The following is a 115,343-nucleotide window of genomic DNA, read 5'->3' on the forward strand; positions in this document are numbered from 1 at the left end:
ATCCGGCAGCAAGATTAGTAGAAAGAGCAAAAACTTTCTCCGTCAGACCGAGTGCCATCTGCTATGCCTTAAAAAAACTAAAAATTACAAAAAAAAGAACTTCGCTATAAAGAAAGAAATATAGAAGAAAGAATAAAATATTATAGAAATCTGAGAGAATTAATTAAAATTTATGGCAGCAAAAGTCTTGTATTTATTGATGAGTATGGATTTGAGGAATTTGAAGGTTCTGTCTATGCCCTTTCAAAAAGAGGAAAGAAAGTCTATGGCGAAAGACCAAGAAAACGGGGAAAAAGAGAAAATTTAGTAGCAGGAAGAAGAAAAGGAAAGAAGGACTTAATTGCACCAATGCTCTTTATGGGTAGTTTGAATGTAGAAGGATTTTCAGGATGGTTATCTTTATATTTGTTACCAGATTTAACTTAACAAGTCCATCTATATTGATTATGGATAATGCACCAATTCATCGTAAGACGGTCATTAGACTATTGGTTGAGTCGGCCGGTCATCAGATAATATTTTTACCAAAATACTCTCCCGACTTAAATGATATTGAGCATGATTTTAGTGCATTAAAGAGAGCTAAAATGTATGCGTCTCCTGGCACATCTCTTGATGAAGTTATTCGTGCTTATTGTGCATGAAGAGTGTCTCATACTTATTTGAAATGACTATATTTCCGTAGCGGCGGGCACTTGCCCGCCACCGCCACATACATTCGATCAGCATGGAGCGTACACAATGAGCAAGTTTGACTCAACTAAACAGCAGACCAAATTTGACAACACCAGCGAAGGCTGGCTAGTGCAGGTGTATGGCGATCGCCGCCTGCTCTGCGTGTTCGATTCGTCTCACGCCTGGACTTTTTTGTTGGGCAGTGGGTTCGGTCTCCTACTGGCGGTGGGGTAGTTTAACCTCGCCAGTTACAGTCCATCCACGACTTATGAACCGTCAACAGCTCCCCCTGGAATGTGGATTGATTAGCTCAGTCATTTCTAGAAGAGTGGTGTCCACGCAACTCCTGTTCCCGATTTGGCCGATCCCATACCGTCCTAGGTGCAATATCCGTGTATATAGACAATTCTGCGGTCGCAATTTACACTGATCATAGATAATAGATATAGGGGTTTTCTGAGAATAAAAGGAAAACTTATGATTTGAATTTAAAATTATTTGGCAGATCCATGTAAAGCGATCGCAAGTGTGTGCGAATTTAAGGATACACTTAAGTACATAGAATTTTGGCTCTTAATAGATATTGATCTATAGAAGTTACTGCCCGACAGCGACACCTTCTAGCCCCATTCGGAGATCTGCAATCTCTGAATCCCCGGCCCACAGGTGTTCGCGTAACACCTGTCGGCCGGGTTGAAGCGCTGCAGGCTTACTTCTTAAAGCTCACCGATCACAATAATCGCTCTTCGTTATAGGAGACGGAAGGAGGTATTCGTGGATTTTTTGTCCTTGTTCTTAATGGACTTCGTTAAGCAGTTGCAGTCCCCAACACTCAGCTTTCTGATTGGTGGTATGGTCCTTGGCGCTCTCGGTAGCGAATTAATAATTCCAGAGGCGGTTAATCAGATCATCGTCTTCATGTTGCTCATGAAAATCGGTCTGACCGGTGGTCAGGCGATCCGCAATTCCAACCTGACGGAGATGGTGTTACCCGTAGCGTTTGCTATGGCATTAGGAATTCTCATTGTATTCATCGCGCGCTATACGTTGGCCAAGCTGCCGAAGGTCAACACCGTGGATGCGATTGCGACCGGGGGGTTGTTTGGTGCTGTGAGTGGCTCTACTATGGCCGCCGCCCTGACGGTACTGGAGGGACAAAACATGCCATACGAGGCATGGGCTGGCGCACTCTATCCCTTCATGGATATCCCAGCGCTCGTAACTGCGATTGTGATAGCCAACATTTATCTTAACAAGAAGAAGGGTAGAGCCGGAGACGAGTATCTCAGCAAGCAGGAGTATCTCAGCAAGCAGACCGTTGCAGCAGGCGATTATCCCGATCAGCAGGATTATCCCCGCAGCCGGCAAGAGTATCTCAGCAAGCAGGAGAAGCCTGCGGATAATCGGGTCAAGATCTGGCCGATCGTGGAGGAAAGCCTCCGGGGTCCTGCCCTATCGGCAATGTTGCTCGGCCTTGCTATTGGCATAATCGCCCAGCCGGAAAGTGTCTATAAAAGCTTCTACGATCCCGCCTTTCGCGGCTTGCTTTCGATCTTGATGCTGGTCATGGGTATGGAGGCTTGGTCAAGACTTGGCGAACTACGTAAGGTGGCCCAGTGGTACGTCGTGTATAGCGTGGTTGCACCGCTGTTGCATGGGTTGATCGCCTTCGGTCTGGGTATGATTGCCCACTACGCCACAGGATTCAGCCTTGGTGGCGTAGTGGTTCTGGCCGTCATCGCCTCCTCCAGTTCAGACATCTCCGGTCCGCCCACGTTGCGAGCCGGTATCCCGTCGGCCAATCCCTCCGCCTACATCGGTGCCTCCACAGCTATCGGTACACCCATTGCGATCGGCGTGGGAATACCGCTCTTCCTGGGGCTTGCCCAGGCGATAGGCGGCGGCTAATCCCAGACGGGTCGCGGTGTGTGGGCGCTCCCTTGACCCGGCAGACCAAGCGACTCAATATATTAAGATCAACATAGGTAGGTAAGGAGGTAACCAACATGGCCAAGCCAGCCAAAAAGCTTGTCATCGTCACGGAAAAGATTCTGCTCAAAAAGATCGTCCATATCATCGAAGAAGCCGGGGCAACCGGTTATACGGTTGTGGAAACCGGCGGTAAAGGCAGTCGCAACGTGCGCTCGTCGGGACAACCCAGCGTTTCTGACACCACGGCGAATATAAAATTCGAGGTGATCACCCCGGATCGGGATATGGCCGAGAATATTGCGGATCAGGTCGCAGTCAAGTTTTTCCTCGATTTTGCGGGCATGATCTATCTCTGTGACGCGGAGGTACTGTACGGACACAGTTTCTGTGGACCAGACGGCTGTTGAATCGAGACGACACAGACCTAAAAAGCCGGGGCATGACCCCGGTTTTTAGTGGCCGTATTTCTTGCCTGCGGGACTTGGGTCTTAGTTGCAGTCCCCAACGCTCGGCTTTCCGATTGGTGGTATGGTTATTCCCGCCCTCGGTAGCGAACGGCAAATTCCAGATGCGATCGTCGTGGCCAGCATTTATCTCAGCAAGAAGCGGGGTACCCCAGACGAGGAGCTCAGCAAGCATGAGTATCTCAGCCAGGAGTCGGTTGCCGGAGTATCCCACCAGCGAGCCGGAGTATCCCACCAGCAGGCAGGAGTATCGCAGCCAGCAGCGCATTACCGCAAGCGGGTATCCCAGCGAGCAGCGCGAGCGGGTCAATCGATTTTAGATTTTAGATTTTAGATTTTAGATTTTAGAGGCGACCCCACGGATAAATGCTCTTTCTTGAGGATTTTCGATTTGCGATTTGGGATTGATTCCACGGATAAATTACGTGGCGGGTACCACCTTTGAAATTCTTGGCCAAAATCTGACCCATCGTGAAGGAAAGCCTCCAGGACTCTGCCCTATCGGCACTGCTACTCGGCCTCGCTCTATGCCTGCTAACCCGGTCGGAAAGTGTCTATGAAAGCTTCTACGACCCCCTCTTCCGCGGTCTGCTTTCGGTGACGATCGCTTTAATAGCTTGACTCCTAAAAAGAAACCTAAAAAGGCGAATCTTTCTCTTTTAGAAAAAGACTACAATCAAGCTTTAGCCCAGGAGCGAAGAGTGATTGAACATGTTAATAGGAGTCTAAAAGTTTTCTCTCATTTTGTCAAGTCGTTATCAAAATCGTCGCCGCCGTTATGGTCTCCGTTGTAATTTGTTGTCAGCAGTTTACAATTATGAGTTAGCTCTTAGGTCGAAAATTCAAAACCTTTAATTCTAACATAGATTTTTTTGGCAATAGGTCTAATAAACTAGACAGAATTTAACAATGAATGCTGACTTTGAGCCCTTAACCGAGTTTTAGGGTCAAAGTTTTGCTGACTGGCATGACAGATAGCACAAGCAGGGCAGACCCAAGGAAAGGTCTGTACTTGTGCCCGATCGATATCAAACTCGTAAATACTTAATTTTTTAGTATTTCTTAATTTCTTAATTTAATGTAAAACGTGTCCGATCGAATTTTTATTTTTGCTGCAGACTCTCGGAACAATCCCCGGCAAGTTCTGGCTATAGCCAAATCTGAACAAATCTCAATGCCAGACAAAACCCCGTACTCTAATTAAAATTAATAAATTATCCGCGGTTGAAAATTAATATTTTTTATTGATGGTTATTTCATCAACTCCCGTACAAACTCAAACGCCCTGGGACGCAACTCTACTGGCAGCAACGACAATCCCAAACCCGCCCACATTTTCGCCGCAGAAACCGACTTTCCAGCTCGCACCATCAGGCGTCCTTTTGCAGTTTCACCCACCTCAATCAGTCGCAAACCTAGCGCTAATTGAGTTTCGGCAATCCTTTGGAGTCTGACTGTTTCCAACTTCTCCGACTCAAACTCGTAGCCTGTTAAATAGCGCAATTTATCGCTTAAATACGGAATTGCCCGATCGACTCCTTGCTGTCCTGCATGAACTCGATACTCCATCAACAGCTCCGGCAAGTAGTAGCACTTTTTGCCCGCAATCGCAAGTCTCACAAACAAATCGTTATCTTCGCAATTTTGCAAATTTGGTCGCAGAAATCCGACTTCTTCCAGGGCGCGGCGCCGAAACAAAGTCGCCCCTATTTGCAAACTCTGTCTCAGAAAAACTGTGGAAAGCAAATCTTCAATAATTCCCGGCGATAACTCGGTGCGCCCCCACCGCTGCGAATTGAGTTTCGTCTGGTTTTCGTCAATATAATTGTTAATGTCGATCACCCAGTGATCTGTACTGACAAAATCAATGCTGGGGTCTTTATCTAAAATAGCCGATGTCCGCTCTAGAAATTGCGCGCTCAGGCGATCGTCATCGTCAAACTTGATAAAATACTCGCCCCTTGCTGCAGCAAAGCCCGATCGCATATTATTACTCTTGCCGATATTTTGCGGGTGGCGAATGTAGCGAATCGGGCGATCGACAAATTCCGACATCAACAGTGGAGTGCTGTCAGTAGAACCGTCATCACAGATAATTAATTCAAAATCTGTATAAGTTTGATATAACACGCTGGCGATCGCACAAGCCAGCAGATGCACTCGATTGTAAGTAGGAATGCAAACGCTAATTTTCGGCACTAACTTAGACAATTTGAGATTTGAGATTTAAGATTGCAAAAAAATCCTGAAACCATTGATTTTCTTCCTTCTTCCTTCTATCCGTTATATCCGTTACATCCCGTACATTGCTCGTTGCCGAACTTCCTTCACTCCACAGTTAACTTTAACTCAAACGAGCCGTACATTCGAGAATTAACTTTTGATTAACCAAAGCAAAAGGTTGAATTTCCAAAGCGCGGCGAAAAGCTTGAATAGCATTTATGTATTCTCCCAAGGCAGCGTAGCACAAACCCAGACCGTGCAACGCCCCAAAATGCACCGGGTTCAGTTTGAGGACGATTTGGCAGTCGTCGATCGACTTTTTATAATTTCCTTGGGTATAGTGAAGTACGGCGCGTCGGTTCCAAGCTTCAGCAAAATCCGGCGCTTCCGAAATCAGTTTCGTCAGCAAATCCAAAGCGTGGCGAACATCGCCTGCATCCAGCGAAACTTGCGATCGCCTGAGAATTTGCATCCCATAGTCACCCTTCTGGTTAAACCAAGTGCGCCAGAGTTCTGTAGTTGCCCGATCGCGCACGCTTTCGTCGGGCTTTTTCAAGTCTTCGAGCAGCGCCTTGACAGATAATTCGTCCATAGGTGCGAGGATTGTTAAAAAGGTTTTATCAATCAATTTTATAGCGCAAGCGGCAACTTTATTTATCCCACATCCCATGAAGATTTTGATGCTTTCCTCGACTTTTCCCTATCCGCCAAGCCGCGGAGGAACTCAGGTAAGGACTTTTAATTTATTACAATACTTGAGCCAGCGGCATGAGGTAATTCTCGGCACTGTACGATCGCCCGATGTCACCGACGCACAAATCGACGCATTGCGCCAGCAAGTTGCAGAATTAGCAGTTTTTCCCCATCCGCAGACACCCCGCCAACCCCCCCTTGCTAAGGGCGGGCTAAGACTCCACCAGGAGACTGAGGAAGGATTCTTACCTCCCCCCCTTAACCAGGGGGAGGACTTCTTACCTCCCCCCCTTAACCAGGGGGGGACTGAGGGGGGGTTCTCTGAAATAATAGGAAAATTCCACAGATTCGGTCGATTTTTGTCGTCCGGGACACCTCCAAACGTACTCTCAAGCTACTCCCAAGCAATGCAGAATTGGGCAGACGAATTGGTAACAGCAGGCAAATGCGATGCTGTCACCTGCGAACACAGCGTTAACGAGATTTACGTGCGTCCAGAATGGCGGCAAAAACTGCTGACAGTGGCAAACATTCACAGTTCCGTTTGGGGAACTTGCAGGGAAATGTTAGCAACCGGCACCTCCGAAAAACCCCTGCGCGATCGACTAAATTTACCGCTACTCGCCCGCTACGAAAAACGCTACTGTTCCAAATTCTCCCGCATTGTTGCGACAACATCCACAGACAGAGAGCAACTCCTAGAATTACTGTTGCCTCCGGTTAAAGTGCGAGGAAAACAAGATTTTTTTGTACCTCCCATTGATGTAATTCCTAACGGCGTGGATTTAACTCAATTTCCGTACCGGTCGATCGATCCGGGAGGACACACCTTAATTTTTGCAGGCGCCATGAACAATTTGCCCAATATTGACGCGGCGCGGTTTCTCAGTTTGCAAATACTGCCGCCTTTGCAGCAGCGCTATCCCGATGCTACCCTCACCTTAGTAGGGGCTTCGCCAGTCCCGGAAGTGCTCGCCTTGGGGAAACTTCCGGGAATTCAAGTAGTAGGTCGGGTGCAAAGGGTGGCAGAATATTTGCATCAAGCTGCTGTTTGTGTGGTGCCGATGCGGATTGGTTTTGGGATTAAAAATAAAACTTTGGAGGCGATGGCTGCGGGAACCCCCGTGGTTGCTAGCGATCGAGGTTTGGAGGGTTTAGCCGTCGATGGCGGCCCACAACCGAGAAGGGCCTTGCGGGCGAACAAAGTTCACGAGTATGTTGAGGCGATTACCAGTTTGTTTGAAAATCAGCAGCTAAGACAGGAGCTCTCTGTCAACGCTCGATCGCTCGTGGAAAGCCAATACACTTGGGATATCATAGGTCGGCAGTACGATCGGCTATTGCAATTTTAAACTCTAAATTCTAAAATCTAAATTCTAAAATGGCATGATGGAACACAAAATTAACCCCTCAAAAAATCGAGCCTTACCCCCAGAAAATCGAAAAGTTGCTCCTCCTGCGACAAGACGCCGTCGCCAAACCCGACGCCCCAAAAATCTTCAAGAGTCCCAGCGTCCAATACCTACTCCCCGAACTCGCGCCAGATATCCCTGGAAAAGACTGATAGCTAATTTGACAGCCCTCAGCATCTTGGGTGGCTGTGCAGCTTTAATGGGAGGCGGCGCTTGGCTGAGTTATCAGCTAATTGTCGATCCCAATGGCAACAGGTTGATCTCTCAGTTTGTGCCGGAATGGTCGCGCCTGCCTACAGGTAGCAGAGATTCGATCCAAACTCTCGATCAAATCAAAGCCAGCATCCGCAAATTGGGATTCGTAACCGGAGAACCCCTGCCGCTTCCCGTCGATCAATCCCGCGATAATTCTATTTCCGATTTGCTATTGCCGCTGATGGTAGAAAGAACTGTGAAGGCTTCTACTGTTTGCAAAAATCCTTGTCGTCAAATTGTCGAACTTCGGGTGTACAAGCGAGTACAGTTGCCCGATCGCAGTTCCGATAAAGAGCAGTATTTTCAGCTAGCAAGTTCTGTGAACGTAGAAGGGCCGGCGGAATCTTTTGTCATTACTTCTTTAGCTGACTCTATATCTGACAATCAAGCCTCGAATCAGTCCCTACCCCTAACAGAACTGCGCCGCTTTGACGGAAAGCCCCCCGCCTCTGGCATTTGGTTTAATGTCAGCGGTCAACTAAAGCGGGGCGACAGTAAAATTCCCTACGGACAAGTCGTCCGCTACAACCCCAGCCAAAATCATTTAATGCCGCTGTTGGAGTGGGCGAGTGCGGCTGGACAACCGCCGAATTGGCAGCAAATTGTTAAGGGGGAAAACCCGCAATTGGCGATCGACCAAACAGTTGGTTTAGAGCCGCAATTTACCCTTTATCAAATTGGCCCGCGCAAATTTTTGCCGAACCCAGTTCAGTTAACGGCGATTTCTTTAGAAGAAATTGCTTTCAATGACGAGACTTACAAAAATGGGCTGCGACTGGCGAAAAGCGGGCTGTGGTCTCCAGCATTAAATGTTATGCGTGTGGCGAAGGGGAAAGCTGGCAAAAATTGGCCCGCAGTCGCGCAAGCTCAGCTAGAAACGATCGAATTTCACGCTAAAATTACTCGGGCTCAGGCGATCGCATCTTGGGCCAGTCCCGGTCAACAAGTTCTCGCAGAATTGATCGACGGCCGCTGGGCCGAAGCTTTGCAAGTATTTGAAGCCGATCCGAGCAACAGTAACGAAATAGCCACAACCCTCAAAAATGACAGCGGGCGCATCTGGAACCGCATAGACGCCGCCTTGAGAGTGAATGCCGCTGACGCCGATGTCAAGGCTTGGGGTGCCCTGATTATAGCTTCTCAAGACGGAACTCGTGAGGCGATGAATTGGCTCGACCAGCAATCAAATACTGACAGCGAAACAAGAAGTCGAATTCGGAATTTGGTCAACAAACTTCAGGAAGCAGTTTCTCAGGCTGAAAGTTTAGAAGCCCACAAAAGTCAAATTATGGGTTCTGCTACTTTAATTAACAGTGTCAATCCCGCTGAGTGGTTGGAACCCGAACCGAACAACGAGTTAAAGTTGGCGGGAGAACAAGTTTGGTATCAGGTGCAAGTAGCGAGTTTTTACGACGGTAGCCGCTGGGTTAATTCGCCCTTTTCTGATGTAGAAGTGCGCTCTTTTCCTGCTACTCAAGTTAAGTGGCTCTGGGGGCGGCTGGGATTACTGGCTGACCCCAAGATTAAGATTGAGGTAGCGATGGCTAACGGTCAACAAAGAGTTGCTGTGGGAACGGTGAAAGCAGTGCAGGTTCAAGACGGAAGTCTGCGCTTGCTGGCGGCGGTTGACAAGCGATCGTAATCTGGCAGAAAGGATTCGGCAGATAAAACAGTCCCGGAGGCACTCTTGACACAAAGAAACCGGGGTTTTTTACCATTTCTGCCGATTGCAACAGAAGTATTTCCGTAAAAAAACCCGGTTTCCTTGCACCCGTGCGTCCAAAACTAGGAATAAGGAAAATGCTTTCTTCTCCCCCTCCCGCAACTCCGAAAGAGGCGCAATCTCACAACTCCTCCCCTCCCCACTTATCGCTCTTGGACAACAATGCAGACAAAAATTTTGTTAATTTAATTAACACAAGTTGCACACAAAAAACCCAGAGAACTCAAATCGCGCCCTTTTTAGAGAGTGCTGCAATCATCTGGCGTTTCACTGCTTTAGCCCAAAGTTCAAACTCCAAACTGTTGATATTCTGAATTTTCACTTCCTCAACAGGCTGAGTTGGGGCTTCTTTCTGTGCTGTAGTCTCCATTGTTTTTTCCCTCGTCACAAAATGTTAGTAGTCGATCGCAAACGGTTAGCATCATACATCTATTTTAATAACTAATTCTTGCAATTAATCAAACTAAAGGCAGAGAATTTAACCATCAAATGCAGTAAATACATCTAGATTATGCAATTTACGAATTTAATGTAAGAAAACCCTACAACCCTTGTTATATATAGGCTTTTCTTGACATTAAAATTTTACAATTTACATTGTATGGCACTATCAAACCAATGCTTATGTTAGTAAACTAATTTTTAAATGAATGTATTGGCATATACAGCAGAAAATAATTTTATTGAATTCACATAGTGCCGTAAAGCCGATCGCCCGCATCTCCGAGTCCGGGTACAATATAGCCGTGCTCGTCCAAACACTCATCAACTGCCGCCGTATAAATCTGCACGTCAGGGTGTTGTTCGTGAAAGTGCCCCACTCCCTCCGGTGCCGCCAGCAAGCACAAAAACTTAATAGACTTCGGATTAACTTCTTTCAGCCTATCCACGGCCGCCACTGCTGAATTACCAGTAGCCAGCATCGGATCGACAATTAAAACATCTCGCTGTTCGATATCCTGGGGAACTTTGAAATAATATTCGATCGCCATCCGAGTTGTCGGATCCCGGTACAAACCAATATGTCCTACCCTCGCAGACGGAATCAGTTCTAAAATACTCTCTAACAGTCCCTGACCTGCGCGCATAATCGAAATAATAACAATTTTCTTTTCTGCAGCCAGCACCGGTGCATTCATTTTGGCGATCGGTGTTTCTATTAGTTCGTATTTTAGCGGCAAATCTCGCGTCACTTCATAGGCTAGCAACATTCCAATCTCTTTCAGCAGTTGGCGAAATTTCGCCGTACTCGTTTGAGTTTGCCGCATGAGAGTTAACTTGTGCTGTATCAAAGGATGGTCAATGACAGTAACTTTAGCACTCATTTTTTTGAATAATTAATTTGCTTTGCTTATCACGTCAAATATCGCACTTGCCACTAAGCAGCTTGTTGGGAGTGTAGTGTGAGGTATAGTTTTCAGGTTGGAATTTGGAATTTTAAGTTTTAAGTTGGAAGAGGAGATAATTTTCCTTCTTCCCTCTTCCTTCTTCCCTCTTCCTTCTTCCTTCTTCCTTCTATCCTTTACATCCGTTACATCCGTTACATCCGTTACATCCGTTACATCCGTTACACAATCCGTTGCCGAACTTCCCTCTTCCTTCTTCCTTCTATCCGTTACATCCGTTACACAATCCGTTGCCGAACTTCCCTCTTCCTTCTATCCGTTACATCCGTTACACAATCCGTTGCCGAACTTCCCTCTTCCTTCTATCCGTTACATCCGTTACATCCGTTACACAATCCGTTGCCGAACTTCCCTCTTCCTTCTATCCGTTACATCCGTTACATCCGTTACACAATCCGTTGCCGAACTTCCTTCTATCCGTTACATCCGTTACATCCGTTACAGAATCCGTTGCCGAACTTCCTTCTTCCCCCTAAAACACAGTGCCGTCACTTTCAATCTGAATTGGTGGCACTCCACCAGCCCTCAATTCGCCCGCAATTTTCCGCCCCGCCGCCCAAGTTCCTCCCTGCAAAATCTTCACCAGCGGCAAGTCTGTCGCACTCAAATGCAGCTTTTCTCGAATAGCTGCGGCAATTTTATCTAAAAGATTCACAGTCAGCGATCGCCATTCTACTATAACTTCCGAACCCGGCAAGTAACTCTGTTCAAAAATAGCCGAATCTTTTGCCTGCAGCAGCCCGATATCCAAACACAAACCGCCGTTGCGGTACTCCGGCAATCCCGTTAACTCATCCAATCCAGTCACTTCTAAACCAAGTTCTTGCAGCGGTTCCAGCAGCGAATAAGTCAACCACTGCGAGAGTTTGTGAAACGGCACCAATTCATCTCCCAGATTTTCTCCTGTTAAAGCCGGATGCCGCCAAACATCGCCTAAATTAACACCACCAATTGCATATCTTCCCGGCCAAATTTCCCCAAAACCTGTTAAAACAGCGCTCAATACTTCAGAAGCATTCACAGTTTTGCCTCCCGAAACCCGACTGTCGAACAAGTATGTTGCCAAATTGCCGGGACGCGGGTTTTCGCTGCCAAATAATAAGGGATGCTGGCAAATCGCCTTTCCCAAACGCTGCAATAATTCTAATCTGCCTGTTAAACCAACTAGCGGATTGTCTCCACTTACCTGAAATCCTGCAGCTAAGGTTTCTAGTTTTAATTGAGAAAGTCCGCGAGAATCAGCTTGCCAAGGAAAATCGGGATTGCTGGAAAAAACACCTTGACAAAACATCCGCAAGCTGGCTATTGCTAACCCTTCAGAACGGCGGTAAATCAGCCCAGTTTCTGGTTCGCAATACTGCCAATCTGCACCAGCACCGGCATCGAGCAAAACGCTGACAATTGCTAAATCAAATTTGATCTTAGCTTGCTCTATGAGTGCAAATTCTGCTAAAGCTGCATCCAATTCGGCGAGTCGCGACAAGTTGCCGGCTTCAAAATGTCGCCAGCGACTGTGAAAGGGAATGTTAAAATCGGGATACTGTTGGCGCGTTGTGTCAATTACATAATTTGCTGCGTTGTCGAGTTGGGATAAATCGACGCGGAAGTAGCGGAGTTTGTCCATGCTGGCTAAATCAAAAAGCCGATCGCACTTTTGGCGAATAGCAGCCGGCGTTCTCAGATATTCTACAGTCTCAAGTTCAATATTTTTCAACTTCATATAACCAAACATCGGTAAACATCGTTTTCTTGAAAAAAGTCAAACTGACTGTAATCTAAAAGATTATCTAAAATCACATTTTTATCTAGTTTGATCAGCTTATATTCCCACTTCGAGCCGCTGACTTCGCGTTTTATTTGATCGGAAACTATCACCGAGTTTTTTTCTGTCCTCGGAGATACTATTTTACTTAAATCTTCCAGTCGGTCGGCTATGTTAATATCTTTTCCGTAAGTGCAAGACCTAAATATATATAAATTTCCCTTAGCAACTCCCACCGACAAGCCACAAGGTATTTGATTGGCATCAATAAAAAGTTTCCAATTCTCGCACAGACTTTCCATTGCCGCTAAGGCTGAGTGAGCTTCCGGGAAAGTCAACAAATGCGAATCCCCAACAATACTCCGAATTGTGCCGCCGTATTCTTCACAAATTGTTTTTTCAAAAGTATCAAAGTTGGTGAGCAAATATTCAACATCTTTGATAGAATTAGATTCTTGATAAGCAATAAAACCTCTCAAATCTGCTTTAATTATTGCTTGATTCTTGATGATTCGCGTTTTGTAACTTTGGTCAACTTTGTATACTTTTTCAGGTTCGCTCATCCCTTTCAAAGAAAACTCGTTGACAAAAGACGTTTGCACTTCTGCTTTGTTGAGCGCCAACCATGCTGCTTGGGACAAATATATTTCATCCGGCGGAGTGACTGATTCTATGCGCGCTGTTAAATTCACCGTATCGCCAAAGATATCTTTATCTTGATGCAAGACATCTCCTAAAGTAATCGAGACGCGAATAGCCAATCGTTCGTCGTTCGCCTTGCTAGATTGTTGCGTTCTCAATTCTTGCTGCATTTCTATGGCTGCTACCGCCGCTGCTGTGACGCTGGGAAAAATTATCCAAAATGAATCACCTTCCCCTTTGATCACGCTGCCTTCATTTCTGGCGCTAATATCTGAAATAAAAGTTTTATGCTCATTTAACAAACTACTTAAGTCCGACTGAGATAATTTTTTGACTCTGACGGTATATCCGCAAATATCTGTTTTTACGATCACAGTAGAACGCAAATTAGCCATAACCAACCCTGACTGATCAAAAACCAGCAATAAATTTCATTTAGCAAAGACGCGAGTGTTCGCGTCCCACCGGTCGCGTCTTTGCCCTCTTAATCTCCTAAATCGCGTCCGATCGCTTCTGCAAGAATTGTAGCATCTGGCACAGGGTCAGGCGTGTAGTAGCCGGCGGCTTTTTTGGCGACGATTTCGACTTGTGCGTCTGCGGGAATCCAATCTTCGGGAATGGGGATGCGATCGACCACCTGAATGCCAGAATTGATAATCGCATTGTATTTCATATCGCTCATAGAAACTAAACTGTCAATTCGAGAGATCCCCAACCAGTGCAGCACGTCGGGCATTAGTTCTTGAAACCGCATATCTTGAACTCCCGCAACGCATTCAGTGCGCGTAAAATAGGCATCAGCTCGATCGCCGCCTTCCTGCCGTTTTCTGGCATTGTACACCAAAAACTTAGTCACTTCCCCCAAAGCTCTCCCTTCCTTGCGGAAGTAAACTATTACCCCAGAACCGCCTGATTGTGCCGTTTGGATGCAAATTTCCATCCCGTGTACCAAATAAGGGCGACAAGTGCAGATATCGGAACTGAAGACATCAGAACCGTTGCATTCATCGTGTACCCGTACCGCCAACTGCTTATCCGGGTCAGAAATATTCGCGACATCGCCAATAATATAAACCGTAGTTCCGCCAATAGGTGGCAAGAAAACGTGTAAGTCCGGCCGCGTCACTAAATCCGAGAACATTCCGCCTGTTTCCTCGAACAGGACACGGCGGAGAACGCTTTCTTGGGCGCCAATCCGCCTAGCAATTCCCGGCAAATACCACACCGGATCGATCGCAATTTTAGTTACTGCTAAATTGCCACCTGCTTTGACTATTTTGCCATCAATTTGCACTCGCCCCTTGGCAATAGCATCTTGCAATTCCGGCATATTAATGTGAGCTTTAGTGACAGCAATTGTCGGTCGAATATCGTATCCTTGCTGGAGAAATGAAGTATAAACTTCGCTGACCAAACCCCCAAAGGGATCGAGAGAAACAATCAAATTGCGATCGCCCCAACTCGGGTGCGGCCCGATGTGTGCGGCCGGAGAGGTGTTGGTAAAATCTGGGCGGTGATCGGCTTGGAGTGCCCCGGAAGCCACTGCTAGCGCGCGATAAACAGAGTAAGAACCCGAATGAGTGCCGATCGCATTCCGGTGAGAAGATTTGGTAAGGCTACCAATCACAGGCCCCCGTTTCAGCGGATCGATTTCTCCCCAGTGGATGGGATGAGGTTTTGTGCCGGATCTGTCGGGATGGGATGTTAAAACTATATGCTTTGGTTTTGACACAGTTGTTTTTGGCTCTTGCTATGGATGCTGCTGTTAGTTGAAAGTTAAATTGCTCTTGGAAGCAGTGATTTATGATAGCAACAGGATTCAGGCTCTGGAAGTATCCGGCATAGCCAAACTCGTGACGCTGATTTTCGCACAGTCCTGAAAATATAAATTTTTTGCATAAGTGCTTCAGTGCTTCGGGCTGGAGTACCAACAGCAAAGCTACCTATTTAATCCAAGTTTCTCTAGCATTTATATTTTCTTTATACATGATATTTGTTTAACTCATCACAGAGGACGTAGAGAATCTAGAAAAGAGAGAAAGAGGAAAAGAGAGATATTCACAATTCCTGCAATGGTTGTTATAGTTACAACTGGTAGCCAGTAATTATCAACAAAATACTAACTCACAAAATTAATGTTGCCAAGTACATCTAATTATTTGCTCAAAAATGGTCGCGTACCCGCGTCTCTTCTAGAGATGAAATCGATCGCCCCGTCAGCTTCTACTGTGGCGACAACGGGGAGTGAGAACAATTTCTGTTTGGTGGATTTGGAAATTGCAGCAGCAGGGACGATCGCCCAAATCATCCCAGCAGGTACAAAACCTGTATCCTCCTCTGAAGATATCCCAGTTGTAGATTTGCAGGGCGGCTTAATCTGGCCTTGTTTTGTAGATATGCACACCCATTTAGACAAAGGCCACATCTGGGAACGATCGCCCAATCCCGATGGAACTTTTGCCAGCGCGATCGAAGCGGTAGGCGCTGATGCCCAAAAAAACTGGAATGCAGAGGATGTTTACCGGCGGATGGAATTTGGACTAAAGTGCAGCTACGCCCACGGAACCAAGGCCATCCGCACTCACATCGACAGCGCGGGCGAACAGGGAACCGTTAGTTTGGGAGTATTTGAAGCGCTGCAAGCCGAATGGGGCGATCGACTGATCTTGCAAGCAGCTTCCTTGGTTTCCCTCGACTATTACCTGACACCCGCAGGCGAAAAACTAGCCGATCGCATTGCTGAAATTGGCGGCATTCTCGGCGGAGTCGCCTACATGAATCCCGATTTAGACAAACAACTCGATCGAGTTTTTGCCTTAGCCAAAGAACGAAATTTAAACCTCGACTTCCACACCGACGAAAACGACGATCCAGATTCAGTCACACTGCGAGAAGCCGCAAAAACCGCCATCCGTCATAATTTTGCAGGTCAAATCATCTGCGGACACTGCTGTAGTTTAGCCGTACAACCCTCAGATTTAGTAACAGAAACTCTGGAATTAGTCAAGGAAGCAAATATTGGCATTGTCAGCTTGCCGATGTGCAACCTTTACCTGCAAGACCGAGAATCTCAGCATACACCGCGCTGGCGGGGAGTGACACTGCTGCACGAACTCAAAGCAGCAGGAATTCCAGTTGCAGTTGCTAGCGACAATTGTCGCGATCCGTTTTACGGATTTGGCGATCACGATGTTTTAGAAGTCTTTAATATGGCAGTCCGCATTGCCCATTTAGATAGGCCTTGGGAAGATTGGCCGCGCACAGTCACAAAAACACCAGCAGATTTAATGGGATTGCCGAATCTAGGAAAAATTGCCGTTGGTTTACCAGCAGATTTGATTTTGTTTAAGGCGCGAAAATTCAGCGAACTGTTATCGAGGTCACAGCGCGATCGCACAGTTTTGCGGCAGGGTAAAGTAATTGATACAACCTTGCCCGATTACCGGGAACTAGACGACTTGTTGTAAATTAGATAAAATGCAGAATCCGCACTCAACTTCTCTTCTCTTCCCTTCTTTTCTCTTCCTTCGTGTCCTTCGCGTCTTCGCGGTTCGTCAAAAAAAATATATTTCACAACAAATCATTTAGGACTGCTATCTTGTCAATTTCCAAGGAATTTGATATAAATATAAAACTGATTTGAGCGAGGATATTTTAAGTGAAAGCAGTTATTTTATTATCAGGAGGGCTGGATTCCTCAACAGTTTTGTATCAAGCCAAAGCCGACGGCTGCGAGTGTTACGCTATTTCCTTTGACTACAAGCAAAGGCATCGGCGGGAGTTGGAATCAGCAAGGGCGATCGCACTTTCGGCAGGTGTTAAGGCACATCAGATAGTAAACTTTGACTTAACACTGTGGGGCGGTTCCGCTTTGACGGATAATCAGATGGAATTGCCGATCGATCGCACTCTGGGAGAAATGTCCCAAAACATCCCCACTACCTACGTTCCTGCTAGAAATACGATCTTTCTCAGCTTTGCCCTCGCCTACGCAGAAACTCTAGAAGCCGATCGCATATACATCGGTGTCAACGCTTTAGATTATTCTGGATATCCCGACTGCCGCCTCGATTACATCCAAGCCATGCAGGAAGTATTTCGGTTAGGAACAAAGCAGGGCAGAGAAGGAAATGCTATTAATATTATAACACCTTTGATCGAACTTAAAAAAACCGAAATTATTCAATTAGGCAACAAATTAGGAGTACCTTGGGAGCAAACTTGGTCTTGTTATGCAGGCGGGGAAAATGCCTGCGGCGTTTGCGATTCTTGTCGGCTGCGGCTGGCAGCTTTTGAAGAATTGGGATTAAAAGATCCGGTGCCTTACGCTTAAACATGACTTACGCACGGGTAGTCAGAAACCGGGTTTTTTCGAGTCTCTTCGCTTCGCCCGCCGAAACGGTAAAAAACCCGGTTTCTAAGCATCGCACTGCGTCCAAGACTGTTAGTTTTGAATCCGACTGCTTATTTAGCTTTCGGCTCATCCTCAACTTCCGGTTGAACCTGGTCTTCCTGGTTAAACTTAATTTCATTTTGCAGCGAATTCAATGGGACTAAAAGCATATCAGCTATTTGCGATTGTCCTCTCGCCCTGTAGATATCTATAGCTTGCTGAAAATCTTCTACTGCACCCTGTAGGTTTCCTAATAAAGTTTGAGCATCAGCGCGAACAATATGCGCTTCTGCAAAGCCAGGATTGAGATTAATTGCTTGACTTAAAGCTTCAACTGCTTCCTTGTACAACCTTCTGCGACCGAGGTCGAACCCTTGTTGATAAAGTTCTTGAGCTTTCATTGCAATAATGATAGAATAAAAAATCAAAATTACAGCACTTTTGCTGCAGAAAGTAGGTACGCTCAAAATCGGGACACTCCAACAGCCCAATGGTGTCAACTTAAGCTTTTTGTCCACCAGTCCTCCCGCCCACCCGTTAGTCCGCCAGGGAATGAATTCCCTGTCTAATAGCTAAAGTCCTCTGAAGAGGACTAATGAGTTTTTTAGTCCTCTTCAGAGGACTTTAGCTTTGAGGCAGGGGTTTCAACCCCTGTCGGACTATCGGTTGTACTAAGTCCCTACTACTCATTCATAGCTTACTTAATGGTGAAAATTATGTCTATTGAAGAGCGCCGAGGTATTGAATCTATTGACGTAAACCAAAATCTACTTCTCGTTCGCGCTCCTATTGAGTCAGTAGCGCAAAAGCTCAGTAGGGCGAGACGTGCGGATGTTTGGGAACGGGATATATACGATCGCGAAATCGAAATGACCGCCGAAAGCTATATTATTTTTCAATTCCGAGGACACCCGTGGACGATCGTTGAAAAACTGACTTATAGGCCAGGTAGCCTTGTATTTGGAGAAGGAGATGCTATCACCCTTTCTAACTTCCTATCCACTCGCGCCATCTACTACAAATGCAGCGACACTTGCGGTTATATTGGTTATAACTGCTACGACGGAGGTGCATTTGCAGAGATGCTGTACTTTGAGGAAGAAATAAGTTTTCTATTCGTATCAGATTTTCGCGAGCTTAAAGCTGAGGATATTGACAGTGCTTTTAGATTTACTGATGCTTTTATGCGGGAGCAAGATATATATATTCCCAACGCACATTACGAAAATGTGAAGGTGGGCGATCGCGTTAATTTGCGCCCCAAAGGCCCGACGTTAGATGACTTAGTACGCAGCGACTTCGAGCGAGTAGATTATATAGGTATTAGCTAAAAGATGCTTAACTAGAAAATTTTCCCACACTACTCAACCCGCTATTTTTTCGCCCTTTCCCCACAACTTCCTCATCCGCTGCTGCAACTTCACCCAAAGCTCGATCGCCCGCCGCCCCTTCCAACAACTGAATTTGAATTTCATCCAACCGCGGCCCGGACACAGAAACAACAGTCAGTTCCACATTTTCGCCGCGCCAAACTTCCCCCACAGCCGGCATTTTTTGCAACTGATAGCTCAAAAAACCTCCGATTGTCTGATATTCGTCCGTTACTGGCAAATCCAAATTCAATATTTGATTCACATCATCTAAATTTAACTGCGCTTGCACTAAATAAGTGCGATCGTCCAATACTTGCAAAGCAATTTCTTTACTGTCGGGTGACTCGTAGCTGCGGCCGATAATTTCTGCAATCAAATCCCTCAGCGTCACTAACCCGGAAATGCCACCAAATTCATCGACTACGATCGCAATTTCTTCCGACGAACTCTGCATCAAAGGCAGCAGTTCCCCCAGCAGCATCATCTCCGGCACAAACCTCACCGAACCCATCCAAGTTACAATTGGCGTGTCGGGAGATAGCAAACCTTCAGCTAGGGGTTTTGCCAGTTGTTTGAAGCCAATAATGCCGATAATGTCGTCTAAAGAATCTCCCGTCACGGGATAGCGGGAATGGTGAGAAATCGCCATTTCGTCGAGCAAAGTTTGAAAGGTTGCCGTCTTGGGAAGTGCGACAATGCTAGGTCTCGGCACCATTACTTCTTCTACCCAAACTTCGCCAAATTCAAACACGTTGTTGAGCAATTCTCGCTTTTCTGCTTCCAAGCCGCTGGATTCGCTGGAAGTAGCTATAATTAATTGCAGTTCTTCGGGAGTAACTGGGCGATGCCTTAGATCGTATTCGATGCCCGCAAACCGCAAGAGCGATCGAGTAGATTGATTGAGAAACGACACAAAGGGCTTGAAAACACGGGCAATCAATAAACTCGGAGGCCCTAAAGTTCTGGCTAGCTGTTCGGAATACAGTAAGGCTACAGATTTGGGAAAGAGTTCGCCCAGTACGATTTGCAGGTAAGCTAGCAACAAAAAAGTTACTATTGGTATGCTAAAAGAATGGGCGATCGCCGACTTGATGTAAATTGGCAGCGGCAAATAGCCGATCGACATTCGGACTAGCACGGCGATCGTACTTTCTCCAATCCAGCCGAGAGCTAAACTAGAAAGAGTGATTCCCAACTGCATTGTTGAGAGCAATCGCTCAATACTTTGCTGCAAAGATTGCACAGTTAAAGCTGCAACGTCGCCAGCTTCCACTAACTGATTGATGCGCGATCGGCGTACCGTCACCATCGAAAACTCAGCCGCCACAAAAAAAGCATTAATCGCAATCAGCAACAGCACTGACAGCAACCGCGACAGCACCTCTGTCGAACTCATCGCGGGTAAATCAGATATCTCCTGCACTCTCGCCCCTAAAAGTGACACAATGCTCCCTAAAAAAACTTTCTCGATCAAACCTGAGAATCCGTCTGCAGGTTTGGTCTTCTTTTATTTTACTTCGCCACTGGAATGCCAGATATTTGCAACTGAAGTTTTTGACCTGGATAATCTGTCAGCGTCAGTGAAACTTCTTTAGCATTTTCCAGCAAAGCTGTGGGAATACTCACCGTACCGTAAAACACCTGCCCGTTGGGGGGGAGTTCCGACGGTAAATCCTCGGCAGTCGCGCTCAGGGCCCGGCCGCGATCGTCAGTGACGTTCAAGAAACTGTAGAGAAACCTCACAGCTTGCGATCCTTCATTTTTCATGCTCACGTCTAGCAGCATGGAATTGTTGCGCTGACTGGCCGCGCTCACTTCCAGGGTTATTCCTCCGTCTCGACTGTTCAGGGGAAACTTGGCCCTGGCATTTTGTGCAGCGGGTTTTTTGGCTGCGGCTGGTTTAGAGCTTGCCTTCTCTGTTTTAGTATTTGCCCCGGCCGTTTTTTCTGGATCGCGACCTTCTACCCGTGCTTTGACGGTTGTGAGAATGTCTTTTTCTTTCAAAATGCTCACTTGGTCTTTGCTAGCCGTCGTTCCAGGCTTGCCGCTGCCCGCATTGTTGCTGGGACGAACATCGGGTTGAGTCGTTCCTTGCAAGGCTTCGCGACCTATAGTAAATCCCCAAACAGAACTCGTCACGCCTGCTCCAAACATCAGAGCCAGCAGAATTAGAGTCAGCACTACCGTCGAATTCACTGCCATTGCCTATAAGAAGTTTATGCCGAGTCCTAGAAACTGCTTTGTCCGGTCGATCGGCTTGCCTAACATTGGCTAACAGGCGATCGGGACTCAGCAGATCTAAAGATTTTGATTTTTGTTCTCTAGTTCTAGCACGGACTGAGAAATTATGTTATAATTCATTTTGAGTTAGATCGAAGAAATCGATTTAACGGCAGTTGGCCGAGCGGTTTAGGCAGCGAACTCATAATTCGCCCCAGGCAGGTTCAACTCCTGCACTGCCGATTTAAAATCAATCACGACGCTCCCCCCGTGAACCCAAAACCGGGTTTCTTCCCTCGACGCATGGGAGGCGAGAAACCGGGTTTCTCCGAATTTTTACGTTGAGTAACGATAAATATACGTAGAAACCCGGTTTCTGAGGTCGCAAGTGCGATCGCGGCAAACTAGACATTCGATTGATCGACTCCTTGCAGAGATATCTTGGCTCCGCGCGCGTCCATCGCACTTGCGACCTCAGAAAATTATGATTCCGATGCCAACGGAAACGATAAGTAGATCCACCTAATTAAACGAAAAATACGGATCGCGCTCAAGCTTGCTGTGTAAGTCTTCTTCCTTCTTCGTTCTTCGTTCTTCCTTCTTCCTTCTTCCTTCTTCCTTCTACTTATCAACCCTTAATTAACTCCACTCCGTCGCGCCCGTCGATCTCTTGAACGTAAACCTTAACTTGTTCTTCCTTTGCAGTCGGCAACTTTTTACCCGTAAAATCCGGCTGAATCGGGACTTCTCGGTGGCCGCGATCGACTAATACCGCCAACCAAATTTTCTCCGGCCGCCCGTAATCATTTACCGCATTCAAAGCCGCTCGACTCGTTCTGCCTTTATATATAACGTCATCTACCAACACCACAGTTTTGCCCGTCAAATCGAAAGGAATTTCTGTTTTAGCCGGTGTCCGCATCGCAACTCGATCCAAGTCATCTCGGTAAAAGGTAATATCCAAAGCGCCCACGGGTACTTTGACTTGTTCGAGAACTTCAATTTGATCGGCCAAAATTTGAGCTAAAGGCACTCCTCTACTATGAATGCCCAACAGCACTAACTCCGAGGGATTCCCTGATTTTTCGACAATCTGGGAAGCGACGCGGGTGAGAGTGCGCCTCACTTCATCAGGGGATAAAATTTCGATAATTTTAGTCATGGGTTGCTGCGAGCTAATTGTTGGCTGTTGGCATATCGAACAATTTGAGATTTGAGATTTGAGATTTGAGATTGACGTGACAGATGAATCTGGGGGTTTGAACAAAGGTCAAAACTTTTTTTGCTGCTGTCGGTGGGGGATCTCTGTCTTCTGCACGACTTACCCAGAACGGAGGAAAAGCAGATGCTGCGATTGCTTGCAAGCGGGCGAACAATCACAGAAATAAGTTATTTATGCCTCCTGGACTGTTCTAGTGAGGTCATAAGTTAGTGGCTCAAACCTAATAAGGTATAAAAAAGCAATGATAGTCCCAACCAAATCAGAAAGCAATACCGAGTTAATTGCAATGCTTGGCAAATTAGCGGCGCTGTGATAGGGTGAACCGGCTCGCCTAACAGCGGTTTGTGTTTGATAACTCCACGATAGGAATTGGTACCTCCTAGTTGCACTCCCAAGATGGCCGCGTAAACGCACTCGCTCCAACCGGAATTGGGACTGGCATCTTTAACAGCATCTCTCTGACAAATCTGCCAAATGTAAATCGGTTTGCCAGATATAACGGCTAAAGTAATCACTGTTAGCCGGCAAGGAATCCACGTCAGCACGTCTTCTAGTTTGGCGCTAAACCATCCTAAATCAGTGTATGGCGCTTCTTTGTAGCCGATCGTAGAATCTAATGTGCTGGCTGCTTTGTAAGCGATCGCCAAGGAGACTATAGCACTCGCCCACATCGAGTTAGGATCGATCGGCGAACCGGTAACACTTAATAATAGATGCGGCAGAGCGAACCCAAGTAAGGCATAAAATAGCGGTGCTGTCACACCATCGACTGCATTCTCTGTTACAGTTTCTAACAATGCTCGCAGAATTTCTGGCTCGGATAAGTTTTCGGTATCCCGGCCGACGTAAAGGCTCAACCTTTCTCGCGCCTTGACTAAATCTCCAACATTTAAAGGTGCTAGCACGTCCTCTGCAGCCGCCCTCAAACTGCGACCTGCAAAACAGCTTGCCAGCAAAATGGTCTGTATGGCAATACCTAAAAGAGGATGCACCCAACTAGCAGCTTGGACGATCGACCAACTGACAGTATAACTGCCTACAATCAGCCCGATCGCTAGTATTGTACCAGCACATCGTAGCAGCAGTTTGTGCCGGTCGCCAGCGGGACGATCCGCTGCTTCAGGCATTTTGCCTGCGGGATTATTCCATATATTAAAGACAAGTCGAGTATAGCGGTCGATCGCCCAACCCATCGCCTGCACGGGATGTGGCCAACCCCAAGGATCGCCGATCGAATAATCCAACACCGCAGCTAAAATCAAAACAGGAAATTCATGCGGCATCATTATATATTTTGTCAAACTTGATAGTCCATCAATCGATTTTAGATTTTAGATTTTAGATTTTAGATTAAAGAATTGAAGAAAGCGACCCCACCGAGCAATCCGGGGGCTGGCGATGGGGAGCGAGGAGCTTTTTTCTCGCTTCACGGATGAATCCGGGGACACCGAAGCATCTTCCTTGATTGTCAGAGCAGGAGCGATCGCAATGGTAGCGCAGGTTTTAACTGCTGCTACCTTTGGCGACTTTAATTTTTTAGCAGCAATTTTAACTGCTGAGATTACTTTCGTCGCGGAGCAAGTGTACGTTCTCCTCCCAATTAACACCGTCAAAGGGTAGAATTTCAAAGTGTTTGATGGCATCGCCGTCAAGACAGCGGACGTTGACATCGAATTGATCGGGATGCGATCGGGGGCGATAGAACGAGTGAATGCCGCAAATTCCGCAGAAAGTATGTTGAGCAGTTCCTGTATTAAATGTATAGGTGGTCAAAACATCTTGGCCACTGAGCAAGGTAAAACGTTCCGGCGGCACAATGAGGTGCAAAAATCCCTTCTTTTTGCAGATAGAGCAGTTGCAATCTGATGCTTCGTGTTTGTCAACGGCGACACGGAAGCGGACAGCTCCGCAGTGACAGCCGCCAAAGTAAGTAACAAGTGTTGCGTCCATGTGTGATTGCTGGCGATCGAATGAATGAACTTACCATTTAAATGATAAAGCTAGTTTCTTCCCCAAGAGCCGCTTGCCAACTGCGGACATCATAGTATAAGTCTTCGAGGGAAATACTGTACAGCGCTTCGGCAAGTTTTTTGTGCAATCGGTTCCACAAACTGAATGTTACCCAGTCCTCTGCTTGCGTCGCGTCGGGAAAATGTCGAGGTAAAGGTTCAATAGTTTCACCTACAGCCTCTAAGATTTGTCCTAAAGAGATTTGAGCGGGCATGCGGGCTAATTGATATCCTCCTTGGGAACCCCGAACAGATTGGACTAAACCGGCTCGTCGCATTTCAATCAGCAATTTTTCTAGATACGGAGCAGGTAACTCCTGTCGCTTCGCTATCGATTTCACCGATGTCGGGCCATAGCGAGGTTGCAAACTTAGATCCAGTAATGCTTTGACACTGTAGTGGCCGCGTGTGGTTAACTTCATGGGATTTTAAGAGCGGGGCAAATATTCAGCTAGCTGATAGCTGATAGCTTATGCTACCGAGTTTAGAGATTGCTCGCACCGGCTGCAGCTACTCCTCAAGAAAGACTGCAGGTTGTTAAAAATATTTAGATAATAGTGGTTAACAATTGAGCCGATCGGTGTAATATGGTTTTACGACCAGCTATAAAGCTAAAGTTTCTTGGTCAAACCAAAAACCAACCGAGAAAAAATCCGTACACCAGTTGAATATTTCAGGACTCAGTAAATGGCTAAAAAGAAAAATATCGAACCCCTTGAAGGCGAAGATCTGATCAAAAAGGTCAAAGACCTAGAGAACCTTACCAAGGAAGAAAAAGCTAGAGCCTGTGGCTACTACACCGTTACCAAGAACGGCGTAGAACGGGTCAACATGATGAAATTCCTGAATGCGCTGATTGATGCAGAAGGCATTCAGCTAGACGGGAAGCAAAACGGCAATGGACGCGGCGGACGCTCTGCCAGCTATCGGATTAGCGTTCAATCTAACGGCAACTTACTGATTGGAGCTGCCTACACCAAACAGATGGAACTCCAGCCAGGAGATGAATTTGAAATCTCTCTGGGACGCAAGCACATTCACCTGCGCCAAATTGATCGAGAAGAAGAAGAATCCTAGGCTTTTACGACTTGCTTTGACTTTTTGCTTGAACAGGTTGGTTTGACTTCAAGCATTGACTGCAAGCAGAGAATTGGCTCTGAAATCTTTCTGTGAGCCTAAAACACTATGGCTTCTATAGATGGCAATGGCTGGACAAAAGCCACTGCCACTACTTTATATTTTCCGAGAATACCTATTCTCGCCCCTCGCTATATCCGTGTGGACAAGCGGGGGATTTTCCGCGTAGCTGTTAAAGAGAAGTTCTGCCGCTGATTGTGTACGGGATTTAACGGATGTAATTGATGTAATGGATGGATGTTCTGCCACCAATTGTGTACGGGATTTAACGGATGTAATTGATGAACCTAAGAGGTTTGAAGGAAGAATTAGGTTTGGTTGAGCTAGGAAACCCACCAAAGCAAGAAAATGGCACAGGTATTCTCAGCTAACAGTGCGTCAAACGAGTTGAAAAAAAGAATCCAACTGTAGCGCAGCTCGAAAGCACGAGCTCGATCATTCATTCCCAATTATTTAACCTAAAATCTAAAATCTAAAATTTTATGTGTCTGTGTGGGAGGTGTTTTGAGGGCAAGGAAACACCTCGATCGCCCCTCAGTGAAATTACAGGCTGGAACAGTTAAAGTGTTAGGGAGCAATTAGTCATCAGCCTATGCCGTTGCCCCGATTTGCGAGTAAAACTTCTCAACACCAAACAAAAATCTCCCTGCGTCGCCTTCTAGTGGCCTCTTTTGTGCTGCAAATCGTCGCAGCAGTGGGGATTGTCGGGTATCTGTCATTTCGCAACGGAGACAAAGCAGTCGAAGAGCTCGCCGAGAAATTGCTGGCGGAGACGGGGAAGAGAGTTGAAGAAAAGCTGATTTCTTTTCTCGAACATACCCAGTGGGTAAATCAACTTAACGCTGAAGCGATCGAGCGCGGTGAATTAAACTTACAGTTAGAAAAGCCACAGCCTCGGGGAGAAAAGTTCCTCTGGCAGCAAATGCGATCTTTTAAAAACATTCAATGGATATCCTTCGGTGCTGCAAAATCAGGAGAATATCTCGGCATTTGGCGCCACCCCACGCATAACAGCTTGCAAATTGTCGCGGCGAACAAGTCTAGCAACTTTCACAGCATTTACTACGCTACAGACGGCAACGGCACTCGCACCGCTAAATTAAAGACAGAACCCAGAACCTACGATGCCCGTCTCCGCCCCTGGTACAAGGAAGCTGTCGCAGCTAATAAACCGATTTGGACGAGCATTTATCCGGGTTTTACTCCTGGGACTGTTTTTATTGCTGCCAGCCAACCAATTCGCGATCGAAATGGTAAATTGCTGGGAGTTAGTGCCGTAGACTTTTCGCTCTCGGGGCTTGAGCAATATCTCCATCGCATCAAGCTTAGCAAAACGGGACAAATTTTCGCGATCGAACGATCGGGCTTGCTGGTTGCCAGTTCAAGTCAAGAATCAGCCTTTAGAAAGATGTCTGGGAAGCCGCAACTGCAGCGAGTGAATATTTTAGACAGCCAAACTCCTGTCATTCGCACTGCAGCTAAATATTTGTACGAAAACTTCGGGGGCTTTGGCGACATTAAGCAGCGGCAGCAACTGAAATTTAGCCGCGACGGGCAGGAATATTTTGTGGAAGTGCTGCCGTTTTCTGATGTTTACGGTTTGAACTGGCTGATTGCGATCGCAGTTCCCGAATCCGATTTCATGGGGGAAATTAACAGAAATACCCAGACTACAATTTTACTTTGTTGGGGGGCGCTGCTGCTATCGACAATTGCTGGAGTGCTGACAGCGAGGTGGGTAACGCTGCCGCTGCGGCGACTTAACGAAGCAGCTAAAGATATCGCCGCCAGAAAGTTCGATCGCGCTGTTAGTGTCAGTAGGCTTGAGGAAGTCGGCGAATTAGCCGAGTCTTTCAACGAGATGGCAGCTCAACTGAAACAGTCTTTTCAAGCTTTGGCAGAAAGTGAAGAAAAATTTGCCCAACTGGTAGAAAATTTGCCTGTTGGAGTCTCGGCGATGACTCCGGGAGGCGCAGTTATTTTCATGAATTCGGCGGGAGAGCAAATATTGGGCAGGGGAGAAATGCCCGATGCCACCGCACAAGAGCTAGCAGAAGCTTATCAAATTTATATAGCAGGCACTAATCAACTGTACCCGGTTGAGCAAATGCCGTTTGTGCGCGCGTTGAGTGGCTTGGAGGTGATTGTTGAAGATATGGAAATTCGCCGAGACGGGAAAAATATTCGTTTGCAAGTGCGAGCGCTGCCGGTGTTTGACGGTGCGGGGAATATCCTTTATGTTCTTACTGTTTTTAAAGATATTACAGCTCGCAAACACGCAGAGCAAATATTGGCTGACTACAACCGTACCCTAGAGATTGAAGTAGTCGATCGCACGATCGAGCTAGCCTCGATCAATGCCCGCTTGCAGCTCGAAATTGAGGAGCGCAAGCAAGCTGAAAAAATTATCCGTCAAGAGCGCGACTTTAACTTAAAGATTATCGAAAATTCTCCGATTTTTTTTGTGGCGATCGACTCTGCGGGTAAAATCCTGCTGGCGAATAACTGTATGCTGGAAGCTGTGGGCTATACTGCCGCAGAAGTTGCAGGCAAAGATTACTTAGCTACATTTGTACCCCCAAGCGATCGAGCCGGATTACATTCGATTTTTACGGGCGTAACAGCGCGGGAGCAAACGGTTAACGAACATCGCATTCTCACTTCGGACGATCGGACTTTGTTAGTCGAGTGGTACGGCACACCAGTGCTCGACGAAGGTGGCAGTCTGGATTTCTTGTTTGGATTTGGGATTGATATTGGCGATCGCAAACAAGCACAGTTAGCGTTGCAAAAAAGCGAAGCTCTCTTTCACAAATTAGCGAACACTGTTCCCGGAGAACTTTACATATTCGTGCAGCATCCCGACGGCTCAGTCAAGATGAAATATATCAGTCCTCTGTGCCGAGAAATTCAAGAATTAGAGCCGGAGGAAATCCAGAACAACTCTGCTTTATTCTACGAACAAATACACCCGGACGATCGCTCCAGTTACTTCGAGGCACTTGTCAAAAGTGCCACTGATCTAGAACCATTTTCCCACGAGTGGCGGATTGTGACAGCATCGGGAAAACTCAAATGGCTCCAAGGTTATTCTCGACCCGAATTGCGCGAGAATGGAGATATTGTCTGGCACGGCATAATCATTGATACGAGCGATCGCAAACAAGCAGAACAAGAACTCCAACAAGCCAAAGAAGCCGCAGAAGCTGCCAACAAAACTAAAAGCCTTTTTCTCGCCAACATGAGCCACGAATTGCGAACCCCCCTCAACGCCATTCTCGGCTTCGCTCAATTAATGGAACCAAGCGCTAATTTAACTTTGCCGGAAAAAGAAAATATCAAAATTATTCGCCGCAGCGGAGAGCACCTGCTTCAAGTGATCAATCAAGTCTTAGACTTATCTAAAATTGAAGCTGGGCGCATGAAACTCAACGCCAAACTTTGTGACTTGTACCGCTTGCTGGGGGACGTGCAAAATATGTTTCAGATTCCGGCGACAAATAAAGGATTGCAATTAATTATTGACTGCTCTCCCGATGTTCCCCAATACGTGCAAACTGATGATGTCAAGTTGCGACAAGTGCTGATTAATCTCTTAGATAATGCGGTTAAATTCACCCAGATTGGTTCAGTTTCAATCACAGTATGGCAAAATGAATCAGGAATAATTAATCCTACAAATAACGATTATTTAAATATTGAGGGACATCAAGAAATAGTTTTTATATGCTTTAAAATAGCCGATACAGGAGTTGGGATTCCCCCGGAAAACTTAGAAAGCATATTTGAATTATTGGTGCAAACTTCATCAGAAAAGAAAGTTCAAACAGGTACGGGTTTAGGATTAAACATCAGCCGCGAGTTCATAAGATTAATGGGGGGCGACATTACTGTCGAGAGCGAAGTGGGACACGGGACAGTCTTCAAGTTTGACATTCAAGTTGTTACCGCAGCGGGTGCTGGTGAAGCCCTCAATAAATATGTTGAAGTCAATGATTTATCGCAAAGTTCAAGTATGGTACAAGAAAAAATATCTCATAGTGCTTCAATATTTACGCTGGACTCCAAGCCGAAAGTTCCCCCAGAATGGACGAGCAATCTAAAACAGGCAGTCCGTGAGGCTGACTTCGACTTAATTGCCACAAGTATTGAGGAAATCGGCAGCGATAATGATGTTTTTGCGGAAGTTCTGATGAATCATTTATATAATTTTGATTATCAAAAAATACTCGATTTGATTGATGAAATTGAGCCGTAGGTTGCTGAGCTTTCTGGTGCGCCGAAACTCACCTTATCTATAAAGTAGCTGTTCTGCATAGATGCTCCCAGAACAGTTGTTTTAGCTGCTGGGACAATAGTCCTGAGATGGCATAAAATCCTCGCTCAGATTCTCAATACACTAGATAATTATCATGCTTGATTTGCTCCTAATAATATCATGTCCAGTCGATTCCCTCCGCTTCGCTTCGCCCGAAATCAGGTAGGGGCGGGTTTTACCAACAATATTTCCCAAAAACAGACAATCTCAAAAACCCGCCCCCACCCAACGGCAAATCTTCATATTAATTCATTCGGGATGTGATATCTTGTTAGAAAAATTGAGCGATCGCACTATCAAACCCTGACACAAAAACCAAAAATAAAGTGCAATATTAATTCCGCTCAACAGCTTCGGTATTCCCTCCAGCAAGCTCGAAACAATCTCGTTTTTTAAAGGCAGCGCTTCTGCAAAAAAGGCAACAAATAACAAACCAACGCCACTCAGCAGTAAAGCATAGGGAGTCGAGCGAATTTGTCTCCGAAAAGCTAATCCGTATGCAATTGCCAGCACGGCGTAAAATATGACAATTGTCACTTTCGGGAAACCCGCACGTCCAAGATGAACGTGGGTGCGAAAAACTTCATTGAACAGAAAGCAACCTGCAAACAGTGCCGAATATAGAATAAATCGATTTTCTGGGCGGTCTGGTTGAATAATTCTCAGCAATCCAAAGGTAAAAGCGCACACCATTACCGATAAATAAAATAACATTTGAAACGCTAAAAAAAAGAAACCTGCACCCGGATACGTGGCAGAGCAAGGAGGCAAAAATAACCCTTTTACCGAAGAGCCAAATAAACTCAGACACCCCGTCACTAGCCCAACTAGCACTAAAGTTAGACTGTTTAAAAACAACACAGTTCTGTAACTTGCCATAATTTAATACCAATTCTCCAAAATCATGCAACTGTTATGAGTTTTTGGTTTGTTTCCTGAAAGACTGTATGCACCCTACAGCTACTGTTGCATGATTTTTTAGAATTAGTATAAGATCGGGGTTTTCAATTGGCAACAGCGGTAAGGTGTGCACTGTACACCCTACATAATACCAAATCGGGTTGGGACACCCCGCCATATAATGCTAATTGCCACCACGGGCAAAAATTGCTTTAACTTATAATTCCTGAACCGAGATGATGCTGTTTTGGAGTCTATCGGGCGTTATACCTGGAACAAAACCTAGGAAATCTCCGGTATTCCTGAGTTTGATGAGAGTCCCTGAAAGCACTTGCGGTGGAGGATTTAACTCCGATGGCGTCATCAAGATTTTCACATCTTCTGCCACATCAAACTGTATAAAAATAGTTGTATTGGTCAACTCTTGCAAAACTACATCGTTAGGTGTCAAACCACTTGCTAATCCAATCCGATCGGAACCCAATCTGAAATAGTTAATCAGATCGGCTTGATTGATATCAGTAACTCCGGGTTCAGGTTGGAGAACGTATAAAGTTCTTCCCGTCCATTTAGGGAGATTTCCCCCGATGCTAGAAACTACACCTGATAAGAAGTCTCGACCCAAACCTCCAATCAGAGTGTCATTGCCGTAACCGCTGTAGAGAATGTCATTGCCTCTACCGCCCAATAAAATATCGTCGTCTCCGTTATCTATAATCCAATCTGCATCTTGACCCCCACTTAAATAGTTATTTCCCTCATTTCCTTGCAAAAAGTCTTTCCCTCTTCCTCCAAATAAAGAATCATCTCCCTCATCCCCTCTGAAACTATCTTCCCCGTCATTACCAAATACCAAATCATTAGCTAAAGATCCGCGAACTGTATCGTTACCTGCGAGCATCCAAATTCCTGAAGGGAAGTTAGTTACTTCTCCAAATTGGGAATTAACATCGTATAAATCAACTAATTCGGATTTGTCTTCGCCAATTAAGCGGGGTATTCCTGATGGATCTGTTCGTAAAGTCATAAGTTCGTTTCTCCTTGCGATGTCTCGATTTATTTTTCTACTCAGGCAAAGCTTCCGACTTTTATGCAAAAAAATAAGTTTTATTTTTTAAAGCACAGATTGCGAGAAAGTTTTGCGAGTAATTACAGGGATGTTTCTGTACGGGTAGTTTCTAGACAATTACCCAGTTTGGATTGGCTGTTGCAGTCAAAATTTGCTCAACCTGAGCCGGAGTTAGATTCGGATTGGCATTCAAAAGTAAAGCCGCTACACCCGCTACGTGAGGGGCTGCCATCGAGGTGCCGCTGTAGGTTTTGTAGGTGTTATCGGGAGTTGTAGAAAAGATATCTACTCCCGGTGCAACTACGTAATCCAAAGGTTGGGAACCTGCACGGTTAAATAATTGATCCATCCTGCCATTTATATCAATTCCTCCCACAGCAATTCCGAAGCGATCGGCATATCTAGCTGGATAACCTGGTTCGCTAAAACCATCATTTCCTGCAGCCATGACGACAACAACTCCTTTGTTAGTGGCATAATTAATTGCGTCATCAATTTCCCTGCTAGGAAACCAGCCGCCCGCACTATAGTTAATTACATTAGCTCCATTATCAGCAGCATAGCGAATTCCAGCAGCAACATTAATCGGATTACCGAAACCAACTGTCGGCAAAACTCTCACAGGCATAATCTTGGAATTGGGGGCAACTCCTGTGATTTGAAAACCATTGCGTTCGGCCGCGATCGCACCTGCTACGTGAGTCCCGTGACCGAAAAGCTGACCATTTCTTAAAAACTTCTCGTCCATCGGGTTGTTATCACCAGACGCAAAATCCCAACCCCGGATATCATCTACATATCCATTGCGATCGTCGTCAATTCGGTTATTGGGAATCTCATCCGCATTCTGCCAAATATTGGCATCTAAATCGAGATGGGTGTAGTCAACGCCGGTATCGACGACAGCTACAACAATCCCATTTCCGGTAATTCCCCCCTGCCACACTTCCGGCGCATTTACCATGTCTCTTGCCCAATCATTCCCGCCCAAATTAGGAACTTCTGGGAAATTAACTGGACTGTTAAAAGTGCGGGCTACTGCTGCATTTGCATCCACTAAACCGTATCCGTAATTGCTGTTAAAACCAGTAGCAGGCGTTGCAGCCAGATTCAGGTTGTAATTCTTATAGTCAAAGTAACTATAAACTGCGACATAGTAATCTCCAGGAGTCAGGTTGAAGAAATTTATCTCGCCGGATGCACCTGCTGAGGCATAATCGCTGCCAAGAAGTTCATCATAATCCGCCTCACCGTTGCGATTGGTATCTTGAATCAACTCGATTCCTGCCCCATTCAAAACATCGATACGCAAGCTTAAATCGCTATTGTTGTTAATAGTAAAGCGGTAATAATCCTGGTTATCGTCAACTCCGACAAAATCATTGAAGGTGAGGCGATTGTTATCAGCAACACCAATATTACGTGCAGTGGCTAAGGAGTTGTCTGGGTCTGATAAATTCAACTGATTAGCCGTTCTCGTTCCTGTGAGGGGATCTGTGCCGACAGCGATCGCATCTGAGTTCGATTTTGGTTGAGAAGCAGATGTACCGCTAGCGACTTGATTGTTGGCTGAGTAACTGAGGCTCTCGCTTTTGGGGGATACTAGAAAATCTGCTATTTGTCCTTGTTCGCCGATCGCCATCCCTGTCAAATTATCAGTGTCAAAGCCGTTGCTAGGGATGCTACCCTTAAATTGACGGGATGCAGTGAAAAAATTAAGCTGACCGCTGTGACCAAAGGTTGTTAATGCTGCTGTGAGCTGCTGTTCGCGATCGATTGCAAATATACCGAGCGTACTTTCCATAAATTCACTCCTGATAATTTGAGATTCACTGGTGTTTAGGGGAGACAATGCTGGATTTTAAATTAATTAAGATTATTCGCGATGCGAGATGATAAGTCAATTCATAAATTCATTTCTTGAGTTCATAAAAGTTATAACCCTAATTTCATAAAAGTCATATTTTTCGGGAAGTTATGCCGTTTCAAGCTGAAGCTGTTGTTTTTGCGTCAAAACCATCGCTATGTGTTTTTCGTAATAGGCAGCTTCGTTAATGAATACAGGGAAAACAGTAGATTCTCCTTGATAGGGGAGTGATTCTCCCGTAAATGTGAGAAACATCGGTTCACCGGGATGTAAGGGTTCATAGTCTTTGAACTGAAGTTGGGGATGGATCGCAGCTTGCAGTTCACCTTCTGAGTTTCTGGGATAGTCTACCGAGCCGATCGCCTGATATACAGTTAAATATGATGGTATAGCAAGCGGCTTTCCCCGATTTTGTGCGTCGAAATAATCCAGAATGGCGTGAACCAGTATTTCGGTTTGCTGAAGCTGACGGGCGTTAATGACTCCCTGGGCGATGGGCCCAACTTCTATGGTGCCACCGAAAGCAGACAGCGATCGAAGCATTGGGGCATCCTCACCAGAATGCTCTCCGAAACAAACTCGCAGTGAGGGCTCGATCTCACTCAAATAAGCTAATAATTGCAAATTGAATGGATGTTTGCTAGATGGTAAAATTGTCAGCCCCATGTTGGCCGTTGTGCTGTGAAGGTCAACGATCGCATCAGCCCCATGTTCGTCTTTCGGACATAGTTGGGCGGAGATTTCCTTAGCACGTCTGTTCTCGTAACCCATCAAATCTGGGTTAGACAAATCTTCCTCGGCAAAGCAACGGTTCAAATCGCGATCGACATAACGCCGATTGGACTTTACCGCTTGAGGATTAGCTAATAGAGTAACCACCTCAAAGCTCGATCGTTTCAGTAAGTCGGGGAATTGTTGAAACTTCTTAATCAGATAAACCCCAGTCAACTCGTTTCCGTGGGTTCCTCCCACAACTGCAACTCGTCGAATTACTTGCAAAATCATGAATAATCCTCATTAAGCAATACTTACATAGGTATTTATTGCCGAAATTTATAACCATTACTTTCAAGATAAAAAACTTATTGCTATATGTCAAAGACTTTTTTTTATATAACAATATACTTAAAAAATATAGTATTTGATCCCCGTTACAAAAGAGAATGTAACTGTAGGCCCGTGCTCCAAAACATGATAGTAGTCATTCATTCCCAATCGTTCCATTCTCAAAACTAAAATCTAAAATCGTATAACCTATGGAACTTCGCCATCTTCGTTACTTCATTGCAGTGGCAGACGAACTGAGCTTTAGTCGCGCGGCAAAGCGATTGCACATTGCCCAACCGCCCCTAAGTCAACAAATTAAAGATTTAGAGGCTGAACTGGGTGTGAAGCTATTCGATCGCAAAAGTCACCCGATTCAGCTAACCCCAGCAGGACAGGCGTTTTTAGAAGAAGCTCGCGCAACTTTGGTACAGTTAGAACAAGCGGTACATAAAACCCAGCGCATTCATCAGGGTGAATTGGGTTATTTGACGGTGGGTTTTCCCAGTTCGATCGCGAATGGTATCTTTCCAGAGATGCTGCGAACTTTTCGACAGCGATATCCAGAGGTAAAACTGATTTTGCAGGAAGAACATAGTGCTTTCCTAATTCAGAGGTTGCGCGATCGCCAGACTGATATCATTTTTCTCTATCTCTACCACGATATTTCTGAAGCCAATGATTTAGAAACAATGTCTCTCACGCAAGAACCACTTGTCGTCGTTTTACCCAAAAACCATCCGCTTACAGCCCAATCCAAAATTTCGCTTTCCGACCTAAAGGATCAAGAATTTGTAATGCCCCTTCATCAGATTGTGGCTGGCTTATCTGAGGAAATTTACCATGTATGTTCGCAAGCAGGGTTTGTTCCTAAAGTTGCTCAAACAGCCGTCTTTATGGTCACAATTTTGGGATTAGTCGCAGGCGAAACAGGTATCAGCATTCTGCCATCTCACGTACAGAATCTTCAACGCGAAGGAGTGGTCTATCGTCAGATTCAGGAACAAACGACAACCACTCAATTAACTGCTGTTTGGCGGCCTAATCATTCGTCCACCATTTTGCAGCAATTCCTCAATATTATTAAACCCATCTCAATTTATAGCAATCCTAAATGATTTGTGAGAAACAGGCCTAGGTAAAAAGCTTTGAAAAGTCCAGCAAGTAAGGTGCGTGGCCATCAACTATCTGCAAGTTTTATCCAATATCTCGCAGATACGCACCCTTCAGATTAACACCACACAATATAGCTGCTACTGTAGTTCATGAACCTGGAATATGCTGTATTAACTGTTACTTGCCGCAATTGGCGAAAGTAGAAAACAGGTTAAATTTTGTAACTCTCCACGCTTTTCATATAGCAGTTGACAGTTACATAGTACGAGCATCAAACCGTTTATGCTAAAGGGTTTGATGATGTATTCATGACATTATTTATGTCCTAACCTATGTGGCGGTTTCTCTATCTGCGCGCCAGCAAAAAGACTGTACCTAGTTATGCTTTTATCGCGGTCAACATAACTTTGCCAACTTCAGGCAGCAACTGTTGGATACTAGCCTGGAAACTCGTCTTGTATAGGGATTACTTGCGAGATCCTGTTCCATCCTACTTGCTTGCTAAAATTTTGAATTTGACCTTCACAAGTTCGACAACGAGAACCGCCGACTGTCTGCCAAATTTCTAACTGCGAAGTCAATCCATATTTGCCATTGCTGGATTGCATCCACATCCCATCCGCGCGGAGGTTCGGACAAAACAGATTTGCGCGGGTGTATGGCGATCGACTAATATTTCTGAAGAGTTGCTGCCTATTCTTTCTAGGCTATTATCCCATTTGGTTTGGCTGTTGTCGTCAAGATATACTCAATTTGAGCCGGAGTAAGAGTCGGATTGGCATTCAAAACCAAAGGCGCTACACCCGCTACGGAGAGTCTTAATCGCTTGGTAAACTCAATTTTAATACCTGTCCAACAGATACCTCGTGCTTGTGCGTCGCTACTACCACGGCACCTTCTAATCGCGGATCGTAACATCCCACCCAAGCCGCAGGATGACATTCGTGTACTAAATACCCGTACAGCCAAATTGCTCCTCTACCTTCAATAACAATTCCTTGACTCAATTGAACGTCTTGAGGAAGTTTCAAACCTGGTAAATCATCGGGCGTGATGATACCGTCTTGAGTTGTAATTCGCAAGCGCAAATGTTGGTAAGCTAAACCGTCTTGAGTTTGATGGGGAATTATTTTTAATTCAATAGGATTCATTGGAGGCACAAATGTTGAAGGCTGCGATAAAATCATATCATGTCCGGTAGTATGGGTGGGGGCGGGTTTATTATATTGTAGATTATGGGCAATTATTGTTGGTGAACCCGCCCCTACAAAATTTAACATCATACAAGTCCGAATCAAACAGACATGATATCATCTACCTTTTTAGGGTAAATTGGGAATCCGATCGCCAACTTTGAGTCCCAATTGGGCTGCCCTTCCGCCTCTGAGTTCAATAACTCCGTCAACGGGAACATCCGGGCCGTAGTTGGGGCAGGTTTCGCTCAAACACGGCGGTACGTTAGGAATTATTGCTTGCACTACGCCTTCCCGCAGAAAAACCATATCGAGCTCAATAAACACGTTTTTCATCCAAAAACGCACGTTTCGCGCGGGTTCGATGGGAAAAAGCATTCCCCTGTCATCTGGCAATTCTGTGCGAAACATTAAACCTGTGGCTTGTTCTTGGGGAGTTTGCGCCACTTCCAGTCCGATCGCGCGATCGGCTATAATCGTGTTAACCGAAATTGGCAAAAGCTGACCCTTATCTAGTCCGCCAAACAGGGAAATAAAGTTGGATTCAGTCAGATTATAATTTCCCGAAACAACTCCTAAATAATTGCCAGAATTTTTATCTTTCATAATAGTTTGGTTGTCGGAAACAGAAAGCTCTAAATCGCTAAACTTCATGCCTTCTGTCAAGACAATTTTATCATTGCCGTTGCCAAAATCTGTAATTATATCGGCTTCAGTAATAGTAGATGCGGCGGCGGTTTTTTCCATCACAAATAAATCATCGCCTGCCCCTCCTGTCAAGATATCGCCGCCTTCGCCGCCTATTAGCAAATCGTTACCCCGATCGCCAAAAATCCAATCGGAGTCTTCTCCTCCATAGATTGTATCGCTTCCCTGACCGCCAGACAGCGTATCAGCGCCTTCATTTCCTGCTAGCAAATCATTTTCCCGATCGCCAAAAATTCGGTCATTTCCCCCCAAACCTTGAACAGTATCATTACCCGCAAATCCTCTAATCGTATCGTTGCTGAGAGTTCCCAGCAGAAAATCGAAGCCGAAAGTACCGTCGATGTTAACCATTTTGCGTTTAATGATGCGTTTAATAGAAGGAAGATTTGGCGATCGGCATCCGCCAACCGGTACCAAAAGCTCGATCGCTAATTTTCAAACCAGGGGCTGCTTGCCGCCGTTTAAACTCCGCTTGCCTCACTAATTTTACTACACGTTTAACCACCGCTTCATCGTGTCCTGCCGCCACAATTTGTTGGGCAGATTCGTGATGTTCTATCAACCGCTGCAAGATGTCATCCAAAACATCGTAATCCGGCAAAGAATCTTGGTCAACTTGTCCCGGTTTCAGTTCAGCACTCGGCGGCTTAGTAATAATATTAACCGGAATAATTTCCTTTGCTAGGGGCGGGTACGGGTGTGGGTACGGAGAGGGCGGGCACGGGGGCACCGCCCCTACATATCCGCCAGAATTCAGCCACCTACAAAGCGAATAAACGCGAGTTTTCGGCACATCGGAAATCACCGCCAATCCCCCATTCATATCGCCGTAGAGAGTGCAGTAACCCACCGCCATTTCCGACTTATTCCCAGTCGAAAGCAGCAAATGTCCGAACTTATTAGAAATTGCCATCAACAGATTGCCTCGAATCCGCGATTGAATATTTTCCTCAGCAATCCCGAAAGTTGTATTGATAAACAAATCGGCGAGAGTGCGATCGTAAGTTTTCATCAAATCGCCGATCGGCAATAGTTCGATCGCCATGCCCAGATTTCGGGCTAATTCCAAAGCATCATTAACCGAATGATCCGAACTATAAGGAGAAGGCATCAGCACCCCTAGAACATTTTCTGGCCCGATCGCGCTACTGGCGATCGCCGCCACTAAAGCCGAATCTATCCCGCCGCTCAAACCGAGTACAACCTTAGAAAAACCGCACTTGCGGACATAATCTTGCACTCCCAAAACCAAAGCAGCCCAAATTTCTGCATCTCCTTCTGCCGGATGAAAACTCAACGGCGCAGCCTGACTTCCTTCTGCACTTGGCTGATTGCTGCCAACTAAATCGTGTTTAGCGGCGTCATATTCCAGCACCGCAAAATCCGTTTCAAAAGAAGCTAATACCTGAATCAAATCACCCTTTCGATTCACAGCAAAACTGCTGCCGTCAAAAATAATATCGTCATTTCCCCCTACCTGATTAGCGTAAATAATCGGTATCGCGCAGCGGATGACGCTGTGCTGCAACATCGCCGATCGCACTCCCCGCTTCCCCGCACAGTAAGGCGATGCCGACAAATTCACTACTAAATCTACGCCCAATTTTGCCAGATCGGAAACAGGATCGCCCGCGTAACTGCGTTTACCCCAAAACTCCTCATTGTTCCACAAATCTTCGCAAATTGTCACGCCGATTTTGACTTCGCCAATAGAAAAGTAATTGCTGTTTTCTCCCGGTTCAAAATATCTATCTTCATCAAATACATCATAAGTAGGCAACAAGCGTTTATGAAAAACTGTTTTGACAGCGCCATTTTTCAACAAAACAGCACTATTAAACAATGATTTTCCGCCGAGTTTAACAGCATTAGCATTAGGTAAGGCAGTGCCTACTATGACGGCCAACTCCGGTGGCAAAGCTGGCGCCAGTTGCTGCAACTGTGCACCTGCATCTGCAATGAAACTCGGATTAATTAACAAATCGCGCGGCGGATAACCGATCAGGGAAAGTTCCGGTGTTAGCAATAAGTTGGCGCCCTCCACCTCAGCTTGTTTCGCAGCCTCCAGAATCAGGTTGGAGTTGCCAAAGATATCACCAATAGTAGGATTTAGTTGTGCGATCGCAATTTTCATCTCACCAAATCACCTAATAAATATTGCTAACAATCCGCCCGCGCGGACTCACTTTCCTATAGTCTTAGATTTGAAGGTAGCGAAAAATTACTCAGATTTGTAATGTTTCAACTCTTCCTCAATATAATAATTTACCAAATCCCGGTAAATATTTTCAACCACATCAGGATTCAAACCCGATTCTTGAGCCCACTCGCGCCGCTGCTGTAACATATCGTGAAAGCGATCGAACGATCGAACACTAGCTTCACTCGTTTTGAACCTTGCTGCCGCGATGACGTATTGAAATCTCTTGCTCAAAGCCTCGATCACTTCTCGATCGATAATATCAATTTCCTCCCGAACTTCGTGAATATTAGCGCATTCATCAGGGTCTTTCATCGTCTGCACTCCTTAATAGCTTCTATTCTAATGTTACTAAATTGATCCCAGAATGTCATCCAAGGAACAGCTAGATAAACACCAGCGGCTTATTTTTGAAAGGAGCAAAAGCGGCCGCATCAAAGCGGTACAAACTAGCAGGGCGGCCCGCCCCGCGCGAAACCTTAACACCGGTATCGCACAAAAAACCCAATTTCAACAATCGAGCTCTAAAATTAGAATAATCAGAAAAATTTTCCCCCAAAATAGTTGTATAAAGTTGATACAAATCGCTCAAAGTAAAAAGTTCCGGCAAAACTTCAAAAGCTACCGGGCTGTATTCAAGTTTGTTACGCAGTCGCCGATATCCGTATTCGAGAATTTGATTGTGATCGAAGGCCAGCTTAGGAACTTGTTGCACGGGATACCAAGCAATACCGCCGACACGGTGCCCGACACCCGCGACTACACTCCCAGCAATTAACTCAGCTTCCTCAAAGCGTACCAAAGCAAAATAACTAACCGAAAGATAACGATCGCCCCTGGTAACTTCCCGAGGATCGCGCCCCGGTTCTCCGAAAGTATACAATTGCTCCAAATACAAATTTTTTACCCGAATTTTCTCAGACAAAATCCGGTAAGCCGCATTTTCAAGAGACTCGCCCTGACGCACCAAAGTACCGGGAAGACTCCAAGAATCGATAAACGGTTCGTCTTGCCGCATTACCAACAGCACCAACAAGCGGTTCTGCAGGGTATCGACGGAAAAAATAACATTATCTACTCCTACTTTAAAGTCAGCTAATGAGCAACCCTCGCTCTTTTTTGTGCCTCGTGCCATGCGTACAAATGCTCCCTATGGATGTAATCTTCGATGGTCGGAGTCAGAGCTTCCCTGTCTCCTGTTTCCCGATAGGAAGTAGAAGAAACATTGGGAGCACTCAAAGATGCGATCGCCACGTCTGCACCCAGGCGCCTCAACTGCCACAAATCTAATTGTTCTGACGGATAACCCGGTCGCGGTACTATCAGCAAATCCACTTGTTTTAACAATTGTTCAAATTTGTACCAGCGAGACAGTTGCCCCACCAAGTCGGAACCTATTACCAGCGTCAAATCTGCATTCGGCCACAGCAATCTTGCTTGTTCCACAGTTTCCACCGTCCTCGGACTGCTGAGTTCTGGATGCAAGCAAAGATTGTGTCTGGGCGAATTAATTTCTTGAATCATTAACAGCAGCATTGCCGATCGGTGTTCTAGAGAAGTTTGGTGCGACTTAAAAGGATTGTCCGACGCCCAAACTGCTACCCAATCAAAATGTTGGGAAAGCCAACTAAGAATTGTTTTGTGTCCTGCTGTGGGTGGATCGGCACTGGTTCCAAAAAGAGCAATTTTCTGCATAGGGAATCGGTAATTGTTGACTGTTGACTGTTGACTGTTGACTGTTGACTGTTGACTACTGACTTCAATCTAAAATCTAAAATCTAAAATCTAAAATCGGTTGACTCTTTTGGTTTTTTGGGTAAGACTCTGCAAATCTGTAGAAATTTCCACCGACGGCGAAATCGGGTTGTCAAGTTGGCGAGTTTCGGGTCGAAGATTGGCGACAGAAGCAGCAGTGCGTTTGGCGATATCGTCCAAACTTTCCGGCTTCTGCACTCGTTTGCCGTCCTTGACAACCAACTCCATTAATGGTAAGTAAGAATCGCAATTGTGAATAGTTTCTCCCGACAATCCCAAACAATCTCCGAGAATTTCCCCATTTTCAATATGTCTAAAAATTTGCTTTCTTCCTGGATATGTTACCTTGCCGCTTGCCTCTTTCATCACCGGAATTCCGTCAATTTCCACCAATTTATAAACACCGTTGACAGGGGAACCGCTGACCAACTTGGTTCCCAAACCGTAACCGTCAATGCAAGCACCGCTACTTTTTAATTTAGCAATTTCTCGATCGTCCAAATCGCCGCTAGCAAAAATTGGAACGCCCGGAAGGATCGATCGAACTTCGCGAGACAGCACCGCCAAATCGCCCGAATCCAGCCGCACGCCTTCCAACTGCATTTCACCGCTGTTGACTCGATCGGCCAACATCCGCGCCGCCGCCACAGTATCATAAGTATCGATCAGCAGTGGCGCCCCCGGAAAATAGCGGTGAAAAGCTGCAAACGCCTGATTCTCGCTGCCTTCGAGGGCAGCCACAGCCATTACCAAAGCATGGGCGATCGTACCGACAGGCTTGCGGCCCAACTTCAAAGCAGCCAAAACATTAGAAGTTCCATCGAACCCCGCAGCCAGGGCCGCCCTAGCAGCCCACACAGCAGCTTGAGGCCCAAAAGCCCTGCGCGTCCCGAATTCAAGCAACTTAGCCTCCGGGCCCGCCACATCGCGCAGTCTGGCTGCCCGCGTCGCAATCAAAGTTTGATAATTTATCGCATTCAACAAATAAGTTTCCACTAACTGAGCCTGCCACAGAGGAGCCTCAATTCGCAGCAGAGGCTCGTTGGCAAACACCGCCGTCCCCTCCGGCACCGCCCAAACATCGCCAGTAAAGCGGGCTGTCGCGAGTAAAGTCCAAAATCGCTCCGGGGCACCAGCAAAAATGCCCGTGGACTGCAAAGCCTCAATTTGCGCCGGCGAAAACCGAAATTTCTCCAAATAATCGATAACTTGAGCCAAACCCATCGCGATCGCGTAGCCAAAACCCTCTGGCAGCCTGCGCGCGAATAATTCAAAACTCGCGGCCCGCCCGTCGAGCCCTTCCCCGACATAACAAGCGGCCATCGTTAGCTGGTAGAGATCGGTCAAAAGGCTGTAATCTGCTGAAGAAACCGTTAGTTCCCGGTCTTCTAAGATTTCTTCAAAACCTGTGAGCTGCAGGCTTTCTGTCGCAGTTTCCATAAGAAAAACCCCGGACAAACTTCTTTTTTTTAATTATAGTGACAAACACCATATCTTTTTGTAAATCTTTGATAAAGATTACAAATATTTGTCGGATAAATTCGCTGATTATGCCCTTGAATAGGGGATTTAGGTTAATTTATACATTAATATTATGGTAAAATCAATATAAATACTTAATTTAACAAACTCAGGAATTAAGTACAAACACTCAAGCGTTCCCGATTTTTTACGAACATATTTGGTTCCAGCCCTTGGAAAGATGTAGAAAACCGGGTTTCTGAGCGTCGGGATTGCGATCCCCACTGATTGAGTTGAGCAAGGAAAAATCTACCAGCAAAAGGTCGATCGTCCAACAATGCGTAATTTCTTAAACCTTCAGCTTGCTTCAATGTTGCAGACCAATAAGTAATTCAAATAAATATTGCTAAACTCATCCACAGCCAAAAAATCAGAGTAATATTAAAAGTATCAGAACCCAGACAAGAGAGGCAGATTCTATGAATCTTTCTAAATCTTTGGCAAACGCGATGCGTTACGTCTCGGAAGCAGCGGTGCGGATTTTTAGCCCCAGCGATGACAACTATCCAAATAGTGGAGTTCAACCTTTTGAGGGTAAGCTTTCTAAAAGTTCTAAATCGAGAGAATGAACAGCCATTCCGGCAGTTTCTAGCGAGTTCGGCACAGGCATTTAGTTTAACAGTCAACGGTTAACAATTAACTGTTGACTGTTAACTTTTGACTGCTGACTGCTGACTGCTGACTTTTGACTTTGACTGTTAATAGTAATTGTAGGTGGGGTTTCTCTTCGTTCTACCCAACATACAATTACCAATCACCAATTACACTGAGCTTCCCCAATTGACAAAAGGCATATTCAGTGTAGAGTAAGCTTTTGGAATAAAGATTTTTGCTCCCGGTTTACTGCGTATAAATTAGAGAAACACCCAGCAAAACTAGAACCTTATGTTGCACTATGGTTGGTTCAGTAATCTTATCAAAAATCAAACTATATAGCAATCCTTGCAGCAGATTTTAAGTTGCTACTTCGATACCTTAGAGTAATTCTGCTCATTGACAAAAGAGTTTTTAACTTAACTGGTTACAATGTGTAGACACTGGCTGCGGGCGATACCTAGCCGAAAGTTCGGGTCATTCCCCCGTCTCAAGACTAGCTGCAAGCTGGTCTTTTTGTTAGCTGAAAACTCTACTGTTAGTTAGGTCTTACGAGGGTTAATTGTCGTAAAGTGATTTTACAGGCAAGCTGCAAACAGGAGTGAGAAGATTCAAGTAATTGCACGGAAGCTTTGAATATTTGTTGGGAAATTGTTTGTGCCTCAATTGACTTGCAAGGAATTTCCCCTTCAAATACACCCCTGCGGACAGCGCGATCGCACTCTCGAAAGGACTAGCTGATGCAGGTAAAACAAAACAAAATTTTCACTACCGAAGCGATCGATCGCTTATCTTCACCGGAACGTCTCGACGAAATGATGCAGGTTGTTAGTCCTCGAGCGTGGCTGCCACTAACTGCAATTGGCTGTTTAGTGGCGGCTGCCGGCGTTTGGAGTGCGATCGGGCGAATTCCGCTGACTGTTTCCGGTCAAGGCGTGTTGCTTCAGCCCCGCCGCGTCGTGCAATTTCAAGCTGCTAGTTCCGGTCAATTAGTAAAGCTGAATATCAAGCCGGGAGATGTTGTTAAACGGGGTCAAGAAATCGGCAGAATTAATAAACTCGACCTCCAGCAGCAGCTAGAGCAAGAAAAAGCGAAATTAGCCCAACTGCAAGGACAAAAGCAAGATACTAATAAGCTGCAAAAACAGCAGATGGCGCTGGAATTAAAAACCCTCGAACAGCAGCAAAAAGACCTTGAAGAAAGCTTGAATAGGGAGTCAGTGGCGCCGATATTGCACCAGCAAAGTATGGCGGCATTAGAGCAAAAGCGCCAAAGTTTAGAAGAAAGTTTGCGCCGCGAACAAATTGCCCCGGTACTGCGGCAGCAAACTCTGACAGCCTTAGCAGAAAAACGCCAAAGTTTGGAAGAAAGTTTGCGGCGAGAACAAGTTGCGCCGATATTGCGGCAGCAAACTCTGGCGGCGATCGCCAAAAAACGCGACAGTCTTTTGCAGCGAAAACAGCACATCACTTCTTTGGTAGAAACTTTACAGCAGCGGTTTGAAACTCGCCGCGTTCTTTACGAACAAGAGAGGGCGATCGGCGAGGATGTAATGCTGCAAGCGAGACAGGAATTCGCGGACTCTCAGATGCAACTGGCGGATATTGAAACGCAGTTAAAGGAACTCGACGTTCAGAAAACCAATAGCGATCGCGAATTCCTGCAAAATCTCAATAAAATTGACGACATCAAAAACACCCGGCAGCAACTCAAGGTAGAAGCTACCAATACTGAACGAGAGTACCTGCAAAATCTCAACCGCCTTAACGAAATTAAAAACAACCTCCAAGAACTTAAAGTTCAGAAAAGTAACGCCGAACGAGATTATCTGCAAAACCTCAACAAAATTGACGAAATAAAAACTAAGATTAAAGACATAGAAACCCAAGCTGTAAAACTAGCTCAACAAGACTTAGAAAAATCGCTCGCCCAAACAAATCAAATTCAGGAAGTTAAACGCAAGATTGCCCACTTGCAGAATCAGTTGACGGCCGACAGCAAAATTACCAGCCAATACGACGGCCGCGTTTTAGAAGTTAGCGCCGTTGCAGGTCAAATGCTGAACATCGGTACAAGAATCGGGACAGTTGAATCTGAGAATTCTCGCGAAAAAATGGTCAGTCTTGTCTATTTTGCTGACAGAGACGGCAAGCAAATTAAACCGGGAATGACTGTACAAGTTACCCCTAGCGTCGTCAAGCGGGAACGCTACGGCGGGATTGTCGGCAAAGTAACCCAAGTTTCTCCTTTTCCGGTTACTAATCAAGATATGTCGGCAATTATCGGCAATGAAAATTTGGCTGACAGCATCGCAAAAAGCATCGCTGGCGGCGGTGCTCCCGTGCAAGTTTTTGTCGAATTGCAACAAGATCCGAACACTATCAGCGGTTACAAATGGTCTTCCTCGAACGGGCCTCCTCTCAAGATTTCCCCCGGTACTACGGCGCTAGTTCGGGTTCAAATCGGGCAGTTAGCGCCGATTTCTTACGTGATTCCTATTTTTCGTTCTTTGACTGGGGTTTACTAACCGTTATTAGCCAGTTTTTTTCGTTCTAGGAGAGAGATAATTGCTGACAAAAAATACGTTACACCGACCGTTTCTCTTGTTTATATCGAAGTCTCTATCCCCCCTAACCCCCTTAATAAGGGGGGGACAAGAGCAGTCAAAGTCCCCCTTCTTAAGGGGGATTTAGGGGGATCGAAACTCGAATACCAGCAAAATTTATTATGGGTTTCAGCCTTATAGCCAATGAAAATACCATGGATTCACAACTTTTTTACGCCGCGCAACTTAAGGCGAGTTCGTACTCCCACCCTCTTACAAATGGAAGCAGTAGAGTGCGGTGCTGCTGCTTTAGGAATTATTTTGAGTTACTGGGAACACCCAGTACCTTTAGCCCAATTGCGGAGCGAGTGCGGCGTTTCTCGTGACGGCAGTAAAGCTTCTAATATCCTCAAAGCAGCCCGAATTTACGGCTTAGATGCTAAAGGGTTTAAAAAAACTGTTGAAGAGTTGAAAACTGTACCGCCACCTTTTATTGTTTTTTGGAATTTCAATCACTTTTTGGTGGTTGAGGGGATGAAGAAACAGCGCGTTTATCTCAACGACCCCGCATCGGGGCCGAGGACTGTTTCTCTAGAAGAATTTAAGTCTGCTTATACTGGCGTTGTTTTGACTTTTCAAGCTGGGCCGGAGTTTAAAAAGGGTGGGAAAAAACCGAGTATTGCCAGTGCTTTAGATTCCCGATTGCAAAGTTCCCGTTGGGCGATCGCATTTTGTTTAATTGCTGGTTTATTACTGACTGTTCCCCGTTTGGCTGGCGCGGCATTTACCCAAATTTTTGTGGATGAAATTCTCGTCGAAAACCGTCACGAGTGGCTGCGACCTTTAATACTGGGAATGCTGTTGGCGGCGGCCGTCCAAGGGCTGCTAGCGCGGATGCGGCTTTTCTATTTGCGACGGCTGGCAAACAAGCTTGCGATTTCGATGTCGGGACAGTTTATCTGGCATACTTTGCGCTTGCCTGTGGGATTTTATGCCCAGCGGTTTGCAGGTGAAATTAGCAGCCGCTGCCAAGTTAATGACAAGGTTGCTGAAATTTTATCGGGGAAACTTGCTGCAACTGCGATCGACGCGGTAATGATGGTTTTCTATGCAATAATTATGGTTATGTACGACTGGGTATTGACCAGTGTTGCTGCTGTTTTTGCAGCCTTAAACTTTTTGGCACTGCAATCTTTATCTCGCAGCCGCGTCGATGCTAACACCAGATTAGCTCAGGAAACAGGTAAGGTTGGCGGTGCTGCGATCGCAGGCATTCAATCTATTGAAACTGTCAAAGCTAGCGGTTTAGAATTCGATTTATTTTCTAAGTTTGCCGGGTACTATGCCAAAATGAGCAACGCCCAGCAAGAATTGGCTTTGCCCACTCAAATATTGTCAATATTACCAGCATTTTTAACGGCATTAGCTGCAACTGCTATCTTAGTTGTCGGGGGCTTGCGGGTGATGAACGGCGGTTTGAGTATCGGGATGTTAATTGCCTATCAAAGTCTCACTCAACAATTCCTGCGACCAGTCAACAATCTAGTCAATTTTGGCAGCACTCTGCAAGAATTAGAAGCAGATTTAAGCCGACTTGATGACGTTCTGCAAAACCCTGTAGATTCAGAAGCAGACCGCGATTCTTTTAATAGTAAAAACAGCCGTAGCGCCATCGCACCCGATGCTTTTCATCTGCAAGGAAGCATTGAATTGCGCGGTGTCAGTTTTGGCTACAGCCGCTTGGAAGCGCCGCTAATTGACAACTTGAACTTAACCGTAAAACCCGGTCAGCGCGTAGCGTTAGTGGGGGGCAGCGGTTCGGGCAAATCTACTATTGCCAAACTTGTGACCGGGCTTTACGAACCAATGAATGGCGAAATTTTATTTGACGGGGTTCCTCGCAATTTGATTCCCCGTTCTATCCTAGCAAATTCGCTGGCAATGGTCGAACAAGAGATATTTCTATTTGCCGGAACAGTTCGCGAAAATCTGACGCTTTGGGACCCGACAGTACCGGAATCAGATTTAGTGCAAGCGTGCATTGATGCGACAATTCACGAACTTATCTTGAATATGCCGGGAGGATACGATGCTCAACTCAATGAAGGGGGGACAAATATGAGCGGCGGACAGCGGCAGCGTTTGGAAATTGCCAGGGCGTTAGTGAGAAATCCGGCGGTGTTGGTGTTGGATGAAGCAACGAGTGCTTTGGATGCTGAAACCGAGTTAATTATCGATCGCAATTTGAGGCGTCGCGGTACTTCTTGTATTGTGGTTGCTCACCGTTTGAGCACGATTCGAGATTGCGATGAAATTATTATGCTTGCAGGGGGGAAAGTTGTTCAGAGAGGCACTCATGAGGAGTTGCAAAAGCTGGGAGGAGCTTATGCTCTTTTGGTTGGGAATGAAGAATAAATAGCAGAAATAGTCGATTAACCGCGATCGCAGCCGGGGCGGGTTTACGGGTTCTCTAGTCTCTATTTCAGATCTGGGTGAACCCGCCCCTACAGGAATTATGGTCAATTTACCGGACATGATATAAATCCACTTAATTAAAGGTCAAATCTGAATGACTAAAAACCTTATCAATCCTGTTAAGAAACTGCACCGAATTAAAGGAAATGAACCGCTGCTGCTGAATGACCCGCATCAGGTATGGATTGTTAAGTCGGGCGCGATCGCAGTTTTTGCAGCCAAGATACAAAGTGAGAAGCCTGTCGGAAACCGCCATTATCTGTTCGGCGTCAGTTCCCGCGAGGCTTTGTTCGGCGCAGCTACCCCCCCCAACCCCCCCTTGCTAAGGGGGGGAGAAGGAGAAGGGGGGGGAGAAAATTCACAACCAGGTTGGGGACTTCTGGCGATCGCGATCGCCGAAACGGAACTGGAACCGATCGCGATCGCAGATTGTGCCGCTTTAGTTGCTGCTGGTGACGGCAAAATGAGATCCCTTGTGGAAGGGTGGATACAGCATTTGGGAGAACGAGTGATTCCCTACGGGATAGATCCGCTTCACGCCCCCGATGAAAAAGTTGCGGAAACTGCCGTTGTAGCAGCCTCGCAGCAGATATCGCTACTTCCCGGTCAAATTCTGCGATCGCCCCCGGGAACAGTTGTCTGGGTGCGCGTCTCGTCGGGTGATGCGAGTGTCGGGGAATTGAAGTTAAATTCCGCTTCCCCAGCGTTTCCCCTGGCTGGGAATATGCTGCTGGTGGCATCCGGGGAAGTTGAGGTGCAAATTTTCTCAACAGCAGAGGTGGAAAATGCCGACTGGCTGCGCCCGAGTTTAGCTTTGCTGCACGAGTATTTCTGCTGCTGCTTGAACTTGCTGGTTTCCCAACAAAAAGCAGAGGAATTCCGCCGGTTTCAGGAACGCGAACAGCTAAACCGCCAAGTAGCCGAGACAGCTTTGGGAGAGTTAACCGAGGTTTTGCATCCCCGAAAAACTGAGGTGTCTGAGGAAGGAACGCCGCTGTTAATCGCTGCTGGGGCTGTAGGTAAGGCACAAGGTATAACTGTCAATCCTCCGGCGGGCTCGGAAGACTTCAGCCGAGTTAAAGATCCGATGGAGGCGATCGCGCGATCGTCCCAATTTCGCACCCGCCGCGTGTTGCTGGTTGGAGATTGGTGGCGGCAGAACAGCGGCCCGCTACTGGCTTATACAAAGTTCGACAATCGACCTGTAGCTTTGCTGCCCGGTAAGGGCGAGCGTTATACTTTGTTCGATCCGATCGATCGCACTCGCAAACGGGTAACTAAAACAATAGCCCAAGAGTTGTCGTCAGAAACTCTCATGTTTTACCGGCCGCTGCCGCTATTAGTTCGCAACGCTGCGGAACTGTTTCGCTTTGGGACGAAGGGCTACGAAAAAGACACGATCGCTGCTTTCGGGCTGGGGATATTGGGAACGCTGCTGGGGATGGTGACACCGCAAGCTACCTCAATTTTGGTCAATGATGCTATTCCTGACAGCGATCGTTTGTTACTGTGGCAGTTAGGGCTGGTATTGTTAGTTGCGGCGATCGGACGGGCTGTATTTAGCATCGCCCAAACCATTCTGACGCTGCGGATCGAAAATGCTGCCAGCGGCACTCTCCAGCCGGCAGTTTGGGATCGATTGCTGAGATTAAAACCGGCATTTTTTCGCAGCTATTCTTCTGGCGACTTGCTGACTCGCTTATTAGCAGTTAATCAAATTCGCGCCCAACTCAGCGGCGCGACGCAGCGGACACTTTTGAGCGCCATATTTTCCCTGCTGAATTTGGGGCTGATGTTTGTTTACAGCCTGCCGCTGACTTTAGTGGGACTAGGTTTAACTTTTCTGGCGGTTATAGTAACAGTCACATCCAGCTTGCTCTTAATCCCAAAAGAGCGGCAGATGGAAACAGGAGAAGGCGACATTAACGGGCTGACTGTAGAACTAATTAACGGAGTATCAAAGTTGCGGGTAGCGGCCGCCGAAGGGCGAGCCTTTGCAGCTTGGGCGAAAAAATACAGCCAACAAATTAAACTAAGAACGGGAATTAAACGAATTGACGACAGCGTTTCTGTATTTAACGAAGCGCTGCCGTTAGTCAGTTCTATTCTGATGTTTTGGTTTGCAATTGTGTTTATGCAAACCTCTGAAACAGAAGGCGGCGGACTGAATATGGGGACGTTTCTGGCTTTTAATTCCGCCTTCGGAACCTTTCTTTCCGGCGTCACAGATTTGAGCAATACCTTAACTGATATTTTAGGAATTGTACCGCTGTGGGAGCGAGCAAAACCGATCGTCCAGGGCATCCCGGAATCTGACCCGACAAAAGCCGATCCCGGCCGCTTGCAAGGTCAAATTACTGTCGATAGGGCAACTTTCCGCTACCGGGAGGACGGCCCCCCAATTTTAGATGATGTCAGCATCAATATTCAACCGGGGGAATTTATCGCGATCGTCGGGCCGTCTGGTAGCGGCAAATCAACTTTATTTCGGCTGTTATTGGGATTTGAAATAGCACAAAGCGGCACTGTTTATTACGACAATCAAGATTTAGCAGGCCTCGACGTTCAAGCTGTGCGGCGGCAGTTAGGAGTAGTGCTGCAAAACGGCAGAATTAATGCTGGTTCGATGTTTGACAATATTACCTGCGGGGCGATGGTAACGCAGGAGGAAGGTTGGGAAGCCGCGCAAATGGCTGGTTTAGCGGCCGATATCGAACAAATGCCGATGGGAATGCACACGGTTGTCAGCGAGGGCGGCACGAATCTTTCGGGAGGACAGCGGCAGAGATTGTTAATTGCGCGCGCGATGGTTGTCAAACCAAAGGTGATCCTGATGGATGAAGCTACGAGTGCTTTGGACAACCGCACGCAGGCGATCGTTACTGAGAGTTTGGATAAGTTGAATGTGACGCGAGTTGTCATCGCCCACCGCCTGAGTACGATTCGCAATGCCGATCGCATTTATGTAATTGAAGCCGGCCGTTTGGTAGAATTCGGTTCGTTTGATGAATTGGTAAAACAGGGAGGATTATTTGCTCGATTGGTGGCGCGGCAGATTGAGTAGAGATTCAAGGTAAAACTATTTTCAAGAACGGGCAAGATGCCCGTTCCACAAGAAATTCACTCTTTGTGGAACGGGCATCTTGCCCGTTCATAAAAGTTGTAGGGTGCGTCGCCGATAAATATTGGATTTTTTTAAAAGATTGTGGAAGCGACGCACCTTGCAGTGTCTAATGCGATCGAGCAGAATGATGCTTATTCTTTTGTCAGCAAATCGGGCAACCACAACAAAGTTAGCAATAGCAAGCATGCGATAACTAAGCCAACGCTAAATATTGTTGTATTGCCCAAATCGGGGGCTGGGTGCATGAGGTATAGTGCCTGTAATGTCGTCATCTTTGATAACGATATCCCCATATTGTTTTAATCCATAAGAGACAAAGAAACATTTTTTAAATGCAATTCTTTGTCCCCCTATGTTGCCGGAATCATTTAAGAGCTACAACTTTCTACCAAGTATTTACTGTTGGCTCTGTGCCCAAAATTACCAAGCATTAGGATTAAACCTGTTAAAAAAGGTCTTATTCAAGTCAGCCTTAGATTTTGGTTCCTGCCAATCAGCTCCATTGGTCGCTGTGTAAATATGATAGCCACCCGCGATCGCATCTAATTCCAATTCGTCCAATTCTTGATTAGTTGAATTTTCCGGTTCTGATGCTGCGATTTGGGACAACTCAGACGGTAATTCTTGCGAAAATTGATCGTTGCTTTCCATCAGATGTTTCCTCCTTAGATGTTTAAACTCAGCAGAAGCGCGATCGCTTCTAGTTACAAGCAGCTCATTTCCCGAAATAGGACTGCATGTAGTTAATCAGTTGCATGGATATGCGCGGTTTCAGATAGTCAGGCGCGGGGCCTTCGACTGTGATAGTACGCATACCACCTGCGATCGCTTCGAGTTCCAAGTCGCTCAATTCTTGATTAGTTGAGTTTTCCGGTGTAGATGTTGCTTTTTTTATGATGCTTTCACTCGACATGGAAGTTACTCCTTGTGGATTTTTTACAGCTAGGCTAGTGCTGGCCCATGCGTAAATTTAGTTTAGGAAATTCCCCGGCTAAAGTAGCTAGCTCCAAGTTGAGTTTTGAACCTATAAAAACTACAGAGCTTTAACTCACCTTTAGTTGAGGCGATTACCTGAACTTTTGGCTAGGTATCGAATATCCCACAAAAATATATACTGGTAAGAATTTCTTGCAATGACTAAAGCCTGCGTCCCATTCCTGAGTTTGTCCAAGCGATCGCCCCAACGCCCTAACTCCCCAACGCCCAACAAAAACCCCTCACACCGCCGATTAAATGCTAAAAAAGGTTAAATTTACACGGAGCCTTTACTCATGACCCACTTCGGCATTCTCTGTCCGGGATTCGGCAGCCACCTCAACACTATGATATCTTTGGGCTGCGAACTGCTTCGTCGCGGTCATCGAATTACTGTATTTAACTTCCCCGATGCTCAAGCCGCAACCTTAGCCAGCGGCTTAGAATTCCAGCCATTCGCTGAAGAAGAGTTTCCCGTCGGCTGGTATGCAGAAATCCTTACCCAACGCGGAAAACTTAGTGGACTTACGGCATTGCGACATACTTTGAACGAAGTCGCTAAGACTTCGAATGCTCTTCTCAGAGAGGCTCCCATCGCCATTAAAAAAGCTGGTGTAGAAGCTTTGCTAGTAGACCAAGTTTGTCTCGAAGGAGGAACAATTGCCGACTGTCTAAACATTCCTTTTATCACAGTTTGCAGTGCGTTGCTTTTAAATCGAGACCCCAAAATTCCACCCATTTGTACCCTTTGGCAGTACGATCCGACTTGGAAAGGACGTTTACGCAATCAAGTCAGCTATCAGTTACTCAGTTTGCTTGCAAGACCGATTCGAGAAGGGATTTCTGAGTATCGCCACGAGTGGAACTTACCTTTGCACTCTCACCCGAATGATGCTTACTCGAAACTCGCTCAACTCAATCAACATCCGGCTGAATTTGACTTCCCCAGACAAAATTTACCCCCACATTTCCATTTCACCGGCCCTTATCACAATCCTGCGACTCGCAAACCAGTGCCTTTTCCCTTTGAACAATTAACTGGGAAACCATTGATTTATGCTTCGATGGGAACTATTCAAAATCGCTTGTTGGAGGTTTTTCAAACGATCGCCTCTGCTTGTGAAGAATTAGACGCTCAATTGGTGATTTCTCTGGGAGGTGGCGCGAGTCCAGAATCCTTGCCGTCATTGCCGGGAAATCCGATCGTTGTTGGTTATGCACCGCAATTAGAGTTGCTGCAAAAAGCGACTCTCACTATTACTCACGCTGGGATGAATACAACTTTGGAATCTTTGAGTAACGGAGTACCAATGGTGGCAATTCCTGTGGCGAATGACCAGCCTGGAGTCGCAGCGCGGATTGCTTATACGGGAGTTGGGGAAGTGGTTCCTTTGAAGGAATTGAGCGTTCCTAAAGTCCGATCGGCAATTGAGAAAGTCCTCACCCAAGAGTCGTATAAACAAAGGGCGATCGAGATGCAAGGGGCGATCGGGCGATCGGGCGGAGTCAAGCGCGCCGCTGACATTATCGAACAAGCTGTATTGACTGGGAAGCCTGTCTTGGCTTCTAAAATCTAAAATCTCAGATGTGGAGTCAAATCTCAAATCTCAAATCTAAAATCTAAAATCCACTGATGGCTCACGCACCTCTGGTGTGAGGAGCAAATTTATGCTATGTTCTACGCCACAGTTGACAGCGGTATGAATATGCTGACTCTTCCGGGCGTTGAAATCACAGAGCTCATCTACGAAAGCGCAAACTCCCTGGTTTACCGAGCATCCCGACAACTCGACAGTCTTCCCGTCATCCTCAAAGTCCTTAAACAAAATTATCCGACACCCCAAGAACTCGCCCGCTATCGCACAGAGTATAAAATTACACAATCTCTGAATCTGAGTGGCTGTATAAAAGCCTATGATTTGCAGCCCTATCAAAACACGCTGGTGATGTTTGTGGAGGATTTTGGCGGCGAATCCTTGAAAATTTGGATGCAGCAGCAAAAATTTAGTATTGCAGAATTCTTGCGAATTGCGATCGCCACCACAGAAAGTTTACAACAAATTCACAGCGCCCACATCATTCACAAAGACATTAACCCTTCAAATATTGTCTTCAATCCAGCTAGCGGCGAACTCAAAATCATCGATTTTGGCATTTCCACGCAGTTGACGCGGGAGAATTACACCCTAAAAAATCCCAACATTTTAGAGGGAACTCTTGCTTATATGTCGCCGGAACAAACCGGCAGAATGAATCGAAGTTTAGATTACCGCACAGATTTTTATTCCCTGGGCGCTACCTTTTACGAACTGCTGACATACCAACTGCCTTTTGACACTAACGATGTGCTGGAATTGGTACACAGTCATCTCGCTAAACAGCCCTTGTCTCCATCTCAGGTGAATCCTGAAATTCCGCAAATGGTTTCCGATATTGTGATGAAGTTGATGGGGAAAAATGCTGAGGAGCGGTATCAAAGTGCGATCGGAATAAAAGCCGATTTAGAAGAATGTTTAAATCAACTTCACACCACTAAAAATATATCTGTTTTTGCGCTCGGTTGTCAAGATATTTCTAACCGTTTTCAAATTCCACAAAAACTTTACGGCAGAGAGCGAGAAATTGATAGCTTGATGACAGCTTTTGCACGAGTCAGCGGACAAGGGCAAGATGCCACTGCCAAAAGTTCAATGATGCTGATTTCTGGATATTCTGGTATCGGCAAATCAGCTTTGGTGCAAGAATTATACAAACCGATTACTCAACAGCGCGGTTATTTTATCTCCGGTAAATTTGACCAATATCAGCGCAACATTCCCTACAGCGCCATTGTCAGCGCTTTTCAGGATTTAGCAAAACAACTGTTAACAGAAAGCGAAGAAAATCTCAAAGAATGGCGGCACAAACTATTAGACGCATTGGGAATCAACGGTCAAGTCCTGATTGACGTAATTCCTGAAATTGAATTAATTATCGGCAAGCAACCAGCCCCGCCCGAATTAGGTGCGGCTGAAGCGGAAAATCGCTTTAATTTTGTGTTTCAAAACTTCATTAAAGTCTTTACCAAACCAGAACATCCTCTCACGATATTTATCGATGATTTGCAGTGGGCTGAGGGGGCATCTCTGAAACTGATGCAACTGCTGATGAGCGCTTCGTCAACGGGACTGTTTTTAATTGGGGCGTATCGAGATAACGAAGTTTCTGCGGCTCATCCGTTAATGCTAACGATTGCAGAGATTGTCGAAACTGGCGCAAAGGTCGATCGCATTTTTCTGTCACCTTTGGATTTGGCCTCTGTTACTCAACTGATTTCCGATGCCCTGAATTGCCCGGAAGCAAGAGTCAACTCCCTTGCCGAATTAGTGCTTTTCAAAACAGGCGGCAATCCTTTCTTTATGAATGAATTTCTCAAATCGGTGTATACAGAAGGCCTGTTACACTTTGATTCGCTCGCTTTCAGTTGGGAATGGGATTTAGACCAAATTCAAGCGAGGGGATTCACTGATAATGTTGTCGAGTTGATGGCTGGCAAAATTCAACAACTGTCAGAGAAAACGCAGGAAACATTAAAGATAGCAGCCTGCATTGGCAATCAATTTGAACTAAAAACCCTCGCCTCAATTCGACAAAAATCAGTGCCCGAAACAGCGGATGATTTGTACGCAGCCGTAGCAGAAAATTTAGTCGTGTTACTGGGGAATATGGGAGATGTGGAATTAGAAATTGCAGGAAAATTACCCAGTAGCCAATCCGTAGAATACAAATTTGTCCATGACAGAATTCAGCAAGCTGCTTATTCGCTAATTGCCGAAGAGGATAAGCCGATTGTCCACAAACAAATAGGACAAATGCTCCTCCAAAATATTCCCATTAACAAGCGAGAAGAAAAAATATTTGACATTGTTAATCAACTCAATTTCAGCAGTGAATTAATCGCTCGCCAGCAAGACAAAGATGAACTGGCTCAGTTAAATCTGATTGCTGGCAAAAAAGCCAAGGCATCGGCAGCTTATCAGCCCGCTTTCAACTATCTGCAAACGGGGATAAAATTGCTGGCAGAAAACGCTTGGCAGGTGCAATACCCGCTAAGTTTGCAACTGCATCAAGAAGCCGGAGAGCTAGCTTACATAGTGGGCGATTTTGAGCAGATGGAAAGTTTAGGGAACCTCGTACTAACCAATGCTAAAACAGTGATCGATCGCGTCAAAACGATCGAGGTAAAAATGGGTACTCATGCTGCCCAAAATCAACTAGATATGGCAATTAATCTGGGGCTAAAAATTCTGAGGGAGTTGGGAGTCAAACTGCCCGCAAAGCCTAACAATCTAGATAGCATAATCGGATTGCTGGAAGTTAAGTTAACCCTAGCTGGGAAACGCATTGAGGATTTAGCCAATCTACCTCAAGGAAGCGATCCTGCTAAACAAGCTGCACTGCGTATCTTGTCATTTATGACTACTGTCGCCTATGGCGTGGCCCCTCAACTGATGCCTTTAATTGTGTTTAAGCAGGTGATTTTATCTGTAAAGTATGGCAACTATCCTGAGTCTCTCCATGCTTATGCAGTTTATGGATTAATTTTGTGCGGAGTTGTGGGAGATATTGAAGGTGGTTATAAATTTGGTCAGCTAGCATTGAGGATGTTGGAGCAATTTGGTAAGCCAGAATTAAAAACTAAAGTCCTTCTTCCATTTAATGACTTTATCCGTCATTGGAAAGCGCCAGCTAAAGAAACGTTGCCATCTTTGTTGGAGGCTTACAAAAGCGGATTGGAAACAGGACAAGTGGAAGAACGTGCTTGTGCGTCTCAAACTTACTGCGGTTATTCGTACCTCTTCGGCGCTGAATTGTCAGGGCTGGAAGGCGATATTGCTACTTATGGCGAGGCGATAGAACAATCAAAATATGACCCGATTATTTGGCAGATTAAACCTTTAGAGCAGTCGGTTTTTAATTTATTAGGTAAGTCGGAAAATCCCTGCTATTTAATTGGGGAAGCCTATGATGAGCGGACTGCGCTATCACTATTAACTGAAGCTAACGATCGCACTTCGATTTTTGCCCTGCATTTTTATAAAATGATTCTCTGTTATTTATTCGGGGAATATGCTGAAGCGGTATCTAACGCAGCTTCCACAATGCAGTATGTAGATAGTGCTGCTGGAACTCTTCAAGTATCATACTGTTATTTTTATGAGTCGCTGGCTCAGCTTTCGTTTTATTCTAATGCTTCTTTCGACGAGCAAAAGCACTGTTTAAAAAAAGTCACTGCTAATCAGAAAAAAATGAAAAAATGGGCGCATCATGCCCCGATGAATCACTTGCACAAATTTAATCTAGTGGAGGCAGAACGATATCGGGTTATTGGCAAAGATGTACAGGCTATCGACTGTTACGATCGCGCCATTTCCCTCGCCAAAGAACACGAATACATTCATGAAGCCGCCCTCGCTTACGAACTCGCCGCCAAGTTCTATTTATCCAGGGGAAAAGAAATCACAGCCAAAGCTTATATGCAGGAATCCCGTTACTGCTATCAACTCTGGGGTGCGGCGGCTAAAGTCAAAGATTTAGAAACGCGATATCCGCAATTATTTACGCTCGACCGCCCTACAAATAAAGCCATTTCAACCACTATATCAACTACTGGCAGCCGTTCTAGTTCTTCCTTGGATATCGATACAGTAATGAAAGCTTCAGAAGCCATTTCTGGCGAAATTGTGCTGGATGATTTGCTGTCAAAACTGATGAAAATTTTAATTGAAAATGTGGGCGCGCAAACAGGATACTTGATTTTAGAAGAACAAGGTAAGTTACTGGTGAAAGCTGAAGGTGCCGGAAATAACGATCTCATCAAAGTATTGCCCTCTATTCCGATTGAAAATTGCCCGGAACTTTGCGCGGCTGTTATCAATTATGTCGCTCGCACGCAAAAAAATTTAGTGCTAAACGATGCAACTCGCGAAGGACAATTTACCAACGAACCTTACATCAAAATACGTCAGCCCAAGTCTATTTTGTGTGCGGCTTTAATGAATCAAGGTCAACTCGCTGCTATTGTTTATCTCGAAAATAACCTCACGACACAAGCTTTTACTCCCGATCGCCTGGAAGTTTTGCAATTGCTATCGGGACAAGCGGCGATCGCACTTACCAATGCTAAACTCTACGCGGAAGTCAAGGAACGCGAAAACCGACTGACTCAATTTATCGACGCTATGCCGATCGGGGTAACAGTGCATGACACCACCGGACAAATTACCTATGCAAATCAGACAGCACATCAACTAAGTGCCATTCCCACAATACCCGAAGCCAATACTGAGGAATTAGCAGAAACTTATCAACTTTATCTCGCGGGAAGTAACCAGTTATATCCCACCGCACAAATGCCAATCGTGCGTTCTCTGGCGGGTGAAACTGTTAAACTAGATGATATGGAGTTTCACCGGCCTGATAAGATTGTTTCCTTGGAAGTTTCCAGCACTCCAATTGTGGATGAAACGGGTAAAATTAATTATGCGATCGCCACATTTCAAGATATCACCGATCGCAAACAAGCAGAAAAAGTTTTAGCTGATTACAATCGCACTTTAGAACAGCAAGTGAGCGATCGCACTCTCGAACTCCAGCGAGAAATTATCGAGCGACAACGAGCCGAAGACGCCGCACAAGAAGCCAACCGAGCCAAAAGTACATTCCTCGCAAATATGAGCCACGAATTGCGGACTCCCCTCAATGCAATTCTGGGTTTTTCCCAACTGTTGAACCGTTCTTCTAACCTATTGCAGGAACAGCAAGAACACCTGAGTATTATCACCCGCAGCGGAGAACATTTGCTCGAACTGATTAACCAAGTATTAGATTTATCCAAAATAGAAGCGGGACGCACGACTCTCAACCCGACAAATTTTGACCTCCACCGCCTGCTGGATGATATCGAAGATATGTTCCAACTTCCAGCCGAAAATAAGGGATTGCAGTTATTAGTAGAGCGGATGCCAGACCTTCCCCAATATGTGCAAACTGATGAAATTAAATTGCGCCAAATCTTGATTAACTTGATTTCTAACGCGATTAAATTCACCTCGGAAGGCGGCATTTATGTGAAAATTAAAAATCATGATTTTGCTCGGAAAATCTGCTTTGAGATAGAAGACACGGGAGAGGGAATTGATGCTAGTGAATTAGACAAGCTTTTTGAAGCTTTTGTGCAAACCAAAACGGGGGAAGCATCGCAACAAGGAACAGGATTAGGTTTAACGATCGCACGTTCTTTTGTGCAGTTAATGGGAGGTGAAATGACAGTCACTTCTCGTGCGGGAGGCGGTACTATATTCAAATTTGACATTAAAGTTAATGCAGTTGAAAGTGCCGATCGCCAACGGGAACAGCCAACGAGACGAGTTATTGCGATCGCACCCAATCAACCCCGCTATCGAATTCTCGTTGCAGAGGACGCTCTTGACAACCGCCAATTGCTAGTTAAACTGCTTTCCGCGATCGGTTTTGAAGTCTACGAAGCCAACAATGGGATGGAAGCAATAGAAAAGTGGGAGCAATATTCGCCGCACTTAATCTTGATGGATATGCGGATGCCGGTGATGGATGGGTATGAAGCCACCAAACAAATTAAAGCCAAAGCATCATCTAGCTCCCTTATTGTTAGGGGTGACGGGGGAGCGATCGAAAGTCAAGCAACAGCAATTATTGCCATAACAGCAAGTAGTTTTGAGGAAGAGAAAGCCGTTATCCTTTCTATCGGCTGCGATGATTTTATTCGCAAACCATTTAGAGAAGCAAACATATTTGATGCTCTGCACAAACATATCGGGGTGCAATTCGTTTTTGAAGAACTAAATGCTGCCCCCAGTTTCACAGAAAATGAAGTAAATGTATTGACAAAAACCGCTTTTTCTGAACTGCCTACTGAGTTAGTAGCAAATCTCCAACAAGCCATTAGCAACCTCGATTTGGAACAGATGCAAACAGTCATCAATCAAATTCGCGAAATCAATCAGCCCTTAGCTAGGGCGAGCGCAGCTTGCATTAAAAATTTTCAGTACGAACAGTTGCTAAACTTAATACACACATTGAGGGATGAGACATGAACAAAAACCTCAGTTTTACCTGCAAAGAAAGTATTTTAGTGATTGATGATTGTCCTGAGAACTTAAAACTTTTAAGCGGGATACTATCCGCTGCTGGGTATAAAGTTCACCTGGCTCCCAGTGGGAAATTAGCTCTTAACTTTATCAATGCCAACTTACCCGACTTAATTTTACTGGATATTATGATGCCTCACATGGATGGCTACGAAGTCTGCGAGCAGCTCAAATCTACTCCGAAAACTCAAAATATCCCAATAATTTTTATCAGCGCTTTGCAAGAAATATTTGATAAAGTAAAAGCATTTTCTGTGGGAGGAATAGACTACATTACCAAACCTTTTCAACAACAAGAAGTTTTAGTGCGCGTTGAAAATCAATTGCGTCTGAGAAGGATGTCTAAACAACTCATAGACCAAAATATTCTCGAAGAGCGCAACCGCATGGCGCGGGAAATTCACGACACTTTAGCGCAAACTTTTGCAGGCATTATCATACATTTGGGAGCCGCAGAACGGGTAATATCAGCCAATCCAGAACAAGCACAAGTACACATGAAAACAGTCTGCGAACTGGCTCGATCTGGACTTGCTGAAGCGCGGCGATCCGTAGAATCTTTGCGCCCGCAACTGTTAGAAGATGGCGATTTGTATAGCGCTCTCAACCAAATTGCTCAACAAATGTCATCAGATACTGATACCTGTACTATTTTTGAAGTGGTTGGCACGGCATATTCCCTACCATTAGAGGTAGAAAATAATCTGTTGCGGATCGGGCAGGAAGCATTAACAAATGCTTTCAAATATGCCAAAGCTACGGCGATAAAAATTGAGTTGGTTTACGAAACATCCAAGTTTCTTTTGCGGGTGCAAGACAACGGACAGGGATTTGATACGGAAAGTATCGGTTTTAGGAATGGCTTTGGTTTATTGGGAATGAGAGAACGCGCCGATCGCATTAACGCGCAACTAATTGTAAACAGCCGCCCCGGAAACGGAACAGAAGTTATAGTTTCAGTAAGTAAGGTGCGCATTGCGCACCCTACATAGTAAGTTTTTAGTGAGGACTTCAGTCTTCTTTCATAAAATTAACAGGGTAAACATGATTAACCAATCAAATATTATTCGCGTTTTAATTGCCGACGATCATTATATAGTGCGGCAAGGTTTAGTGGCGCTGCTGGAGCAGGAATCAGATGTTAAAGTTGTGGCGCAAGCCAGCAACGGGCAGGAAGCTGTGACAATGTTTCGCCAACATCAGCCCGATGTAACGCTGATGGATTGGCGGATGCCGGTGATGGATGGAGTCGCCGCCATTGCTGCGATTTGTGCGGAGTTTCCCAGCGCCCGGATTGTGGTGCTGACGACTTATGACGGCGATGAAAACATCTATCGCGGATTGCAAGCTGGTGCTAAGGGCTATCTGCTTAAGGATGCGGAACCAGAGGAGCTTTTAGCAGCAATTCGGGCTGTTTTTGAGGGTAAAAAGTACATTCCGCTGGCAGTGGGTGTTAAGTTAGCCGATCGCCTGAGTGGGCCTGAATTGAGCGATCGCGAATTAGAAGTCATCCGCCTCATAGTCGCGGGTAAAAGCAACAGCGAGATTAGTGAAGTTTTGCACATCAGCGAAAGCACCGTCAAATTTCACATCAACAATATTTTGAGCAAGATGGGAGTTAGCGATCGCACGCAGGCCGCGATTGCCGCATTAAAACGGGGGATTGTCAGCCTGTAGTTTAATGAGCGGTATTTTTTTCCTGATAAAAATAGCAATCCTCGCATCATTTGTGAATTTCTTACTCCCTCCCCTTGATAAGGGGAAGGTTGGGGTGGGGTAAAAAGTTTACGACTCCTGCAATGATTGCTATATGACTATTATGATGGGAAATAATGATAAATAAGACCTTAAGTTTTATGTAAAAACTTTTTAGTAAGGCTAAGGTGGAACTCCTAGGACAAATTAGCCCTCATCAAAAAAATGCTTTATTCATTTTTGTCCAAGTCTCAAGTCAAAGTCCGCGTTTTAAAACAGTTTGCAGCCGCTGTTTCAGCGTCTTTAGCCCTCAGTGCAATAACCAATTTGAAACCCTCGCCGGTATTAGCCACTAGCAATATCCCCGCCGCAAATCAAACCTCGACTCAGCTAGCAGCAAAACCTGATTCTAGCTTGCAGCTAGGGCGGTTACGCAGCACTGTTCCCGTGCAGACAATGCAGCTCGATCCCGGCGGATTTATCCCGATCGCGATCGGCGGTATGATAATTATTCTGGTGCTGCCATTATTTTTTGGCGGATTGGTAGTAATTGGCGATCGCGAAGTCGGAATTGTCAGTAAAAAGTTTAGCTTCGGCGGCAAGTCTTTACCGCCCGGAGATTTAATTGCCTTAAACGGAGAAGCTGGATATCAAGCTGATACTTTGCCCCCCGGTTGGCACTGGGGTTATTGGCCTTTGCAGTACAACGTTCGCAAAGAGTCTCTAACTGTAGTTCCCCAAGGTGAAATTGCTTTAATTATCGCCGCCGCCGGCGAGTCGATTCCGCCGCAGCGCATCCTAGGCAAAATCACAGAATGCGACAATTTTCAAGATGCTCGCAAATTTCTTAAAAGCGGTGGCGAAAAAGGTCGCCAACTCGGCATTCTGACGGGCGGCAGCTATCGGATAAATACGGCATTATTTACGGTAATTACAGCGGCTAATGCTGCCAAACACGGGATGACAGCGGAACAGTTGAAACTGTACAAAATTGCTCCCGATAAAGTGGGAGTTGTGACAACTTATGACGGCGTTCCGATCCAAGATGGCGAAATTGCAGGGCCGATTATTCCGAATCACGACAACTTCCAAAACGCGCAGAAATTTATCAGCGGCGGCGGGCGGCGCGGTTTGCAGGAACAGGTTTTGCTTTCCGGTTCTTGGAATTTAAATCCTTGGTTTGTCGGGGTGGAACAAGTCCCGATGACGGAAATCCCGATCGGCTATGTCGGCGCGGTTATTTCCTATGTCGGCAAAACCTCGGAAGATGTGAGCGGCGCTGCTTTCACTCACGGAAATTTAGTAAATGTCGGCAATAAAGGCGTTTGGGTAACTCCCCTTTATCCGGGGAAACATCCTCTGAATACTCGCATTTTGAAAGTAGAGTTAGTGCCGACTACTAATATAGTATTGAATTGGTCGGGGAAAACAGAAAGGCACAGTTATGATTCTAAACTTTCGTCTTTAACCGTGCGTTCTCAAGACGGTTTTGCCTTTGATTTAGAAGTAGCTCAGATTATTCACGTCGGCGCTTTAGATGCTCCAAAAGTCATCTCCCGCGTCGGTTCGATGCAGAATTTAGTAGACCATGTTTTGCAGCCGACCATTGGGAATTATTTCCGCAATTCTGCTCAAGCTTATTCTGTATTAGATTTTCTCTCCGCAAGAAGCGGCAGGCAAGCGGAAGCCGCCGAGTATATCAAAGCAGCTTTGCGTACCTACGACGTGCAGGCAATTGATACTTTAATCGGAGATATTTTGCCGCCTGCAGAGTTGATGCAAACTCAAACAGATCGCAAAATTGCTGAGGAACAGTGCAAGACTTATGAAGTGCAGCAATTAGCACAAACTCAGCGGCAACAATTGGTGCGGGAAACGGCGCTGGCTGAGATTCAACAAGAGATGGTGAAATCCGAACAAGGCGTGAAAATTTCTGAGTTGAAAGCGAATTCTCAGGTGAAACAAGCTCAAGGCGAAGCTGAGTCGATTCGGGTGAAGGGAAATGCTCAAGCTGAAGCTTATCGAGCGGGTGTTGTAGCTTTGGGAGGTTCCGGTTATACGGCTTTGCAGTTAATGCAAATTATAGGCGATCGCAACGTGCGAGTTGTGCCGGATGTTGCGGTAACAGGCAACGGTAGCGGTGGCGGTTTGGTTGATGGTTTGCTAGGAATGATGATGTGGAATCAAACCAGTAAAAATGGAGAAAATGGCGGGGAGTTACCTGTAGTTAACCTACAGAAATCGGAACCTGCGACAAAGTTACCGATAGCCCAGGTGAATTCTGTTAAGCCGTCGGCATCTCGCGCTAATTCCCCTGTTGCGAATTCTGAGGCTGATATTGATTCGCGGTTTGATGAATTGCCGTTTGACGATCGATCTTTTAGTTAGGCTGTGCCGTTTGTAGCGAGAACTTCAGTCCTCTGTTATTGAAAGGGCGTATTACCCGTTTGTAGTTGGGCGCGATACCTAGCCAAAAGTTCAGGTAATCTCCTCAACCCAAGGTCAGCTAATTCTGACCTTTTTTTATAGCTAAAAACTCAACTTTTAACCAGCTCTCTTTGCGAATGAGTGTTATAAGCTTAAAACTTAATGGACATTGCAATTTCAAAAGGCTCGCCTAGCTTCAATTGGAGTTTAGCTACTTAGCAGTGAGGGTAAGTTATGCAATTTTTAACTATAAATTTAGATATATTTTCTCAGGCGAGTCTCCTGGGATTCGCTGCCTTAACCGCCTATATTCTCACACTGCTTCCCACAAATTTGATAATTGTTTTCCCTCTCACAAAAACAACTGGCTTTCCCAAATGGCTGCTGAAAAATCGCCGTTTCATTGGTCTGAGCTCTTTCTTTTTAGCTGTAGCTCACGGATTCATATTTTTCAAACAAAGAAACTTTGATATCTTTGATCTCAAAACTTATTTTGTTTACTTCCAGGGAGTAGCAACATTCATTATTTTTACTCTTTTGGCTATCACGTCTAATGATTGGAGTGTGAAAAGGCTCAAGAAAAATTGGAAAAAATTGCAGAGTCTCACTTACCTTGCTATGTTTTTAGTAACCTGGCACATCTGGGATAAAATGGCCGGTCACTGGACATATTTAACGCCTGTTGGAATTGCAGCTATAACCGCCATAATAGTTTTATTCCTCTGTCGCACCTGGATTCAGCGCCAATCTAGACCACAAAAACATCACCCAACCGCCGACAAAGTAACAGTGCTAAATAAAAGTGTTGGATAGCATTTCTCCAAGTAAGAATATAGCCGAAAACTCAGCGATAATTTTGTGGAATAGGAAGCGGGAAGTTGATTTTACATAAACTGAGTTTGGAAGGTCATGTTAATGATATCAAAAGCCGTTAAATGGAAAACTTTAGCGTTGACATTAACAGCAGTTGTAACGGCGACGGGCATCGGCTTCTATAGGTATTTTGCGGAATTGGAAACAACTGTATCGCAGTTTAAATCGGGGTTTTTCACTAAATATTATAGCAGTTTTAAAGATAATTCAGGGTGGATTTATGCGATCGCACTCAGTCCAGACGGCAAAACTTTAGCTAGCGGCTGTTATGGTGGCATTATCAAAATCTGGAACTTGCAAACCGGCGAATTGCTTTACACCATAAAAGCACATACCGATGCAATTGAATCCCTCGCCATTAGTCCTGATGGCAATCTTCTGGCTAGCGGGAGTTGGGATAACCGGATTAAATTGTGGAATCTCAAAACTGGTATACTCATCAATACCTTGAAAGGTCATGCGGATGATGTCAAGGCCATAAGTATCAGTCCTGATGGAAGGTTACTCGCTTCTGGAAGTACCGACAAAACTGTAAAATTGTGGAAGTTTCCCGATGGCAAACTACTGGGTACACTTCCAGATACAGACTGGATTAAATCTGTCGCTTTTAGCCCAGACAGTAAAATTTTAGCAAGCGGCAGCGAGAATGGAACTATTAAGATTTGGTGGCTTGATGATGGCGGCAATTACACCATAACTGGGCATTCCGGGCCAGTGAAATCAGTTGCATTCAGTCCAGACGGCCAAACTTTAGCGAGTGGCAGTGCGGATAAAACTGTTAAGCTGTGGCAGTTTACAAATGGCAAAGTTCTCCACACATTAACAGGGCATTCCGCGCCGGTGCTGTCAGTTGCTTTTAGCCCGGATGGACAGGCTTTAGGTAGTGGCAGCTACGACAAAACTATTAAGCTGTGGAACTTGAAAACAGGTGAACTGATGACAAATTTTGCCGAGCATTCTAAGCCAGTTTGGTCAGTTGCTTTTAGTTCTCAAGATACTGTCTTAGCCAGCGGCAGCGGAGATGAAACTATTAAGCTTTGGCCTGTATCTGTCCCGATTGCGACTCAGGTTAACTCTCCTGCGCCAGAGGTAGAGGCAGCACCTTCGGAAATTATCTCCCCCGGTGAAATTGCCCCGTTGAACCGGAAAGTTTACGACCAAATTGACAAGAGTTGGCGCTCGACTCCCACCTTCAAAACTTCATTAGTTTATCGGGTTGCCGTGAATGAAGAAGGGGCAATTATAGATTGTCAGCCGCTGAACCAAGCAGCGGGTGATTTTATTCAAGAAGTTTCTCTTTCTTCCTTTCGTAAAGTTGCTCGTCAGCCCCAGCATCTTCGTCAATTTAAGGTAGTGTTAAAACCCTCTGGAGTGCTTGAGGTTAGCCCGTGGGAGGGGTGGAGGTAATAATATTAATTATGAAAAGCTCTGCAACAGAAATTTTTCATAGCATCACCCAAAGTTTTATTAAAACCAGGCCGGCCAAAACGCTCGCTTGAATTTTAAGCAGTTGTTTTAACTGGATGCAGGGGAAAGAAAACAGCAGGGGAGACGCTAAAAAACTCTGCAAGTTTTTGTATGTGTTCGGTGGTAAGTTTGCGCTTTTCATGTAGGATATCTGAGACAATAGACTCGGTTTTAAAAATAGGAACTAGGTCTTTTTGTCGGAGATTCAATTCTTCTATTAAAGCCTTTAACAGTTCTACTCCGTAAATGTCAGGTATGGGTTCTAAAGTTTGCTCGTACTCGTAAACAAGCATTCCCAGTACGTGGAGGTAGTCGCGTTCGTCGGGAGTCAGTTCGCCTTTATCCAACAAAGAGTCGATCGCTTCTTGAGTTGCCATTAACTCCTCCTCATCAGTTATGGGGCGCGGGGGAAATGCTTGGAGTAGTTCGATATAAGCGCTAGAGTTTTTCATGTGACTATGCAATATTAAGAAAGTAGAACATTATCTATTATTGATACCACGGGTCTTTTTTCCATCGCTCTTCATCATATTCTTCATGGGTAAGTACAGCTCGAATAAAAACTTTTTTAGGTCGATATTCATAATCTATGAAGGTAATCAGTCTGTAGTTATTACCTCTGATGTTAAAGACAGTAAAGTTTCCAACTCTATCGGCTGAGGAAAAAACTGCTTTCACTTCAGCTAAATTTGACCACTCGGCTGTTGTTGCTAGTTTGTACCAAGAGCGCAGACTTGTTTCGGCATCAGGATACTTTTCCCAGAATTTCCTGAGTGCTGATTGAGAGATAACGTGCATATAGTTCCTCGAAAAAAAACTAATTTACGCATCGATTGGACTCTCGCTAGAATCATTTGCATTTCATCTTAGCAAATTGCGAAGTCTTTTGTCAACTCCGATTTGCAGTACAATCGATCGATATTGCATCTGAGGAATCTCCCCATGTCAGAACAGTTTTCCACTGAGATTAGCGATCGCATCTGCACTCACATGAACGAAGACCACGCTAGTGCTGTAGTGCTGTACGCTCAAGCATTTGGCGACCAACCGCAGGCAACAGAAGCTCAAATGCTCGCTATTGATGCCAACGGCATGGATTTAACCGCTAAAGTCAACGACGAAACAGTGCCTGTTAGAGTAAATTTCGATCGCACTTTAAAAGACGCCGAAGATGCTCACCACACTCTCATTGAAATGGTGAAACAAGCTCGAAAAGTTGCTAAGTAGTCAATTGCGTACTATTCTGTTATAATTTTAACGTTTGCAGTACGGACTTTAGTCTGGTTCAATAGTTGTTAAGGACTCAAGTTCTTAGTGAAAACCTTTAGTTAGGTTAATTTTTTTCAAAGACTAAAGTCCCTACTCCAAAAAAAATATTTAATACAGTTTAATTTTACTCTAAAAAATCCACTAAAATGACAGAAAATTACCCAAGCCCCAAAGAATTAGATGTCGTCAATGGCAGTAAAAATAACCATTTCGAGGCACTGGTAAAGCGACTAGATTTGATGATTCGCGCCCGCTATTCGCTGCTGTACATTGTCGGCGCGGAGGAGGAACCGGTCGAGGCTGTAATTGACCAAGTAGCGCTGCAAGTAACTCCCGCGCGCCGGGTGTTGTTCTGGGATCTTGTGCGTGGCTGGGAGGATAACGGTTCTGGGAAAGGTTCGGTAATGGCGGCGCTCGATCGCATCAGCAAAACTGCTGTTGAAGAATATACCATATTTGTCCTGCGGGATTTGCACCCAATTTTGAAATATCCCTACAGCGAAAAAAGCGCGGCGGTAGTGCGAGAATTGCGGAATTTAACGCGAGAATTGAAGCGCAGCAAAAAAACTATAGTTCTTACTTCTCACACGCTGGAATTGCCGGAGGAATTGAAAGAAGAAGTAACAGTAATTGATTTTCCTTTGCCCAACGTGCAAGAAATCGACAGTTTAATTTCCCACGTTGTGGAAAAGCCGCAACAGTTGCAAGTTAGCGGTTTAGCAAGAGAACAGTTAGTTAAAGCTTGTCAGGGTTTGAGTCGCGCTAGAATCGGGCGGGTTTTAGCTAAAGCTTTGGCGGCTAAACAGCAAATTAACGAGTCAGATATTGACGGAGTTTTGGAGGAAAAACAGCAAGCAATTCGCCAAACGGGAATTTTGGAGTTTTTTAACTCCAGAGAATCCCTAAAAAGTGTGGGCGGATTGGAGAATTTGAAACAGTGGGTAAAGATGCGGCAAGATGCTTTTACTGACGAAGCGCGTCGCTACGGCATACCCAATCCGAAAGGCGTTTTGTTAGTAGGAATTCAAGGAACGGGCAAATCTTTATCTGCGAAAACTATTGCTTGCGAATGGCGTTTGCCGCTGCTACGCTTGGATACTGGGAGATTGTTTGGCGGTGTGGTCGGGGAAAGCGAAAGTCGCGTCAGGCAAATGATACAATTAGCAGAGGCGATCGCACCTTGCGTGTTGTGGATCGATGAAATAGATAAAGCCTTCGGCAACATTATCAGCGGCAGCGACGGCGATTCGGGAACTTCGCGCCGGGTATTCGGCAGTTTGATTACTTGGATGCAGGAAAAAACCAGTCCGGTGTTTATCGTCGCAACTGCAAATAACGTCAGGATTTTGCCGGCAGAGTTGCTCAGAAAAGGCAGGTTTGATGAAATTTTCTTTTTAAATTTGCCCTCAGAATCGGAACGGCAAGATATTTTTAAAGTGCATTTGCAGCGTTTGCGGCCCACTAGATTGCGCGAGTTTGATTTGGCGGTTTTGGCCAAACGCGCTGAGAATTTTAGCGGTGCAGAAATTGAGCAAGTTGTAATTGATGGATTGTATCGAGCCTTTGGCACTTTTGTCAACGGACAGCGCCGGGATTTGATGACCGAGGATATTTTGAGGTCGATCGAGGATACAGTACCTTTAGCTGCGATCGCGCGATCGCAAATTGAAGATTTGAAGCGCTGGGCGGCGGAAGCGGGCGCGAGAACAGCTTCTAACGATACTCACTTAATTGATGAATTGAAACGCTACAGCCAGCGGCGGAGGGATGCGATCGACAATTAACTTAATTTCTAGGGTGCGTCAGTTAATGTCTAATTAATTCTCGTAAAAATTCCATCTGACGCACATTCCTAATCGCATGGTGCGTCATTTCAGGGCTGATTAATCCTCCCAAATATCTCCCCTTCTGACGCACCCTACTACTACAAACCCAACCTAAAAACATCAGCAAGAATAGCATTTTCCTCAACCATTCTCCCCGCATCCGGCGAATCGTAAACCACTAACAGCGAATTCTGCCCCCCCAAATAAGGAAACAGGCTCAACCCCTCAGCATTGTCCGTACCAACCTTAAAAGGCAAGTCAAACAATACCTCCAAATCTCCCCCATCTTGTCCAGTAATACTGTCGCCCGTTAGCGAAGCCCTCGAAGAGGATCGCCCTAAAATTTCCTTCAACCGAAAAACCCTCGTCGCCCCAGATAAAGTCATCGTCGGCCCGGCTAAAATTATCAAATCTTCCCCGTTCCAGCACAATTCTCGCACGCCCAAACCGTTCAAATCAACAAAATGTTTGTTGTACAATTTCCCTCCTTTGCCAATTTCCTTAAGCCTTAAAACTCCCGCTTGCGCCTCTTCAACTTCTATTTCTAAAATTATCGCCCAGCCTCGCAGCACCGGCCCCCGCAAACCGAGCAAAATGCGATCGCCCCGCACCGCCAACCCTTCAATATCAAAGCCATTTTCTTTACTCGGAACAGGCACAGAGAAATATAGACCGAGGTGGCTGTCATCTTTGAGGGCGTCTGTCAGCAAATTGCCCGTTTCTGTCCGCTGAAGGCATCCAATTTTCTGTTCGCTTTCGGGATTGTCTGGATGGGGAATTGACTCGCACAAAACCCCGTCTTTCATAGGAATGCGCGCCAGCAAATAGCGGTTGATCTCTGTCTCAATTTCTGCTAATCTTTCAATGTCTTTGTCGGCGTCTTTGCCTTTAGTTTTTTTGCGTTTTGTGCTGTGAGAACCCACCAGCCAAAGATAATGGCTGCTGAAATCCATTCCTTCGATATCGATTTCGGATTTTCCAGGTAAATCGATAAAATCTGCGATCGCAAATCTTTGATGTTCTCCAAAAAGATGAGGCCCCACAGGCGACAAACGCTCGATCGAAGTCGTTTCATCTGAACCCAGCCACAAATTGCCGTCGGGAGTTAAAGCAACAGCGGATAAGTCTGTAATAATATCAGCCGCTTCGCTGTTGAATTGCAGCAGCAGCCGACCGAGCAAAAAAGATTCTGGCATAATTATTAGCACCTAAACTATTCTTAGGGTAAGTCATTATAGCTAAATCTGCTTGAAACTCATAGGTTGCACCATGCTCAATCAGGCTTTTATGGGCGGGTTCGCGTGCCCACCCCCTACTCCCCACAATAAAATTTAATTTTTGTGGAACAGGCATCTTGCCTGTTCCACAACAGAGGTGCAAGATGTGAGTTAAAACTGAGATCTTGCACCAATGTCAATAAAGGGATTTTCGATGGGGGAGGCCGGGTTTATTTGACCTGTCTGCAACCTTTAAGGCTACTCGCGAACCCGCCCCTACAGCTAATTGAGAATCGTGCAACATTTCACTTAAAACCCATTGAAAATTAAAACATAAAATTAAAAAAGAGATCCTCCTCATGCCAGATATCGAGGACTTCCGCTTTGAGATAAGGATTTTTTACCCCTGGTGGCCCAAACCGCAGTCGGCGGTGATTATTCCGCAAACCGAACCTCGACAGACGGATAACACCCTAATTGAAGCATTAACATCGCCGTTACGTTTCGTTACGATAAGGAGACAGAGAGAAAAACCTCTCATTCGTAAAATCAGAGGTAGCCATTATGAACGGTACATTTCGCGTCGGCAACCTGTTTGGGATTCCCTTCTTTGTCAACGCATCTTGGTTTTTAGTTCTGGGTTTAGTAACCTGGCAGTACGGCGGTGCATTAGCTGCCCTGTTTCCCACATTGGGCCCCGTAGCGCCCTGGATGCTGGGATTATTGACAGCGTTACTGTTATTTGCTTCGGTCTTAGCCCACGAATTAGGACACAGTTGGGTAGCCATCAAACAGGGGATTGGCGTGAAATCGATTTCGCTATTTCTGTTTGGCGGACTGGCTAATTTAGAAAGAGAATCCAAAACCCCAGCCGAAGCATTTTGGGTAGCTATTGCCGGCCCGTTGGTCAGCTTATTGTTATCCGGTTTGTTAACAGCAATAGGCATCGGTGCTGGACTCACAGGCCCCGCAGCGGCCATCGTCGGACTTTTAGCTTCCATCAACTTAGTTCTAGCCTTATTTAACTTAATTCCCGGTTTGCCCCTCGACGGCGGCAACATCCTCAAAGCGATCGTCTGGAAAATTACTGGCAACCCTTACAAAGGTGTAATTTTTGCTAGCCGCGTCGGTCAAATAATTGGTTGGATTGCCATTGCTACAGGCGTATTCGGCAATATTTGGAATCTAGTAATCGGTTGGTTCTTGCTGCAAAATGCCGGTCAATCTGCACAATATGCCACAGTCCAAAATAAACTAGCAGGCCTGACAGCCGCAGATGCTGTGACCCCCGAAAGTCCGATCGTCTCCCAAGACTTGTCCCTCAGAGAATTTGCCAACAACTACGTGATCGGTAGCACTCAAACCTGGCGCAGGTTCCTGGCAACAGATGATGCCGGACAATTGGTAGGGGCGATCGACCTAGACGACCTCAAAACCATTCCTACCGGCACCTGGCCCCAAGTTTTAGTGAAAGAACTCCTGAAGCCGATCGAATTTTCCACAACCGTCAAACCAGAATTATCCCTCCTCGAAGTCGTCACCCTTCTGGAACAACTTAAAGTACAAGAACTCCCCGTCATTCGCGAAAATGGTGTCCTCGTCGGACTTGTAGAAAAAGCTGAAATTGCCCGCCTACTACAAAGACGAACCGAAGCAAACCCTGCTTGATACCCTCACATACTTGACAAATAACAGTTAACCCCCTCGATTTCCCTTACCAAAAGGGCGATCGGGGGGGTTAACTCTAGCTTCAAAAAAGTCAAGTCAAACACTCAATTATATTATGTCCGAGCGATTGACCATAATATCCCGGCCGGGCGGGTTTTTGAGATTGTCAATTATTGGCAGATATTGGCAGGTTTACCCGCCCCTACATGATTGTATATTGGTGAAAAATGAAATATTGCACCATTGTCAATTAGCCTTTTATGAACAGGCTGCCCGGCCTGTTCCACAAGAAAATTTATATTTTGTGGAACAGGCCGGACAGCCTGTTGCTGAAAATGGTGCAAGATATCAGTTAAAACAAAAAGTATCGCTGCGCCATTGGCAAAACTGTTGCCGGTTCGCAAGTTAACAATTCCCCATCCGCCCTGACTTCATAAGTTTCTGGATCGACTTCCATTTGTGGCAAATAATCGTTGAGTTTCATATCTCTTTTACTAATTTGTCGCGTCCCGGAAACTGCTACAGTGGGCTTTTGCAAACCTAGCTGTGCGGCAATATCTCGATCGCGCGCCACCTGACTTACAAACGTCAGACAAGTCGCCCCAATCGCCCCGCCAAAACTGCCAAACATCGGCCTCATATGCACCGGTTGCGGCGTAGGAATGCTGGCGTTAGCATCTCCCATCTGCCCGTAGGCGATCGCCCCTCCTTTAATTACCAGTTCCGGTTTCACCCCAAAAAAAGCCGGCCGCCACAAACACAAGTCCGCCAATTTCCCCTCTTCCACCGAACCGACATACTGACTAATTCCGTGAGTAATCGCCGGATTAATCGTATATTTTGCAATGTACCGCTTCACCCGGAAATTGTCATTTTCTTCCGCTGTGGAACGGGCATCTTGCCCGTCTAAATCACCTGTGGAACGGGCATCTTGCCCGTTCAAAATTCCCCTTTGAACCTTCATTTTGTGTGCCGTTTGCCAAGTCCGAATAATCACCTCTCCCACTCTTCCCATCGCCTGAGAATCAGAAGAAATCATGCTAAACGCACCTAAATCGTGCAAAATATCCTCAGCAGCAATAGTTTCCCTTCTAATTCTCGATTCAGCAAAAGCCACATCTTCAGGAATGCCTCGATCCAAATGGTGGCAAACCATCAACATATCTAAATGTTCTTCTAAAGTATTGACAGTGTAAGGGCGAGTCGGGTTAGTTGACGAGGGCAAAACATTAGCTTGTCCGCACACTTTAATAATATCCGGTGCGTGTCCGCCGCCAGCACCTTCGGTGTGGTAAGTATGAATAGCTCGATTCTTAAAAGCCGCAATTGTAGCTTCCACAAATCCCGCTTCATTGAGAGTATCCGTGTGAATTGCAACTTGCACGTCGTACTCGTCAGCTACATTCAAACAAGTGTCGATCGTTGCTGGTGTAGTTCCCCAATCTTCGTGGAGTTTCAAACCCATTGCACCGGCAAAGATTTGTTCGACTAATCCTTGAGGTTGACTGCTATTTCCTTTACCTAAAAATCCTAGATTTACGGGGAAACCGTCAGCAGCTTGCAGCATTCTGTACATATGCCAAGGCCCCGGAGTGCAAGTTGTGGCGTTTGTACCCGTTGCGGGACCAGTGCCACCGCCGATCATTGTCGTGATTCCAGAGGCGATCGCCACTTCTATTTGTTGCGGGCAAATAAAGTGAATGTGACTGTCAATTCCCCCGGCGGTGAGAATCATTCCTTCACCCGCAATTACTTCAGTACCAGGCCCGATAATAATATCTACCCTATCTTGAATATAAGGATTTCCGCCTTTACCAATTTTGTAAATTTTGCCGTCTTTAATACCGACATCTGCTTTAACAATTCCCCACCAGTCTAATATTAAAGCATTAGTAATTACCGTGTCAACAGCTCCGTCTGCATTAGAAATCGGCGATTGTCCCATGCCATCGCGAATCACTTTGCCGCCGCCAAACTTAACTTCATCGCCGTAGGTTGTGAAGTCTTTTTCAACTTCTATGAATAATTCTGTATCGGCTAACCGGACGCGATCGCCCACAGTCGGCCCGAAGGTTTCCGCGTAAGCGCGGCGATCCATTCTGTAACTCATTCTCGCTCCTAATATTAATAAATTTTTAGTTAGCAGTTGAGACCCACTTGAATTATAGTATGTGACGAGTTCCTCAATCTGCAACAGTCAAAAAAATACAACATTAGGCAAGCTTTAAAACCCCGATAGGCATCAATTTTTGCAAATCGAAAATCTAAAATGCTATCAAGGGGCAACTTTCCTCCAGCATTTTAGGAATTTGCCTTTTCAAAATCTCCACATCCACCGTCATATCCATACCAATGAAACTCCAATCTTCCGCTACATTGTTGTCCTCAACCATACGGGAGTATTCTAATCCCAATAGCTGGCAAATGTAATAGAAATATGGCGGAGTGTACCCTCCATAAAAGAATTCCAATACTTTCGTTCCCGGCTGACACCACAGCAAATTTGTAAAACCAGCCCCGTGAGGGCCGACAACCACCGCCGCTTCTGCAAACAGACGAATTTGTTCATCAACAGTGCGCGAGATATCTTCCAAAATTTCAAAATCAAATTCTTTCAAAACCTCTCGCACTTGTACTTCATTTTTAACCTTGCGCCGGCCGCTTCTAGACAGATAAAGTTTTCTATAAGGCTTTACCTTTTCCTTAAGACAGAATTTTCTCCGCAAAAGCTCTATATCGTAAGGACTGGGAAAATACCAGTCTTGATTGTTTCCCACCACCACACTTTCTGCATGATATCCCGTATCTCTAGCCCGAGTGTCGATTAGTGAACTTTCAGGAATACCGAGTTTGGTCATAAATCCCAACTCAAAATCTGTATGCCTTAAAGGATAGCAAATTTTAGCTTCTTGCCAAATTTCCTTACCTAAAGCCTCCTCAATTCGACAAAGTTTAGCCAGCACAAAAATGACATAATCGTAATAACTGCACCACAAATGCGACCAAGGAGCAACTACCAGCGGATAGGTAATTTGGTGAGGTTTGTAAGGCCATTCCAGAATGCCCGCACCGCTAATCCGAAAATCCAAGTCTAAAAGTAACTTGTTATTCAGCAGCGTGTTGCCAGACGTACAAATACTTAGAGAATTTATTTTTTGATTGAGGGTAATCTTCCACACATAATCTGGGTCAAAAGACACGGGTTTTTCCGTGGCAAAAAACCGAGAAGGCACTTTTTTAACCGAGGTTAATGCGGGTATATTAATAGGTTGGTGCTGCTTTTTGTAAACGATGCTGTCATCTAACAATTTGATGCTGGTGCGCCGGTCTAACGGGGTTCTCCAGACACGCCTTGATGTTGCCAGCAAGCTCTGCTTCAGTGTCTGTTTGATCTGGTCAACTAATTTTGGGTTCATCACGCACTTTTGCTGTATATCTTGGCAGTTTTAACAACCACGGTATACCGCCAACTGCAAATTTTAACTCGCTCAAAAGTTGGAGATTGAACTAACAAAAGATAGCCAGAAGGCACTTAGAAAGAAGGCAGAGAAAAAGTTGTGAGATGGCTTTGTCACTCTCCAGGCATAGGGCTGGAAGTGATACCATGTTAGATGGGGGATTGCGGATGACTTATTACTATCATAGTGTGGATATTTCCTACAGTTGCATTCTTTTTGGAAGCTGGCAGAACTTTGAAGTTAAAAAGTTTCAAATTCAAAACTCAACAATCGTGAACGGTCATCTGGCTTCATACTTCAGCATCCAGATGACCGTCCACTTTTCCATTAAAGCCGTAGACTTCACGACAACCTACAAAAGGTACTAATTGAACTTCCCTTTCATCTCCCGGTTCAAACCTGACTGCTGTACCTGCGGGGATATCCAACCGCATTCCTTTTGCTTGTTCTCGATTAAATTCTAAGGCTTCGTTAGCTTCGTAAAAGTGATAGTGGGAGCCAACTTGTATGGGTCGATCGCCTTTATTTCCTACCAGCAACCGCACCGTTGGGCGACCTGCATTTAATTCTATTTCGCCTGCTGAAACAATCATTTCTCCTGGAATCATCTTTTCCTCCTATGAGTCTCTGTGGTTAATTTTTTAACGGATAGGATCGTGCACTGTTACCAACTTAGTTCCGTCGGGGAAAGTCGCCTCAACCTGGACTTCATGCACCATTTCTGCTATCCCTTCCATCACATCTTCCCGCGTCAGGAGAGTTGTCCCGTAACTCATTAAATCGGCGACGGTGAGGCCATCTCTGGCTCCTTCTAAAATCGCTGCAGAAATGTAGGCGAGTGCTTCTGGATAATTTAATTTTAAACCTCTTTGTTTCCGGCGCTCTGCTACCAGGGCGGCGGTGAAAATCAGCAGCTTGTCTTTTTCTTGGGGGGTGAGTTGCATTTTTATTCTTGTAAGTGCGATCGCATTATTTGGTTATGATATCGTTTACGGTTGTTTCTGAATGATTAAACCGCAAAGGGCGCAGAGGGCGCCGAGGAAGAGAAGAGAGAGATGAATAATCTAGTTAGGAGGGCAACTATACATTGAAACTCAAAGATCATCCTATTTTATCCAAACTCTGGGCAAACAGCAAGGGCGTTGTGAAAAAGATAAGCGCAGCAAGTGCCAAATGCTGACAAACCAGTCTCTCGCTGCGGTGGTGGATGTACCGCGATATCGGCACAGCAAACCGTTAGGAATACGAGTCACGCCGACGGTGGAATTACCAGGATAAATTGTTGCCTCCGATGGCAAATCTCGCACTTTTTCCACGAACTCTGTGGTTACGGGTTCGCCTACCCAAGCGAGGGTGGCGACTACGGGTTTTCCTCCGAGACCGTGAGGACTTTCGAGCATTTTTTCTCCACCTTTGAGCAATTGTCTGTCAATCCATAAAGGGCTGTTTTGTTGCCAAATTTCGGTGTGCGATATCCATTCTCCAGACAAGAACTTTTCGCCTCTAGCACTGCGTCCAAATCTGGTAATTTCCCACAGTAAAATCCTCGCTGTTGGTGCTAATTCTACCCGCAAATTTTGGCGATATATTGCGCCATCAAAAACTATTGTTTCCTGTGGCAGCCATTCTAAATTAGCACCGGCTTCTAGTTTGATGTCGATATTTTGTTGTGATTCTAGTCCGCTGCTACGATAGATTTTACTAGCGGCGGCGCTGGTAATCAAGGCTTTGGCGTTGGGTTGGAGGTGAAAATGGCTGGAAAGTCGATCGCCCCCGACAACTCCACCAGCCGTGTGCAAGATGACGCTGTGGCAAATCTCTTTCCCTTCAGGATAAAACGGGCGCTGCACCTTCAGCGGCGCTTGCATTTGATTGTGAATAATTTGAGTTGCACCACTGCGGTTGGCATAGACTAAATTCAGGCAGCCGTGCCATCCATTTTGATTTTTATTTGTAGGTTCAGTCGAATTTTCAATCACAGGCTTGTAGAATTAAATGTTAAAATTTACACTTTTTTCAAAATTTATTAGATGTATATTTATCGTTTTTTTGCTAATATCACATAGTCATCGACTCCATAATGAATGTCATAAGGTAACTTAAAGTGCTGGCGGAAAAGTGGACTAATAAATTCCTTTACAGGTAAATTTTCTCTAGCAAACTTTCCAAAGTTAGGAGGGGATGTCCTGCTACCGATTGAATTTAAATATTTATACCAAACCAAGTTTAAGCCCAGTTCATCAATAAATTGTCTTACTACACTTAGCTCGTGTTGGCAATCATCAACTCGACGAACATTGTATGGTATCAGCAGCTTCTTTTCTTGAATAATTAGCAAAGCGTAACCATAATCATTCAGGCTGCTTGTAAATATATCCTTGTAAATTTGAAGGGATTTTTCTCTTCTCTCCTCATCGTTAAAAAAACAGTGAGAAATCACTATAAAATCAAAAAATTTTTTCGGCAGTCTTTTAGATTGATTTTCCCTGTCAAAGATACTAGAAGTGTCAAAACGAAAGTAAGCATTCATTGCCTGGGGTTCCATGTACTGCCGCCAAAACTGGAGCCCGCGATATTGAAAGGCTTTTTGCTGTTCGAGAGAGTAGTAGGATATGTGCATTGGTGGCATTGAAAAAAAGTCGCTACTGCTTTGCAGCAACAAACCGAGTCCGTAAGCAACAGTACCCGGCCCAGCCGCAATATCGAGGATATTAACTTTAGTTGGTAATAATCCAGCCTTGTAAATCAGGAACCAAGCTAGATATGTACAATAGACATTATCTAGAAAATATCTCATTAAATAGATGTGAGGACTTAGCTCAAAACTGTATTGAGGATCTTGTCCTTCTTTCAGTTTCTGTATATCGTCAACAGCTTGTTTAAGTAAATCATCAACATTGTTTTTTTCCCGGTTCAACTTATTCAGCTCATTCTTGATAAAACCTGCCAAATGTTGTTCAAAATTATTAAATATCTTCTCATCAATGCCAGTGCATTGAATCATACTTTCATCGCAGTCTCTCAATTTGAAAGATTTTGAAATATGTTCAATGAACTTTGTGTCGGGAAACAAGGTTAATTCATCAATCCGCCCCAGCGAATCGTCAAGTTGCCCGAAGCTTAGTTGCCTTTCTAATTCTTCTAAATGGCGATCGGCTTCTTTGATGCGGTCATTTTTTTTCTGCAATAACTTCTCAAGCTGTAGGCGCTCTTTAAATAGTTTCTGCTGCCATGAGAGTTTTGCCCCGGAATTTTCTATTTCTTTTAAAAGTTGTTTGGCAACTCGATTATTTTGACTCTTCACGGCTTCGTTAAAGTTATGGGAACGCCACCAATTTACTAGCGGATTACTCATAGCCAAATCCCTCTTTACCTTCCATAATCTCAACTCCCGGAAGCATCGCAATTAATTTATTTTTAAACTTGCGATAACTCTGTTGTTCGCTATTGTACCACCAAGCGTACTTGTGTTTAAGAACTAATGCTTCCTCGCGAGTAGACGCAATTAGCGATCGCGCGTTGCTGGCATGAAAATCCTGAATCACCACCCGATCGGCAACTTCCAGCTTGTTAATAAAATCAGCTTCATCTTCCGGTAAGGTAGGGAGTAGCGGTGTCACAGTTATCGAAAATCTGACATCGCAATTTTCTCGGTAAGGAAAACTGTATCTCAGTTTGGCAATAGCTTTGAGTCTCGCAGGAATACTTGGCGATTTGGGTTCAAAATCTTTCCTCACTTTTTCGCTACCCGTGGGAATGCTCATATTAATTCGCAATCGCTGAAATTGCTGTAAAATATCGACATCTCTAGTTATCATAGGACTGCGAGTTTGGATAACCAGCGTCGGCTGATAGAGAACCATCACTTCTAGCAAGTGCCTAGTTAGTTGTTCTTTAGATTCAATTGGCTGATACGGATCTGTGACACTACTCATGTAAATTGTCGGTGCGCGATCGGGGTTTTTCTTGTGCCAACGTTCCAACTCTTTCTTAAGAATTTCCGCTGAATTTTGCTTAATTATTACCCAATTGCCCCAATCCTCCCGCATCTGTGAGTTAGGGCTAAAAGCAGCAGCATAACAATAGCTGCATCCGTACTGACAGCCGCGATAAGGATTCAGCGTGAAATCGTAAGCACTGATAAATCCAGTAGCTTTGTTAAGCACTGACTGTGCATTTTGTGCATACACTTTGGCACTTCCGAAGTTTTCCCGGAGTGCGAAAGTGTGTTTTTTGCCGACGGAATATCCCTCATACGGAGACTTTACCATAATTGCACCTGCTACAGTATTAAAATGGAAAATGTTTAAAAATGAGAAAGGCGATCGCGCTTCGAGCTTACTACTTCACTGTACCGCAATCAACAAATGTCCGCAAAGCAGTGGGGAATTACTCAACTTTACAATAAATTTTTTGAAGAGCCAACAAGTCAACTTTATAAACTCCATGCTAAGCTCGATCGCGAAGTAATGCAAGCTTACCGATTTACTGACAGCGACGATATTTTAGCAAAAGTTATCATAAGTTTTGTAAATTTGCGTCTAATCACATAAATTGTTGATATAGATCACAAACGCTCTAGTCTAAAAACAGAGATACTAGGGAAAGCGTTGAGTATTGAGGAGTGAGTTTTGAGCTAAATATTTCAAAATTCAAAACTAAACACTCAAAACAGCTTTCTGCGTTCAGCATAAGTGCCTTCTGCATTTATTCGCTCAATTACTCCTGATTGTTTTGGGAGGAGCTTTCAATGTTATTATTTACCCACACTCAGCCCCAAGATAGCAAAGTAGAGCAAGAACACTCGGCAAAAAAAACTTTGTTACAACATTCAAGCATTAATTTAACTTGGCTAAAAGGACGATTCAACTATTTGCGGATCGGTCAAAAAATTAGCTATGGCTATGCTGTAGCTATCGGCATAGCGATTTTGGGAAGTGGTGCGGGACTGAGATTGGGAGACTACTTTCGCAAGCAAGCTTTAGTTCAGGTGAATGTTGCTGGGCAGCAGCAGCAACTGCTGCAAAATTTGCAAAATACCGTATTTAAAGCCCGATCGCACGCGGCGAGATTGCCAGCCGTTGTGGGAAACGAAGTGGCGCTGAAATACGAACACGAGCGCTTTGTCGGGCAAATCAATCAGGCGAAAATCCTGATTTCAGAAATTGAATCTTTTGCACGAAAAAATACCGCTCGACTAGCAACAGAAGAGGCAGCATTGCAGGCTCTCTTGAAGAAATCTGCCCTCGTCATTGATTACTACGGTCAGCTAATTAAATTGCAGTTAAAAGAAGCGGAAGTTTGGAATTTGCCTCCCAACAGCATCGAGTCGGCACAGCTACAAATGTTGAGGACTAGCAGCGGCCAAGAAGCGATCGTACTAGATAACCTGGCTCAAAGTTTAACTGACCTAATATCTACAGTAGAAATTCACAAACAGCAAGGAACCCAAGCATTAGAAGAAGCTGGAAGTTTGCGAAACCGAATTATTATCGGGAGTATGCTAATTTCAGCACTCATCGCCGTGTTACTGGCGGACAAAACCAGCCGCGCGATCGCCCAACCCCTCGAAACCGTTACTAATTTTGCTCAGCAAGTCACTCGCGAATCGAATTTTAACCTGCAAGTACCAGTCACAACAGACGACGAAATCGGAGTTTTAGCGGCGTCTTTCAATCAATTGATTCAGCGAGTTAGCGAGTATACACAAGAACTAAAACAAACTCAATCCCAATTAATTCAGACCGAAAAAATGTCATCTCTCGGTCAAATGGTTGCAGGGATAGCCCACGAAATCAACAATCCCGTCAACTTCATCGGCGGCAACATTGACTATGCCAACCAATACATCGAAGATTTGGCAGGTTTGGTAACTCTCTATCAAGAATATTATCCCAACCCACCAGATGCCATTCTAGAGCGCATCGAAGACATTGAACTCGAATTTCTCAGAGAAGATTTACCAAAAACCCTCTCTTCGATGAAAATGGGAGCCGATCGCATTCGCGAAATTGTTGTATCCATGCGGAATTTTTCGCGATCGGACGACGGAAAAATGAAATCAGCCGACATTCACGAAGGAATAGATAGCACCCTCGTCATTCTCAATCACCGACTCAAACAAGGTATTCAAGTTATTAAACAATACGGCAAGTTGCCTGCGCTTGAGTGCTATCCGGCGCAACTGAATCAAGTATTTATGAATATTATTAGCAATGCAATAGATGCGCTGGAGGAGGTGAAAAAGGAAGACAAAGGCTATTCGCCAACGATTTGGGTAAGCACGGAAGTTACGGCCGCCAATACTGTCACCGTCAAGATTCGGGATAACGGGCCCGGAATTGCCTCCGCCAGTACCCAACAGATATTTGACCCATTTTTTACTACAAAGTCGATCGGCAAAGGCACTGGATTGGGATTGGCTATTTCCTATCAAATCCTTGCCAAGCATCACGGCAAAATTGAGGTAAATTCTCAAATAGGACAGGGTACGGAATTTGTGATTACTTTGCCAGTTGCTGCGTAATATCACGCGGGGCGGGATGAAAATAAAAAATCGGTTCCCACCGTCGCCCAATTTCCCAAACCAGCCGACTTGCTCAACCAGTTGAATACCCGACGCAAAAAGTCCGGGGCGAACTTGTCAGATATAGAGGCGCTTTTGGACATAGTAAAAAACCATTAGCGCGAAAATTCAGCGACAAACAGAACTCTTGGTGACAAGAAATCTGAAACCGTTGAATCACAAATGATTGAAATGGATGGGGGCGGAGGGACTTGAACCCACACGACCGTTTCGGGTCAACGGATTTTAAGTCCGTAGCGTCTACCATTCCGCCACGCCCCCCTTTGGTCAAGCTGCTGTGGTTTTGAGCCACTAAGAGCAACAGCCTTTTATTCTACAGCCAAAACCCCAATTTACGCAACCCCTAATCAAAAAATTCCCAAAACTCGCGCTGGATCTCCCCAAGCGGTACAATAGTTAACCAGCTAACGGAGCGTGTCACCCGACTTACCCTGTTATTATTCCCCTAAAGCAAATCTATGTATATTACCTTACTGCTTTACGCCGTCTTGGCCGGAACCTACCTCCTGGTAGTACCCGCAGCCACCTACGCTTACCTGAACAGCCGCTGGTACGTCGCTACCTCTTTTGAGCGTGGCTTCATGTACTTCTTGATGTTCTTCTTCTTCCCAGGTATGTTCCTCCTAGCTCCATTTTTGAATTTTCGGCCCAAACGGCGGCAGATAGAAGCCTAAATGCGACGTATTGACGTAATTGGAATCAGTATCGGCTTTTTTGTAGCAGGTGGGTTGGTCTACTTGCTACTGCAATTTGCCGGACTTGACAGCATGAATGCAGGGATTTGGAGCCAGTTGTTTTTGGTTGCCGGCTTGGTTGGCTGGCTGGTGACTTATTTATTTCGAGCACTGACTCAAAATATGACCTACAGCCAGCAATTGCAAGACTACAAAGAAGCTGTCTTGCAGAAGCAACTGGATGAACTCACTCCCGAAGAATTAGCCAAACTTCAAGCCGAAATTGAACAGGAAAAAGATAATTAGTCAATAGTCCTTAGTTCTCAGTTATTAGTTATTAGTGAGCTATTAGTGATTAGTTATTAGCAAAAAACTCTGAACTAATGACTGGGAATAACAACTCATGAATAGTAATATTGACGGCTAACTAATGACTGATGACTGATATCACGTTCCCTAAAATAAGCGCGATAGGTTTGTAGTGAGGACTTCAGTCCGAGGGAGTTTATGAGGAAGGAATTCCTCACTACAAACAAATTTCATTGCGACCGATCGAGGGGAAATCCTATGTATGATGACTGATAACCAATGACTGATGACTAATAACTAATGACTATTTCTAATTGTTTTGAAACGTTACGCAAGAACAAGCAATGTGCATTGATTCCTTTTATTACTGCTGGCGACCCAGACTTGGAGACAACTGCTAAAGCATTGCAAATTTTGGATGATAACGGTGCAGATGCGATCGAGCTTGGCGTTCCCTATTCTGACCCGCTAGCTGACGGACCGGTGATTCAAGCCGCTGCTACAAGGGCGCTACAGCGGGGGACGCGGTTAGATTCGGTGCTGGAAATGGTAGCGAAAGTTAGTCCGAATTTGCGATCGCCCATCATTCTCTTCACATACTACAACCCGATTTTGTACCGAGGTATAGAAACTTTCTTGCAGCAAATCAAAAGTGCTGGAGTTCAGGGATTGGTTGTACCAGACTTGCCCTTAGAAGAAGCAGATAGTCTCATCCAACCTGCCAACAAATTAGGGATTGAACTAACATTATTAGTTGCTCCGACAAGTCCCAAAAGTCGCATAGAAGCGATCGCTCGTCAGTCTCAAGGATTTATTTACTTAGTCAGTGTGACGGGGGTTACGGGAGTGCGCGAAGGCTTAGAAACGAGAGCAAAAGAATTGCTGCAAGAACTTCGCGCCGTCACCGACAAACCCATCGGCGTCGGGTTTGGTATATCGCAACCCGAACACGCTCGCCAAGTGAAAGAATGGGGCGCAGATGCTGCGATTGTTGGCAGTGCTTTTGTCAAACGCTTGGCCCAAGGAACTCCTGAACAGGGTTTAGAGGCGATCGGGGAATTCTGCAAAAGTCTAAAAACAGCGATTCAAAATCCTTAGCAACTGTACAGATACTTTCAGCCATTAGACAGATGTGTGCGATCGGGATGTGCCGCCACAATTGCGATTAAAGACCTTGTTGTACTTGAGATCATACACCATGTTCCTTCTAGTTCCTGACTAGAAGGTTTTTTTTGAGCCGAAAATGCAAAACATTTCAAGATAGTCCGCGCATGGATAACCAAACAGCTATGTAGGGAAACGACTTTGCCTTGTCCGGCGCCGGGTGTGCCGACTTTGAATATTTTCTAGAATATCGAAGATTATCCATTTCTTTGTCCTTCTTCCTTCTTCGTTCTTCCGTCTTCCGTCTTCCTTCTTCGTTCTTCCTTCTACTATAACTTGAGGAATGTAACTTGGGATAGATGAAAAGCTACGGTTTCTATTCGTATACTTAAAAAAGTGTTTAAGTGCCTAATTGGGTAAGGCTAGACATCTACAAAGCCACAAGGCATTTGATCATCTCACAATAGCACAATAGTAAGGAGCATTTTTATGAACAGACTAACTGCTTTTCTGAAAAAAATTCGAGCTGTACAAATTTTAACAGTCTTTCTGGCGGGCATTTTAGTATTAGTGAGTACAGCCTGCAGCGGCGCTAATATCGCAGGAAAAACTGATGTGATGGCAGGAAAAGCTGATGCGAGGATAGGAAAAACTGCCGACCAAGTTAGAGAAGAAGTGCCTTCAGGGGCTGTAACGTCCGAATTCAAAGGCGGCATGAACGACTACAGCGAGGTCGATCCCAGAAACAAAAAGCTTACAGCAGAAGAAGCAAAAGCTCAGCTTCTCAAAGAGCAAGCGCAGCACCGCATTGACACGAAATCTAGCAACAATGTAGGCGAAAATGTACGGCGGGTAGCGGATGACGCGCCTGACAAACTCGGCCAAATTGGGGACAAGGTGAAGGACGATGCTCGCACAGCCCAGCGCAAAGCTGATGACTTTGGCGACAAAACCAAACAAGGCTTTGCTAATCTTAAAGAAAACACTCGCGAAGGCTTGAAGGGAGCAAAAGATATTGTTAAAGAAGCCACTGCGGGAGCCAAAGAAAGAGCAGCAGAGGGTACAGAGTCTCTGAGATATGGTACCAGCGGCGGCCAAGAAAATATCAATGATGCAGCGCGAGACGCAAGATAGAACGCTGAAGATACTTGGGAAAAGGTTCGCTAGAAAGTGAATCGAGATTTTGACATAATTCAACGAGTGGCAGAAACAGCGGCAGACGCGATCGACTAATCTCAAATAACGCTGTTTCCTTCTCGGGAAGCTAGATTCCGACAGGGGTTTTAACCCCTGTCGGAATTTAGGTAAAGTCAATCGATTTTAGATTTTAGATTTTAGATTTTAGATTGAAGCATTACCCCTGGGAGGGCTATTAGGTCGGAAGTAGAGTGCAGGGGGGTTTCACCACAATCTCAATGCCCTGTCCTTTTCTAGGGGGGAGTGGGATACTACTGCTTTCACGACGGATTCTTTATAATTTCTATAGATTGTATTTGGACTTTTTAAGGTAGTAACTTGTTGACCGGCTTTGCGGAAATTTGGGCGATCGAGCTATATTAAATTCCATTAATTACCAAAAAAAAATGGTTTAAAGCCGGAACCCTTGTAGGGAGAAATTAAAAGAAGACTATTCATTACTCCAATCCTCGGACTTCCAGGTAGAGGTCGCCCTCTTGCGGTCAACTGTCAAGCGGTCAACTGTCAACTGAACCATTGTATTTTTCAAGACAGGATACTGCGGTGTTTATACGGTATTTCGCGTTCATTGAATCGCATTTGAGATTAACAGGAGAAACTTATACGTAAGTAAAAAGCTTTAATCGCGATCGCCAAAGTATAAAATGTTGTTCATTAACAAACAATTGGAATTTTCGATCAGGCGATCAAAAATTAGGTGATTTATGCCCTAAGATAGATACACTAAGTTTTGTCAAGCTAATGTCGGAGTTGAGGTCAGCCGATATGGACGCAACAGTAGATGTGGTAGATTTGACTGCGGTAATGCCGGGATATCGCCCGATCGCGCAATTGTACACAGATTCTCGATCGGCTATCGATCGGTTCGTGCGCGAGAAAGACCGACAAACCGCCGTTAAAATTCTCAAACCTACGTCGTTGTGGCGGAGGATTTCCGGGACGCGGTGCTGCCAAAATCCCAAAAAGTTGCATTAGCGACCGTTAATTGGATCGGTAGAAAGAGTCCTCAAGCGAACAGACATTCTCGACGAACTCGAGTCCCGACCGATTATTTACAAATACATTAAACCTTCCAATCTTTCAATTAATCTTGACTGTCACCTGCCAGATGGATGTGGATAAATTTTCACAAAAAGAGGCCAAGGATTCGGGATATATTCGAGCCGTAATCCGCCGCCAATCGACAGGGGAAATGGAGGCAAACCTTATCTTGGGAATTGTGTTTTGATGCTAGTAACGATGATGCACGACTTTTATGATGCGCTGGCAGATTTGGCAATCTATGCAGATGCCGCACCGGCGGAGCGCCAACAAATCCTTAAGCGCGTTGGGGCTAGTCAGAAAAAACTCAAAGAATTCGCGCACCATACGCCGATCAATTACCAACACAAGTTCGATCTGGTTGAGGCAGAATTGCTGGGCGTTTTGGGACAGACAGCAGAAGCAATGGAACTGTACGATCGAGCTATTACCGGAGCTAAAGCTAACGAATATGTCAATGAAGAAGCTCTTGCCTGCGAACTCGCTGCTAAGTTTTACCTGTCATTAGGAAGGGAAAAAATTGCCAGACTATACATGATAGATGCGTATGATTGCTATGTCCGCTGGGGAGATAGAGCCAAAATAGACGACTTAGAAAAACGTTATCCTCAATTATTAAAAGCGATTTTAGAACCCGCCAAACTCCCTGCCGATTCCTTAGCAAATTTTACAACACCTGCTGGGCAAAATCAATCGCTTCATCCATCCATTCATCCGTCTGTTTCAGCGAGCCTCTCAGATTTTGGGAATTTTTCAACACTGCTAAAAGCTTGTCAAGCGCTATCGAGTGAAAGAGAACTCGATCGACTGATTGCCAAACTGATGCAACTGGCGATGAAAAATACAGGAGCTAACAAAGGAACTCTGATTTTGCCAAACGGCAATCAATGGGAAATCGCGGCTACCAGCACGCTCGACAATTCGGGAGTCGAGTGGGCGATCGACTTATCATCCGCAACACTCGATGAAAACAGCGATATCTTGCCCCTCCAAATTGTTGACTGCGTTAAAAATTTATTGAAACCTGTGATTGTTCGGGATCTCGCTCAACAAAGTGATTGGGATTCCGACTCCTACATCCTCAAATACCAACCGCAGAGCCTGTTGTGTTGGCCGATTATCGATCGAGGCAACTTAGTCGGCATTTTGTATCTGGAAAATCGCTTAACCGCAAGAGTTTTTACCCGCGATCGCCTGCAACTTCTCAATCTCCTGTGTTCCCAGGCCGCCATCTGTTTGCAAAATGCTCTGCTATATAAAAAATATCAGGATTACAACCAACAATTAGAGCGATCGCTAGTAAAAATTAGCCGAACCGAAGCTCAGCTTGCCGATCAGAAGAAAATGCTCCAAGCGATTCTTGATGTCGCTCCGATTTGGATTTGGATGGTGAATCCCAGTGGTAAAGTACAGTTTTTGAACAAGACATTTTCTCAAGATGTGGGTGTGCCTCTGAGCGATTTCCTAGCTGTCGATCATTATAAAGATATACTGGGGGAGAATGCAGCGGGCTGTCTGGTTTCCGATGCCGCCTGCCTTGCTCAAGATTTGCCGCATTACTCCAGCGAAATTCTCAGATTTGTTGACGGCAAACTACACAATTTAGAAATCACGAAAGTGCAGTTAAAAAATTCCCAGGGCGAGACAATCGGGATTATTGGTTTGGGTGTTGATGCCACTGAGCGCAAGCGAGCCGCCGAACTTTTGCTAGAGCAAAATCAACAGCTCGAACGAACTTTAAAAAATTTACAACAAGCACAACTGCAAATCGTGCAAAATGAGAAAATGTCGGCATTGGGTAATTTAGTCGCCGGAGTCGCACACGAAATTAACAATCCGATTGGGTTTATTTCTGGGAATTTAAGCGAAGGTAAAAGAAGTTTGGAAGATGTTATCGAACACTTAGAATTGTATCGCTCCGCTGCATCGCAATCGGAAATAGCAGACCACGCCGAAGAGATAGACCTCGATTATCTTTTGGAAGATTTACCGAAGATGATTGATTCAATGCAACTCGGGTGCGAACGCATTTGCAGCATCAGCAACAGTTTGCGTACCTTCTCCCGAGGCGACAAAGACTACAAAGTTCCTTTTAATATTCACGAAGGCATTGATAGCGCTATTTTAATTTTGAAACACCGCCTCAAAGCAAACGAACACCGCCCGCAGATCGAAGTGATAACTAAATACGGCAATCTCCCTAAAATCGAATGTTTTCCCGGTCAATTGAATCAAGTTTTCATGAATATCCTTGCCAATGCGATCGATGCCTTAGAAGAGTCAAATATAGGACGCAGTTTTAGCGAAATTACCGCTAATCCCAACCGCATCACGATTTGCACGGATATAGTCGGCGAAGGGTACATTAAAATTAACATTGCTGATAACGGCACTGGCATCAAAGAGGAAGTTAAACAGCAGATATTCGACCATTTGTTCACGACAAAAGGTGTCGGCAAAGGAACAGGATTGGGGTTGGCAATTGTCCACCAGATTGCGGTAGAAAAACATGGCGGAAGCATCGAGGTGAATGGGGAGCCAGGAATTGGCACAGAGTTTGCGATCGTTTTGCCTGTGAAGGGATAAATTTGAATTAAAATTCAAGGTGTTTTGGGCGATCGCGTAATAAGATATACTGACTTTGATTCGGGTCTTTTTTTGAAAGCCTTGGCATAACTTTTTTAAAATAGCATCATTTTTTTGATCAAGCAGTCTGGTTTACAAGCTATTGCTACTGTACTTAATGAACCTGGAATATGCTGTATTTTAGACCCCCTATAATTGAGTGCGTCACCCATTTTTAGTTGCAAGGTGTCTATTATACAAAAAAATTAATCACCAAGGCTTCGCCCTACCAAAATTTATCTTAAATTTAACCAATCTTGAATTTCTTGCGCTAACCAAGCCGCCTCAACCTCTTTCAAATTTTTTGCTAAAATATAAAAGTAAGTTCCCATATCGTTACCTGAACGAATCCTGATTTGATTTCCCTCAGCCAGGGCATATATAAAAGTACCCAAAATTTCCGAAATTTCCCCAGTTTGTTGTAAATAACTCCAACCAAATATCTGATGTTCCACTTTAAAGTAGTTCCGGTTAAATGTAATTTTATTACCATTGCCCAACATCTTAACTAAGATACTTGCTATAATCGTAAACAATCCTAATCCCATAAGGGAATTTACTTTCCAAACTAATAACATCATCGGCACAAATAGCAGTATAATTAATGATCCTATAAAAGCACCTAAAAAAGGCTGGCTGACTAAAGTAGACGGAATTTTAATGTTTAACTCCGTCGCTGATTTGCTAACTTGAATACGACTGTGACGCGGTTTAGCAATTTTCCGAACAGTCGCAATTTGAAGATTAGCCCCTTGTATGTTTCCCGATTTCAAAGCTGCTAAAGCGTCTCTAGCCTTGCTGAAACGCTTTTCTAACGCGATTTCCGTCATCTTCTCAATCCAGCTTACCAAACTAGGATTCACACTCACGCGATCGCTAAACTGAATCCGAGAATCTTTCTGTGGCAAATCCGCAGGAGTCATCCCCGTTAACAAATGAATTAAAGTAGCCCCCAAAGCATACAAATCCGAAGCCACCACCGCCCGCCCCCAAAACTGTTCTAAGGGTGCATAGCCACTCGTTCCTACCACTGTAAACGTTACACCTGTCACCGCCGCTTGAGCTTGTACCGCCCCAAAATCTACTAGATAAACGTGCTGATCTTCCCCCCAAATTAAATTACTCGGCTTAATATCTCGGTGCAAAACTGGGGGGCTTAATTCATGCAAATAAATTAAAATTTCCAGCACTTCGCTGGCAATTTTCCGTACTTGTTTTTCGGAAAATCTCTTGCCTTTTTCTAACAATTCCTGAAGGGAAAATCCCGGAATATAATCTTGCACTAACCCAAACCAAGGCAATCCTGCTCCGGCTTCCCGCTCCAGGGAAAAATAATCTCGATAGCAAGGAATGCGGGGATGATTCAGCGCCTGCAAAACTTGTGCTTCTCTTTCAAAAAGCTTGAGCTCTTCCCAGTGCATTTCCGGGCTAAAAGCTAACATTTTCAGCGTCACCTGTTCTTGAGACTCTAAATCTACTGCTAGCCAAGTTTGATGACCGGCCGCTGTGCGTCCTAAACGCTGTTGCAATTGATAACGTTCTTGTAAAATTTTTCCTGAATCTAACACAGCAGATCCCTCTTTTTTTTGATATTACGAAACTGCCTTAACTATTAAATTAACTATTTTGCCGAGAGCGTTAAATTGCTACTACAAGTAATTACCCGTGCATTTCTCCATTCGGCATAATTGTACCGCGCCACTGAGCACCTGATAAATTAGCAGTGCTCAAATCTGCCCTAATCAAACTTGTGCGGTGCAAAATTGCCTCCCGCAAATCTGTTCTAGCCATGTAAGCATCAGTCAGATCAGCTTCACTCAAATTTGCCTGATTAAAATTAGCTCGACTCAAATCAGCTCGCACCAAATTCGCTCGACTCAAGTCAGCCATAATTAAATTAGCATTGCTCAACTTAACATCAGTCATAAATGCACCGCGCAAATTAGCGCCAGCCAATTCAGCATCAAGTAACACAGCTCTTTCCAACTTAGCATTAGCCATTACAGCCCAGGAAAAATTTGTTTCTACCAAAGTTGCTTCAGTCAAAAATACGCCATCTAAAATAGCTTCGCTCAAATTTGCCTGAGTCAGATTTGATTCTCCCAGAAATGCTTCAGTCAAATTAGCGTGACTGAGATTAGCTTTAGTCAAATCTGCACCTTGCAAATTGACGCCCCGCAAATCTGCACCTTGCAAATTTGTACCCCGCAAATTTGCACCCTCAAAAATCCGCACCTCCTTCCGCAAATTTGCACCCCGCAAGCACGCACCGCGCAAATCTGCACCTTGCAAATTCACACCTCGCATATCTGCATCGCTCAAATTTGCATCAATAAAAACTGCCAAAGAGATGTTAGCTTTGCGAAAGTCTGCACCTTGCAAAGTCGCTCCGTGGAAGTCTGCATCGGACAAATTTGCTCCGCTCAAGTTGGCTTGATTTAAGTTAGCACCGCACAGCTTGGCCTTAGTTAAATTTGCGCGCTGAAGGTTAATTCGGCTTAGATATGACATCGCTAGGTTTGCACCGCAGAGGTCAGCACTGCTTAAATTGACGCCAATTAAATCGGCACCGCTCAGGTATACGCCTCGGAGATTCATACCTTGAAAATCTAGTTCTCCTGATGTATATCGCCTTAAAATTTCGCTGGCATTCATATTTGTTTTTGTTGTTAATTAGGTACAATCTGCTGCTATTTGTAGACTTGTTAAATTTCTGTTCGCGCAGGCGGACTTAGTTTTTATAGCGCCCGACTTTAGTCTGAGAAATTTCATCAAATTTCTTTAATTTCAGTTGACGCAAGCCGAGTTAGTTTGTGTAGCCTCAGACTTGAGTCGAGCATTTAATGAGTTTGAGTGACAAATTCTTGAGTCCAAAAAATTGTTTTGCTGCCTAACTGTCGCCCGTGAATTTTCACATGAGTAAGATATTTTGATTTTAAAGTACACAGTTTTTTGTGAATGTAGGTAGCTGTCGCCTGTTGGTTTGGTACTTCAGCAGACTCCAGAATTACATGGAGCCAACCGTCTTTAAATCCTACTGTAGCAGCAATTCCTTTAGGCTGTAGCAATTGATTGATCAATTGGGCGATCGCCTTTGGTTTGCCTTGCTTTGCCATTTCCAGAAGCTGATACTGATTTGCTTTATGGCTAGAGTTTTCCTGCGGTATTTCTGAAATATCGTCGCTCAGGTTTTCGGGTACTTCAGAAGGATATTTTCGGCTTTCTTTTGACTCCAATTCGATCAAGATTTCCAGCAATTTATCGGTAAATTTCTGAACCTTTCCTAGATACTCTCTGAGATTTTTATATTTCCAGTACAAACGCTCTTCTGCACTTCCCGTTGAAAATTTTCCATTCAAAGCAGCTTCTAACTGGGTGAATATATTTTCTATTTGCACCGTTGCAGAGTTAGCACTTTGACTCACTAATTCTGTCATTTCTTCTTCCAATTCCAACTTGCGTTTGATGGAATCGCTAATATTTATAATAACAGGAGCCGCCGGTTCTAAAATTTCGATAATAGTCGGCATTTCTGCAACTGGGAATGTTTCTACCATTTCCTGTCTGAAATCGGTAGGATAATTATTGCTGGTTTCGGGTTCTTTAAACTGTACATTTGCTGCCGTGTCCGGCACTAAGTAACTCTTTTGGGGGTCATAATGATAGTGAGGGGGAGCAGCTTGAAGGATTTGAGTAATCTCGCCTGGATCAAAATAATCGGTGCGCCTGTCCACCAGCTCGCTCTCTTCATAAACACTGTTGTTTAAATGTGTCTGATCGTAATCTTCACTAGCCGAAGATTCGGCTTCATGGGGTTCTTCCTGTTGGATTTTTGCGTAACAAGGAGTCATCGCTTTGATGATTACGCTCGCAGCTTGGTCGTTTTCATCTCTGTTGTCGAGATTGCTAGCAGTTGTATACAATCGAGATTCCAGTTCGGCTAGGCTGCCACAGATATTAAACAGTTGTCGCAGTAGATTGTCAAGTTCTTGAGTTTTCAGCAGTAGCCAATCGCGATCGCTAAAAGTAAACTCGTGATAAAGAGTAGAAAAAATTAGGATTTTAGCCCTCAGCGGATTTGTTTGCTGCAAAATTTTTTGTCTAACATCAAATAATTGGCCTGGGTTTCTTGCAGTTTCTTCGCTGCTGGGTACTTCCGAACTAAAGTGATCTTCAAATGCGGGAGCTTCCTGACCGCCAAAACTAGATATGTTTATTTCTAATTTGGTGAAATCTTCAAATTCATACAGCCTGCTAAGTTGACAGACTATGAGATCGGCTACTAAAGCATACTCGGTTTTTTTATTAACCTTAGAGACTATATTATTTAAAACTGCTTCAATATCTTCTAACCTGCTGTATTTAGCGCACAGCTCTTCAATTAAAAGCCTTACATCTGCGCTGGCGAGTTGGGCAGGATCGTTTTCCCAGGACTCTTTACAAGCAAAAAATATTATTTTTTTAATGCGCGAGAGATTCACGTCTTGTTCTAATTCGCGAACAACTTCATCTAAAATAGATAAAGCTTTCATAGTTTTCCTCCCATAAAAATACCCTGTCAACACTCAGCAAGAAATAATACAATTATACCACATTTGATAAATGCAAGACTTTGATGCGATCGTCATTGGCAGCGGTATTGGGGGCTTAGTCGCCGGCTCGATGCTAGCTCGTTACGGCAAGCGGGTGCTCGTCTGCGAGAGCCACATCATAGCGGGCGGGGCCGCTCACAGCTTTTCGCGCCGGGGATTTCACTTTGATTCGGGGCCTTCTTTTTATTGCGGTTTGACTGATCCCCAGTCGTTCAATCCCTTGCGGCAAGTTTTTGATGTTTTGGAGGAATCGATCGCAGCAATTTCCTACGATCCGCTGGGGCATTACCATTTTCCCGAGGGAAGTTTACCGATTTATGCTGATGCGAGAAGTTACTTAGATGCTGTAGCTAACTTCGCACCGCAAGGTGCTGTAGAATTACAGCAATTTCAACAAAATTTATTAGTTTTGTATGAAGCTTTGCGTGGAATTCCGGCTTTAGCGCTGAGATCCGACTGGCAGTTAATACCTGTTTTGCTGTCTCGGTACTCGCCTGCTTTGCTGAAGCTATTGCCGCTAGTAGGTGGGATCGCGGGTTCTGCCGGTTCCTTGATGGATCGGGATGTGCGCGATCCTTGGGTGCGGCGTTTGATCGATTTGGAGTGCTTTTTGCTGTCGGGTTTGAAAGCGCACGGAACTGTCGCGCCGGAAATAGCTTTTATGATTGGCGAACGATCGCGCTGTGCGATCGAATATCCTGTAGGTGGCAGCGGTGCGATCGTCGATGCTTTAGTCAGAGGCTTGCAGCGCTGGGGAGGAAAATTGCGCCTGGGATCTGCCGTCGAGCAAATATTAGTTGAATCCGGCAAAACCACCGGCGTTCGCTTGAAAAATGGCGAAATTATCCGCGCCCCAATTGTTATTTCAAATGCCACCGTCTGGGATACTTATACAAAGTTACTGCGCCCTGAAGATTTGCCGGCCAGCTACCGAAAAAGCGCTTTGTCGATGCCAGCAGTAGACAGTTTCATGCACCTGCATTTAGGAATTAAAGCCGAAGGGCTCGAAGGTTTGACCGGCCACCACGTCGTCGTTCACGACAGCAAGATTGACATTACAGTACCCGGAAATACTTGCATGATTTCGATTCCTACAGTGTGGGATGCAACTCTGGCGCCGCCCGGACATCACACCGTTCATGCTTATACATTGGAACCTTACGAAGGTTGGGAATATGGGGAATTCTATCAGCAAAAAAAGCAAGAGCGATCGCAATCTCTGTTTCAAGCTTTAGAAAAAATTATACCCGATTTGCGATCGCGAATAGTCTTAGAGTCGATCGGCACACCGCTAACCCACGCCCGATTTTTACGCCGATATCAAGGAACTTACGGGCCTGCAATTGCGGCCGGAAAAGGCACATTTCCGGGGCCGCAAACACCAGTCAAAGGCTTGTATCGGGTGGGAGACAGCACCATGCCTGGAATTGGGGTTCCCGCTGTCGCAGCATCGGGTATTTTGTGCGCGAATACTTTGGTAAATTCGGATGTTACAGCACAATTTTTGTAAGTTATGGCAGAAGGAAGAAGGAAGAAGGAAGAAGGAAGAAGGAAAATTAACTGCTTCCCTGGCGCTGGCTGGGAACCGAGATCCAGAGTCCGAGCCTCGCTTGCAAAAAAACAGGAGCCATAGCAAGAGTGAAATGCGTTCCCAGGCTCTTCCTGGGAACGATGAAAACGATGAAAAAACTACTTTTTACAAAATCTGCCTGCTGCCAAAACTGATTATCCACCAGCGGCAAAAGCGCCCATAATTGCGATCGACAAAGCCAAACCTGGCAACAGCAGCAATCCTAACATCAAAGCATCGTGTCCGCTCATCACTTTCTCCTGATATTGACCTTTGACATTATACTCTATAAACGGCCATCTTGCCTCGGTCTTAATAATTAAAACCGGCATATAGATTCAGGATTGACAGGGCAAATTTTATTAACAATGGGGTTCCCGCGCAAGTCCAGGGTAGTTAACTTTTGCAAAGATTGCAGGGAACTGATATCAGAGATTTGATTGTTGTACAAGTCTAGCAAAAATAAATTATTTAAAGCTTGCAGCGCGCTGCTATCCGAAATCGGGTTGTTGAACAGATAAAGTTCACTCAAATTAGTTAACGATTTCAGCGGACTGATGTCGGATATTTGATTGTTACCGAGGTTTAGTTCAATTAAATTAGTCAGCGATGTCAAAGGAGTAATATCTGATATTTGATTTTGGAATAAAACCAATTTCTTTAAGTTAGTTAGAGCTTTCAACGGAGTAAGCTCAGATATTTCATTTCCGAATAGAAACAGCGTATGGAGATTTTTTAAGGAAGCCAGCGGGGTGATATCCGATATTTTATTATTGTAAAGGTAGAGTGTCTGGAGTTCAGTTAAATTTTCCAGAGGAGCGATATCTGAAATTTGATTGTTGTAAAGAATCAGCGCCTTTAAGTTAGTTAAGTTTTTCACCGGAGTGATGTCGGAAATTTTGTTGTCAAACAAGACAAGTGCGGTAAGATTAGTTAGACCTGCTAGGGGACTGATATCTGAGATTTGATTGGTATCGAGAACGAGTTGAGTCAGATTTATTAGAGATGAAAGCGGGCTGATATCTGATATTTGATTAACATCTATAATCAAAGTTTTCAGATTTGTTAAAGATTGCAGGGGAGCGATGTCAGATATTTGATTACTGCCGAGGATAAGATTAGTAAGTTTAGTGAAAGATGAGAGTGGACTGATATCGGTAATTTGAAGATTTTTGAGGTTAAGCTCTGTTGTGTTAGAAAGCAGTGCGTTGGCTCGATCGCACTCGGTAGTGTCTGATATTTGCAACAGTATTTCTACCGTATATTTAGCATCAAGCGAGAGATTCTCTTTTTGCTTGCACCAATCGGGAAAGTTATTATAAGTTGTTGTCATGGGATTTTAGATTTGCGATTTTAGATTTGCGATTTTAGATTCGCGCGAAACCTAATTATGTAGGGTGCGCAATGCGCACCTTACGGCCGTAGCGCCTCAAACGAATTTTTGTGTAAGTCCTAGATTTGCTATTTTAGATAAGTATAGCAATTCTATTTCATTTGTGAATGAGATTTTTTTCGGGTTTTGAGAAATTTCAGCAAAAATTGTGTAAAGTAATCTTAACATCCTTAATTGAATTGTATTTGCAGGAGCCAAGAGCCAACTATGACACCAGAACTAATTTTTAATGTCGGTAATCTGTTCGTTGTGCCTTTCTGGGCAATTATGATTTTATTACCAAACTGGGGAATTACCCGAAAAGTGATGAATTCTTTTATTCCGTTTGCCGTGCTAGCCGTTTTGTACATATATTTGTTTGGTAGCAGTCTGACTGCGGAGAATGCGGCTGCTTTATCCAATCCCAAGTTAGCAGATATTGCTAAGTTTCTGGGGGAGGAAACAGCGGCGGCTACGGGATGGATACATTTTTTAGTGATGGACTTGTTTGTCGGGCGCTGGATTTATTGGGAAGGACAGCGGACAGGAGTTTGGACGGTTCACTCTTTGGCTTTGTGTTTTTTTGCTGGGCCGATGGGATTGCTTTCTCATATTGTAACTGCTTGGATTACTGAAAGGTTTTTCCCTAGTTCTGAAAGTCTTTCAGGGGCGGACAAGATGCCCACCACACAAGAAAATTGATGTATTTTGGAACGGGCCGCTCGTGCCCGTTCGTCCCTAAGAAGGGCGCAAGATATCAATAACAATATAGAGCGTAGCTAAACCAGATCCTTGTATTTTGAAAGAGGTAGATGGCGGTTTACTGTTGGGTGGGGGCGGGTTTAGGAAATTATGGGTTTTAGGCAATTATTGTTGGTGAAACCCGCCCCTACAATCCTCGATCGCAGCTTGGAACTTTTACAATATTGGGCAATATTAAGAATTGGCTATGGGCAGCACTAAACGAGCCACAATTAAATTGTTTTCTAACATTTCTATAGAAAAGTTTCCCCCCATTAAGCGTACCGCTCGCTGACAAATTAAGAGATTTTGGACGATCGACCTATTGGAACTAGAAACCGCTAATATATCGGGTTCGGAACCGCCGTTGAAGGCAGCAATTAAGTGTCGATCGCACGCGCCGCTATCGCTCACAGACAATTCTAGCCAATCTTCTCCCAACAACTGAGAGCGAATCTCAATCTTGGCGCCAACAGCAGAGCGCCTGCAAGCCGCCGCCAGCAATTCGCACAGTATCAAATCGAGCTTAATGCTGTCGCCGCGAACGCTCAAAGTCTGACCCGCAGGCATCGACACAGCAGTTTCTCTGTGCACTTCCAGCAAGACTTGCGAGTGTTTGACCAAGGAGGCAGTTCGATCGAGCGATCGCCTCAGCCAAGCGCTCACAGGCACCGCATCTTGTGCGAATTGCAGCCGCCAATGTTCCTGTTTCAGCAGCAAATGAGTTGACCCCAAAGCATTGCCCATTTGTCGCAAAACCTGTTGGTAGCGCAAAGTTTTCAGAGCATCCTTTTGTTCCTTCACTGACTGGAAAATCGACTGACTCAACTCCCCCAACTCCTTCACCCCCGCTCCCACAGTGCGGTAAAACTCCTCAAAACGGCGCTGTTTGTACCAGTTGAGCAGCTCCAGATCCAATCGCTGCGACTCGCTTGCCGATTGCACCGCCAAATACCTGCGCCACCAAGCCAACTGAGACGCCATCGAGCTGAGTAAACTCACCGACAACTCCGACCACTGGCGGCCCGGAGCGTCCGCAGCCACCACAATGCCCGCCGCAGCGTGTTCTGGGGCAGTCCGCAGCGCCACCGTCAGAATCTCGCCAATTCCCGGACTGCGGAGCCACCGCTTCGTCGCCAGCGGCAGTTGGCTCGTGCTCTGTTGCAGCACGCCCGCTTCTGCCAGGGTTTGTTGGATCAAAGCATCTGTTTTGACAGGAATCACCGCCTCGGGATTGAGGGCAAATACGGGATTGGCAGCTACCGTCGCCACGATGGAACCTTCCTCCTGACCCGGATTCCAAGTAATTACGGCTACTAAAGGACAGGAAATTGTCTGGGAAACGTGTTGAGCAAAGTTACGATCGAGCTTTTGTAGTGGCAACTCTGGGAACATCGTCGGTGAAGCAGCAGATATTTCTTGCTCAGATTGCTCATCAGGAGAATGGTGCAAAACCGCCAAACCCGAATTGAGCGAGCGCTCAAATTGCTGATATTTGTCGATTGCCGAACTCTGCTGCCACGAGTGCAAGATCAATCCTAGCTGTTGGCCCACTAGCCGAACTAATTCTTGCTCAGATCGCCTCCAAGTGCGAGTTGCATTGTGTCCGACAACCAGCAAACCCTCGATCGATTTTCGATTGGCGATTTTCGATTTTAGATTCGGGTTTTCTCCCTCTTTCTTTTTCCCCCTCGTGGTCGATGCCAAAAGCGATCGCACCCCCGCCTCCCCCAACACTTCCCGCCAAGCGCTCAACCGCCGGTCTTCCTCCCAATTTTCAATAGCCACAGGTTCGCTTTCTTGCAACAGCCCCACGTCAGCCACATCGAGGGCGTTGAGCGGCGACGGCACTGACCTGCGGTTGCGGGGCAGATTTTGGCAGACAATTTCAAAGCGATTTTGTTCTTCGCCGTACAGCAGCAGCAAAAAGTATTCGCATTTGAGCCGATCGCACAACTGTTCGGCGGTATTTTTTAAAGTGGCCTCCCAGTCAGCATCGCTGTAGATGGCCCGAGCTATTCCGGCAGTTAAATCTCGATCGATCTCAATTTGCTGAATTTTCTCCTCCATCTCCGACACCGGAGCCGTCAGAGCCACTAACTGCGCCACTCCCTGCAGGTAATGCTTTTCATTGTCTTGCCAAATCCGGGGCTCGCCGGCTTCGACTGCCAAAAATCCTAACAATTCCCCTTCTGAAACAATCGGCGCAGCCAACAGAGAGCGAGCGCGGATTTGCTGCATCAATCGCCCTGTCAGCTCAGTTTTCAGAGAACTTTGAGATTCACCGATCCAAACCATTTCTTCCCTGCCCAAAGCCTGATAAAATTCGCCCAAGTCTTGGACGGTGATGCCCGAAGCCGCTCGGCCGGGCCCCCCCAAACCCGGAGTAACTTCGCGGTTGCTGACTCGTCGCCAAAAATAGCGCCGCTCTCGCTCGAACCAATAAACATTGGTGCGCGTCGGCTCGATAAATTCATGAGTTTGTTCGACAACAGCTTGCAAGTATTGGTCGAGCGATCGCAGTTCCCCCAACTGCGAAATCAGCGCTAAAAGAGACTCATCTGGGTGTTTAACTTGTTGTCGCTGCCAGTCTTTTTCTATTTGATAAAGAGCAGTTGCCAGCGCTCCAAATACGATCGCCAACTGCGTTTTTTCCCCCGACTTTGGCGACGCTCCCCACACGTCACTCCCGAGCAAAATTACGCCGTAGCAGCGGTCTTTGTAGCGCAGCGGAAACAGAGTCGTGCCTTGAATATTGAAAGTTTGAGCTGCTTTGCGCCATTCTCCGGCTCGGTTTTCCGATCGCAAATCCGCAACTCCCACCGGCCGAAGTTGAATCACCACTTGTTCCAGCAAATCCCCCGGACTGAGGGCAAACCGCTGTTTGAGAAAAGACAGGTCGCCGTTAGGAGTTATACCACCTTTGCCGAACAATCTGTGGGCCTGTCGATCGTACAACCCGATCCAAATCAACCGCCAGTCAAATTCCGATTCCAAGTAACCGAGTGTGGTCGAAAGTAGCACTTCAACATTCTCCTCTTCTCGGAGAGTCTGGAGAACGCGCTCTAGGGTCGCGATTTGTTCGTCTAAATCCTTTGGTCTTTGCTGCTGCCCCATTTCCAAGCTTCCCCGCACCTTTGTATAATTTAAAATTACTAACTTAAAAATTCCAAAAATTAAAATGCCAAAGAATCAACTTATCAAAAATTCTGGGTTTAAAACCCTGTCCTTCTAGGACGGCTTTAATTGTAAACTTTCATTGCATACTCACCCATTTTGTGCTGACGGCTATAGCATAAAACTGGAGGTAAGAGCAATGCTAGTTTTTGAGTTTAAAGCTTACGGAAAATCAAGTCAGTTTAACGCGGTAAGCGAAGCAATTCGCACTGCTCAGTTTGTTCGCAATAGCTGCTTACGCTATTGGATGGACCATCCTAAAAAGAATAAATACGACTTGAACAAATATTGCGCTGTACTGGCAGCGACTTTTCCGTTCGCTGACGAGCTCAACTCTCAAGCAAGGCAAGCAAGTGCCGAACGCGCTTGGGCAGCTATCTCTCGGTTCTACGAAAACTGCAAGAAAAAGGTTCCTGGTAAAAAAGGGTATCCGCAGTTCCAGAAAGATTGTCGCTCCGTTGACTATAAATCGACTGGGTGGAAACTTGCAATTGACAGAAAGTCGATAACTTTTACCGACAAGAAAGGAATCGGCAAGCTCAAGCTCAAAGGTACGCGAGACTTGCATTTTTATCAAGTCAGCCAGATTAAACGAGTTCGACTGGTAAAACGTGCTGATGGTGTCTACGTCCAGTTCTGCATTGATGTTAACCGACAGGAAAAGACAGAACCAACAGGTAATACGATTGGACTAGATGTTGGATTGAAAGAATATTACACCGATTCAAACGGAGTCACGGTTGAAAACCCTAGATTCCTGAGAAAAGGTGAACGTGTTCTTAAGCGCAGTCAGCGTGGAGTATCAAGAAAAGTAAGAGGTTCAAAAAACAGAGGCAAAGCCAGACAGATTTTAGGTAAGCGCCATCTCAAAATAAGTAGGCAGCGTAAAGACCATGCCGTGAAGTTGGCAAGGTGCGTAATTCAGTCAAACGACTTGATAGTCTACGAAGATTTGAGGATCAAAAATATGGTGCAAAATCATTGTCTAGCTAAGTCTATTAACGACGCATCTTGGTATCAATTCCGTGTTGGACTTGAATATTTTGGAAAAGTATTTAAGCGCGTAACGGTTGCGGTAAGTCCGCAATATACCAGCCAAGAATGCTCTAGCTGCGGTGAAATGGTCAAAAAAACACTATCCACCAGAACTCACGCTTGTAAATGTGGATGTCTGATGGATAGAGATTTTAACGCCGCTAGAATTATCCTAAGTCGGGGATTGGGTACGGTAGGGCATACCGGAACCTTTGCTCTAGAAGCAAGCAACGCTTTGGGAGAATTGACCTCTACTTTGGTTGGAGAAATCCAGTCAGAGCAAGTCGGCTCGTAGATCAAAGAATCCCCTCGCCTGATAGCTGGGGAGTGTCAATTCCCTTCTCATTTCTAATTTGTAAATTGCCCCAGTACAAATCATTGGATATTTATCAATCAGGTGTACGCCCGCTGTTGTTTTCCGTATTGAAAACCGATGCCGAGTGGCTGCACAACCGCACTCTCCAAGTTCTCGAACTAGCCGCCAGAACCCAGTCAAACCCCGCAACCAGCCAAATGCTCTCTCGATTGCAGAAATCTTTGGGAGTCCAAGATTCTCGCCTCGAACAATCTTTGTGGGGACTGAGCTTTAACAATCCTGTCGGCTTGGCTGCCGGATTTGATAAAAACGGCGTAGCTGCTGACATTTGGGCAAATTTTGGCTTTGGCTGTGCCGAACTCGGAACTGTCACTTGTCAACCACAGCCGGGAAACCCCCAACCTCGCTTGTTTCGCTTGACTCAGGACAGTGCAGCCCTCAACCGCATGGGATTTAACAATCAAGGAGCCGCGGCAATGGCTGCCCGGTTTCAGGCAGCACAAAAGCAGTCAAAGTTCGATGCCTCGCGCCCTATGCCTCTGTCTCGGTTCCCGTTGGGCATCAATCTCGGTAAATCTAAGGTAACACCGTTAGAGCAAGCCGCAGCCGACTATTTAGAGAGTTTTAAGCTGCTGAAAGATTGGGGCGACTATTTTGTAGTCAACGTTTCGTCTCCGAATACGCCTGGGTTGCGATCGCTCCAAGATGCTGCTGGGCTTACCACAATTTTGGAAATTTTGCAACAAGAAAATCAGGGCACCAAGCCAATTTTAGTCAAGATTGCGCCGGATTTGGAACCCGAGGCGATCGTATCCATCCTCGACTTAGCAAAAACCTACCAACTAGCAGGAATTATCGCCACAAATACCACCATCCGCCGCGACGGACTGAAAACACAAATATTGCGAGAAACAGGCAAACCAATCGCTGAAGAAGCCGGGGGAATTAGCGGGCTTCCTGTGCGAGAGCGATCGACAGAAGTAATCCGATTTATCTGGCAATATACAAAAGGCGAATTACCCATAATTGGAGTTGGTGGCATTTTCACCGCCGAAGATGCTTGGGAAAAAATAGCCGCCGGTGCGAGTTTAATTCAAGTCTACACCGGTTGGGTTTACGAAGGCCCTTGGATGGTGCGTCGGATTCTCCAAGGTTTGCTGCAAAAGTTAGAAGAAAAAGGATTTAATTCAATTTCCCACGCAGTTGGTTCGGGCAATCAATAGACATACCAGTGAAAAGTAAGTCTTGGGCAGGCAGGATGTCTGCCCCACAAGAATTGTTGAAAAAGTATAATAAATTCTGGCAGCAGGATTTACGCACCGACTCTAACAAGTTATTAACTCTCTTATGTCACTTGAGGCAGAATAAAAATAGAAATCAGGGTGAGACAGAAATATAAAAATTGAGTAATTAAGCCTATAAACGATAGATTGAAGTTTAGCAAACCCTAAAGATAATTGAGGAATAGGAAAGACTGTAAGCCCCGGCTGAATTAAGTTAAATATGGTAAAAGGTTGAAGTATAATACGAAGATTGTTCAAAATATTCTTCCACCCCTTACCCCTCCACCTCCTTCAACCCGTCCTCTAGCAACATCCGCACAATATCCACTTTCTTGCGCCCCGTCCTGGCTGCCAGCATCGACAGCTTGCCGTGCTCTCCCGACGGACATATCCACCGTAAACCTGACCGTTGCTTCTTTGTCGGGTGCTTGGAGTCGATGAGTCAAACTACTCTCCTTGGATGGAGCGGGGACTGGTTCTGCTGCTGATGCTTCCGGCTGCGGTGCTGTTAGCACTGGCAATAAAGCGAACGGTGTTGGTGGTGTTTCCGTTATAAGTGATGCTGTGGGTGTTGTTCCTAGTGATACAACTTCTGTTGGTGCTTGCACACCTGTTTTTATGTGTGTTAGCTTATTACTTAGAAGAGCATATGTGTCAACGATTACCGTCCGTCGTTGTTTGAGGATGAGGAGTCAACTACCGCACACCAACCCGAAGGGTCTGGTGTGGGCTTGAAAAAGCCTGTTGACCAGACGGCTAGTTCTTGACTAGCAGGCGTTAAGACCAAGCGTTAAATTTCGTACCTTGAAATGCGTGCCAGTTTCAAGCTCTACAACCGAGCAATTAAACAGGTGATTAAGGGAAAGCCAGTGTTGCTCAGATAGTACCGAGTCTTAACATCGTCGAGGCAAACTTAACCAAGAAATTGAGTGATGCAGTAATGCGTACATTTGTCCTAGATAAAAACTTGAAACCTCTTGACCCATGCCACCCAGCACGGGCAAGAGAACTATTGAAAAAAGGGAGGGCTAAGGTTCTTAAACGCTATCCGTTTACTATTGTTTTACAGGATAGGATTCTCGAAGATTCGGTAACTCACTGTCACCGAATCAAAATTGACCCAGGTAGCAAAACTACGGGTATTGCCGTGGTTCAAGAGCAAACTGGTCGCGTCACGAACGCATTAGAAATTGCTCACCGAGGGCAACAAATTAAAGAGGCTCTCGAATCTCGCAGATCGCTCAGAAGAGGGCGTCGCAACAGAAAGACCAGTTACCGCCAACCCCGTTTTTTAAACAGAACCCGTAAACCAGGATGGTTGCCACCATCTCTTGATAGCCGTGTTGCCAATATTGAAACCTGGGTTAGGCGAATCAGAAAGGTCTGTCCCGTTACCGCCATTTCTCAAGAATTGGTGCGTTTCGATTTACAACAGTTCCAGAATCCTGAAATTTCTGGAGTCGAATATCAAAGGGGCGAATTATTCGGTTTTGAAATTAAGGAATATTTACTGCAAAAATGGAATAGGAAGTGCGCTTATTGCGGTGCGACAAATGTTCCTTTCGAGGTTGAGCATATTCTCGCCAAGTCTAAGGGAGGAAGTAATCGGGTCAGCAATCTGTGTCTTAGTTGCCATTCCTGCAACCAAGCCAAGGGAAGTAAACCCGTTGAAGAATTCCTAAAGAAAAAACCTGAAATCCTTCAGCGGATACTAGCCCAAGCCAAGACACCTCTACTGGATGCAGCAGCCGTCAATGCTACTCGTTGGGAGCTATACAGAAGACTACAGTTAACCGGACTGCCCGTGGAATTGGGTTCAGGGGGACGAACAAAATTCAACCGCCAAACCAGGGGAATAGAAAAACAGCATTGGACTGATGCAGCTTGTGTCGGGGAATCAACTCCCGAAAGACTACTGCTAAATAGCGTGAAATCTTTGCTAATTAAGGCTAAGGGACACGGAAGAAGACAGCGCTGCGGAACCGACAGATTTGGGTTCCCCATTCGTCATGCACCGGCGCAAAAGTTCTTCATGGGTTTTCAAACTGGGGACTTGGTGAAAGCTAACGTCCTCACTGGAAAATATGCAGGAAGCTACACAGGCCCAATTGCAATTCGGTTTAGACCAAGTTTTAAGCTAACCGCAAGAGACAAATGTTTTGACGTGCATCCAAAACATCTGAAAACTATTCATAAGGCTGATGGCTATGAATATTAGTCCTAAAAACAAGGATGCCCTGTCGGGCAACTTATTTATGGGCGACAATTCCCCAGACGCTAATCCGTTGGCGGTACTCGCGGAGCTCGATATATCCGCCTCGGTTATAGCGTCTGGGGAATTGTCGCATTTTAGGTGGTTATTCCGGTTAAGTCATCCACTCCAGCAAAACGGAAAGCTTCAACAAAATGTACTTCTGAGAGTTTTCCAGTTCCAAGTTTTCGGACGTTAATAACAATTTTATTGACAATCGCTAAAAATCGAGTCTCGCCTAAATTGCGTCTGGTTTCAGTTAGTTTCGACAAGCTGACAATGCCAGCTCCTTTGCAACAGAGAGCTTTGGATTTACTGAAGGTTTCCCTAATATTGTAGTCATCTATTGAGGGAGGGCGTTAGCCCGATTGCCCGACTGATGGAGGTTTTGCTTGGATGCGATCGACCACAGGGGGGAAGTTCCGATTAAAAAGTTGAGATAGTCTCAACGAAAGCGATCGCTTTGCCAAAAGTTTCGCGCTTTGCATCACACCAGGAAGCACGCGCGATCTCGCTTTCTATCTAGCTACCCTTGAACAACGAAACTATACTTACATCTTGCACCAGTCGAATAATCTCACATTCCATCTGCCCTGCTTGACAACAAAGGTTATAACTCAAAGTTAATTTCTAGCTTCTCTGACTGGGGTGAAACTTCCTAATTGGTGCATTGTCTTACTTAGAGGCACCCAGTATATTTATGAATTTTCCATTCAAAGCACGTTTGAAGAGCCAGAATAATTCACCAAAAATGGTGATGCCGTTAATTAACCAACATTGGTTGGTGCGGATCGTCCTGCGCTCCATTTCCTACTTCCGCAAAGACTTATGGCTGATCGTCACGCTCTTGCTTTTGATCGGAGCATCGGTATTTTTCAACCTTCTCAACGCCTGGCCGATAGCAATTCTAGTCGATACGGTTTTATCACCAAATCCGAAATCCAACTGGATTCATACGCTGTTTCTTGCTCCGTTCGGTGAAAGCACGCTGAACCGAATTTTCGGAATGGCATTCGTCGCGATGATTATTAAAATCCTGAGCGAGACCGTTTTTATGCTCCGTAGGATGTTGAACTACCGCATCCAGTACAACGGAACCTTGCGGGTTCGCACCGAACTCTACGACAAAATGCAGGCGCTGAGTCTCGGCTGGCACGGCTCCCGATCGCAGGGTGACGCAATCTATCGGTTGAGCTACGACAGCCTCGGCCCCTGGGGGGTAATCGATACGCTTATCGGCTCCACCGCCGCATCGGTGACGCTGACGGCGATGATCTGGATCATGCTGTCGCGCCATGTCCTTCTCACGGTGTTTGCGCTTTCGTTCACTCCGCTTCTAATACTGGCGAATTGGTACTTCGAGGGAAGGATTAGGAGTCGAGCCCTTGAGTCGAAGCAGACCGATGCGGTGATGACCTCAACCATGCAGCAAGCTATAGATTTGATCGGACTAATCCAGTCCTTCGGTCGAGAAGCAACCGAGTCGCGGCGCTTCGGGCAGGCGGTCGAACGCAGCGTCAAGGCGTCTATGCGACTCAATTGGCAAGAAAACCTCTATCCGCTAGCGGTTCAGGTAGTCTTCGCCCTGGGAAGCGGGGTAATCTTAGGCTACGGCGGATACCTAGTTTATCGCGACCAGTTTTTGCGTCCGGTGCAGGGTGGCGTAACCATCGGCGATCTGCTCGTATTCATGGCGTACCTGGGGCAGTTCTGGGACCCGATAGGTTGGGTGTTGGGGTTTACTACTAAGATCCAGACGTTTGTAGCTTCATGCGATCGCGTCTTTACGGTCATTGACGAGCCGCCCGCCATAAAAGATGAGCCTGATGCGCGATCGCTTCCCGTCCATCCCCGCACACTAGCACTTGCCGACGTTAGCTTCGAGTACAACCCTGGGCAACCCGTCTTGCGGAACATCAGTGCTAGTATCGAGCCGGGTCAGATGGTGGCGTTTTTGGGCCCTAGCGGAACGGGAAAGAGCACGCTGCTCAATCTTTTGCCGCGCTTCTACGACCCGACATCGGGCAGCGTCCTCCTCGACGGCTTCGACCTCCGCACCCTTAAGATTGCCGATGTTCGCAAGCACATGGCGCTCGTCTCGCAAGGCAGCCCACTATTCCCCGGAACGATCTCCGAGAATATCGCCTACGGTCGCCCGGATGCTCTGCTCTCCGATATTCGGGAAGCGGCGGTCGAATCTGGGGCAGCCGAGTTCATCGAAACCTTGCCGGAGCAGTATGATACCTTGATCGCGGAGGGCGGTCAGAACCTCTCAGGCGGACAGCGACAGCGCCTAGCTATTGCGCGGGCGATCGTCACTAAGGCTCCTATACTCATCCTCGACGAACCCACGAATGCGCTGGACTTGAAGCACGAGCAGTGGGTACTAGAGACTCTGCAACGTCTACGTCGCAACAGAACCATCATCTTGGTCACGCACCGACTGGAGACTGCCGTAGACTGCGATCTGATTTTTGTGATGCAGTCGGGCGAGATTTTTGAGTCTGGTACTCACGCCGAACTCCTTACCAAACAGGGACTCTACTACCGAATGTTGGGCTACGGTACAGTAAAATCAACAGGACTTACGCACAAACCCTGCATCGAGTAGGGGCACGACATAGCGAACTTATTGTGATTCTTTTGCTTCAATCAGCGGGCGTTGACTGCCTGACTGGGAATAGCACTGGCATTAACTGACCCAGCGGCACAGAAGGCTGCTCATGAACCAATATTAAGGACAGCAAGGCAAATAGCCGCAGGACGGACTATTTCGGAAAAAGTGCAAACGTACTGGAGATTTGGGAAAAGGATGCGATCGCGATCGGCTACGATCCTGGGGGTAAAGAATATAGATGGCTTTTTGGAGGAGCTCAGTCCGATCTCTGGCAATCTTTACCTCCTGTCTATAGACAATGTGCTGTTTGTTATACTGATTTTTGGGAATCTAGATGAGGAAGTGCTACCTTTTAAAAGACATCGACCTGTAGGCAAAGAATCGGGAAAAACCAGTCATATTGAAAGACTTAATAATACTTTACGGCAGCGAATTTCTCCTTTGGTTCGTAAAACCTTGTCTTTCTCAAAAAAACTGCTTGCACCATATTGGGGCAATTTTTAACTTTGTACATCACTATAATTATTGCAGAAGAAAACAATATCATTACTCTGCATGACTACCAAAAAACTATCATGGCAATACCATATCAACATTTTCCTAACCTTAATACAATATTTTGATTTTTACACAAACTTAATAAGTATTACATCTAAAGTAAATCGGCGATCGTAATTTTTAATAATCTTAAAAACTCCCTTGAGCTAAGACGCATTTAATCAAATATTTCCGCTAATTTCAAAGCATTAACTTGAGCTTGAGCTTTATGCAGCGACTCCTGCCATTCCCTTTCTGGATCGCTATCAGCAACAATCCCCGCACCCACTTGTCCCCAAACAACTCCCCCGGTCGTACCGTCACTTTTTGGTGCATATAAAAGGGTGCGAATCAAAATATTTAAATCCAGGTTCCCGCGCCAGTCCAAATAACCGCAGGAACCGTAAAATAAATTGCGCTTCACTGGTTCCAATTCTTCGATGATTTCCAGACAGCGCACTTTCGGACAACCTGTAATCGTACCGCCCGGAAATACCCCTCGAATTAAGTCGATCGCGTCGCAATCTTGTCTTAATGTACCGATAACATTACTGACGAGGTGCATCACGTGACTGTAGCGTTCAACGGTCAGAAATTCGTTAACTTTTACCGAACCCCATTCACACACCCTCCCGATATCGTTGCGCTCTAAGTCAACTAACATAATATGTTCGGCTCTTTCTTTGATATTCTCTATTAATTCCTGTGCTAACTGCTCATCTTGAATGCAGGTTAAACCGCGCGGTCGCGTTCCCGCGATCGGTCTAGTATCCACTTTTTTTCCTAATAATTGAACGAGTCTTTCCGGCGAACAACTAACTATCGCCCCCCACGGAGTTTGCCAATAACTTGCAAAAGGCGAAGGATTGATTCGTTGCAAAGCGCGGTAAATTGACCAACTACTGCAATCTGTACGGGCTTCAAACCGCAAAGATAAATTAGTCTGAAAAATATCGCCTGCATGAATATACTTCTGAGCTTTTCGCACTATTTCTTTATACTCACTCTCAGATAATTGGAAAATAGGACTAGGGGAATTTTGTTGATAGTTTTCCGGTAAATTATTCGGGATTATTTCTCGATCGGTTTGCTCTAATTGATGCTGCATAACATCGAGTTGAGAAGGTTGACTCGCAGCCAACCAGAGAATTTGCGTTTGACGGTCTAAAACCGCAAAAGATTCTGGTTCGTACCAACAGCTAACCGGGAAAGGAAGCGGATCGGTATTGAGTTGGGGCAGGTGTTCGATTTCCCATGCTAAATCATAACCTAGCCATCCCAACCAACCCCCAGTAAAAGGAATTTCCGGCGGTACATTCACTGCTAAATTTTGCTTTTGAGAGTCCAAAAGAGCGCGCAAAAAAGGTAAAATTTCACCGACTGGCGGTGTCCATAGCAGAGATTTACCATCAATTATCCGGGGAGAACCTGCACAAATAGAATATCGTGCCCAGTTAGTAGAAGATGTAACTGGACTTTCTAGCAGAACGGCCATATCGCGGGGAAAACAATCCGATATTGAGCCTGCACTGTCGGCAGTTTGACCGAGAAATAAAGTTTGAAAAATCTCAGATCCGCTGCGCTGATTTAGGGGAAGCTTTCGCCAATGCCAAGGTTGTATTTGTTTCATAATAGATTGCACTATGGTTAACACTTTCAGGACTTACGCTACGAGTCAATTTTGACACTATCTGTAGTAGTAAGGTGTACAGTTCGCACCTACTAAAATCGATTGAAAGCGTTATCTCAACCATTACTGATAACTTTCCAAACATCTCGGTTTGCTTCTTTTTTGAGGCGTATCCAACCCCTAACGGAGTTAATGAGAAATAGAGTTTGGGTACTGTGCAAATCATCTAAGGTAATTAATTCTTCTCTGATTTTTCCCTCCTCTAAAAGTTGAGAACGAAACGTCCCCGGTAATAAACCGCACTTGACGGGAGGTGTGATTAGACCTGCGGGTGTATCGATCACGATATTGGCGATCGTGGATTCGGTGATAACTCCATCTTGATTCCACAGAAAAACATCCTGATATTCGGGCTGCGACTCCAAAGCCATTGTATAAGGCAATCGGTAAGTTGTCTTGTGGTAAAGAAATGGGTTTTGAGAATCGATCGGTTTACTGGCAATTCCGACAGATGCACCGATTTTTAAGATACCGCTATCTAGTGTATGAGCCTGTAATTTTATGTTTCCCTCACAAGATATTGTTAACCGTATTTTTTGTTTGACTGACCCGCAAGTCATACTTAATGCTTGTAAAGCTTTGCTTGCTTCTGTTAGCGACAGGGGGAAATTAAAATAATCAGCCGATCGCTCTAATCTTTGAAGATGTCTGTCTAGCAAAAAATAGCCGTTTTTGGGTTCCCATAAAAGTGATTCCAGCAAGTCAAATTTTTGCTGTTGTTGAATCATATTTTTTTCAATATAATGTAAATTCCGTAACTACACAATTTTTAGACCCGCAAAGGTTCCTGTTGGTGTAATTATATAGGAAGTTAACTTAAATTTATGTTGCCTAAATCCTTTATATTTCAATGGCGCCATACCATCGGGCTCTTAATATTAACCTCGGTGCTCACACCCCTAGCACTCAACTACTACGTCCGATTTGTTACCCGCAACTACCGCTACAGCGATATAGCTAGCGTGCCGACAGAACCCATCGCTATAGTTTTTGGTGCCGGAGTTTGGGAAGATGGTACTCCAAGCCCAATGTTAGCCGATCGAGTGCAAGCAGCCGTCGATTTGTACAAAGCGGGGCGAGTGGATCAACTTTTGATGACAGGAGACAATAGCAGCGTCGATTACAACGAAGTCCAAGCAATGCAGGACTACGCCGCAGCCCAGGGCGTACCGATTAATAATATCATTCTTGATTATGCCGGATTTAGCACCTATGAAAGTTGCTACCGGGCGAAAGAGATTTTTGGCATAACGCAGGCTGTTTTAGTTACCCAAAACTTTCACTTAGCCCGCGCTGTTTATACCTGCCGCCAGTTGGGCGTAGAGGCGATCGGTTTAGGAACGCCGGATTGGGGCAAATTTCGCCAAAAGGGCATGATTCGCTACAGTTTCCGCGAATTTTTGGCCGTCCTCAAAGCGCTTTGGGAAGTGCGCGTTACCCGTCCAGAACCGACTTTTTTAGGGCCGTTTGAAGGAATTAAAGAAAAGTTATGAGTGATATGTTGAAGACTTTAGTCCTTGCTTTAAGGACTAAAGTCTTCACTAAAAACGGGTTTTATTACAGCGAACCGGACATCATGTAAGTCCGGGAGTTGTAAGTTTTGAGTTAAACAAAACTTACAACACAACTCACAAATCATAACTCGCCCGTTGCGGTAGTGTTCCATAACTTACTCGCGTTTTGAAAGCCCCGCTAGCGACCAAGTTAGGCTCACCATCATTAAGCGGCCTAGAGCCTTCAAACGGTCTTCGGCGTTATTTTCAACCGCTTGAGACAGATTTTCAGACTTAACATTGATCGACAATTCTTCAGCAGTTTCTGCTGGTTTTTCCAACAGGGGTTGTTCAGAAGATGTCTCAAGGCTGACTTGTGGCTGCTGATTTTTTTCTTCGGTCATTTTCTGAGTCACCTCCTGGAGTTATTGCATACATAACCCTTAATACAAATGTAATTTATTTGTATCCGGGATTTGGGGAGTCAAGTTTTCCTTACCCGACAATCGCAGTTACCAACTCACTTAAAAGTTTTGATTTCAGTTGTTAGCTATCTTAAATAGCACTTAGCCAATTTTCCTCAGAAAGGCGATTTATTCACCGATAGGTCGTCCTCTACCAATTTTTTGTAAGAAACGGGATTTCTGAGCCTAAGTCCTGTTAAAGTCAAAACTCATGCACTACTACCGATGATGCACATCACTGAAGTGTTATATTTACTTAACAGTAATATTTCCGAGATTCTGATAGTGTTAAAGATTAACAATTAATTTAGCTCGGATTTATATCAATCTGCAAGCAACCGTCTGGAAATTATTAACAAACTGAAGGTGTAGAGCCGATGGCAATTTATGTTGATACTGCAATTGTAGCGGAAGCCGCACGGGCGAGCAAGTTCGGATGGATAGCGGGAATTACTACTAATCCGACACTTTTGGCAAAAAGCGAGTTATCTCCTGAGCAAACCCTTAAACAACTGGCACAACTGACTCCTGGGGAAGTGTATTATCAGCTAATGGCATCTGATGTTGATGGCATGGTAGCAGAAGGAAAAGCTGCTTTTGAATTAATTGGACAGCAAACAGTGTTGAAAATTCCAGCAACGGCTGCGGGTTTCCAAGCAGTAGCGCATTTGTCACCGTCCATTCCTTGCGCGGTGACGGCGATATACAGCGCCGCGCAGGCTGCGGTGTCGGCGGAAGCTGGGGCCAAATATGCGATCGCCTACGTGAATCGCGCCACCAGACTCCTGGGAGACGGTTTTGCCTTAGTGCGGGATATGGCAAATGTTTTGCACAGAACTAATACTGAGATTTTGGCAGCTAGCATTAAATCGCCGGAAGAAGCGGTAAAGACTTTGTTAGCAGGAGCACATCATTTGACATTGCCTTTTGACGTTTTGCAAGCGATGGCTGTTCATGAATTATCGCAGCAAACTGTTGATGAATTTGCCAAAAACGGGCGGGGAATATGAGCTTGGCTATCTTGTATGTTGTGAGTAAGATTCGGGGATTTTTAAACTTGTCCTTTTAACACCAAGACTTATGGCAATTACTCGCGTCTCTGTAGACTCAGCAGGCAATCAGGGGAACAACTGGTCCGTACGCCCCTCCATCTCAGCCGACGGGCGGTTTGTGGCGTTTTTATCTGATGCCTCCAACCTCGTGCCGGGGGACACTAACAATACCGCTGACATTTTCATGCGGGACTTGTTAACCAATACCACCACCCGCCTCTCTGTAGACTCAGCAGGTAATCAGGGAAACGCCTCCACCCAGGACTTCGCCAGCCCCTCCATCTCAGCCGACGGGAGGTTTGTGGCGTTTGCATCTGGTGCATCCAACCTCCTGCCGGGGGATACTAACAATCAAAGCGACATTTTTGTTTCTAACAGCGGCAGCACTCCAGGTGGCAGCAATAACCCTCCAAACGTCATCAACGGCACGAACGGCAACGACAACCTGACAGGCACTTCCGGCAGCGACACCATCAACGGTTTGGCAGGCGATGACGTGCTGACGGGTTTGCGGGGCAACGATATCATCAATGGTGGCGACGGCAGCGATAACCTGTCTGGGGGAAAAGGTTTTGACACCCTCAACGGCGGTTTGGGCAACGA

The 115,343-nt window shown here is 45.3% G+C and carries 96 protein-coding genes, 2 tRNA genes and 3 pseudogenes (1 of these 101 running past the window's edge); 51 read left to right on the forward strand and 50 right to left on the reverse strand.

From position 1 onward, the window contains the following. The 8 genes and pseudogenes from QUB77_RS31845 to QUB77_RS20435 form a co-directional block, all read left to right on the forward strand. Positions 1 to 110, forward strand: a 110-nt coding sequence (locus QUB77_RS31845) for an IS630 transposase-related protein (RefSeq protein ID WP_445251896.1), incomplete at its 5' end; no start/stop codon positions are given. 62 nt (positions 111 to 172) lie between these two features. Then, positions 173 to 307 (forward strand): hypothetical protein, encoded by a 135-nt coding sequence (locus QUB77_RS31850; RefSeq protein ID WP_445251894.1) that lies wholly within the window; start codon positions 173 to 175, stop codon positions 305 to 307. Between the two features lie 82 nt (positions 308 to 389). Then, positions 390 to 644 (forward strand): transposase, encoded by a 255-nt coding sequence (locus tag QUB77_RS31855; protein ID WP_445251895.1) that lies wholly within the window; start codon positions 390 to 392, stop codon positions 642 to 644. Between the two features lie 97 nt (positions 645 to 741). Next, a complete protein-coding gene (locus tag QUB77_RS20415; RefSeq protein ID WP_333180482.1) occupies positions 742 to 909 on the forward strand; it encodes a hypothetical protein in 168 nt (55 codons plus the stop codon). A 540-nt stretch (positions 910 to 1,449) separates the two neighbouring features. Further along, positions 1,450 to 2,583 (forward strand): sodium-dependent bicarbonate transport family permease, encoded by a 1,134-nt coding sequence (locus QUB77_RS20420; protein WP_333180483.1) that lies wholly within the window; start codon positions 1,450 to 1,452, stop codon positions 2,581 to 2,583. Positions 2,584 to 2,681: 98 nt separating this feature from the next. Next, positions 2,682 to 3,014, forward strand: coding sequence for a P-II family nitrogen regulator (locus tag QUB77_RS20425; protein ID WP_333180484.1), 333 nt, complete (start codon positions 2,682 to 2,684; stop codon positions 3,012 to 3,014). Positions 3,015 to 3,135: 121 nt separating this feature from the next. Beyond that, positions 3,136 to 3,405: a hypothetical protein gene (locus tag QUB77_RS20430; protein WP_333180485.1), complete on the forward strand. Its 270-nt coding sequence runs from the start codon at positions 3,136 to 3,138 to the stop codon at positions 3,403 to 3,405. 277 nt (positions 3,406 to 3,682) lie between these two features. Beyond that, positions 3,683 to 3,926: pseudogene (locus QUB77_RS20435) on the forward strand (transposase family protein); the annotation flags it as partial. A 396-nt stretch (positions 3,927 to 4,322) separates the two neighbouring features. Here the strand turns inward: QUB77_RS20435 and QUB77_RS20440 are convergent. Together QUB77_RS20440 and QUB77_RS20445 are read right to left on the reverse strand one after the other, a co-directional pair. Continuing rightward, positions 4,323 to 5,270 (reverse strand): glycosyltransferase, encoded by a 948-nt coding sequence (locus tag QUB77_RS20440; protein ID WP_333180502.1) that lies wholly within the window; start codon positions 5,268 to 5,270, stop codon positions 4,323 to 4,325. A 145-nt stretch (positions 5,271 to 5,415) separates the two neighbouring features. After that, positions 5,416 to 5,886 carry a tetratricopeptide repeat protein gene (locus QUB77_RS20445; protein ID WP_333180486.1) on the reverse strand — a complete coding sequence of 157 codons (471 nt, stop codon included), beginning with the start codon at positions 5,884 to 5,886 and terminating at the stop codon, positions 5,416 to 5,418. A gap of 76 nt (positions 5,887 to 5,962) precedes the next feature. On the opposite strand from QUB77_RS20445, the gene QUB77_RS20450 reads away from it, so the two are divergent. Beyond that, a complete protein-coding gene (locus QUB77_RS20450; RefSeq protein WP_333180487.1) occupies positions 5,963 to 7,339 on the forward strand; it encodes a glycosyltransferase family 4 protein in 1,377 nt (458 codons plus the stop codon). A 34-nt stretch (positions 7,340 to 7,373) separates the two neighbouring features. Next, positions 7,374 to 9,296: a hypothetical protein gene (locus tag QUB77_RS20455; RefSeq protein ID WP_333180488.1), complete on the forward strand. Its 1,923-nt coding sequence runs from the start codon at positions 7,374 to 7,376 to the stop codon at positions 9,294 to 9,296. 304 nt (positions 9,297 to 9,600) lie between these two features. Here QUB77_RS20455 and QUB77_RS20460 read toward each other — a convergent pair whose 3' ends face one another. The 5 genes from QUB77_RS20460 to QUB77_RS20480 all read right to left on the reverse strand — a co-directional run bounded on the left by QUB77_RS20460 (position 9,601) and on the right by QUB77_RS20480 (position 14,919). Continuing rightward, positions 9,601 to 9,747 (reverse strand): hypothetical protein, encoded by a 147-nt coding sequence (locus tag QUB77_RS20460; protein ID WP_332946242.1) that lies wholly within the window; start codon positions 9,745 to 9,747, stop codon positions 9,601 to 9,603. A gap of 319 nt (positions 9,748 to 10,066) precedes the next feature. Next, complete coding sequence (gene upp, locus QUB77_RS20465) at positions 10,067 to 10,702, reverse strand: uracil phosphoribosyltransferase (RefSeq protein WP_333180489.1); 636 nt, start codon at positions 10,700 to 10,702, stop codon at positions 10,067 to 10,069. Positions 10,703 to 11,255: 553 nt separating this feature from the next. Continuing rightward, positions 11,256 to 12,503: a URC4/urg3 family protein gene (locus QUB77_RS20470; protein ID WP_333180490.1), complete on the reverse strand. Its 1,248-nt coding sequence runs from the start codon at positions 12,501 to 12,503 to the stop codon at positions 11,256 to 11,258. Continuing rightward, positions 12,500 to 13,582, reverse strand: a complete 1,083-nt coding sequence (locus QUB77_RS20475; protein WP_333180491.1) for an adenylate/guanylate cyclase domain-containing protein — start codon at positions 13,580 to 13,582, stop codon at positions 12,500 to 12,502. Before QUB77_RS20475 ends, QUB77_RS20470 begins: the two co-directional genes overlap by 4 nt. 89 nt (positions 13,583 to 13,671) lie before the next feature. Beyond that, positions 13,672 to 14,919, reverse strand: coding sequence for a GTP cyclohydrolase II (locus QUB77_RS20480; RefSeq protein ID WP_333180492.1), 1,248 nt, complete (start codon positions 14,917 to 14,919; stop codon positions 13,672 to 13,674). 403 nt (positions 14,920 to 15,322) lie between these two features. On the opposite strand from QUB77_RS20480, the gene QUB77_RS20485 reads away from it, so the two are divergent. Both QUB77_RS20485 and queC read left to right on the forward strand, forming a co-directional pair. Then, positions 15,323 to 16,654, forward strand: coding sequence for a cytosine deaminase (locus tag QUB77_RS20485; RefSeq protein ID WP_333180493.1), 1,332 nt, complete (start codon positions 15,323 to 15,325; stop codon positions 16,652 to 16,654). A 191-nt stretch (positions 16,655 to 16,845) separates the two neighbouring features. Further along, complete coding sequence (gene queC / locus QUB77_RS20490) at positions 16,846 to 17,520, forward strand: 7-cyano-7-deazaguanine synthase QueC (RefSeq protein ID WP_333180494.1); 675 nt, start codon at positions 16,846 to 16,848, stop codon at positions 17,518 to 17,520. 131 nt (positions 17,521 to 17,651) lie between these two features. Here the strand turns inward: queC and QUB77_RS20495 are convergent, their stop codons facing one another. Beyond that, complete coding sequence (locus QUB77_RS20495; protein ID WP_333180495.1) at positions 17,652 to 18,098, reverse strand: hypothetical protein; 447 nt, start codon at positions 18,096 to 18,098, stop codon at positions 17,652 to 17,654. A gap of 198 nt (positions 18,099 to 18,296) precedes the next feature. Between QUB77_RS20495 and QUB77_RS20500 the strand changes: the two genes are divergently transcribed. After that, positions 18,297 to 18,911: a hypothetical protein gene (locus tag QUB77_RS20500; protein ID WP_333180496.1), complete on the forward strand. Its 615-nt coding sequence runs from the start codon at positions 18,297 to 18,299 to the stop codon at positions 18,909 to 18,911. Positions 18,912 to 18,918: 7 nt separating this feature from the next. Here the strand turns inward: QUB77_RS20500 and QUB77_RS20505 are convergent, their stop codons facing one another. Together QUB77_RS20505 and QUB77_RS20510 are read right to left on the reverse strand one after the other, a co-directional pair. Then, positions 18,919 to 20,397 (reverse strand): hemolysin family protein, encoded by a 1,479-nt coding sequence (locus QUB77_RS20505; protein WP_333180497.1) that lies wholly within the window; start codon positions 20,395 to 20,397, stop codon positions 18,919 to 18,921. A gap of 68 nt (positions 20,398 to 20,465) precedes the next feature. Then, a complete protein-coding gene (locus QUB77_RS20510) occupies positions 20,466 to 21,155 on the reverse strand; it encodes a hypothetical protein (protein ID WP_333180498.1) in 690 nt (229 codons plus the stop codon). A 188-nt stretch (positions 21,156 to 21,343) separates the two neighbouring features. On the opposite strand from QUB77_RS20510, the gene QUB77_RS20515 reads away from it, so the two are divergent. Beyond that, positions 21,344 to 21,416 (forward strand) — tRNA-Ile (locus QUB77_RS20515). A 385-nt stretch (positions 21,417 to 21,801) separates the two neighbouring features. Here the strand turns inward: QUB77_RS20515 and pyrR are convergent. The 4 genes from pyrR to QUB77_RS20535 form a co-directional block, all read right to left on the reverse strand. Further along, entirely contained in the window at positions 21,802 to 22,335 is a 534-nt protein-coding gene (gene pyrR / locus QUB77_RS20520; RefSeq protein ID WP_333180499.1) for a bifunctional pyr operon transcriptional regulator/uracil phosphoribosyltransferase PyrR, read from the reverse strand. Between the two features lie 266 nt (positions 22,336 to 22,601). Beyond that, a complete protein-coding gene (cbiB, locus tag QUB77_RS20525) occupies positions 22,602 to 23,681 on the reverse strand; it encodes an adenosylcobinamide-phosphate synthase CbiB (protein WP_333180500.1) in 1,080 nt (359 codons plus the stop codon). Positions 23,682 to 23,943: 262 nt separating this feature from the next. Continuing rightward, positions 23,944 to 24,345, reverse strand: coding sequence for a GFA family protein (locus QUB77_RS20530; RefSeq protein WP_333077294.1), 402 nt, complete (start codon positions 24,343 to 24,345; stop codon positions 23,944 to 23,946). Positions 24,346 to 24,382: 37 nt separating this feature from the next. Next, positions 24,383 to 24,826 carry an Rrf2 family transcriptional regulator gene (locus QUB77_RS20535; protein ID WP_333041193.1) on the reverse strand — a complete coding sequence of 148 codons (444 nt, stop codon included), beginning with the start codon at positions 24,824 to 24,826 and terminating at the stop codon, positions 24,383 to 24,385. Between the two features lie 265 nt (positions 24,827 to 25,091). On the opposite strand from QUB77_RS20535, the gene QUB77_RS20540 reads away from it, so the two are divergent. The 3 genes from QUB77_RS20540 (at position 25,092) to QUB77_RS20550 (ending at position 29,799) form a co-directional block, all read left to right on the forward strand. Continuing rightward, entirely contained in the window at positions 25,092 to 25,481 is a 390-nt protein-coding gene (locus QUB77_RS20540) for an AbrB family transcriptional regulator (protein ID WP_015179394.1), read from the forward strand. Between the two features lie 108 nt (positions 25,482 to 25,589). Next, complete coding sequence (locus QUB77_RS20545) at positions 25,590 to 25,736, forward strand: hypothetical protein (protein WP_333296067.1); 147 nt, start codon at positions 25,590 to 25,592, stop codon at positions 25,734 to 25,736. Positions 25,737 to 26,133: 397 nt separating this feature from the next. Beyond that, positions 26,134 to 29,799, forward strand: coding sequence for a PAS domain S-box protein (locus QUB77_RS20550; RefSeq protein WP_333180501.1), 3,666 nt, complete (start codon positions 26,134 to 26,136; stop codon positions 29,797 to 29,799). Between the two features lie 309 nt (positions 29,800 to 30,108). On the opposite strand, the gene QUB77_RS20555 is transcribed toward QUB77_RS20550, so the two are convergent. The 4 genes from QUB77_RS20555 to QUB77_RS20570 all read right to left on the reverse strand — a co-directional run bounded on the left by QUB77_RS20555 (position 30,109) and on the right by QUB77_RS20570 (position 34,700). Further along, entirely contained in the window at positions 30,109 to 30,573 is a 465-nt protein-coding gene (locus tag QUB77_RS20555; RefSeq protein ID WP_333179615.1) for a hypothetical protein, read from the reverse strand. Between the two features lie 403 nt (positions 30,574 to 30,976). After that, complete coding sequence (locus tag QUB77_RS20560) at positions 30,977 to 31,786, reverse strand: calcium-binding protein (RefSeq protein ID WP_333179613.1); 810 nt, start codon at positions 31,784 to 31,786, stop codon at positions 30,977 to 30,979. Positions 31,787 to 31,937: 151 nt separating this feature from the next. Beyond that, on the reverse strand, positions 31,938 to 33,632 hold the full coding sequence (locus tag QUB77_RS20565; protein WP_333179611.1) for a S8 family peptidase: 1,695 nt from the start codon (positions 33,630 to 33,632) through the stop codon (positions 31,938 to 31,940). A gap of 171 nt (positions 33,633 to 33,803) precedes the next feature. Next, entirely contained in the window at positions 33,804 to 34,700 is an 897-nt protein-coding gene (locus QUB77_RS20570; RefSeq protein ID WP_333179609.1) for an aspartoacylase, read from the reverse strand. A gap of 251 nt (positions 34,701 to 34,951) precedes the next feature. Between QUB77_RS20570 and QUB77_RS20575 the strand changes: the two genes are divergently transcribed. Continuing rightward, a complete protein-coding gene (locus tag QUB77_RS20575) occupies positions 34,952 to 35,857 on the forward strand; it encodes a LysR substrate-binding domain-containing protein (RefSeq protein WP_333179607.1) in 906 nt (301 codons plus the stop codon). Between the two features lie 435 nt (positions 35,858 to 36,292). On the opposite strand, the gene QUB77_RS20580 is transcribed toward QUB77_RS20575, so the two are convergent. The 8 genes from QUB77_RS20580 to QUB77_RS20615 all read right to left on the reverse strand — a co-directional run bounded on the left by QUB77_RS20580 (position 36,293) and on the right by QUB77_RS20615 (position 43,151). Beyond that, complete coding sequence (locus tag QUB77_RS20580; protein WP_333179605.1) at positions 36,293 to 36,469, reverse strand: GUN4 domain-containing protein; 177 nt, start codon at positions 36,467 to 36,469, stop codon at positions 36,293 to 36,295. A gap of 204 nt (positions 36,470 to 36,673) precedes the next feature. Beyond that, the gene (crn3, locus tag QUB77_RS20585) at positions 36,674 to 37,006 is read right to left on the reverse strand and encodes a CRISPR-associated ring nuclease Crn3/Csx3 (protein ID WP_333179602.1); all 333 of its coding nucleotides are present in this window, start codon (positions 37,004 to 37,006) and stop codon (positions 36,674 to 36,676) included. 171 nt (positions 37,007 to 37,177) lie between these two features. Continuing rightward, positions 37,178 to 38,107 (reverse strand): DUF192 domain-containing protein, encoded by a 930-nt coding sequence (locus QUB77_RS20590; RefSeq protein ID WP_333179599.1) that lies wholly within the window; start codon positions 38,105 to 38,107, stop codon positions 37,178 to 37,180. Between the two features lie 19 nt (positions 38,108 to 38,126). Continuing rightward, entirely contained in the window at positions 38,127 to 39,890 is a 1,764-nt protein-coding gene (locus QUB77_RS20595) for an NAD+ synthase (protein ID WP_333179597.1), read from the reverse strand. A gap of 87 nt (positions 39,891 to 39,977) precedes the next feature. Next, positions 39,978 to 40,271 (reverse strand): isochorismate lyase, encoded by a 294-nt coding sequence (locus QUB77_RS20600; RefSeq protein WP_333083730.1) that lies wholly within the window; start codon positions 40,269 to 40,271, stop codon positions 39,978 to 39,980. Between the two features lie 70 nt (positions 40,272 to 40,341). Beyond that, positions 40,342 to 41,091, reverse strand: a complete 750-nt coding sequence (locus QUB77_RS20605; protein WP_333179595.1) for an NrtR DNA-binding winged helix domain-containing protein — start codon at positions 41,089 to 41,091, stop codon at positions 40,342 to 40,344. Beyond that, on the reverse strand, positions 41,052 to 41,651 hold the full coding sequence (locus QUB77_RS20610) for a nicotinate-nucleotide adenylyltransferase (RefSeq protein WP_333179592.1): 600 nt from the start codon (positions 41,649 to 41,651) through the stop codon (positions 41,052 to 41,054). Before QUB77_RS20610 ends, QUB77_RS20605 begins: the two co-directional genes overlap by 40 nt. 90 nt (positions 41,652 to 41,741) lie before the next feature. Further along, complete coding sequence (locus tag QUB77_RS20615; protein WP_333179590.1) at positions 41,742 to 43,151, reverse strand: nicotinate phosphoribosyltransferase; 1,410 nt, start codon at positions 43,149 to 43,151, stop codon at positions 41,742 to 41,744. A gap of 500 nt (positions 43,152 to 43,651) precedes the next feature. Between QUB77_RS20615 and QUB77_RS20620 the strand changes: the two genes are divergently transcribed. The 4 genes from QUB77_RS20620 (at position 43,652) to QUB77_RS20635 (ending at position 51,911) form a co-directional block, all read left to right on the forward strand. Next, a complete protein-coding gene (locus QUB77_RS20620; RefSeq protein WP_333049849.1) occupies positions 43,652 to 43,801 on the forward strand; it encodes an isochorismate synthase in 150 nt (49 codons plus the stop codon). 765 nt (positions 43,802 to 44,566) lie between these two features. Then, positions 44,567 to 46,354 (forward strand): NHLP bacteriocin system secretion protein, encoded by a 1,788-nt coding sequence (locus tag QUB77_RS20625; protein ID WP_333179587.1) that lies wholly within the window; start codon positions 44,567 to 44,569, stop codon positions 46,352 to 46,354. 222 nt (positions 46,355 to 46,576) lie between these two features. Further along, positions 46,577 to 48,787 (forward strand): NHLP family bacteriocin export ABC transporter peptidase/permease/ATPase subunit, encoded by a 2,211-nt coding sequence (locus tag QUB77_RS20630; protein WP_333179584.1) that lies wholly within the window; start codon positions 46,577 to 46,579, stop codon positions 48,785 to 48,787. Between the two features lie 154 nt (positions 48,788 to 48,941). Continuing rightward, entirely contained in the window at positions 48,942 to 51,911 is a 2,970-nt protein-coding gene (locus QUB77_RS20635) for an NHLP bacteriocin export ABC transporter permease/ATPase subunit (protein WP_333179582.1), read from the forward strand. A 480-nt stretch (positions 51,912 to 52,391) separates the two neighbouring features. Here QUB77_RS20635 and QUB77_RS20640 read toward each other — a convergent pair whose 3' ends face one another. Both QUB77_RS20640 and QUB77_RS20645 read right to left on the reverse strand, forming a co-directional pair. Beyond that, positions 52,392 to 52,622: a hypothetical protein gene (locus QUB77_RS20640; protein ID WP_333179580.1), complete on the reverse strand. Its 231-nt coding sequence runs from the start codon at positions 52,620 to 52,622 to the stop codon at positions 52,392 to 52,394. Positions 52,623 to 52,686: 64 nt separating this feature from the next. After that, a complete protein-coding gene (locus QUB77_RS20645; protein WP_333179577.1) occupies positions 52,687 to 52,884 on the reverse strand; it encodes a hypothetical protein in 198 nt (65 codons plus the stop codon). A gap of 358 nt (positions 52,885 to 53,242) precedes the next feature. Between QUB77_RS20645 and QUB77_RS20650 the strand changes: the two genes are divergently transcribed. The 7 genes from QUB77_RS20650 to QUB77_RS20680 all read left to right on the forward strand — a co-directional run bounded on the left by QUB77_RS20650 (position 53,243) and on the right by QUB77_RS20680 (position 67,516). Further along, positions 53,243 to 54,523 carry a glycosyltransferase gene (locus tag QUB77_RS20650; protein WP_333179575.1) on the forward strand — a complete coding sequence of 427 codons (1,281 nt, stop codon included), beginning with the start codon at positions 53,243 to 53,245 and terminating at the stop codon, positions 54,521 to 54,523. Positions 54,524 to 54,619: 96 nt separating this feature from the next. Then, positions 54,620 to 61,060 (forward strand): AAA family ATPase, encoded by a 6,441-nt coding sequence (locus QUB77_RS20655; RefSeq protein ID WP_333179572.1) that lies wholly within the window; start codon positions 54,620 to 54,622, stop codon positions 61,058 to 61,060. Continuing rightward, complete coding sequence (locus QUB77_RS20660) at positions 61,057 to 62,106, forward strand: response regulator (RefSeq protein WP_333179569.1); 1,050 nt, start codon at positions 61,057 to 61,059, stop codon at positions 62,104 to 62,106. The genes QUB77_RS20655 and QUB77_RS20660 overlap by 4 nt, the downstream gene beginning before the upstream one ends. Before the next feature lie 55 nt (positions 62,107 to 62,161). Next, positions 62,162 to 62,791 carry a response regulator transcription factor gene (locus QUB77_RS20665; protein ID WP_333179617.1) on the forward strand — a complete coding sequence of 210 codons (630 nt, stop codon included), beginning with the start codon at positions 62,162 to 62,164 and terminating at the stop codon, positions 62,789 to 62,791. A 243-nt stretch (positions 62,792 to 63,034) separates the two neighbouring features. Further along, positions 63,035 to 65,197 (forward strand): flotillin family protein, encoded by a 2,163-nt coding sequence (locus QUB77_RS20670; RefSeq protein ID WP_333179567.1) that lies wholly within the window; start codon positions 63,035 to 63,037, stop codon positions 65,195 to 65,197. 273 nt (positions 65,198 to 65,470) lie between these two features. Further along, positions 65,471 to 66,049 (forward strand): ferric reductase-like transmembrane domain-containing protein, encoded by a 579-nt coding sequence (locus QUB77_RS20675; RefSeq protein WP_333179564.1) that lies wholly within the window; start codon positions 65,471 to 65,473, stop codon positions 66,047 to 66,049. A gap of 102 nt (positions 66,050 to 66,151) precedes the next feature. Next, the gene (locus QUB77_RS20680) at positions 66,152 to 67,516 is read left to right on the forward strand and encodes a WD40 repeat domain-containing protein (RefSeq protein WP_333179562.1); all 1,365 of its coding nucleotides are present in this window, start codon (positions 66,152 to 66,154) and stop codon (positions 67,514 to 67,516) included. Between the two features lie 95 nt (positions 67,517 to 67,611). On the opposite strand, the gene QUB77_RS20685 is transcribed toward QUB77_RS20680, so the two are convergent. Then, the gene (locus tag QUB77_RS20685) at positions 67,612 to 68,028 is read right to left on the reverse strand and encodes a transcriptional regulator (RefSeq protein WP_333179559.1); all 417 of its coding nucleotides are present in this window, start codon (positions 68,026 to 68,028) and stop codon (positions 67,612 to 67,614) included. 37 nt (positions 68,029 to 68,065) lie between these two features. Further along, complete coding sequence (locus tag QUB77_RS20690; protein WP_333179556.1) at positions 68,066 to 68,374, reverse strand: type II toxin-antitoxin system HigB family toxin; 309 nt, start codon at positions 68,372 to 68,374, stop codon at positions 68,066 to 68,068. Between the two features lie 144 nt (positions 68,375 to 68,518). Here QUB77_RS20690 and QUB77_RS20695 point away from each other — a divergent pair, with 144 nt between their 5' ends. Next, the gene (locus QUB77_RS20695; RefSeq protein ID WP_333179554.1) at positions 68,519 to 68,803 is read left to right on the forward strand and encodes a DUF2470 domain-containing protein; all 285 of its coding nucleotides are present in this window, start codon (positions 68,519 to 68,521) and stop codon (positions 68,801 to 68,803) included. Between the two features lie 188 nt (positions 68,804 to 68,991). Further along, positions 68,992 to 70,629: an AAA family ATPase gene (locus QUB77_RS20700; RefSeq protein ID WP_333179553.1), complete on the forward strand. Its 1,638-nt coding sequence runs from the start codon at positions 68,992 to 68,994 to the stop codon at positions 70,627 to 70,629. 140 nt (positions 70,630 to 70,769) lie between these two features. Here the strand turns inward: QUB77_RS20700 and QUB77_RS20705 are convergent, their stop codons facing one another. Continuing rightward, positions 70,770 to 71,867, reverse strand: coding sequence for a DUF3616 domain-containing protein (locus QUB77_RS20705; protein ID WP_333179550.1), 1,098 nt, complete (start codon positions 71,865 to 71,867; stop codon positions 70,770 to 70,772). Positions 71,868 to 72,452: 585 nt separating this feature from the next. On the opposite strand from QUB77_RS20705, the gene QUB77_RS20710 reads away from it, so the two are divergent. Further along, a complete protein-coding gene (locus QUB77_RS20710) occupies positions 72,453 to 73,556 on the forward strand; it encodes a site-2 protease family protein (RefSeq protein ID WP_333179548.1) in 1,104 nt (367 codons plus the stop codon). A 352-nt stretch (positions 73,557 to 73,908) separates the two neighbouring features. Here the strand turns inward: QUB77_RS20710 and ureC are convergent, their stop codons facing one another. The 7 genes from ureC to QUB77_RS20745 form a co-directional block, all read right to left on the reverse strand. Next, a complete protein-coding gene (gene ureC, locus QUB77_RS20715) occupies positions 73,909 to 75,666 on the reverse strand; it encodes an urease subunit alpha (protein ID WP_333179546.1) in 1,758 nt (585 codons plus the stop codon). A gap of 154 nt (positions 75,667 to 75,820) precedes the next feature. After that, complete coding sequence (locus tag QUB77_RS20720; protein WP_333179544.1) at positions 75,821 to 76,972, reverse strand: glycosyltransferase family 61 protein; 1,152 nt, start codon at positions 76,970 to 76,972, stop codon at positions 75,821 to 75,823. 332 nt (positions 76,973 to 77,304) lie between these two features. After that, positions 77,305 to 77,622, reverse strand: a complete 318-nt coding sequence (locus tag QUB77_RS20725; RefSeq protein WP_333179541.1) for an urease subunit beta — start codon at positions 77,620 to 77,622, stop codon at positions 77,305 to 77,307. 33 nt (positions 77,623 to 77,655) lie between these two features. Beyond that, a complete protein-coding gene (gene ureA, locus QUB77_RS20730) occupies positions 77,656 to 77,958 on the reverse strand; it encodes an urease subunit gamma (protein ID WP_006635319.1) in 303 nt (100 codons plus the stop codon). A 162-nt stretch (positions 77,959 to 78,120) separates the two neighbouring features. Continuing rightward, on the reverse strand, positions 78,121 to 78,993 hold the full coding sequence (locus tag QUB77_RS20735) for an urease accessory protein UreD (RefSeq protein WP_333179539.1): 873 nt from the start codon (positions 78,991 to 78,993) through the stop codon (positions 78,121 to 78,123). A gap of 59 nt (positions 78,994 to 79,052) precedes the next feature. Further along, positions 79,053 to 80,369, reverse strand: coding sequence for a photosystem II assembly protein (locus tag QUB77_RS20740; RefSeq protein WP_333296071.1), 1,317 nt, complete (start codon positions 80,367 to 80,369; stop codon positions 79,053 to 79,055). Continuing rightward, positions 80,362 to 81,285: a radical SAM protein gene (locus QUB77_RS20745; RefSeq protein ID WP_333180350.1), complete on the reverse strand. Its 924-nt coding sequence runs from the start codon at positions 81,283 to 81,285 to the stop codon at positions 80,362 to 80,364. The genes QUB77_RS20740 and QUB77_RS20745 overlap by 8 nt, the downstream gene beginning before the upstream one ends. Before the next feature lie 96 nt (positions 81,286 to 81,381). On the opposite strand from QUB77_RS20745, the gene QUB77_RS20750 reads away from it, so the two are divergent. Next, complete coding sequence (locus QUB77_RS20750; RefSeq protein ID WP_333180347.1) at positions 81,382 to 81,567, forward strand: hypothetical protein; 186 nt, start codon at positions 81,382 to 81,384, stop codon at positions 81,565 to 81,567. Positions 81,568 to 81,764: 197 nt separating this feature from the next. Beyond that, positions 81,765 to 83,540: an ATP-binding protein gene (locus QUB77_RS20755; RefSeq protein WP_333180345.1), complete on the forward strand. Its 1,776-nt coding sequence runs from the start codon at positions 81,765 to 81,767 to the stop codon at positions 83,538 to 83,540. A gap of 236 nt (positions 83,541 to 83,776) precedes the next feature. Here QUB77_RS20755 and QUB77_RS20760 read toward each other — a convergent pair. Beyond that, positions 83,777 to 83,861, reverse strand: a tRNA-Leu gene (locus QUB77_RS20760). Between the two features lie 197 nt (positions 83,862 to 84,058). On the opposite strand from QUB77_RS20760, the gene ndhL reads away from it, so the two are divergent. The 6 genes from ndhL (at position 84,059) to QUB77_RS20790 (ending at position 90,511) form a co-directional block, all read left to right on the forward strand. Next, complete coding sequence (gene ndhL / locus QUB77_RS20765; protein ID WP_015179358.1) at positions 84,059 to 84,274, forward strand: NAD(P)H-quinone oxidoreductase subunit L; 216 nt, start codon at positions 84,059 to 84,061, stop codon at positions 84,272 to 84,274. Further along, complete coding sequence (locus tag QUB77_RS20770; protein ID WP_333180343.1) at positions 84,275 to 84,580, forward strand: DUF3007 family protein; 306 nt, start codon at positions 84,275 to 84,277, stop codon at positions 84,578 to 84,580. 303 nt (positions 84,581 to 84,883) lie between these two features. Then, complete coding sequence (trpA, locus tag QUB77_RS20775; RefSeq protein ID WP_333180341.1) at positions 84,884 to 85,681, forward strand: tryptophan synthase subunit alpha; 798 nt, start codon at positions 84,884 to 84,886, stop codon at positions 85,679 to 85,681. Positions 85,682 to 86,176: 495 nt separating this feature from the next. Then, positions 86,177 to 86,821: a DUF6658 family protein gene (locus QUB77_RS20780; RefSeq protein ID WP_333180338.1), complete on the forward strand. Its 645-nt coding sequence runs from the start codon at positions 86,177 to 86,179 to the stop codon at positions 86,819 to 86,821. A gap of 828 nt (positions 86,822 to 87,649) precedes the next feature. Further along, positions 87,650 to 87,859, forward strand: coding sequence for a hypothetical protein (locus QUB77_RS20785; RefSeq protein ID WP_333180335.1), 210 nt, complete (start codon positions 87,650 to 87,652; stop codon positions 87,857 to 87,859). A gap of 252 nt (positions 87,860 to 88,111) precedes the next feature. Continuing rightward, on the forward strand, positions 88,112 to 90,511 hold the full coding sequence (locus QUB77_RS20790; RefSeq protein ID WP_333180354.1) for an ATP-binding protein: 2,400 nt from the start codon (positions 88,112 to 88,114) through the stop codon (positions 90,509 to 90,511). A gap of 275 nt (positions 90,512 to 90,786) precedes the next feature. On the opposite strand, the gene QUB77_RS20795 is transcribed toward QUB77_RS20790, so the two are convergent. The 3 genes from QUB77_RS20795 to QUB77_RS20805 form a co-directional block, all read right to left on the reverse strand. After that, a complete protein-coding gene (locus QUB77_RS20795) occupies positions 90,787 to 92,118 on the reverse strand; it encodes a serine/threonine-protein kinase (RefSeq protein WP_333180332.1) in 1,332 nt (443 codons plus the stop codon). A 91-nt stretch (positions 92,119 to 92,209) separates the two neighbouring features. After that, a complete protein-coding gene (locus tag QUB77_RS20800) occupies positions 92,210 to 93,205 on the reverse strand; it encodes a pentapeptide repeat-containing protein (RefSeq protein WP_333180328.1) in 996 nt (331 codons plus the stop codon). Between the two features lie 185 nt (positions 93,206 to 93,390). Continuing rightward, on the reverse strand, positions 93,391 to 95,082 hold the full coding sequence (locus QUB77_RS20805) for a hypothetical protein (RefSeq protein WP_333180325.1): 1,692 nt from the start codon (positions 95,080 to 95,082) through the stop codon (positions 93,391 to 93,393). A 70-nt stretch (positions 95,083 to 95,152) separates the two neighbouring features. On the opposite strand from QUB77_RS20805, the gene QUB77_RS20810 reads away from it, so the two are divergent. Next, positions 95,153 to 96,652, forward strand: coding sequence for an NAD(P)/FAD-dependent oxidoreductase (locus tag QUB77_RS20810; RefSeq protein WP_333180321.1), 1,500 nt, complete (start codon positions 95,153 to 95,155; stop codon positions 96,650 to 96,652). Continuing rightward, the gene (locus QUB77_RS20815; protein ID WP_333180318.1) at positions 96,630 to 96,896 is read left to right on the forward strand and encodes a hypothetical protein; all 267 of its coding nucleotides are present in this window, start codon (positions 96,630 to 96,632) and stop codon (positions 96,894 to 96,896) included. Before QUB77_RS20810 ends, QUB77_RS20815 begins: the two co-directional genes overlap by 23 nt. On the opposite strand, the gene QUB77_RS20820 is transcribed toward QUB77_RS20815, so the two are convergent. Together QUB77_RS20820 and QUB77_RS20825 are read right to left on the reverse strand one after the other, a co-directional pair. After that, positions 96,868 to 97,044, reverse strand: coding sequence for a hypothetical protein (locus QUB77_RS20820; RefSeq protein ID WP_333180316.1), 177 nt, complete (start codon positions 97,042 to 97,044; stop codon positions 96,868 to 96,870). The two genes, QUB77_RS20815 and QUB77_RS20820, sit on opposite strands and share 29 nt — an antisense overlap. Continuing rightward, the gene (locus QUB77_RS20825) at positions 97,032 to 98,045 is read right to left on the reverse strand and encodes a leucine-rich repeat domain-containing protein (RefSeq protein WP_333180313.1); all 1,014 of its coding nucleotides are present in this window, start codon (positions 98,043 to 98,045) and stop codon (positions 97,032 to 97,034) included. The genes QUB77_RS20820 and QUB77_RS20825 overlap by 13 nt, the downstream gene beginning before the upstream one ends. A 267-nt stretch (positions 98,046 to 98,312) precedes the next feature. On the opposite strand from QUB77_RS20825, the gene QUB77_RS20830 reads away from it, so the two are divergent. Further along, on the forward strand, positions 98,313 to 98,786 hold the full coding sequence (locus tag QUB77_RS20830; protein ID WP_333180311.1) for an ABA4-like family protein: 474 nt from the start codon (positions 98,313 to 98,315) through the stop codon (positions 98,784 to 98,786). Between the two features lie 234 nt (positions 98,787 to 99,020). Here QUB77_RS20830 and QUB77_RS20835 read toward each other — a convergent pair whose 3' ends face one another. Beyond that, the gene (locus QUB77_RS20835) at positions 99,021 to 101,942 is read right to left on the reverse strand and encodes a GAF domain-containing protein (protein WP_333180308.1); all 2,922 of its coding nucleotides are present in this window, start codon (positions 101,940 to 101,942) and stop codon (positions 99,021 to 99,023) included. Positions 101,943 to 102,141: 199 nt separating this feature from the next. On the opposite strand from QUB77_RS20835, the gene QUB77_RS20840 reads away from it, so the two are divergent. Together QUB77_RS20840 and QUB77_RS20845 are read left to right on the forward strand one after the other, a co-directional pair. Beyond that, positions 102,142 to 103,332: a transposase gene (locus QUB77_RS20840; RefSeq protein WP_333180305.1), complete on the forward strand. Its 1,191-nt coding sequence runs from the start codon at positions 102,142 to 102,144 to the stop codon at positions 103,330 to 103,332. Between the two features lie 83 nt (positions 103,333 to 103,415). After that, positions 103,416 to 104,576 (forward strand): quinone-dependent dihydroorotate dehydrogenase, encoded by a 1,161-nt coding sequence (locus QUB77_RS20845; RefSeq protein WP_333180302.1) that lies wholly within the window; start codon positions 103,416 to 103,418, stop codon positions 104,574 to 104,576. 102 nt (positions 104,577 to 104,678) lie between these two features. Here QUB77_RS20845 and QUB77_RS20850 read toward each other — a convergent pair. Beyond that, positions 104,679 to 104,927, reverse strand: a pseudogene (locus tag QUB77_RS20850) (hypothetical protein); the annotation flags it as partial. Next, the gene (locus QUB77_RS20855) at positions 104,891 to 105,244 is read right to left on the reverse strand and encodes a hypothetical protein (RefSeq protein ID WP_333180299.1); all 354 of its coding nucleotides are present in this window, start codon (positions 105,242 to 105,244) and stop codon (positions 104,891 to 104,893) included. The pseudogene QUB77_RS20850 and the gene QUB77_RS20855, both read right to left, overlap by 37 nt. Positions 105,245 to 105,576: 332 nt before the next feature. Between QUB77_RS20855 and iscB the strand changes: the two genes are divergently transcribed. The 3 genes and pseudogenes from iscB to QUB77_RS20870 all read left to right on the forward strand — a co-directional run. Next, entirely contained in the window at positions 105,577 to 106,854 is a 1,278-nt protein-coding gene (gene iscB, locus QUB77_RS20860; protein ID WP_333180296.1) for an RNA-guided endonuclease IscB, read from the forward strand. A 733-nt stretch (positions 106,855 to 107,587) separates the two neighbouring features. After that, positions 107,588 to 109,498 carry an ABC transporter ATP-binding protein gene (locus QUB77_RS20865; RefSeq protein ID WP_333180293.1) on the forward strand — a complete coding sequence of 637 codons (1,911 nt, stop codon included), beginning with the start codon at positions 107,588 to 107,590 and terminating at the stop codon, positions 109,496 to 109,498. A 272-nt stretch (positions 109,499 to 109,770) separates the two neighbouring features. Continuing rightward, positions 109,771 to 110,063: pseudogene (locus QUB77_RS20870) on the forward strand (IS1 family transposase); the annotation flags it as partial. A 156-nt stretch (positions 110,064 to 110,219) separates the two neighbouring features. Here QUB77_RS20870 and QUB77_RS20875 read toward each other — a convergent pair. Next, entirely contained in the window at positions 110,220 to 111,671 is a 1,452-nt protein-coding gene (locus QUB77_RS20875) for an anthranilate synthase component I (protein ID WP_333180290.1), read from the reverse strand. Positions 111,672 to 111,787: 116 nt separating this feature from the next. Next, a complete protein-coding gene (locus QUB77_RS20880; protein WP_333180287.1) occupies positions 111,788 to 112,459 on the reverse strand; it encodes an aminotransferase class IV in 672 nt (223 codons plus the stop codon). A 96-nt stretch (positions 112,460 to 112,555) separates the two neighbouring features. Between QUB77_RS20880 and QUB77_RS20885 the strand changes: the two genes are divergently transcribed. Then, complete coding sequence (locus QUB77_RS20885) at positions 112,556 to 113,224, forward strand: ElyC/SanA/YdcF family protein (protein WP_333180284.1); 669 nt, start codon at positions 112,556 to 112,558, stop codon at positions 113,222 to 113,224. Between the two features lie 176 nt (positions 113,225 to 113,400). On the opposite strand, the gene QUB77_RS20890 is transcribed toward QUB77_RS20885, so the two are convergent. Then, positions 113,401 to 113,628 carry a hypothetical protein gene (locus QUB77_RS20890; protein ID WP_333180282.1) on the reverse strand — a complete coding sequence of 76 codons (228 nt, stop codon included), beginning with the start codon at positions 113,626 to 113,628 and terminating at the stop codon, positions 113,401 to 113,403. Between the two features lie 437 nt (positions 113,629 to 114,065). Between QUB77_RS20890 and QUB77_RS20895 the strand changes: the two genes are divergently transcribed. Continuing rightward, positions 114,066 to 114,698, forward strand: coding sequence for a transaldolase family protein (locus QUB77_RS20895; RefSeq protein WP_333180279.1), 633 nt, complete (start codon positions 114,066 to 114,068; stop codon positions 114,696 to 114,698). 70 nt (positions 114,699 to 114,768) lie between these two features. Next, positions 114,769 to 115,343 carry the 5' portion of a calcium-binding protein gene (locus QUB77_RS20900; protein WP_333180276.1) on the forward strand. It continues 250 nt past the right edge of the window, so 575 of the gene's 825 nt are visible here — the first part of the coding sequence; it begins with the start codon at positions 114,769 to 114,771; its stop codon lies beyond the right edge, outside the window.

Origin of the sequence: Microcoleus sp. AT9b-C3, assembly GCF_036705485.1 — a bacterium.
Taxonomy (GTDB): Bacteria; Cyanobacteriota; Cyanobacteriia; order Cyanobacteriales; family Microcoleaceae; genus Microcoleus.

Coding starts and splice junctions, on each gene's coding strand:
- QUB77_RS31850 (WP_445251894.1), top strand. CDS start 173: ATGGCAGCAAAAGTCTTGTATTTATTGATGAGTATGGATTTGAGGAAT.
- QUB77_RS31855 (WP_445251895.1), top strand. CDS start 390: ATGGTTATCTTTATATTTGTTACCAGATTTAACTTAACAAGTCCATCT.
- QUB77_RS20415 (WP_333180482.1), top strand. CDS start 742: ATGAGCAAGTTTGACTCAACTAAACAGCAGACCAAATTTGACAACACC.
- QUB77_RS20425 (WP_333180484.1), top strand. CDS start 2,682: ATGGCCAAGCCAGCCAAAAAGCTTGTCATCGTCACGGAAAAGATTCTG.
- QUB77_RS20430 (WP_333180485.1), top strand. CDS start 3,136: ATGGTTATTCCCGCCCTCGGTAGCGAACGGCAAATTCCAGATGCGATC.
- QUB77_RS20445 (WP_333180486.1), bottom strand. CDS start 5,886: ATGGACGAATTATCTGTCAAGGCGCTGCTCGAAGACTTGAAAAAGCCC.
- QUB77_RS20450 (WP_333180487.1), top strand. CDS start 5,963: ATGAAGATTTTGATGCTTTCCTCGACTTTTCCCTATCCGCCAAGCCGC.
- QUB77_RS20455 (WP_333180488.1), top strand. CDS start 7,374: ATGATGGAACACAAAATTAACCCCTCAAAAAATCGAGCCTTACCCCCA.
- QUB77_RS20460 (WP_332946242.1), bottom strand. CDS start 9,747: ATGGAGACTACAGCACAGAAAGAAGCCCCAACTCAGCCTGTTGAGGAA.
- upp (WP_333180489.1), bottom strand. CDS start 10,702: ATGAGTGCTAAAGTTACTGTCATTGACCATCCTTTGATACAGCACAAG.
- QUB77_RS20470 (WP_333180490.1), bottom strand. CDS start 12,503: ATGAAGTTGAAAAATATTGAACTTGAGACTGTAGAATATCTGAGAACG.
- QUB77_RS20475 (WP_333180491.1), bottom strand. CDS start 13,582: ATGGCTAATTTGCGTTCTACTGTGATCGTAAAAACAGATATTTGCGGA.
- QUB77_RS20485 (WP_333180493.1), top strand. CDS start 15,323: ATGTTGCCAAGTACATCTAATTATTTGCTCAAAAATGGTCGCGTACCC.
- QUB77_RS20500 (WP_333180496.1), top strand. CDS start 18,297: ATGTCTATTGAAGAGCGCCGAGGTATTGAATCTATTGACGTAAACCAA.
- QUB77_RS20510 (WP_333180498.1), bottom strand. CDS start 21,155: ATGGCAGTGAATTCGACGGTAGTGCTGACTCTAATTCTGCTGGCTCTG.
- pyrR (WP_333180499.1), bottom strand. CDS start 22,335: ATGACTAAAATTATCGAAATTTTATCCCCTGATGAAGTGAGGCGCACT.
- cbiB (WP_333180500.1), bottom strand. CDS start 23,681: ATGATGCCGCATGAATTTCCTGTTTTGATTTTAGCTGCGGTGTTGGAT.
- QUB77_RS20530 (WP_333077294.1), bottom strand. CDS start 24,345: ATGGACGCAACACTTGTTACTTACTTTGGCGGCTGTCACTGCGGAGCT.
- QUB77_RS20535 (WP_333041193.1), bottom strand. CDS start 24,826: ATGAAGTTAACCACACGCGGCCACTACAGTGTCAAAGCATTACTGGAT.
- QUB77_RS20540 (WP_015179394.1), top strand. CDS start 25,092: ATGGCTAAAAAGAAAAATATCGAACCCCTTGAAGGCGAAGATCTGATC.
- QUB77_RS20545 (WP_333296067.1), top strand. CDS start 25,590: ATGGCTTCTATAGATGGCAATGGCTGGACAAAAGCCACTGCCACTACT.
- QUB77_RS20550 (WP_333180501.1), top strand. CDS start 26,134: ATGCCGTTGCCCCGATTTGCGAGTAAAACTTCTCAACACCAAACAAAA.
- QUB77_RS20555 (WP_333179615.1), bottom strand. CDS start 30,573: ATGTTATTTTATTTATCGGTAATGGTGTGCGCTTTTACCTTTGGATTG.
- QUB77_RS20560 (WP_333179613.1), bottom strand. CDS start 31,786: ATGACTTTACGAACAGATCCATCAGGAATACCCCGCTTAATTGGCGAA.
- QUB77_RS20565 (WP_333179611.1), bottom strand. CDS start 33,632: ATGGAAAGTACGCTCGGTATATTTGCAATCGATCGCGAACAGCAGCTC.
- QUB77_RS20570 (WP_333179609.1), bottom strand. CDS start 34,700: ATGATTTTGCAAGTAATTCGACGAGTTGCAGTTGTGGGAGGAACCCAC.
- QUB77_RS20575 (WP_333179607.1), top strand. CDS start 34,952: ATGGAACTTCGCCATCTTCGTTACTTCATTGCAGTGGCAGACGAACTG.
- QUB77_RS20580 (WP_333179605.1), bottom strand. CDS start 36,469: ATGTGGATGCAATCCAGCAATGGCAAATATGGATTGACTTCGCAGTTA.
- crn3 (WP_333179602.1), bottom strand. CDS start 37,006: ATGAATCCTATTGAATTAAAAATAATTCCCCATCAAACTCAAGACGGT.
- QUB77_RS20590 (WP_333179599.1), bottom strand. CDS start 38,107: ATGGTTAACATCGACGGTACTTTCGGCTTCGATTTTCTGCTGGGAACT.
- QUB77_RS20595 (WP_333179597.1), bottom strand. CDS start 39,890: ATGAAAATTGCGATCGCACAACTAAATCCTACTATTGGTGATATCTTT.
- QUB77_RS20600 (WP_333083730.1), bottom strand. CDS start 40,271: ATGAAAGACCCTGATGAATGCGCTAATATTCACGAAGTTCGGGAGGAA.
- QUB77_RS20605 (WP_333179595.1), bottom strand. CDS start 41,091: ATGGCACGAGGCACAAAAAAGAGCGAGGGTTGCTCATTAGCTGACTTT.
- QUB77_RS20610 (WP_333179592.1), bottom strand. CDS start 41,651: ATGCAGAAAATTGCTCTTTTTGGAACCAGTGCCGATCCACCCACAGCA.
- QUB77_RS20615 (WP_333179590.1), bottom strand. CDS start 43,151: ATGGAAACTGCGACAGAAAGCCTGCAGCTCACAGGTTTTGAAGAAATC.
- QUB77_RS20620 (WP_333049849.1), top strand. CDS start 43,652: ATGAATCTTTCTAAATCTTTGGCAAACGCGATGCGTTACGTCTCGGAA.
- QUB77_RS20625 (WP_333179587.1), top strand. CDS start 44,567: ATGCAGGTAAAACAAAACAAAATTTTCACTACCGAAGCGATCGATCGC.
- QUB77_RS20630 (WP_333179584.1), top strand. CDS start 46,577: ATGAAAATACCATGGATTCACAACTTTTTTACGCCGCGCAACTTAAGG.
- QUB77_RS20635 (WP_333179582.1), top strand. CDS start 48,942: ATGACTAAAAACCTTATCAATCCTGTTAAGAAACTGCACCGAATTAAA.
- QUB77_RS20640 (WP_333179580.1), bottom strand. CDS start 52,622: ATGGAAAGCAACGATCAATTTTCGCAAGAATTACCGTCTGAGTTGTCC.
- QUB77_RS20645 (WP_333179577.1), bottom strand. CDS start 52,884: ATGTCGAGTGAAAGCATCATAAAAAAAGCAACATCTACACCGGAAAAC.
- QUB77_RS20650 (WP_333179575.1), top strand. CDS start 53,243: ATGACCCACTTCGGCATTCTCTGTCCGGGATTCGGCAGCCACCTCAAC.
- QUB77_RS20655 (WP_333179572.1), top strand. CDS start 54,620: ATGTTCTACGCCACAGTTGACAGCGGTATGAATATGCTGACTCTTCCG.
- QUB77_RS20660 (WP_333179569.1), top strand. CDS start 61,057: ATGAACAAAAACCTCAGTTTTACCTGCAAAGAAAGTATTTTAGTGATT.
- QUB77_RS20670 (WP_333179567.1), top strand. CDS start 63,035: ATGCTTTATTCATTTTTGTCCAAGTCTCAAGTCAAAGTCCGCGTTTTA.
- QUB77_RS20675 (WP_333179564.1), top strand. CDS start 65,471: ATGCAATTTTTAACTATAAATTTAGATATATTTTCTCAGGCGAGTCTC.
- QUB77_RS20680 (WP_333179562.1), top strand. CDS start 66,152: ATGATATCAAAAGCCGTTAAATGGAAAACTTTAGCGTTGACATTAACA.
- QUB77_RS20685 (WP_333179559.1), bottom strand. CDS start 68,028: ATGAAAAACTCTAGCGCTTATATCGAACTACTCCAAGCATTTCCCCCG.
- QUB77_RS20690 (WP_333179556.1), bottom strand. CDS start 68,374: ATGCACGTTATCTCTCAATCAGCACTCAGGAAATTCTGGGAAAAGTAT.
- QUB77_RS20695 (WP_333179554.1), top strand. CDS start 68,519: ATGTCAGAACAGTTTTCCACTGAGATTAGCGATCGCATCTGCACTCAC.
- QUB77_RS20700 (WP_333179553.1), top strand. CDS start 68,992: ATGACAGAAAATTACCCAAGCCCCAAAGAATTAGATGTCGTCAATGGC.
- QUB77_RS20705 (WP_333179550.1), bottom strand. CDS start 71,867: ATGCCAGAATCTTTTTTGCTCGGTCGGCTGCTGCTGCAATTCAACAGC.
- QUB77_RS20710 (WP_333179548.1), top strand. CDS start 72,453: ATGAACGGTACATTTCGCGTCGGCAACCTGTTTGGGATTCCCTTCTTT.
- ureC (WP_333179546.1), bottom strand. CDS start 75,666: ATGAGTTACAGAATGGATCGCCGCGCTTACGCGGAAACCTTCGGGCCG.
- QUB77_RS20720 (WP_333179544.1), bottom strand. CDS start 76,972: ATGAACCCAAAATTAGTTGACCAGATCAAACAGACACTGAAGCAGAGC.
- QUB77_RS20725 (WP_333179541.1), bottom strand. CDS start 77,622: ATGATTCCAGGAGAAATGATTGTTTCAGCAGGCGAAATAGAATTAAAT.
- ureA (WP_006635319.1), bottom strand. CDS start 77,958: ATGCAACTCACCCCCCAAGAAAAAGACAAGCTGCTGATTTTCACCGCC.
- QUB77_RS20740 (WP_333296071.1), bottom strand. CDS start 80,369: ATGAGTAATCCGCTAGTAAATTGGTGGCGTTCCCATAACTTTAACGAA.
- QUB77_RS20745 (WP_333180350.1), bottom strand. CDS start 81,285: ATGGTAAAGTCTCCGTATGAGGGATATTCCGTCGGCAAAAAACACACT.
- QUB77_RS20750 (WP_333180347.1), top strand. CDS start 81,382: ATGTCCGCAAAGCAGTGGGGAATTACTCAACTTTACAATAAATTTTTT.
- QUB77_RS20755 (WP_333180345.1), top strand. CDS start 81,765: ATGTTATTATTTACCCACACTCAGCCCCAAGATAGCAAAGTAGAGCAA.
- ndhL (WP_015179358.1), top strand. CDS start 84,059: ATGTATATTACCTTACTGCTTTACGCCGTCTTGGCCGGAACCTACCTC.
- QUB77_RS20770 (WP_333180343.1), top strand. CDS start 84,275: ATGCGACGTATTGACGTAATTGGAATCAGTATCGGCTTTTTTGTAGCA.
- trpA (WP_333180341.1), top strand. CDS start 84,884: ATGACTATTTCTAATTGTTTTGAAACGTTACGCAAGAACAAGCAATGT.
- QUB77_RS20780 (WP_333180338.1), top strand. CDS start 86,177: ATGAACAGACTAACTGCTTTTCTGAAAAAAATTCGAGCTGTACAAATT.
- QUB77_RS20785 (WP_333180335.1), top strand. CDS start 87,650: ATGGACGCAACAGTAGATGTGGTAGATTTGACTGCGGTAATGCCGGGA.
- QUB77_RS20790 (WP_333180354.1), top strand. CDS start 88,112: ATGCTAGTAACGATGATGCACGACTTTTATGATGCGCTGGCAGATTTG.
- QUB77_RS20800 (WP_333180328.1), bottom strand. CDS start 93,205: ATGAATGCCAGCGAAATTTTAAGGCGATATACATCAGGAGAACTAGAT.
- QUB77_RS20805 (WP_333180325.1), bottom strand. CDS start 95,082: ATGAAAGCTTTATCTATTTTAGATGAAGTTGTTCGCGAATTAGAACAA.
- QUB77_RS20810 (WP_333180321.1), top strand. CDS start 95,153: ATGCAAGACTTTGATGCGATCGTCATTGGCAGCGGTATTGGGGGCTTA.
- QUB77_RS20815 (WP_333180318.1), top strand. CDS start 96,630: ATGTTACAGCACAATTTTTGTAAGTTATGGCAGAAGGAAGAAGGAAGA.
- QUB77_RS20820 (WP_333180316.1), bottom strand. CDS start 97,044: ATGCCGGTTTTAATTATTAAGACCGAGGCAAGATGGCCGTTTATAGAG.
- QUB77_RS20825 (WP_333180313.1), bottom strand. CDS start 98,045: ATGACAACAACTTATAATAACTTTCCCGATTGGTGCAAGCAAAAAGAG.
- QUB77_RS20830 (WP_333180311.1), top strand. CDS start 98,313: ATGACACCAGAACTAATTTTTAATGTCGGTAATCTGTTCGTTGTGCCT.
- QUB77_RS20835 (WP_333180308.1), bottom strand. CDS start 101,942: ATGGGGCAGCAGCAAAGACCAAAGGATTTAGACGAACAAATCGCGACC.
- QUB77_RS20840 (WP_333180305.1), top strand. CDS start 102,142: ATGCTAGTTTTTGAGTTTAAAGCTTACGGAAAATCAAGTCAGTTTAAC.
- iscB (WP_333180296.1), top strand. CDS start 105,577: ATGCGTACATTTGTCCTAGATAAAAACTTGAAACCTCTTGACCCATGC.
- QUB77_RS20865 (WP_333180293.1), top strand. CDS start 107,588: ATGAATTTTCCATTCAAAGCACGTTTGAAGAGCCAGAATAATTCACCA.
- QUB77_RS20875 (WP_333180290.1), bottom strand. CDS start 111,671: ATGAAACAAATACAACCTTGGCATTGGCGAAAGCTTCCCCTAAATCAG.
- QUB77_RS20880 (WP_333180287.1), bottom strand. CDS start 112,459: ATGATTCAACAACAGCAAAAATTTGACTTGCTGGAATCACTTTTATGG.
- QUB77_RS20885 (WP_333180284.1), top strand. CDS start 112,556: ATGTTGCCTAAATCCTTTATATTTCAATGGCGCCATACCATCGGGCTC.
- QUB77_RS20890 (WP_333180282.1), bottom strand. CDS start 113,628: ATGACCGAAGAAAAAAATCAGCAGCCACAAGTCAGCCTTGAGACATCT.
- QUB77_RS20895 (WP_333180279.1), top strand. CDS start 114,066: ATGGCAATTTATGTTGATACTGCAATTGTAGCGGAAGCCGCACGGGCG.